A 115,343-nucleotide genomic window follows, 5' to 3' on the forward strand; every position below is an offset into this window, starting at 1 on the left:
GACCAGCTTCTCCCCATCCCAATTTAGAAGGAATAACTAAAGTGATCTTTCCACCTTTACCAATCAACTGGTAACCTTCGTCAAATCCAGGAATGGCGTTACCAATACTGAAAGGTCTTGGCTCATATTTAGCCATTGGGTTAACAATTTTAGCATCTTCAGCAACTTTCTTTACGCTCGTATCAAAGATATGGTAAGTACCATCTGCTTTTTTAGTAGCAAGATGACCTGTATAATTGATTAAAACAGTATCGCCAACAACTGGTTTAGGTCCGCTACCTGGATTAGTAATCACGTACTGTAAGCCAGAAGCTGTAGTTTGTGTTTTAAGGTTGTTGTCTGCAATATACGATTTGATCTTACCAGCTTCAGCAGATTTAAATTTAGCTTGTGCAGCAGCAAAGTCTTTCTGGAAAAATTCCTGAGCTCTCTTTTGGAAAGAGGCCTGGTCTTCACCAGCTTTTTTCTTAAATACTTTTTCAACCTTTACAGTAAATACAAGGTAGGTATCTTTTGCATTGGTCGGTGGTTTAGGCTGATTGGTACGTTTAGCCATAGTATCAAGGTTAAGCTTAAACGTTGCACTGTCTCCTTCTCCAAACAATGTCAATACGTCGTTCATATCGCCACCGTAAACTTTTTTCGCAACAGGGAATACCTGAGGCGACTCAATATCATAAGTACTGAACATTACTGAATCTCTTTCGTTCTTTTGAACAAAGTTCAACTTAACAAGATCACCCTCTTTTATTTTTTCTTTTCCAGCATCTTTGTGGATTTGGTACAACAGGCCTCCTTCAGCCTTTTTGTAGTTGTTACATGCAGCTAATCCAAGTGAAGCTGCGAAAAGAATTACTATGCTTTTCTTCATTTTTGGTTTTTAATTATTTTTTGTTTGTTTATATATTTTAATTGTAGCAACCACACTTATTTGTTTATTGTAGCAGCTGTGTTTTGTATTCCTTTAATATTTCTTTAAACGCCAATACTGTAGATGGTAAGTCCTTATCAGACGCACCTCCTGCAGCATTCCTGTGCCCTCCGCCGTCGAAATATTTTTTACAAATCTCGTTGGCCGGAAAATCACCAGTGGAGCGCAAAGATAATTTAACTTTATCAGTTCTTTCTATAATAAATGCAGCAAGTCTTATCCCATTTATTGAGAGTGCATAATTCACAATACCTTCAGTATCACCAGTTACAATCTTATAGTCATTCAGCTCTTGCCTGCTTACCGTTATGATTGCAGTATTATATTCCCTCAATATCTCCAATTTATTAGTAAGACAATGTCCCAAAAAGCGTAAACGGTTTTCAGTAGCATTATCGTATACCAACTGATGAATTCTCCAGTGCTCGGCTCCTGCGTCAATCAGCTCAGCTGCAATTCTGTAGACTGAAGATGTAGCAGAAGGAAAACGGAACGAACCGGAATCCGTCATAATTCCAGTATACAAACAGGTGGCGATGTCCTTATTCATCATCTTACCGTCGTTCAACTCGTTGACGATAAATTCATATACCAACTGCGCCGCTGCGCACGCATTAATACTCCAATGACGGTAGTCGTCAAAATCTTCAGGTTCCAAATGGTGATCAATCATGATCTTATAAGCACCAGATGCACGCACCAGTTCCCCAAGCTCATTGATCCTGCTCAAGGTGTTAAAGTCCAGGCAAAATATCAATGCCGCATTGGCCACAAGTTCAGCTGCTTCGGCAAGCTTTTCAGTGTAAATCATTACATCTGAATTATTTGGCAACCAGTGTAGAAAGTAGGGATAATCCGTTGGGGTAATTACGGTAACATGATGTCCTAATTGTATCAGGTAAGCATATAAACCCAGCGAGGAGCCCATGGCATCACCGTCTGGTTTATGATGGGTGGTAATTACAATTTTCTGCGGGGTAGCCAGCAGCTCTTTTATTTCAGTGATAGACAACATATTTCGGGCGCAAAGCTAATGATTTAATGATAATTTGAAGCCTATTAAATTTGGTGACCCTTAAAACTATTACCATCAAAACCGGTTAACTAAATTTCAAGCTTTAATATTAAGAGTATAAAACGTAATTTTGCAAAAAATTTAAAATAAAATGACTACAAACAGAACATTTACAATGATTAAGCCTGATGCTGTTGCAAACGGACACATCGGTGCAATCATTAGTGACATCACTTCAGCAGGCTTTAAAATCATCGCATTAAAATACACTAAATTGACCAGCGAGACTGCAGGCAAGTTTTATGAAATACATAAGGAACGTCCTTTCTATAATGATCTGGTAAGCTTCATGTCTTCAGGTCCTATTGTTGCTGCTATCCTTGAAAAAGACAATGCAATTGACGACTTCAGAGCTTTAATTGGCGCAACCAATCCTGCTGATGCTGCTGAAGGCACTATCCGTAAGAAATATGCAAAATCTATCGATGCGAACGCAGTACATGGTTCTGACTCAAACGAAAATGCAGCTATAGAAGGCGATTTCTTCTTCTCAGCTGATGAAAGATTCTAATATGAAAAAGTCTCTGATCACTCTTTTATTGCCACTCTGCGCGACCATAACTTTTGCGCAAACTGGTAAAAAAACTGTACTGGCCAAAAAAACCTCCACAGTAAAAGCAAGCAATACTGCAACAACACAGGCAGTAACTTTTAAATCAACTCTGGATTCTGCAAGTTATGCCTTCGGTCTTGGTATGGCATCACAAATGAAACAAGGCGGTGTTTCTTCTCTTAATTATGCAGCACTGGTTCAAGGATTAAAAGATTCCTTTGGAAACAAGAAAGCCCTGCTATCTGACGCAAGCGCACAGGCCTGCATTAACAATTTTTTTAGTGATGTGAATCAGGAAGTAAGCATTAGAAACAAAGCAAAATACGCAGTTGCCATGAAAGCAAATCAAGATTTCTTAGACAATAACAAAAAACAAGCTGGAGTGCAGGTAACTGCCAGTGGGTTACAGTATATGGTGATCACAAAAGGCGTTGGGATCAATCCAAAAGCCACAGATACCGTTACCGTTCACTACGCCGGAACGCTGATTGACGGCAAAGAGTTCGATAGTTCTTACAAAAGAAACGAGCCAACTACTTTTCCGCTTAACAGGGTAATTCCAGGGTGGACTGAGGGTGTTCAGTTGATGCAACCAGGCGCTAAGTACAAATTCTTCGTTCCCTATCAATTAGGTTATGGTGAATCAGGTACTGGGAATGGCGACATCCCTCCTTTCAGCACACTTATCTTTGAAGTAGAGCTGTTAAAAATAAACGGAAAGTAATTGCTAAAACCATTGTTATAAAATTTTGTTAAATACTACAAAACTAAATTTTATGACTAAGAGATATTTTCCACTTGCCCTTATTGCCCTGCTTACCACAACACTTTCAAGTTGTGAATTGGTTCAGGGAATTTTTAAAGCCGGAGTAGTTACAGGTGTAATTGTAGTAGTACTTGTAGTTGCACTAATTATCTGGCTAGTTAGTAAAGTATTTTGATGGCAAACAAGTAGGTTTTAAAGAAAAACTATATCTGTAATGACTTCAGTACCGGCTCGTTCATTGATCTTTTGAATGATGCCGGTTCTGACCATCAAAAGCTCATTTTTAATCACAGAGGACTCCAGTCTTATAAAAAGCTTTTTCTGAAAAATATAAATCTGCGTAGTTCTGTTGGCAACAGCAGTACCCATCAATTCTGGCCAAAATGCAACTACGGCAGTTTCATCAAACTTGCCTTTCAGTTTGTATACATTTAGTAATTTCCCAATTCCTTCTTTTAACGTGATATCATTCGGCTTACGCATGATGTACGGATCCTTTCGTTACTTCAAATAATGTGAGGGGTACTTGTATCTCATTAAAGATACCAACAACACGGTCTTTTCCTGTGTCCGTTATAAAGATCTGGCCGAAATCATGATGAGACACCATTTCCATCAGTTTACTCACCCTGCTATCATCCAGCTTGTCAAAAATATCATCCAGCAACAGCAAAGGCTTAAACCCCTTGTACTTCTGAAGATATGCATATTGCGCCAGCTTTAAGGCAATTACAAAAGATTTTTGCTGCCCCTGAGAGCCAAACTTTTTCAAAGGCATTTCTGCAATGCTAAAAACTAGCTCATCTTTATGGATGCCGGTGGTAGTGCGCTCCAAAATCTTATCCCGCTCTATAGATTGCAACAACAAATGTTCAAAAGCGGTATCATTTAACTGGCTCTGGTATTGCAGATTAACCACTTCGCTTGATGCCGTGATGAATTCATAATATTTATTAAACAGCGGGATAAAATCCAACATGAACTCCTGTCGCTTCTTGAAGATTTTAACCCCTGAAGCCACCAACTGATCATTGTAGATCTCCAGCAAGGAAGGATCATAACTCTTGGTAATTGCAATTTGCTTTAACAAGGCATTGCGATTCAGTAAGTGCTTATTGTAAAGTATAAGCTCATCCAAATAATGGGCATCAGTTTGCGAGATCACGTTGTCCATAAACCTGCGGCGCTCCTCACTGCCTTCCATAATAATAGCAGTATCATATGGAGAGATCATTACCAGCGGAAATAGTCCAATATGATTGGCCAGCTTATCGTACTCTTTTTTATTCCGTTTAAACTGTTTCTTTTGATTGCGCTTTACCCCACAGGTAATCTTTTCGTTTTTATCCTGCCTGTCAAAATCGCCCTGAATTAAAAACAAGTCCTCATTGGTTTTGATTTGTTGGGTATCAATTGGATTAAAATAACCTTTACAAAGACACAGGTAGTGGATGGCATCCAATAAATTGGTTTTACCGGCACCATTGTTACCTACAAATGCATTTACAGTTTTAGAAAAACTAATGCTTGCATCTGCATAATTCTTAAAATTAAGGAGTGTAATGTTCTTTAGCCACATATAATATCTAATTCAAAGTTACCGTTTACCATTGTCAATTAAGATGGCTGTTAATATGTTTTATTAAATACTTAAAAAAGAGGTTGATACTTTGATGTAAAAACGTATTTTTGCAATCCTTAATTTTTTTAAATCAAATGTTAGAAACAGAAAAAGAAATAGCCCATCCGGTAAGAAAGGGATCGTTTTTACAAGAAAATACCAAAAGCCTATTGTTTATTGCAGGCGCAATCGTAGTGCTTATAGGTATATATATATGGTATCAGAACGTATATCTTAAAGGCCGGGCTGAGGAAGCATCTGCAAAGATGTACAAAGCAGAGCAATTTATAGGCGCAGATTCTTTAGCCAACAAAGCTTTAAAAGGCGAAGGCGGTTACCCTGGTTTAGAAACTATTGCAGACGAATATGCGAACACTAAATCTGCAAACTTAGCTAACCTTTACCTTGGAGGCATCTATTTACGCAAAGGCGAATACCAAAAAGCAGTAGAATCGCTTGGTAAATATTCTGAAACAGGAAGTACCGTTATTGATCCACTTGCTTTAGGTTTGTTAGGCGATGCTTATAGCGAATTGAAAGACTATAAACAAGCTGCAACTTATTACAAAAAAGCGGCTGATAAAGGCAACAACAAGTTTACTTCTCCAATGTTCTTGAAAAAACTTGGCCTTGTTTACGAAACTTTGAAAGATTACAAAGATGCTCAGGAAGCTTATACGAAAATTAAATCCCAATATCCTGAGAGTCAGGAAGCAGTTTTAATCGATGAGTTTATCGGTCGCGCTGAAGCTCAGGTGAAGTAATTCAAAAAGACTTTTTTACAAAAGGTTAGCTGTTTAGCTAGCCTTTTTTTATATCCAACTAGTATCTTTGCAACATGGCAACACAACTTAAAAACCTATCTGACTTCTCGCACACTACTATTCCAAACGGGGCCGATTATAAAGTAGCCATTGCTGTTGCAGAATGGAATGCTGAAGTGACCGGTGCGCTGTACAAAGGCGCTTTCGATACACTGATTAAACATGGCGTTATTGAAAACAACATCATCTCTGTTGCAGTACCAGGAAGCTTTGAATTAACCAGTGCGGCTGATATACTACTAAAAAAACATACTGATCTGGATGCAGTAATTTGCCTCGGATGTGTAATACAAGGAGATACTAAACATTTTGACTTCATATGTGATGCCGTTGCCAATGGTGTTACCAACGTAAGCATTAAACACAGTAAGCCAGTCATCTTTGGGGTGCTGACCACTAACGACCAGCAACAAGCCATAGACCGTGCCGGAGGAAAGCATGGCAATAAAGGAGACGAGGCAGCCATTACAGCTATTAAAATGGCTCAACTTGCTGCTACTCTATAACAATGCTTTGAATATTTAGGCAAAAGGTGTAGCTTAGTAGAAGATTCCATTATAATATTAAATAAGATGAAAAAAGTTGCTGTGTTATTGATTGGCGTATTTTTTGCAATCACTGTTTTAGAAGCATGTTCAAGTCGTCTTTGCCCTGCTTACAGCTCCTACCCAGAAGGTAAAAGAAGACGAGGATAATAATTTAATAAAAGAAAGGATTACAGATGCAGTGGAAATACATAACTGACCCAAGTCAGATCGATGAAATTAAAAACCAGACCGGTTATAGTTTAATATTCAAACACAGCACCCGTTGCTCTGTGAGTATGATGGCCAAAAGACGCTTTGAAATGGATTGGGAAGCCATCCCTGCTGATACAAACCTCTACTTTCTAGACCTTATAGCCTACCGACCAATTTCTGCACAAATAGCGGAAACTTTCCAGGTACATCACGAGTCTCCACAGATTCTGCTGGTTAAAAATGGCGACTGCTTATTGGATGCTTCGCACAGCGATATTTCTGCAGAAGAAGTGGCAGAAGTTATTAGCGGTCAGAACTAATAAATATCAGTACTGATATCAAAATTAGCGCAAAAAATCTAACAAAAACAGGCACGGTCTCCGTTTCCAAAATACAGCTTGGGCTCGCCTTTTCATTTCCATTTTTTACTGCCGTAGCTCTGGGCGTAGACTCAGTATACGTTAACGAAAACTATTTTGATGGCAGGCAGGTCACCAACATACTGGTAATTAGTTACTTTTTACTGATGGCCTATACAGCAATGCCCCACCTACGCAAACTAATGCTGGTTATGGTTGTGCTTTCTTACATCGGTGAGTTACTCTTTTGCTCCTTGCTGGGAATGTACACATACCGCACGCCAAACATACCCTTATATGTACCCTTTGGCCATGCTATAGTTTACGCATCTGGTTATGTCATCGCCAAAACCAGTTATGCAACTAAGCTGGACAACAAACTTCGCATATTCTTTGCCATCTCCTTTACTGCTCTATTCCTGTATGTGGGTATTTTTCTTGGCGATGTGTTTACCCTCATATTGGGTATGCTTTTCTTTTTGCTATTATACAGAAAACGCTGGGATAATATGTATTACACTATCGCCCTGTGCGTTGTTATTATTGAATTGCTTGGCACATACTATAAATGCTGGGGTTGGGAACCAAAAGTGTTTGGATATATCCCTGCCCTAAACCCACCAATGGGCGCAGTATTTATATACGCCGGTGGCGATTTGCTGCTTGCAAAAATTGTTTTTCTGTGGGATAAGCGTTATCAGGTGCTAAAATCTGCATAGCCATATCGAAAATAGCTATTTTATTTATAAGCTAAATATAACTAGCTTTAAAATACAAACTTAAAGAGATGAAAAAACTGTTAATTGTAGTAGGTATGGCTGTTATTTTCACAGCTTGTAAACAAAAAAGTGAAGAAGCCAACAATTCCGCTGGCGATAATCCGCAATTGGGGAAAATATTTAATAACTTTTATGAAGGATACCTAAAACTCGATCCATTAACTGCTACATCTATTGGCGACACACGATATAACGACCAAATGGCAAATACAGGATCTTCAGTCTACTTAAAAGAACTACACGATTTCTACCAAAGCTATTTAGACAGCGTAAAAACCTTTAACCGTGACGAGCTGAACGAGAATGACAAGCTTTCTTATGATATTTTTCTATATGAAGCACAAACAAATCTGGATGGCTTTAAACACCACTTAGAATACCTGCCGTTCAACCAAATGTTTGCATTACCGCTAACCATCGGGCAATTTGGGTCGGGGAGCAACGCACAGCCATTTAAAACTGTAAAAGATTACGGAGATTGGTTGAAGCGCTTAACCGCATTTTCTGTATGGGCTGATACTGCAATCGCCAATTTTGATAAAGGCATAAAAGCGGGGGTTGTTTTACCGAAAGCTTTGGTTATTAAAATGATCCCTCAAATGCAAAGTTTTGTGGTAACCGATGCAACGAAAAGCCTTTTTTATGATCCAATTAAAAACCTGCCTGCAGATTTCTCTGCAGATGATAAAAAATCGATAACTGAAGCATATAAGTCGGCTATCTTAAAAACCGCTGTTCCTACATACTCCAAGCTAGCTGCCTACCTTCAAAACACCTATTTACCACATACACGAAGTACCTCAGGTTTATCATCAGTTACTGATGGTGCCGCAAAGTATGCCTATCTGGTAAAGCAACAGACTTCTACAAACCGGACGCCGGAAGAAATCTACCAAACTGGGTTAAGTGAAGTAGCCCGCATTACCAAGCAGATGGACAGTATAAAAGATGTTGTTGCCTTTAAAGGTGATAGAAAAGCCTTTTTTGAATACATGAAAACTGATAAAAAATTCATGCCTTTTAAAACACCGGAACAGGTTCTGGCGGCGTTTGAAAATATACACAAGACGATGGAACCTAATCTCAAAAAGATGTTTTCGCATGTACCTAAAACACCCTTCAGAATAAAGCAAACGGAGGCTTTCAGAGCAGCATCTGCCAGTGCAGAATACAATCAAGGATCGGCTGATGGCAAACGTCCGGGCATTTTCTATGTGCCTATTTTGGATGCAACCCAGTTCAACATTACTTCAGGAATGGAATCGCTTTTTCTGCATGAAGCCATTCCTGGTCACCATTATCAAATCTCCCTAACACAAGAAAATACTACCTTGCCTAAATTCCGCAGGTTTCTAATATTTGAGAATGCCTATGTAGAAGGCTGGGCCTTGTATTGCGAATCTTTAGGTAAAGAATTGGGACTATATTCTGATCCTTATCAACATATGGGCGCTCTTGGTGATGAAATGCACCGTGCCATTCGTTTAGTAGTTGATGTAGCCATACACACAAAGGGCATGACACGAGAACAAGCCATTAAGTATATGATGGATAATGAAGCCATCAGCGAACAGGGTGCTACTGCCGAGATTGAACGTTATATGGGCATACCTGCACAGGCCCTTGGCTATAAAACAGGTGCCTTAAAAATAAGAGAATTGCGTACCAAATACGAAAAGTTATTGGGTGCGAAGTTCAATCTTGCAGAATTCCATAATCAAGTATTAAAAGACGGTGCAATGCCACTCAGTGTATTCGAAAGAAAAATGGATACCTGGGCAAAAACGCAATAGACTTTTTGACAGCTTATAACAAATCCCAACCTAATTAGAATGTGGTTACAGACAGCTTTTATAATTACATGTCTTAAACACGTTATAAACACGTTGTATACTCGTTGTAAACACGTTTACAAACGAATTGAATACAAGTATCTATCGATATTAAATTGTGTACATTTTATTTTATAAGAAAACAAATGCCTATCATTGTATGTTCCCTTATAGAAAGTGTTAATATTTAGCTATAAATGGGTTGTTATCGATATCACTATCATATGTAATAATGTTTAAGTAATGGCAAGAATTAAAAATGGAATATTAGGCGGATTTAGCGGGAAGGTTGGCACAGTTGTAGGTTATCAATTAAACGGAGTAGACCGTATACGCTCATTGCCTGACCGCAAAAAACCTTTAACTAAGAATGAGAAAAAAAACACCGATGGTTTTGGTTTGGTGCAGTGGACCTTAACCCCATTAAAGGAGCTGCTGCAGGTAAGCTTTAAAAACTATGGCTCAGAAAGGGGTGGTTCAAAAGGCGCACTCTCGTGGAACAGAAAGCATGCGATGATGGTAGTTGAGGACAAGGAACTAATTGATCCTGAGAAATTTAAAATGAGTGGCGGCGACTTGCCTGGTGCTATAGATCCGCAATATATATTGGAAAGTCCGGGCTTAATTCGTTTTCATTGGGACAAAGAAGAAAACCAACGCGGAGAAAAAAACCTTGATCAGGTATTGTTGTTGGTCATTGATTTCAAAACAAGAGAATGTAACTTTAAATGTGCGGGCGCCTTTAGAAGTATGGGGGAAGAAACTTTAGTGATTCCCGACAAGGCTACTGGCCGAGAGTGGCATGTGTATATTGGTTTTGTATCTGCAGATAGAACCATCCAATCCGATAGTCAGTATTTGGGCAAGCTCAACACTTAAGCATAACATTACATGATACTAACACAGCGTCTTTCTTTCAATTGAAAGCTATTGCTTAACTTTGCAATATGATCGCACTTCCGGTTGTTTCAGAAAATCCCGTTCAACGTAAACCAGACTGGCTTAGGGTTAAGCTTCCTGTTGGTAAAGAGTATGCACAAGTACGCAGTTTAGTAGATACACATAAGCTTCATACCATTTGTGAAAGCGGTAACTGCCCCAACATGGGAGAATGCTGGGGAGCCGGCACGGCAACATTTATGATTCTTGGTAACATCTGTACCCGTTCCTGCTCTTTTTGCGCAGTAGCTACAGGCAGACCATTAGCGGTAGATACCGATGAACCGAACCGGGTTGCCAATTCCGTAAAACTGATGCAGGTTAAACACTGTGTAATAACTTCTGTAGATAGAGATGATCTGAAAGATGGGGGTTCTATCATCTGGGCAGAGACTTTACAAGCTATACGCCGCGAAAGTCCAGATACTACATTGGAAACTTTAATACCTGATTTCAGGGGCATTTGGGATAACCTTTACCGGGTATTGGAAGAACGTCCAGAAGTGATGTCTCATAACGTGGAAACAGTTAGGCGCTTGACAAAACAGGTGCGTATCCAAGCCAAATATGACAGGAGTTTGGAAGCGTTGAAAAGAATATCGGAATTTGGGCTAAGAACAAAAACTGGTATCATGCTGGGTCTAGGTGAGACCGAGGATGATGTTTTGGAAGCAATTGACGATCTGGTTGCTAATGGTGTTCACATACTTACCCTTGGCCAATACCTTCAGCCGACACGCAATCATCATCCTGTAGTTGACTGGATACATCCAGATCAATTTGCAAAATACAAAGAAATTGGATTGGCAAGAGGATTGAGATATGTAGAAAGCGGGCCCTTGGTACGTTCTTCATACCATGCAGAAAAACACCTGTTTGATTTTTAATCCATCACTTTTGTGACGAGCCGCAGAAAAAACAATTTACATTTTGATGTTGTTGTACTTTCTGTATATTAGCATTTCATTGGCACCATCTAAAAAAATATCACTCTCGGAAGAAGAGCTCGTAAGTAAACTGAAAAATCAGGATACTGTTGCTATACAGGCACTGTATGACATGTATTCAGGTGCTTTACTAGGCGTAATCTCCCGAATTATTCAGCAAACTGAAGTTGCTGAAGATCTATTACAGGAAACTTTTATTAAAATTTGGAATTCTGCAGGTAGCTACGACAATACAAAAGGTCGTCTGTTTACCTGGATGATGAATATTGCTAGAAATTTATCCATAGACAAGCTGCGTTCAAAAGATTTTAAAAACGCCCTGAAAAACCAAGACATTGAAAATAACGTAGATTTCATTGACGCGCAGAAAGAGGTAACTTTTAATGCAGATCTTCTTGGTATTAAGGACATGGTAACAGCACTTAAACCAGAATTTAAAGCCGTATTAGATATGGTATACTTCAAAGGGTATACACATGTTGAAGCGGCCGAGGAATTAAACTTACCATTGGGTACTGTTAAAACCAGGATCAGGATGGGGATTATGGAATTAAGAAAGCATTTTAATTAAAGTGGAAGAAGGAAAAGCATATATTGAAACTGGCATACTCGAACTCTTTGTTCTTGGGCAACTAACTGCCCCGGAAGAAAATGAAGTTCTTGGTATGGCTTCAAAATATCCTGAAATTAAACAGGAGATTGAGGCCATCGAGATAGCTATGGAGCAATATGCCGTGGAGAACGCAATACAGCCCAGCGCTGGATTAGAACAAAAGATTTTAGAAAAGATTGGGACTACAATACCGGCAGCAGCAAAACAAGAAGCTATAATTGTTCCCCTTAACGTTGATATTAAAAATCAGTACCAGTCTAAGGTACGCATATTACGCTTTGCACTTGCAGCTTGTATAGCATTACTTTTTGTAAGTGCTGCGGCGCTGTACTCTGCTCATAATGAGCTTGGCATTGCGAGAGAGCAAATTGCCAGCTTGAGTGTAGACAGGGAGAAATTTTCCAGCACAGTTAGCTTCATGAAGGATAACAATGCAGACCTCAATAAATTGGTGAGCATGTCTGATGATCCTGAGTGGAAAACAGTTAAACTTGCGGGTCAAAAAAATCCTAGTGATAAAATGATTGTTTACTGGCATCCTAAAGGTGGTCATGTGATGGTAAACAATGCTAAAATGGCATTACCTGTAAATGATAAAGATCATCAATATCAGCTTTGGGCACTTGTAAACGGCAAGCCTGTAGATTTAGGTGTATTTGATGTGAACCCGGATACTTCACATATCCTTGTAGATATGAAAGGTATAGCGGTTGCGCAGGCATTTGCAGTAACTCTTGAAAAACGTGGAGGTAACCCTACTCCTACCATGGAGCAAATGATGGCTATGGGTGGTGTTTAACCACTTTTGATAATCGTTTGATTAATTCTGATGCCGTTATTGAATATTTATCTTTAGCCAATTCATCACCAGCCCTCCCATGAAAATATACGCCTAATATGGCTGCAAATTTTGCATCATATCCTTGTGCCGCATAAGCTGCTATAATTCCTGTTAAGGCATCACCCATACCGCCTTGCGCCATTGCCGGATTACCTGTGTTATTAATGGAAACGACGCCCTTTTGATCTATAATAAAGGTGTATTGATTCTTTAACACGATAACGATGCTAAATTCAATTGCTTTTAGAATGCCTGTTTGCAACCGATCCCACCAATTCTTATGCTCGCCAAACAACCTGTCAAATTCCTTCATATGTGGCGTTAAAATGGAATTGGGAGCTAGTTTGTAAACCAGCCTTTTATCTTCGGCCATCATGTTTAAGGCATCTGCATCTGCAAGAATGGGTTTGCCTGCTTTTAACACCTCGGTAAAAAGCTGGATCTGATCTGTACCGAGACCCGGACCAATGGCGATCACACTGTATTTTTGGAAAGGTTGTAGGTTTTCCCCCAGCAGACCTTTGCGATCCGCATACATCACTTCTGGTAATGCCGTATTGAGCGCAGTCAATCCTGAATCTGGAATACTCACTGTTGTTAAACCAGCGCCTGCATGCAAACATGCATTTGCAGCAATCAAAGCTGCCCCCATCGTATTTGGAGAACCCGCAATTAGCAACACATGTCCATATGTTCCTTTATGAGAAAAATGCGCCCGGGGCTTGTGTATCTGAGAGATGTCCTCCAATTGTACCAATTGGAAGGGGTGCCTGTCCTCCTCTCCTCTATGGATGTCCAATCCTTTAGCAACTACTTGCTGCGGACTGTATTCGTCGGTATCTGGCAGGTAGTCGCTTAAAAAAAGGGCCATTTCTAAAGTATTTAATTCATTTCTTTTTTGAGGAATTTCCCGGTCAAACTAATCGGGTTTTGAATCAGCCCTTCGGGTGTGCCTTCAAAGATGATTCTGCCCCCTCCGGCACCACCTTCTTCTCCAAGATCTATAACCCAGTCCGCCACTTTTACCACATCCAGGTTATGCTCAATCACCAACACGGTATTTCCTTTATCAACAAGTTCATTTAGCACGCCAAGGAGCACATTAATGTCCTCGAAATGCAGACCCGTAGTAGGCTCGTCTAAGATATAGAAAGTTCTTCCGGTATCCTTTTTGGAAAGCTCAGTAGCCAGTTTTACCCGCTGCGCCTCTCCTCCAGAAAGCGTTGTAGAAGATTGCCCCAGAGTGATGTAACCCAAACCAACATCTTTTAAGGTTTTTATTTTACGGTGAATAGCCGGCATGTTCTCAAAGAAATCTACTGCTTCTTCAATGCTCATGTCCAATACATCACTTATTGATTTACTCCTGTAACGCACTTCCAGGGTTTCCCGGTTGTAGCGTTTACCCCCGCATTCTTCGCAAGGCACCTGTACGTCCGGCAGGAAATTCATTTCAATGACCTTCATACCGCCACCCTGACAAGTTTCGCACCTTCCGCCTTTTACATTAAAAGAAAAGCGACCAGGCTTATATCCTCTTATCTTAGCTTCAGGCAGTTGAACATACAGGTTTCTAATATCTGAAAACACTCCTGTATAAGTAGAAGGATTTGATCTGGGTGTACGGCCGATAGGAGCCTGATCTATCTCAATTACTTTATCTACCTCTTTTAATCCATTGATCTTCTCATAAGGAAGCGGATGCTTCTTAGCCCTGAAGAAATGGTGGTTTAAGATGGGATATAAAGTTTCTGTAATCAGACTGGACTTACCACTGCCAGAAACCCCTGTAACCGCAATGAATTTACCGAGTGGGAAGTCGACCGAGACATCCTTTAAATTGTGTCCACTGGCCTTGATAATGGACAGCTTGTGTCCGTTACCCTTCCTTCTTTTCTTAGGCACATCAATACCTTTTTTCCCATTCAAGTAGGCGGCAGTAAGTGTATCAGAAGCTAAAATTTCTGCTGGTGTACCTTGTGCAACGATTTGTCCACCATGTACACCTGCTGCCGGGCCAACATCGATCACATGGTCTGCTTCCAGAATCATATCCTTATCGTGTTCCACGACCAAAACGGTATTACCTAGATCGCGCAGGTTTTTTAATGCCCCAATTAACCGTTCGTTATCGCGCTGGTGCAGGCCAATACTTGGTTCGTCCAGGATGTACATCACATTCATTAATTGAGAACCAATCTGGGTGGCCAGTCTTATTCTTTGTGCTTCTCCTCCTGAAAGGGTCCGTGCGGTACGGTCTAGCGATAAATACGTTAGACCAACATCAGTTAAGAAACCAAGTCTTGCCCTAATCTCTTTTAATATCTCTTTGGCAATGGTATTTTGCCTTTCGCTCAAACGTTCCTCTAATCCCACATACCAACCTTGCAGCGAATTGATGTCCATCTCTGCCAGTTCAAATATGTTTTTACCATCTACTTTAAAGTGCAGGCTTTCTTTCTTTAACCTTGCTCCATTACACACCGGGCAGGTTTTAAGCTTTCTGAAGGCTTCCATATCATCAACAGCCCCTTCTCCTTTTCGCTCTGCTTGTTCTTCCAACAGTTTAACGATACCGTCAAAGGTGATTTGATAGTTTTGAACATTCCACTTGTTGTATTCTACAGCTACGCTTAACAACTCGTGAGTTCCGTTGAGGATAATATTGATGTTTTCTTCGCCAAGTTTTTCAATTGGGGTAGATAATGAGAAGCTGTACTTTTTAGCCAATGCTTTCAGCACCTGGAACATCCAGATATCACGGTATTCTCCCAATGGTGCTAATCCTCCGTTAATGATGCTCAGTTTGGGATTAGGTATAACAGAATCTTTATCAATAACCAGGATATAACCAAGCCCATCGCAATTCTCGCAAGCCCCATATGGGGAATTGAAAGAAAAACTATTTGGCTGTGGTTCATCGTAAGATATACCAGTAGTTGGGCACATCAGGAACTTACTGAAATGGGAAACGTTATTGTCTTTATCACTAATTTTGATGATTCCCTTACCCAATTTCATAGCACTTTGAAGAGAATCCAGCAGGCGCTTGTTATCTTTTTTATCTACATTAAGCCTGTCAACCACGATCTCAATGTCATGGATCTTATACCTATCGACCTGCATTTTTGCCGTAATATCCTGAATTTCTCCATCAACACGGACTTTAACGTAGCCTTGCTTACGAATTTGCTCAAATAATTCACGATAATGCCCTTTACGTCCTTTTACCACAGGGGCAAGAATATTCACCGGGATTTCGTTGTATTTCTTAAAAATATTCGCCAAAATCTGGTCTTCACTCATGCGTTCCATTTTCTCTCCAGTATTGTATGAGAAAGCATCCGCTGTACGTGCATACAATAAGCGCATAAAATCGTAGATTTCGGTAATGGTACCCACGGTTGACCTTGGGTTTTTACTGGTGGTTTTCTGTTCAATAGCAATTACCGGGCTAAGGCCAGAAACCTTATCCACATCAGGCCGCTCCATGCCTCCCATAAACTGCCTGGAATAAGCACTGAAGGTTTCCATATACCGCCTTTGCCCCTCTGCATAAATGGTGTCAAAAGCGAGCGAAGATTTACCGCTGCCGCTTAGTCCGGTAATGACAACCAGCTTGTTACGGGGAAAAGATATATCTATATTTTTAAGGTTGTGTACCCGGGCTCCATACACTTCAACATCTTTTTGCTCACCCAGGTCGACGGTAGTATTACTCATAGCTACAAAGATAAATATTTAAGTGTTTTACCATACTATGGTGGTGTCATTTTCGGTAGGGTGGCCAGTACAAATAAGCACCCTTCCGGCTGCAATCTCGTTGTCTACCAATACCTCATTATAATCCATCCGCACGTGTCCTTTCGTACATGTTGCGGTACAGGTACTGCAAATACCGGCGCGACAGCTATAAGGGACGTCAATTTTCTTCAACAACGCTTCCTGTAGAATTGTTCTGTTATAGGGTACATTGATTTGGTGGATCTTTCCTTTGTTGTTAAGAGTAACAGAATAGGTGTTGGTATCACCAGGTTCTTTTTCTGAAGTATCATCGTCATCAGCTTCATCTTCCGGCAGGACGAAAGTTTCGCGCTTTATCTGGCTGATATCATAGCCCATCTGCAACAATACAATCCGGCAGGTTACCATGTAATCTAAGGGCCCGCAGGTGTAAAATAAAGCATCTTTGGCCTCGAACTCCAAATATTCATTGACCAGCTTTTGTATAAGAAATACATTTAGTCTGGCGTATAAAAGGTTTTTAGAGTGCGAGGAAACATATATAATCTTAAACCTTTCCGGATACTGTGACTCGAGCTGGTTCAGTTCCTGGTAAAAAAGCGTTTCATCGACCGAACGGCTGCTGTAGACCAGGAACAATTTTGATGCTTTCTCTGCTGATAATGCAGTTTTGATAATGGAGAATATAGGTGTGATACCTACACCAGCTGCAAAGAGAAATATGGTTCTTGGTAATAATTCATTGAAATGATAGGTGAAGAGCCCGTTTGGCTGCAACGCGAAAAGCACATCTCCCACTGCGGTTTTGTGATGAAGAAGCCTGGAAATTTCACCATTCTCCACTCTTTTAATGGCAATGGATAGCGGCTCATTTAAGACAGGAGAACTGCAAATAGAATAAGATCTTCGCACTTCCCGGTTATGCAAGTTAAACACCAGTGTGAGAAACTGTCCGGCAAGGTATTGCGGATTTTCAGCACCTATGGTATCAAAAATAAGGACCAGGGTTTCGCCTGGTCCGTAATTCATTTCTCTAATTCTTAATTTCAACAAACCCATGGGGCGGTAAAATAAGAAAAAAATTGTTCCCTATTCTACGTTTGTTGTACTGAAGGGCTTATGATAAGCCAAAACAACCCTTGGTGCCCTAAATCCATAACGTACAGGGTCTTCTACAATCTCTTTCATAGAAATCAGCTTGTAAACGTACCCTCCCGTTTCAGAATTAAGGCGCATTTTGAAGTAGTTGTCTTGATTTTGCCTGTTGATTTGCTTTCTCATGTGGCTGTCTCCAACATTGTAGGCTGCGGCTACCAATGTCCAACTGTCAAAAATGCTGTACAGCTCCTTTATGTACTTAGCGGCGGCAATAGTTGATTTGCGTAAGTTCTTGCGCTCATCCACTCTTGAATTCACCTTTAATCCATAATTTCTCGCAGTACCTGGCATAAATTGCCAAAATCCTGACGCGCCTTTAGATGATACGCCGGCTTGTAAACCAGACTCTACCAATGGCATGTACTTAAAATCTTCAGGAATACCGTAAGCGGCAAGTATCGGCTCAATAATCGGAAACCATTCAGCTGCCTTTCTGTGTAAACGATTGGTCTGAATTTTACTGTAATTGTAAGCAGCAAGAATTTTTTTCATTTTACGTTCTACTTTGGCATCGCCAAGCGGAAGCGTTTCTTCTGCGAAATTCAACTTCGCCATAGTTGATAATGGCGGTATTATTCTTTGTGGTGGTGGTGTATTTTTTATTGTGGTGTCTTCTTGTTTTGAAAGACTTTTAGTTGCTTGGGGCATGTTGTAAGCAAACACTTTTGCCATAACCAGTAATGCAATGATTACCGTACATAGTACTACGTGTTTCTTTATCATTTTCCTCCTTTTTTTGGTTAACAATAGTAAACGGCTGCAAACATACAACATATTTATCTAATTATCAAGCCTTTACATGAATATGCGCAAAAATCGGGCTTTAAGGATGCTTAGACGGCGATTTCTAAAGCTTAAAAAAGCGCTAATTTCACTACTTTTTGCTTATGGTAGACAGCGGATTCCAGACTAGCCTGAAAACAAGGCCTTTCGGTACATTTTAACGCAGTTTTGACAGTTGCCCAAAGCGTTAAAATTGTGAATTTGAGCAATTTTACCTAAGTTTGCAGCCGCATATTTTATGCGGTTAATAGCGTATCATGATAAAAGACAACAATAGGAACAGTCGGGATGACAAGTCCAAACCGGGAAACCGAAGCACAACGGGCAGAAAACCAAGTGGAACAGAGAGTTCTTACAAAGGCAAAAGCAAGTTTGAAGATAAAGAAGGAAGAGAGAAAAAAGAATACAAGCCAAGAGGTACTGGTGACTTTAAGCCAAGAGACGGCGAAAAGCGCGAGTATAAACCGAGAGAGGGAGAAGCGAGAGAGAGAAAAGAATATAAACCAAGAGGTACTGGCGACTTTAAGCCAAGAGATGGCGAAAAGCGCGAATATAAACCAAGAGAGGGAGAAGCGAGAGAGAGAAAAGAATATAAGCCAAGAGGTACTGGCGACTTTAAGCCAAGAGATGGCGAAAAGCGCGAGTATAAATCAAGAGAGGGAGAAAAAAGGGAATTCAGACCCCGTGCCTTTAAAGAAGGAAGTTCAAGAGATGTTTTACCAGGAGAAAAACGCAGTTATATAAAGAAAGACAGTTTCGGAACGGGTGATAAGCCTTTCAGGAAATTTGATGATAAGAAAGGTACTGACTCGAGAAGTACCGATAGCAGACCATTTAGAAAAAGAGAGACTGAGGGTGGCAGACCTGTTTATCAGGATCGTGGAGAGAGGGTTGAAAACAAACCAACCATCAGAAACAGAAAAAGTGCTCCAGTTAAGGATGATGGCTTAATCCGCCTGAACCGTTACATCGCAAATTCAGGTATTTGCTCACGTCGTAAAGCAGATGAGCTTATTGCTGCAGGTGTGGTTTCTGTAAATGGAGAGGTTGTATCTGAATTGGGGCAAAAAGTTGATCCATACAAAGACGAGATCCGCTATAATGGTGAACTGTTGAAAAGGGAAAAAAGAGTCTATGTTCTTTTAAATAAACCGAAAGATTATATTACTACTACTGATGATCCTCAAGAACGTCGTACAGTAATGCAACTGGTGGAAAAAGCCAGTAAAGAACGTATTTATCCCGTAGGCCGACTAGACAGAAATACTACAGGATTGTTATTGATGACGAATGATGGCGATCTGGCAGACAAGCTCTCTCATCCTAAAAATGGCATCACTAAAATCTATCATGTTGAATTGAGCAGAAATTTAAGTCAGGGAGATTTTAACAAAATTCAATTTGGTTTAGAGTTGGAAGATGGCCTGATTAAACCTGATAACGTATCGTACGTTGCGGGTGCAAGCAAAAAAGAAGTAGGCATACAAATCCATAGTGGTAAAAATAGAATTGTAAGAAGGATATTTGAACACCTCGGCTATGATGTAGTGAAACTTGACCGTGTAGTTTATGGCAATTTGACTAAAAAAGACCTCCCACGTGGAAAATGGCGTTTCCTGGAAGAGCATGAGCTGATACAGATCAAACATCTTATCAAATAAACAGCATGAAAAGATTCCTTTGCTTAGCCATTATGTTATCAGCACTTCAGCTTCAGGCACAAAATTACAACCTGTTGATTGGTACCTATACCAATAGTGGAAAAAGTGAGGGAATCTATACTTACAATTTTAATGCACAAACTGGAGTTTTATCTCCAAAAAGTCTAGTCCGCAATGTTGCAAATCCAAGTTTTCTAGCAGTATCACCAGACAAAAAATTCGTTTATGCGGTAAATGAGTCAGGGAGTAACAGTACAGTAACATCGTTCGGTTATCACGCTGCTTCAGGTGAATTGACAACATTAAATAAAAAAGAGGCAAAAGGCACAGATCCTTGTTATGTAATGGCAGACGAGACAAATGTAATCGTTGCCAATTACAGCAGTGGCAACATCGTTGTTTATGGTAGGGCTGCTGATGGATCACTTACAGAACCTAAACAGATCATCCAGCATACTGGTAAAAGCATTGATCCTTCAAGACAGTCCAGCGCACATGCCCACATGGTTCAGCTTACTCCGGACAAGAAATTCCTGATCTGTACAGATCTTGGAGAAGATTTGATTTATGTATATAACTATAAACCTACAGCAAAATCTGATGTAATTAGCTTAAGTACAGTAGTTAAAACAAATCCAGGGACAGGGCCAAGGCACATTACTTTTAGTCCGAATGGTAAGTTCGCTTATGTGGTTCATGAATTCAATGGCAGCATTACCGCTTTTACATACAATAACGGTAATTTTAAAAAAATACAGGAAATTGAGACTACCGACATCAACTTTAAAGGTAGGATTGATGCAGCCGATATCCATATCTCTCCTGACGGGAAGTTTTTGTATGAAAGCAACCGCGGAGATGCAAACACAATCAATGTGTTTTCTATGTATCCAACAGGACGCTTAAAATTTGCATCTAGGGTAAGTACATTGGGTAAAAGTCCAAGGAACTTCGCAATTGACCCAAGTGGAAAATTTGTATTTGCCGCCAATCAAGGTACTGACGAGGTAGTGATCTTTAATAGAAACAAAACTACAGGTGCACTTAGCGACAGTAATAAACGGATAAAGGTAGGCAGCCCTGTTTGTCTGGTTTTTATTTAAACTTAAGCTGGCGCTCAATCACTTCGTTATAATAACTAACGTATTCTGGCAATATCTTTTTAAGATCGAAATCTTTAGCCCTGATAAAAGCGTTGTCTTTATACTTTGCCAACACTTCATCATCTTTCAAGATCATGATGGCTTTTTGCGCCATGTCATCAACATCACCAACGTTGCTCATAAAACCACAGAACCCATCAATATTCAACTCAGGTAAACCACCGGCGTTAGATGTGATTGCAGGAACTTTACATGCCATGGCTTCCAATGCTGCCAAGCCAAAACTCTCAGACTCTGAAGGCATTAAGAATAGATCAGAAACCGATAGAATCTCCTCTACAGCATCTTGTTTACCCAAAAACCTTACGTTATCAACAATTCCAAGATCGCGACATAGCTGTTCATCGTAAGATCGTTCAGGTCCATCACCTACCATTAAAAGTTTGGATGGAACCTTCGCCTGAATTTTCTGGAACATCCGAATTACGTCAGCCGTTCGCTTAACTTTTCTAAAGTTAGAGGTATGTATTAGAATCCGCTCATTATTTGGCGCAATCGCTTTTTTAAAATGATCTTTTGGTTTTAAACTAAACCTACTGAAATCTATAAAATTAGGGATGACCTTGATCTCGTTAGTGATCTCAAAATGATTCTCTGTATCTCTCCTCAAGCTTTCTGAAACCGTAGTTACACCGTCAGATTTATTGATAGAAAAGGTAACTACCGGCTTATAGGTTGGATCTTTACCAACAAGTGTGATATCAGTTCCGTGTAATGTAGTTACAAATGGTATATAAATCCCGTAAGTTTCCAGGATTTGCTTAGCCATAAATGCCGCAGATGCATGCGGGATAGCATAATGCACATGAAGTATATCCAGCTTTTCAAACCTAACTACATCAACCAGTTTGCTTGCCAGTGCAGATTCATATGGAGCGTAGTCAAAAAGCGGATAATCTCTTACAGATACTTCATGATAAAATAGGTTTGCCGAAAAGAAATCGAGACGGGCCGGCTGACTATAGGTAATAAAATGGACTTGATGGCCTTCATCAGCAAGAGCTTTACCCAGTTCAGTAGCAACAACTCCGCTACCTCCAAAGGTGGGGTAACAAACAATACCTATTTTCATAACTTAATTTACTGTGCAAAGTACAGCACTTTAAATGAGCTTTATGTTAAACAATTGCAATTATTTGGCTGCTAACATAAATGTGTGGGAATTGTTACGATTTCATTTCGGCCAGGATGACCAGGTACATTTCATTAGGACGTTGAGTACCTATATAGTACTCAAAACCATCATTATCCGTAAGCACAACTGCATCCTTACCTGAGGAATAAAAACGGATACTTCCCTTTCGGTGCAAATTGTAAACAGGATTGTTAAACAGGTAATTACTATAGGTATCTTTTCTTACTTTTTTGATAGAATTCAAGTCAATCTCTACTCTTTTGGCCGACCATAATCCATCAATTACAATTTTCTTATTCTCAATCACTGTTTTATATTGAATAAGGAAGAGCAAACCTATTGAAACTCCAATGATACCAAAGCCAACTACCAGAAACAAATCCTGAGTATTGTCGCGATCCCGTTCATACACGTAGGCGGCAAAACAAAATGCAGCCATAACAAGCCTGATGCATATCCGGATATAATCTCTACCGATGTATTGCTTCTCCAGAAAAGTGTTACGGTTTCCCATCTTATTTTTTATTAGATACAATTATTCGGCGATGGTTACAAAATACTTAAACCGCTAATGCCAATGAAGGAATAAAGTTACTTGTTTTAATTACGAATTGTGTATTTTTTTTAATTCAAAGATCGCAACCTGGCGTGTACCTCCGACAATCTTGTACCTATCGTCTTGCCGTTGTCCAGCAACCCAAATGACCTCACCATTACCATTCAACAGTATGGGTACCTGGTCCTTTTCATTGAGTGGTACTTTCTCGTCGATTAAGAAATTACTGAGCTTTTTATATGAACTCATGCCAATTGGAATGAACTTATCCCCTTCCTGCCTGCTCCTGAGTACCAGAGGATAAATGAGCAATCGGGCGTCTACAAATGCCTTGGCTTTGTCCTTCTCAAAGAAAATAATTTCCGAAAAAGAGAAATGAAGCTGTTGGTTTTTAAAAACAACTGTTGTTTCTTGGTGATGAATCAATGTAATATCGGTTTCTTCAACTTCCTTAAGTTTGGATATAATGAGATCGTCGCGATCTATAAGGGCTTGATGGGTAACACTTTGATAAATGGTTCCACTTTGCTTATCCAGACCTTTCAATATTTCATCTGCAAGAGCCTCCTTAAAACCGTATGGCTTAAGCAACTCAGAAAATAGTAACCGTTGCGGATTGAGATGTTTAACGATCTGGATTGAAAGACGAACAGTACCATGTTCCGATTTTAATAAATTTTTAGATAGCGAACTCACTACCTGCTGCAGGACCAATTCTGTTTCGCCAAGGCGCTGTGCGTTGCGCTCAAATGTTTGCTCCAATTTAGGGTTTAGTGTTTGCAATACAGGCACAACCTGATGCCTGATTTTGTTACGCGCGTAGTTAATGGTAGAATTGGAACTGTCTTCCACAAAATCAAGATGGAGCTTGCTAATCAGCAAATCTATAGCTGCTCTGGACAAAAACAACATCGGTCTTACCAGGTAACCTCTTTTTGGCAGTATGCCATGCAGTCCTGCGATACCCGTTCCCCGGATGAGGTTTAACAACATGGTCTCTATCACATCCCCTTGGTGATGGGCAATGGCAATGCAATCATAATCGTTATCAACCCTGACTTGCTCAAACCATTCGTAACGGAGTGCTCGCGCAGCCATTTGCGTAGAAACCTTATGCTGAGCCGCGTACGCTTTGGTATCGAAATGGGCAACAAAAAAAGGAGCTTCAAAGTTTGACGCGAGCATCTTAACAAAATTCTCATCTCTTTGAGATTCATCCGCCCTTAGGTTAAAATTGCAATGTACAATGCCGAAATCATATCCCGCTTCTTTGAAAAGGTGCGCCATTAAGACAGAATCTTTACCCCCACTTACCGCAAGCAAGATATTACTTTTGGAGTTAAACAATTGATGTTGATCAACATATTCCGTAAAAGATTGAAGCGGCAGCATGCATCAAATATATAAAATGTTCGTGTACTAAGGACTGGTTAAATCCGTTATCATTGCTAACTTTGTACTGTGCAGAGAATCTTCCTTTACATACTTTTTCTTATACTTCCTTTATCTGTAATTGCCCAGCAAAAAACTAAAATCATATTGCAGGATAACAGGAGTGGCATTATGCAGGGTGGGGTTTCTTACCTGAAGTATCCTGTGTTTAGGCATTTGAATGCTACATTATCTTGTGATAGTGCTGTATTTTACGAAAGCAGAAATGTTTTTGAAGCTTTCAAAAATGTACACATCAATCAGGGTGATACAATTAATATATATTCAGATTTTTTAACATACGACGGGAATACAAAAATTGCACATCTAACCAGTAATGTAAGGATGGTAGACAAGGATAATGTTCTAACTACCAATACACTGGATTATAACATGGCCACGAAGGTGGGTACTTATATCGAAGGAGGGAAAATTGTAAACAAGGACGTTACCTTAACCAGTACCAACGGTTATTATTTTTCAAACAGCCGTGATGCCTATTTTAGGTACAACGTTGTGGTAGTAAGTCCTTCAAGCACCATCAAATCTGATACTTTAAGGTATAACACCCTAACCAATTGGGCATACTTTTATGGTCCAACCAACATCAAAGGGAAGGACGACAATCTGTATACAGAAAATGGCGCATACAATACAAAGACAGAATATGCCTATTTTGGAAAGAAGAACTTATATACCAATGCCAGCAAGTCCCTTAAAGGAGATAGTCTTTATTATGACGGTAAAGCTGGTTATGGAAAGGCCGTAAGAAATATCATTTTCAGGGACACATCTGACAAGACCGTGATGTATGGACAACTCGGTTACTACTATAAAAAAACTGAGCGGGCGGTAGTGACAAAGAATGCATATGTAGGAATGGGTACCAAAGACTCTATCATGGTAAAGGAAAAGCTGCAGCCGGACAGCCTCTGGTTGGGAGCAGACACTCTTGAAACCCAAATGACTTTAAAGAAATCATTAAAGCTAATTTCTTCGCCAACGCTGCAAAAGGACAATGAACTGGGAGAGCCAGAGTCGGAATCCAGTAGTAAATCTGCTGCCCGGACTAAAGTCGCCTCCCCGAAAGCTACTTCTGTTGCTAATAACAAAAAGCCTCAGAAGCTGGATAAAAAAGCAATAAAAGCCGGAACCACAGATACTTCAAAGATTGCCCTTGTTAAAGATAGCTTACTCAAGAGGGTGGATAGTACCGCTTTAAAGAAGCTTAATGTTAAAAGAGACAGCCTCACAAAAGCCGTTATGCCGCCCAAGGTAGCCGATAGTTTGGCTAAATTATTAGTAATGAAAAAGCCAGATAGTCTGGCTAAGAATTCGGTAAAGGATATTAAAGCAGTTACTGGAACAAAACCCATTACAGGGGCTAAGGCTGTTGCAGAAGCTGGGAAGACCGGAGCCAAGCAAATTAGTGGAAAGACTGTAGCGGCTGTTAAAGATTCCTTGCCAATTAATCCTGCAGATACCGTTAAAGCCCGGATAATTAAGGCCTATCATAATGTAAGGGTATACAAATCGAACATGCAGGCAGTAGCTGATTCCCTTTTCTACACAGCGGCAGATTCAACCCTACGCTGGTATGGAAAACCTATTTTATGGTCGCAAGGTTCTCAGCAAACAGGCGACACCATCTATTTACGTTTGAAGAACAACAAGTTAAATACACTTCAGATTATAAAAAACGGATTTATAGTAAATGTGAATTCGGATTCTGCCAAATACAATCAGGTGAAGGGAAAGCTGATCACCGCATTTTTCAATAATGGCGAGATCAGCAATGCGTTTGTAGATGGTAACGCGGAAAGTGTTTACTACAACCGGGGCAAGGACAGCGTTTATACAGAAATGAACCAGACGGTGAGTAGCAGAATTAAGATCTTATTTAAGAATAAACAAATCAGCAACATACTGGCCATTCGAGATCCTGAAGGGGTTAGAATCCCAATTGCAGAACTAAAGGATGATGTAAAACTAACGGGCTTTAGCTGGGTACCGGAGCTGCGGCCACTCTCTAAAAAAGAAGTGATTACTGGAAAGCCAAAGTCGAAAACAACAATAAAACCCAAAACACCAGTTGCGGCTAAAGTGCCTGCTAAAACTTCAAAAACAGCACTTCCGGCTTTCTTAAAAAACCCGACTGCCAAGGATATAGTTAAAGCAGACAGTTTGATCAATAAAGCAGACAGCTTGATTAAGAAACAGCCTGGTCTTTTAAAAAAGCAATAAGCTTGTTCATCGCGATTGCACGGTGACTAATCTCATTCTTTTCGACTGTACTCATTTGTGCAAAAGTGCGATTGTAGCCCAATGGCACAAAAACTGGATCGTAACCAAAACCATGATTACCTAAAGGTTCTTTTTTGATAGTACCCTCAATTAATCCTTCAAAAAAGAAATTTCTTCTGTTTAGATTCAATGAAATTACAGTTCTAAAATGCGCTTTGCGATTTTCGACTCCTTCCATGTTCTTTAAAAGCAAGTTCATATTTTCCAAATCTCCACGATTTCCAGAATACCTCGCGGAAAATATACCAGGCTCGTTGTTCAACGCCTCTACCTCCAATCCGCTGTCGTCTCCAAAACAATCTATGTGATAATGAGCCACAACATATGCAGTTTTTAATGCGGCATTTTCTTCAAATGAATTACCAGTTTCGGGAATATCTACAAGACATCCAATATCCTTTAGACTGAGTATTTTATATTGCCCAGCGAGTAATTTTGAAACCTCTGCTGCTTTGTAATCATTATTTGTTGCGAATACAAGTTCCTTTAACATGATATTTCCAGTTTTTGAAGAACAGTCCACAATGCCTTTTTTGTACTCAAATCCTGATCAAGTTTTTGAAGTTCGTCAGAAAATATCACCCTTACGTTTCCCTCAGTTACTACCACATTTGATGGATGCTGCGCTAGTCCAAGTTGTGTCGGACTAACACCAAACACAAATGCCAACTTACTTGAAAAAAACGAAGTCATATCCTCAAATGTGGCACTCTGATGCCTTGCATAATTGACAAGTGCAAAATCAGCAGCTGTAAGGTTAATGGACTTAACAATTTTACGAAGTAATTCTCTCCCGTTTTCATTGCTAACGTCATTTTCTGCATCATTTACCACTAATAAAATATTACGACCGTTTTTACCGAGAAACTTAAAATCTATAGATTTTTTTAATGCCTGAGGGATTGGTATTTGTTCATTTTGCAATGGGGTTTCTGTTACTTCGTTAGGTACGAGGTACAGATCATCTGTAAAAAACAGGCGTAAGGCTTCTGCATTTGTAGTAAGTTGACCAGGCATTAGAGCTAATATCGGTTAAATATTTTTTCTGTTAAAATTAGTTAAATATCTCATTATAGTGCCTTTATTTATTACTTTTATGCCTTAAAATTTATACCATAGCGCTTTTGTGAGAAAAGTTTATTGCATCCTGATTCTTAGTCTGTATGGTACATTTTGCGTTGCTCAGCATGTGGCGATTGTAAACGGAAAAGCTATTGATAATAAGGAATTTATGTGGTTTTATAAAAAAAATCATGCTGGAAATGCTAATGTGTCTTATCAGGACCTTTTGGGATATCTTAATCTCTATATAGATTTTAAATTAAAGGTATTGGATGCAGAAGCATTAAAAATGGACAAGGATACTGCATACATTACGGAAATAAAGAACTACGAGAACACGCTTAATGAACAAAGAAGAGTATCAAAGAGGAGTCCGGAGTTTGCTTTTTTAATGAATGAGTACAAAGAAGCAGTTTTGATGTTTAATGTTTCAGAACAGAAAATCTGGAACATTGCGCAGGATGAGCTGACACAAAAGACGCTGGAACTAGATTGGATATCTGAACTGAGAAAAAAATATCCGGTAAAGATATTCCAGGAACAAATAAGGAAAATGGCGAGGCCATAAACAATTTTACATAAGTTTGCAAAATAGAATACAATTGAATAACTATACAATGAGGAAATTTTTAATAATAACGAGCGGAGTTATCTGCTTGTTTTTTAATGCGAATGCCCAGCAATCAGAAAAAAAGAATATAGATAAAGTAGTTGCTATCCTTGGGGGAAATATCGTACTCTTATCGGAGTTAAACCAGCAATATGCACAGTATTTAAACTCCGGAAACCCTGCGAATGAAAAGTTTAAATGTATTCTTTTACAACAGATGCTTGGCGCAAAATTACTTAAACAACAAGCGGAGATAGATTCTGTTTATGTGGAAGAGAATCAGGTTGATGAAGAGGTGAACAAGCGTATGCGTTACCAGATCCAAAGAGCAGGAGGAGAAGAACGTTTGGAGCAATTCTTAAACCGTTCCATACTTCAATATAAAGACGAAATCAGGCCTGATATCAAGGAGCAACTCATCTCTCAAAAAATGCAGGCTAAGATTACGCAGGATGTTAGTGTTACGCCTTTAGAAGTAAAAAAATATTTTGAATCTTATAAGAAAGACAGTTTGCCAGATATCGCTACCGAATTTGAAATAGGCGAGATCGTTTTGCATCCTAAACTTACAAAAGCTGAGAAACAAAAATTCTATGATAAGATTGATGCATTCAGGCTGAGGATTAAAAGTGGTGAAGACTTTGGTTTCTTAGCTAAGTCTTATTCTGAAGATCCGGGATCAGCAGCAGAAGGTGGAGACCTTGGGTTCTTCGATCGTACGCGTATGTTTAAAGAGTTTACTGCCTGGGCTTTCAAATTAAAGGCTGGTGAGATCTCTCCTGTGTTTGAAACCGAAGCTGGCTACCATATCCTTCAGGTTATTGAAAGAAGAGGTGAGCAAGTGCAGGCCCGCCATATTCTTGTTCGTCCTAAGAACACTCCAGAAAGTATGGCCAGGATTAAACTACAAGCTGACACTATTTACAGGAATCTAATTGAGAAAAAAATTCCTTTCGCTTATGCTGCATCACTTTATTCAGACAATAAAGATTCTCAGTATAATGGTGGTATGCTTTTGTACGCTGATGCGGTTACTGCAAGAACTACTTTTATTCCGGCTGATAAGCTGGATCCGGCAGTTTTCCTGGTTGTTGACACCATGAAGGTTGGAGAGATTTCTCAACCGGTTCCTTTTGTTAATCCTGAAGATGGTAAAGAAGGCTATAAAATTCTTTATTTGAAATCAAAAGTACCTCCTCATAAGGGCAGTCTGGAACAAGATTACGCTAAATTCAAAGAAAAAGCACAAGAAGACAAAGTTAACAGGATGATGAGTGAGTGGTTTGAGAAAAAAAGACAAAACACTTATGTTAGAATTGACAGCGACTTTGCAGATTGCGATGAATTAAAATTGTGGACTAAAGATGTAACTGCCAAAAATTAGCCGTATGCAGTTTGAAAATGAGATAAAGGCGGTAGACGCGTTACATAAAGCATTTAATGACATTAGCTCTGAGATAGGTAAAATTGTTATCGGTCAGGATGAGGTGATTAAATCAGTTTTAATATCCATTTTCAGCAACGGTCATTGCTTATTAGTTGGCGTGCCTGGCCTTGCAAAGACCTTACTTGTGCAAACCGTTGCCAATGTAATGGATCTGGACTTTAACAGGATCCAGTTTACACCAGATTTAATGCCTAGCGATATTATTGGCGCGGAGATCCTTGGTGAAGACAGGAGTTTCAAGTTTGTAAAAGGTCCAATCTTTTCAAATATCATTTTAGCGGATGAAATCAATAGGACTCCACCAAAAACACAGGCTGCACTTTTAGAGGCTATGCAGGAAAAAGCGGTTACCGCTGCCGGTATAAGGCACGTATTGCCTAATCCATTCTTTGTATTGGCCACACAGAACCCAATAGAGCAGGAAGGCACCTACCCACTCCCAGAAGCACAACTGGATAGGTTTATGTTTAACATCCATTTGGGATATCCTTCTTTCGAGGATGAATTGACCATCGTAAAAAATACAACAAGCAACAGGGATGTTGAACTGAGGAAGATTATCACCGCTGAGCAAATTCAATATTTCCAAAAACTTGTAAGGAATATTCCGATCACGGACAATGTGGTTGAATACGCTGTAAAATTGGTTGGCAAGACAAGACCAAATTCTCCTCTTGCTACTGAAGATGTTAATAAATACATCAGCTGGGGTGCTGGGCCGAGGGCTTCACAGTTCCTGGTTATCGGCGCCAAATGCCATGCTGCCATTAGCGGCAAATATTCTCCAGATATAGAAGATGTACAAGCAGTAGCAGAGCCTATATTACGCCACCGTATCGTACGAAACTACCGGGCAGAAGCGGAAGGCTTATCAATAGAAAAAATAATCAGTCAACTTTTCTAAGCTATTGCTCTATTGCCTTTTTGTAGAGGTTCGGATAATCGGTAACAACCCCATCCACACCTAAAGCAATAAGGTATTTCATGTCTTTAATAGTATTAACCGTCCAAGGTATGATCTTGATTCCTTCTGTATGACACCTATCGATTAAACCTTTACCCACCAGTATTGAATAAGGACTGTAAACTGTAGGCTTGAAACCAAGATCAGCAATGTTCACTTCAAAATCGACTTTCTCATCGATCAATAAAGAAGTTTTTACCTTCGGGTAATGTTCATGCAGGTACTGCAAGGTTCTGATATCAAATGACTGTATCGTTACTCTCTTTCCCAGCTTTTTACGGTTAACCACTTCCATCACCAGTTCTATAAACTCTGCAGGCTCGGGTTGGAACTCATTATCTCCTTTGGGAATGGTTTTGGTTTCAATGCTGTATTCAGGTTTAGCAAGCTTATTTGTTTTGACATAGGCTTCTACAGCATCAATTGTCTCTTCAAGCAAAGGCTTATATGCTGGAAATTTTTCCTGGAATGGGAAACGGTTATGGATTTTTTTGCCTACATCGAACTTTTTGACTTCCTCATAGTCCATCTTATAAATGTTGAAGGACTTTTGGTCTTTCAGTGTTATAGGCTTTCCGTCCGGGCGAAGGCTGAATTCATGATTAAAATAAGGCTCCTGTGAAAGGACTACTTTCTTATCCTTGGATATTACTGCATTCATGGTTAAAGTCCGTACACCCAGATCTAACGCCCTCAACATCCCTGGAATTGTATTTTCGGGCATTATCCCCCTCGCCCCACGGTTGCCCTGAAGATCGAAGGGCTGCGCGACAACTTGCATTCCTGCCAGCAAAAGGAATATTAGAACGGATCTTCTCATGTATAGTAATTACCGTTCAGCTGGTGCGAATACCATTGCAATTAAATTCCACATCGCATCTGGCTGACGCTCATAAACAAAAACGTAATTGAAGCTCTCTCTAAGATCAGCTTTATAATCAATTGCAGCGACACCGTATGTATAAGCCAAATCACCACCATCTGCTTTTACCACTTTCGTTCTTTTTAAGGAAACCTTTGCGAACATGCTGTTGACGAAGGAAACCGCCTTATCTTTTCCAAGAATTGGCTCATATCCAGGAAACAATATTCTTACATCCGGATTCACAAAACCGGCAAATGCAGCAACTCCGTGTGTTTTTAACAAAGTATTTAGCGTCTCTTCAGTCGTACCGATAATTTCCGCACCAGTAGCGCGTTGTTTATCAGTCATGAACTTAGGCATGAAATGGTCCTTTGGTTCAACAAAGGTAGTTGTAGTTGGCTTTAACGGTTTATTGTGAGAAACTCCAAGGTCCATCGCCAGTTCCCACTTATCATTCACTGTTTTCCATATTGAGAAATACTGGCCATAGTTGCTCCCGCCTACTACAAATGGGCCAGTTGTAAAACCAATATCGCCACTCCTGGAAACCTTGCCATATACAGGAGTCCAGCTAACATCCTTCGACTCAGGTTGAGATCCGTAATAATTTTTAGCATTAACAGGATTTGGTCTGAATACCAAACCATCTGCCGCAGAAAAACTGGTATAAGCAGCTTTAGATCCATCTTTAGCAAAACGTTCTGCAAAGGCTTCTTCCGCTTTCACTAATGATTTTGTGGTTCCATCAGATTTTTGAGCATAAGCACCAAGTGTTAGGGATCCCGCAATAATGGTATAAAGGAATTTTTTAATCATGATTTTTGTTATGTTAAGGGAACTAATATAAGGTTTAGATTTTATTCCAGGTGGTGCCTTCTTTACTGTCTTTTAATTGTATACCCATGGATTGCAGACCAACCCTGATTTTATCAGACGTTGCATAGTCTTTATTCTCTTTGGCAGATTTTCGAATGTCTATAACTAAATCGAGTACCGAGTTAAGTTCAGTATTGGATGCGTCTTCATCTTTTAAACCGAAAATATCAAATACAAAATCCTGCATCAAGACTTTTAGCTTTTCTAATTCAGCTTTAGAAATGACCCCTTTGCCATCGTGTACTACGTTAATGATGCGTACCGCTTCAAACAACTCTGCGATCACAACCGGACTATTGAAATCATCGTTCATTGCCTTTACACAGTTTTCATTTATAGGAGCTATGTTGAAATCGCTCTGATCTGATACATGCAACTTATCCAGTAAGCTAACTGCATTCATCAATCTTCTAAACCCTTTTTCTGAAGCATCCAAAGCCTCATTAGAAAAATCAAGTGTACTACGGTAATGTGCCTGCAGCATAAAAAATTTAACGGTCATTGGGCTGTATCCCTTTTTCAATAAAGGATGGCTGCCTGTAAAAAGCTCACCAGGGAGAAAACCGTTGCCCAATGTTTTTGACATGCGGGAACCATTTACTGTAAGCATGTTGGTATGCATCCAGTATTTTGCAGGCTGTTTATGGCTGCAGGCCTCAGACTGGGCAATCTCATTGGTATGGTGAGTGGCTGCAAGGTCCATACCACCGCCATGGATATCAAATTCATCTCCCAGGTATTTTGCGCTCATTGCAGAGCATTCTATATGCCAGCCGGGAAAACCTATACTCCAGGGAGATGGCCAACGCATGATGGTTTCGGGTTTGGCCTTGATCCAGAGTGCAAAATCCAAGCGACCACGCTTATCATCCTGGCCCCCAAGCTCACGCGTGTTGGCCAGCATATCTTCCAAATTACGGTTGGTTAATATGGTATAATTGTATTCCTTACTGTATTTTTCAACGTCAAAATAAATAGTGCCATCAACCTCATAAGCATAGCCATTGTGGATGATTTCTTTGATCATCTCAATTTGCTCCATAATGTGACCAGTAGCGGTTGGTTCAATACTAGGTGGCAGCGTATTAAAAACCCGCAAAACTTCATGAAAACCCAAAGTATATTTTTGTACAATCTCCATTGGCTCCAGCTGTTCCAGCTTGGCACGTTTTGCAAACTTATCGTCTCCCTCATCACGGTCTCCTTCTAAGTGTCCCGCATCCGTTATATTCCTGACATACCGAACCTTAAATCCACTGTATTTAAGGTATCTGAATATCAAATCAAATGAAATGAACGTGCGACAATTACCCAGGTGGACATCACTGTAAACGGTAGGCCCGCAAACATACATTCCCACATTGGGGGCATGAATGGGTTCAAAAGGTTCTTTTTTACGTGTTAGGGTATTGTACAGCTGTAAGCTCGTGTTCATGTTGCAAATGTAAAAATTTTAAGGCTTTAATATCAGGTCACTGCGAACAGGAAAATGATCTGACAATTTTGCCTCTATAATGCGGTAATTAAGTACGTCAAAATCTTTTGTGGTGGAGATGTAATCAATCTGGAAGTTTGGAAACTTACCATTGTAAGTTCGTCCGAAACCCGAACCCTGTTTAATAAAAGTATTATTTAATGAAGAGGTAAGTTGCGTAACCGCATAAGAGGCGGGAGTATCATTGAAATCGCCAGCGATGATAAACGGCAATTTGCACGCTTGCATATGATCTTTCATAATGTCAACCTGGTCACTTCTCTTTCTAAAGGCAGTTTTTAGCATACCAAGTATACGGCGGGAAGGCGTAATGTCAGCCTCCATCTTTTTAGTAATTTTATCAAGATAATTATAATCCTGCTTATCAAAAGCGATGGACTGTAGATGAACATTGTAAATCCGAATGAGCTTATTGTCTAACTTAACATCAGCAAAAATACTTGAATTACCATTGTAATTGTCTTTAAAAGTAATCTTGCCTTTATTTACAATTGGATAACGTGAAAAAATTGCCAGGCCATTGGCTTCGTAATCATTTTCAGATACCGGGACGAAGTAGTAATAGGGCTTCCTCAATATCCTTTTCAGACTATCAGTAATATCGTAGGGTCCTTTAAAGCGAGTGAAGTATTCCTGAAAGCAAATAATATCGGGATCCTCAGTTTTGATCAAGCTGAGCATTTGCTCCTTTACTGTTTCTATAATTTCCTCCCCATATGGTTTGAAGCTGTGAACATTATAGGTCATCATCCTAATCGCATTTTTATTATTCTTTGGTCCATCACCTTCATTACCACCGAAACCAAACGAGGCATGTAAAGTTTGCCAACCAACAAGAATCAGTACGATGGTACCGATTGCAAAATTCCAGCGCTTTCTAAATAACCACCAAATGACCATAAAAATATTAAGACACAACACATATGGATAAGCTAGTCCGAAGAAGGGAATGTATTTGTGCTCACGCGGGTCAAATTTACCTGCAAAGCAACCCAGCAAAAGTGCAATAGCAAGAATGATGGCAATTACGCGCACCAGCTGATCGGCAAATGTTGGGCTTGTCTTTTTCTTCATTAATGTTTGCTGGCCTTAAATAAAGTCTCTTTTTCTAATTTGCTCAATTTATCATATCCAGTTTTGGAAATCTTATCCAAAATTGCATCAATTTCACGTTGATCAACATATCCATCACTTTTTCGTTCCGCTGTCTTTACGGACGAGTAAGGGTTGGGTCTGTGTGTTTCATTCTTGACTACCCTTAGCTTAGGCTTTTTCTTGAATATAGCACTCCAATCTGTGCCATTCTGCAGGAATTTTATATAAACAAATCCAAATATGGCTCCTCCAATATGAGAAAAGCTGCCACCAGCGTTTCCTGAAGTTGTTCCAATTAGGTCAAGCAATACATATGCTATGGCCAGGTATTTAAGTTTTAACTCAATAACAAGAAAAAGCCTGATGCTATAGTTAGGAACTAGGGTAGCGGCAGCAACAATGATTGACATTACTGCTGCAGATGATCCAATTATGCTGGCATTGGAAATATTCCTAAACACCGGGAAAACGTTAAAGGCCAATGCAAATAGAATGGCACCCAATATCCCTCCTCCAAGATACACGAAATGGAATTGCCTCGGCTTTAAAAAATCCAGGAAAATCCTACCCATCCAATACAACCACAACATATTGAAAAGCAGATGCAGAAAGCCTTCATGGAAGAATTGGTAGGTAATGATGGTGTAAACATGCAATGGTGTATTGACAATGGCGGCGGGAAACGCAAAGTACTCCCTTATCATATCATCATAAACCAACCCACCATTTCCAGAAAGGAAAAAAGGAATATTGACGATAGCGATAACCAGAAAAACGAGCGTGTTGATCCCCATGTACAGAAAGGAAGGATCTCCGGATTGGTATACCTTTATTTTTAGGTCCTTAAGGATTTGATTATTCATAATATTGGTAGAATCTGTTGTTGTCTTTATCTTTCCAGAGCTTCACGAGTATTAAACCCAACAACGCTCCTCCAAGATGTGCGTAATGGGCAACAGAATCACCAGGTACTTTAGCAACCCCTGAAAAAAGCTCCAACACAATATAGCCTGTTACAAAATATTTTGCTTTAATGGGAATTGGAAAAAAAATCATCATTAGTTCCACATTTGGGTAAAGCATCCCAAAAGCTACCAAAACTCCAAATACGGCACCGGAAGCGCCCATCATTGGCGATCCATATATTCCAAGCAAAGTATTGAATTGTTCTTGAGTAAGATGTGGCACTTTTATATCAGCTTGAATAAACCCACCACGATAGGCGAGGTCATAAATCGGATTGTTGATAGCACTTCCGGTAATGCGGTATACCTCATAAGCCTGAACACCCATTTGTAAAGCAACTGCACCTAGTGCGGTAATTAAATAAAAATTAATGAACCGCTTTGCCCCCCATCTGTTTTCAAGCATGCCACCAAACATGAATAACGCAAACATGTTAGAAAGCAAATGCATAAAGTTTACATGCATAAACATATAGGTAAGGAGTTGCCAAACCCTGAAAAACGAAGAGTCGAAATAAAAAGCACCGAACAACAGGTCTAAATTCAATGTGCCTGCATTTTCAAAAAAGAGTTTTGCAAGGAAGAAAAGCACATTGATTATCAAAAGATTTTTGACTACAGGCGGTATATTTATATTATTGATCATCTTATTTATCAAATTTTTTATCCAGTTCAGCCAGACCAATTGTTTGAATTACAGGCCGTCCAGCAATGCTAAAGTTAGGTGTTTTACAGGCAAAAAGCTGCTCAATCAAAGTATTCATTTCTGTTTGTCCAAGCACCGTGCCGCCTTTAATCGCGCTGTTTCTAGCCATACTTCTGGCAAGCGCATCCCTTTTATCTAGTTTGAGATCTTGCTGTGAATTTTTAAACCCTTCAATGAGGTGCTCAAAAAGTTGAGTTTCATTAATGTTCGTACTTCCAAGATCAACTGGTATCCCCTCTATTACTAACGTATTTTTACCAAACTCTCTTACTTCAAAGCCTAAACTTTTTATATCATCCAGCAAGCTTTTTGCCAGTTCATAGTCATTAGGACTAAGTGTTACTGTTTGCGGAAACAAACTTTGCTGTGAGGCACCTTTCCTATCTTCCAAATGCAGAATAAATCGCTCGTATAAAATACGCTCATGAGCAGCCTGTTGATCAATCAGCATCAATCCAGATTTTATCTGTGAGATGATGTACCGGTTGTGCAACTGCATCAACTGTTTAGGCGCGCTAACCGGAATACTGGTGTTTTCTTCGTCATCAAAGCCCAATCGATGCTGCTCAGCCGACTCCTCCTTCGCGATTTCATACAAAGAGCCCCAGTTTTTAGCGCTTGGAGACAAACTCCCACCCCCACTATAGCTTTTAGTAAAGCTTGCGTAAGCGTTATTTTGAGTTCCGCCAGATTCAACCGAAAAAGGATTAAAATCCGGATTGAAATTAATTGCTGGCGGCACTATTTCTTCAGGTGCTTTATGGGTAATCATTGCACTAAAGCCGGTCTCCTGATCGAAATCTATTGTCGGACTGATATTAAACCTCCCCAACGACCTTTTTACTGCCGCATGTAGAATAGCATAGATGGATTTTTCGTCCAGATATTTAATCTCTGTTTTTGTTGGATGTACGTTGACATCTATTTTTGCAGGATCAATATCAATAAATAGTACATAGAGCGGAAAATTATCATCAGATAATAGCTCTTCGTAAGCACGATTTACAGCGTGGTTTAAGTAGGGATCTTTTATGAAACGATTATTAACAAAAAAAAATTGCTCGCCACGAGTCCGCTTTGCAAACTCAGGCTTACCAATAAACCCCTTAAGGTTAATGATAGAGGTTTCCTCCTCCACAGGGATTAATCGCTCATTATAATTGTTACCAAAGAGATGTACAATCCTTTGCTTCAATGCAGAAGAGGGAAGCCGATAGATTTCCGCCCCATCGTGATGAAGGCTAAATGCTACTGCCGGGTGGGCCATTGCCACTCTTTGAAACTCATCTATAATATGACGCATTTCGGCAGGATTGCTCTTCAAAAAATTACGGCGTGCCGGCGTGTTGTAAAACAAGTTTTTAATGCAAATACTGGTACCTTGTGGCGTGGCAACAGGTTCCTGTTTGATATATACAGATCCTTCTATCTCGACTAAAGTACCAAGCTCATCTTCATGTCGGCGGGTTTTCATTTCCACCTGGGCTATCGCAGCAATTGAGGCCATAGCCTCCCCCCGGAAGCCCATTGTTCTAATCGCGAATAGATCCTCTGCCTGGCGAACTTTAGATGTGGCATGCCGTTCAAAACACATTCGCGCATCCGTTACACTCATTCCACACCCATTATCGATCACTTGGATCAAGGCTTTACCAGCGTCCTTTATAATCAATTGTATCTTATTTGCGCCCGCATCAATTGCATTTTCCAGGAGCTCTTTAACGGCAGATGCCGGACGCTGCACCACCTCTCCTGCTGCTATTTGATTGGCAACACTATCTGGCAAAAGACGTATGATATCTGACATGTATTATTCTTGATAAAAGCTGCTAATTTAGGTAAAATAAGGTGCATAGCAAGCCATCTTTTTGCCATAATTAAGTATTAATTGGCACGCTTTTTATACCTTTAGGGCATGAACAAAATCGTTGTTTTTTTACTTGTAATATGCTCTCTTAGTGCCTGTGCACAACATCATAAGCAAAATACAGAAACATTATCTGCGCTCAATACCATTACTGAAAACACCGTACTATTAAATAATCATAAAGCAATAGTCCCACTGCTAAATCTGGAAAAACTGAACATTGCTTCGGTAAATTTAGGTTTCCCATTTCAATCTAATTTCGATAGCTTGTTGAACAAATACGCTAAAATCACTGCTTTTAGCTCAATAAATTATCAGAATTCAACCACATTGAATGATTTAGAGGATGATCTTAAGTACTACAATACCGTCATTATTTCTTTACCTACCAGCGCAAGCAATGACGCTAGGAATATGAATTTTATTGTGAGCCTGTCAAAAAGTAAACAAGTTATCATTGCTTTGTTTGGCAACGGTAGGGGTCTTGGTGCTTTTGATGCAGTTCAGGCCCCTCTTATTTGGACCGACCAGAACAACACCTTAGCTGCAGAAATTCTTCCTCAGGTTATATTCGGAGGTGTGGGCACTGAGAAAAAATTAGCCTCCAGCTTTTCACCAAAATATATTGCAGGCTCAGGCTTTAGTACAACCCCAATAAGGCTAAAATATACTCTTCCAGAAGATGCCGGCGTTAATGAAGATGACCTCTCCGGAATCGACGCTATTGCTATAGAAGCCATTAAAGCGCAAGCTACCCCAGGCGCTGTAGTACTCGTGGCTAAGGATGGGAAAGTCATCTTCAATAGAGCTTACGGAAATCATACCTATGTAAATGGATTAAATGAAAAAGTAACTGACATTTTTGACCTTGCTTCGCTAACAAAAACAACCGCAACTACACCAACTGTAATGCGCCTTTTTGAAGAAGGCAAACTCAATCTGGATACCAATATCGGCGCCTATATCCCTAAAGCCAGAACGCTGCCTATGAACCCTATCAAAGTTCGGGAAGTCATGTTGCATCAGGCGGGGTTCATCCCATACATCCCCTTCCAGGATTACGTTACTACAGCAGATTATAGTCGGGATTCCAGTGCCGCATTCCCTACCAAGGTGGCCGACAACTATTTTATAAGAAAAAATTACTTTAAGGACGTGATGTGGCCAAAGATGTTGAGCGCACCAATCAGAACCCGTGGAACATATGTCTACAGCGATATTAGCATGTATGTGATGAAAGACATTGTTGAGCGCATTAGTGGACTTCCATTGAATCAATATGTAGCAGAAAACTTCTATCTCCCGCTGGGCATGCAGACCGCTGGATATTTGCCTAGAAATAGATTCACTAAGGATCAGATCGTACCCACAGAACAAGATACCTACTTTAGGAAAACACTTTTGGAAGGATATGTACATGATCAGGGCGCTGCACTTGTCGGCGGTGTTTCAGGTCACGCCGGTTTATTTGCGAGTGCGAACGATCTGGCCATTATTTACCAAATGCTCTTAAACAAGGGCACCTATGGAGGAACTGAATACTTTAAATCGCAAACGGTAGATATGTTTACGCGAAGGCAATCCACGGTAAGCAGACGAGGATTGGGTTTCGACAGATGGGATCCTGATCTTAGCAAACATTATCCGTCAGACCTAGCTTCCAATCAAACATACGGACACACCGGCTACACCGGAACTTGTGTTTGGGTAGATCCGTCAAGGGGATTGGTTTATGTATTTTTATCTAACCGAGTAAATCCCAGAGTGACAGATAAACTTAGCACAATGAAAATTCGAGGCCGGATTCAGGATGTGATCAACAAAGCCATTGATCAGTCTACTAAATAATTACATTTTCTTAAGACCTATTTCTCTCAACCGCTCGTCAAGATATTCACCTGCGGTCATATCACTATAAAGCTTAGGATGCTCGTCATCTATACAAGAAGTTAAACTTGTTAAGTCCATATCTGAGCGGGGATGCAAAAAGAATGGGACCGAAAAACGTGAAGTCTTCATCAACTCGCGTGGCGGATTGACTACCCTATGCGTTGTAGAGCGTAATTTGTTGTTGGTTAACCTTTGTAACATATCGCCAACGTTTACAACTATATCCGTGTGCCCGGCTTTAATCGGTAGCCACTCATTGCCACGGGTCAGTACTTCAAGTCCATCAGCACTGGCGCCTATGAGTAGTGTAATTAGATTAATATCTTCATGAGCACCGGCGCGAACTGCGTCATCGGGTAAAGAATCAGGATCTGAAATAGGAAAATAATGTATGCCTCTTAAAATAGAATTACCATTATGAACATGCTTGTCAAAATAATCTACAGGTAGTTCAAGATAAGTTGCAATTGCACGTAGAAGGTGCTTACCATTACTTTCTAACCGTTGATAGATTTCCCTCGTCACTTCGTTGAATTCAGGAATTTCGGCAAGAAACTCATTGTCTGGATACTGCTGTTTTATAGGGTCATTATCCATAACCTCCTGACCAATTTGCCAAAATTCCTTTAAGTCAGCCGTCTTTGCTCCTTTAGCCGTTTCTTTACCAGGACTGGTATAACCTCTCTGCCCAGCAAGTTCTGCCTTTTCATATTGCTGCTTTTGTTCAAGAGGCAAACTAAAAGCCGCTTGAATATTCTGGTAAAGCTTGTCGATTAATTCCTGACTAACGCCATGATTTGTAATGGTTACAAAGCCAGAATCATTAAATGCACGACCAAGTTCATCCGAGAACTTTTTACGTTGTGCATCATTTCCGTCAATATAAGAGCTCAAATCTAAACTTGGAATATAGGGTGCTGACATGCTGAATAGTTTTAATATGAACCACTAAATTAAGAAACTATTGTTAAATATGATCAACCAGCTCTACAAAAACCATTATCAGCAAAGTGTAAACTTAGCCGTGTAATAACGTTTGCCGAAACTATATCCCTGAGCCTTACGTAATTTTACTAAATAAGAGATACAACTATGAAAAATATATTAAGTGCCTTCCTGATATTCTTATCTTTCAGTTCGGCGAATGCTCAAACTCCCAAATTGCAAAAGGCCACTTTTGGCAATGGCTGTTTCTGGTGTTCAGAAGCAGTGTTTCAACGTTTAAAAGGAGTAGTAAGTGTGCGGTCTGGCTATGAAGGGGGTGATGTAGTTAATCCATCTTATGAAGATGTTTGCACAGGTACTACCGGACATGCAGAGGTGATTGAGTTGACATACGATCCAGCTAAAATAAAATATGATGAATTATTAGAAGTCTTTTGGAAGACCCATGATCCTACCACTTTAAATCGCCAGGGTGCAGATGTTGGTACGCAGTACCGTTCTGTGATTTTCTACCATAATGATGAACAAAAGGCAATAGCAGAAAAATACAAAAAAGAATTAAATGCATCTAATGCGTTCGGCAAACCGATTGTTACAGCGATAGAAAAGGCAGTTCCGTTTTATGTAGCAGAAAACTATCATCAGGATTACTTTAACAGAAATGGAAGCCAGCCATACTGTCGGGCAGTAATTCTTCCAAAAATGGAAAAGCTGGAAAAGATTTTTAAAGATAAATTGAAAAACTAAGCATATTGATAAATAAGGGTTTTCAAATACATTAACTTTACGCTGATGAAAAATGAAAACCCTTATGTATTGTTTACTCCTAAAATCCTCAGCGACTGGAAGCTGAACGGCGTCAATTACATCAAGCTAACGGAGCTGGAGTCTAACCACTTGGTTAAATTCTTTGAACTGATCCCCAATTCAGAAATACCAGACTCGGGCGAGACTATATACCACATCGACTCCGAGGACATTGAAGAACTGCTGGAACCTTTAGAGAAAGTTAAGTTCCTTGTGCACGAGATCTATCTCGAAGAGGAGGAATAATTATTTCAGCATGGCCGCAAGTTCCTTAGCCAAGGCGTCATGTGTTTGTATCACCGGCAAATGATTTGCGGCATAGTCTTTAAGAACATCATCTCTCAGCATTGCGGCATTTTTAAAGAGTCTGATGGTTTTACCGTGATCTTGAACCATCATATCAATGTAGTGTTTATCAAAAGCAGCTCCTTTCAATTTGCTCATTTCATCCATATGCGATTTTACATCTGCAGGATATGCGGTTGGAAGAACTATTCCAGACTTTTGAGCAATCTTAATTAAATCACTTTTTGCCAACGTATGATCCGCCACCATCTTTGCCGCAAACTCTTTAACCTTTGCATTTTCTGAATTCATTAACGCTACCTTACCCAGATCGATCTCCATTGTAGAACCTAATGCTGCCGACTTCATAAATGCAGCTCCGTCTTCATCTACTTTACTTTGGTTTGTTTCGTCTTTGACAGATGGAAGTGAATCTGATTTTGCAGCAGAATCTGCACGCTTACCAAGACTTGAAGAATCTGCAAGATCGGCACCTGTTTTATCGGTATTTTGGCATGATGCCAAAACGCTAAGCAACATTGCAGAAAGATAGAATGATCTAATAGTTTTCATAATAGCTATGTTTAATCTTTAATACGATAACCAATAAATCGGCAATTAGTTTTGTGTATCAAACAAACCTTCCTCAATCCATAGAAACTTATCATTTTAAAGTCAAAAGCATTCACAGATGACATCACTCTCAGTTAAACGTGCCTACATTTGCTAACACTGTTATTTTTATTTTACAGTGATACATAATTAGATAAATCATGAGTATACAAAGTGCCCTAAAATGGCGATATGCCACCAAAAAAATGAACGGTAAGCAAGTGCCGCAAGAAAAGGTTGATCAAATAGTTGCGGCAGCGCAACTTGCACCCACATCTTCGGGTTTGCAGCCTTTTAAAATAATCGTAATCAGCAATCAGGAACTAAAAGAAAAAATTAAGCCTATAGCATTCAACCAATCACAGGTAACAGACTGCTCTCACCTGTTGGTATTTGCTGCATGGGACAATTACACAGAAGAACGAATCAAGAATGTATTTGCACACAGCAATGCAGAGCGTGGTCTTCCAGCTGATAATGCTGCTGATTATATGAATACAGTAATTGGCATGTATACTACCCGTGATCCAGAAGTTAACTTTAACCATGCGGCCCGTCAGTCTTACATCGGGTTTGGCGCTGCCATCATAGAAGCAGCCACTTTGGAGGTCGACGCAACTCCAATGGAGGGCTTTGAAGCAGCGAAACTTGACGAACTTTTAGGATTAAAAGAACTAGGTCTACGCAGCGTTACCATCCTTCCTCTTGGATACAGAGACGAAGCAGGAGATTGGCTGGTGAACCTTAAAAAGGTACGTACACCACTAAAGGATTTTGTTATAGAGTTCAAATAAAATTTAACGGGTGCCTATTGGGCACCCGTTCTTTTATTGCCAACTGTCAAAATATGTTAAAGATGCTGAGGCAATGACCTATTCAATTCTTAAATGAATATATTAGCATCCCTAATAGCATAAATTCATTTGATGAGATTTTTAAAGATCATATTTGTTGTTCTGGCATTTGCCACCGCATTAAACTTTGGAGCCCGGGCGCAGCAGGATAGCATAGCACTAGAAAACATTGTCGCCAAATCAAAGAGATTATCTGACGAGCATCCCGCAGAAAAGGTATACGTACATTTCGACAAACCGTATTATAGCGTAGGTGATACCATTTGGTTCAAGGCTTACTTAACCATGGAACAGAACATGCCATCATTATTGAGCAAAGTGGTTTACGTAGACGTGCTGAATACGCGCGATTCGCTGGTACAGACAATCAAACTTCCTGCTATCAATAGCGTTGCTACAGGCAATATTCCACTTCTATCTACCTTATATCAACAAGGTAACTATTACATAAAAGCCTATACGTTTTGGATGTTGAACGATGCGGAAGATTTCTTTTTCACAAAAACAATTCCCATAGGAGAAACCGTTAACAAGCAGCTCATCACAAAATTTAGCTACAAAACGCAGCAGACGGATAAGAGCCAAACTATCGAGGCACTAGTCCAATTTAAAAATAAAGATAATGTTGTTCAGGCTGGCAAAACGGTTAACTGGAAAGTAACATCCAATTTCGACATCGTAACTAAAGGCAAAGGAACTACAGATCCAAATGGTGTATTAAAAATCAAAATAGAAGCCCGTAAAAACGAGCCGATAGTAAATGGAGAACTGACCACCGAACTTGTGTTGTCCCAAGATGAAACAGCAATCTCAACCTTCAAACTAAAGCCGACCAAAAGCAGTAACGATCTGCAATTCTTTCCAGAAGGTGGTGACTTAATTAACGGGATTGCAACAAGAATAGGCTTTAAGGCGATCAACAGTGCAGGCATGGGAGTAGACCTCAAAGGTACAATTACTGACAACGGCGGAAACACGCTGGTAACTTTTGAGTCTTCGCATCTTGGAATGGGCTCCTTTTACCTCAATCCAGAAGACGGAAAATCTTACAAGGCAAATATAACTTTCAAAGACGGAACAGTGAAAAGTTATGAGCTACCTAAGGCACTGGCCGCGGGAGCAACACTACAAGTAACTAATACTGAGCCGGCAGCAATCAACATAAAAATTGTTGCAAATGAAACTTACTTCAATGCCAACAAGAATAAAAAAATGATCCTTGTTGCAACCAATACAGGGATTATCATCTATGCGGCCAAAACAACTTTGAAAAGCCAGGTAATTACGGCAAAAATACCCAAAACAGAAATCCCAGCCGGAATAACACAAATCACCCTATTTACTGAACAGGGTGAACCTATCAGTGAAAGGCTTGCATTTAATAGTCAGAACAATGAGCTTGCCTTATCGTTAAAATCAGACTTACCAAGTTATAAGCCCAGACAAAAAGTAAAACTAAATTTCGCAGCAAAAAACGGAACTGCTGTTGCTGATGGCAATTTCTCTATTTCGGTAACCGATGAGCAAAAAGTTCCTGTAGATGAGGATTCAGAAATTACCATCCTTAGTTCTTTGTTGTTAACCTCTGAACTAAAAGGATACATAGAAAAACCAAATTATTATTTCAATAAACCTGATCAAAAGAAATTGGCAGATTTGGATCTACTATTATTAACCCAAGGCTTCAGACGTTTCAATTACAAGGATATTATGGCCGGTAAACTCCCACCGTCAACGCTTCTTCCCGAACAAGGCATAAGAATTTCAGGTACGCTAAGAGACCGAACCGGTATGCCAGTGAAACGCGGAGCATTACGTATGACAATAGCTGAAAACAAATTTGGAGCAGAGGCAGTGACCAATCCATCCGGCGTATTTGTATTTAACAATATCAATGTTCCAGACTCTTCTGAAGTGGTCATCAATGCAAAATACAATGGAAATGGCTCAAGCCTAATGATACTACTGGATGCTCAACCTGGTGCTGCACTTACAAAAAACCTGCGAGCGCAAGATGAAGTTCAAAATATTGACAGTGCGTTAGCTCCCTATCTGGAAAACAGCAAAAAACAATACAACTATTTAAGAACGCTTAAAGAGGTGAAAATTGAAGGCGCGAAAGTAAAGAGACCAAGTCACGCAGACTACACGGCTTTCGTCGGCTTAAGCAGTATCAATAGTCATATGATTGAGGGTGATCGTTTCAAAGGTTGCAATAACATCGCAATATGCCTGCAAGGTATGGCTGTTGGCTTAACCTATGCTGACAATAATTTTTATGTAAGCCGGGATTATCAACAAGGAAAAAAAATACCAGTACAAATCTTTTTGAACTCAACCCCAATTGATTACATCGGTCTAATGGGTGTAAATCCAGACGATATAGAAAATGTTGAGGTATTTCCTAAGGATGATTTGGGATCAATTGACAGGCTTTATAATACAAACGGGCTTATGATAATCAACACTAAGGTAAAACCTAAAGGAACAAAAATTAGCATTCAAGATTTGAAAGCGATGTTACCTGAAGCCAATCTGGTTAAGTTTAGGCCAAAAGGCTATAGCAAACAACGTGAGTTCTACTCACCAAAGTATGTTAATGCCGCAAACACCTATAACTTTAACGACTTACGCAGTACCATTTACTGGAATCCAAAAGTTACTACCTCAGCTGCAGTTACAGATCCTCTTGCCTTCGAGTTCTATAACGCGGATGGAACAGGAACCTATAGGGTTGTTGTAGAAGGGGTAGACAAAAAAGGCAATGTTGCCCGTTCTGTCTACCGCTATACTGTAAAGTAAGTATTATTAGTTATCAGTCTTTTCGGTAGTTTCTTCATACCTGCACTTGATACCATCATTGGTCATCAGCCATTCTGTGAAATCGCTGTTTCCCTCACGGCTGCAATCCCAATAACCATAGGCGTTTAAATATCGGCTAAACTCTCTACTGATCTTAATCACCGTCCCAACAGGAACCCGAAGCACCATTTCCACCTCTTGATTTCTCCAATTCGCAACACGCTTAAGCTGTAGGACAGGGTTAAATGTGAGTAGGGAGTCTTGTTGTAAGTACCTGTATTGGATATTTTGCGCATTCTTGAGTGCTTCTTCAAAAGTTTTGCCATGAGAACTGTAATTTTGACTCATGGTAACCCTGCTATTATCACTCTTCAAAATACTTAAACTTACATTACGGGGCATGTCAAAATCATCATCCTTATCTGTAAGTATTTTTCGCCCTAGATACTTTCCTGGGTCTATATTATACCTCGCACTATCTTCCTTCGAAAAAAAGCGGGTACGGTCTACCATCAGTGTATAACTACTATAAGCTTTAATATCTGCAGATTGTGAGAATTCTGCTGTTTCCTTAAATTCAGAAGAAATCTTTGCAACATGGTATATGGTGATTCCAAGACCTGTGATCCAGAAAATCAGCAATACAAACGAAAAGGTCCTGTTAATTGGACGACTAGTAAACGCAACCCTAGCCGCAAACAACAACAACGCTAGTAAAGGTATTCCCGCAGTTAACAATGCTCCAAGGGCTACAAGGCTAAAATATTCGTCGTTAACAATATTGAGAGGGAAGTTATGTATTACATCGGCATCCCACATGCCCAGGATGGCAACCACAGCAATTATCAGCGAGATCAGACCCAATGAAGCTGTGATGATGATGATGATCGCAATGGCTCTAAAGATAAATTTTCCTGTACCATTAATAAATCGTCCAAGAAGTTCGAAGGCCTCCGCCAATACGCCGCGTGACTGGTTAACAAAAGGATGAAGATAGCTGTTAGCAAATCCTTTAAGATTGGCCTCTTCTCCGCGCATGGCCATTTTCTCAGAGCGGGTCTCTGCCTTGGGGATCATTACCCAAAGTACAATATATGCAAGTATACCGGAACCGCCTAGTAAAACCGTAAGGATGGCCGCTAACCTAATCCATCTGTCTTCAATATCCAGATAGTGCGCTAAACCAGCGCAAACACCTGCTACAACCGCTTGATCTGTGTCACGATATAATTTCTTGATCTGAGCGCTATGCATACTAGAAAAAGTCTCGGCTTGTTCTTCCTCAGATTCAAAATCTTTTACAGAGCCCATCTGGCTGGTTACATATTGAACATCCTCTATAGAGATCACCTGTTTTTCGTTAGTTGAAAGTATATCTGCAAACATTTCCGCAATCCGGTTTTCTATATCTGTTACAATTTCAAAATTGTCTGCATTCTTTGCAAAATGAAACTTTACCTCATTTAAGTATACGGTTAAAGTCTCGTAGGCATCCTCCTCAATGTGCACGATGGAGTTCCCAATATTTATGTTAAGTGTCTTTTTCATTATTTCTTTAAATTGATTGGGTTTGTAGGTTTTTTATCCGCAACATTCTTTGCGGTTTGGATGGCTTCAGATAATTCACTCCAGGTATTGTCCAGTTGGCTCAACATGGTAATACCTTCAGGGGTAAGTACATAGTATTTGCGTGGCGGCCCTGATGTTGATTCTACCCAGTTATAACCCAGCAATCCGTTATTTTTTAAGCGGGTTAGTAAAGGATATAAAGTACCCTCTACAACCAGCAACTTGGCCGACTTCAATTCGGCGATGATATCTGAAGCGTAAATCTCGCCTTTCGATATGATCAGGAGCACACAATATTCCAGTATGCCCTTTCGCATTTGCGTTTGTGTATTTTCTGCTATCATAATAATACAAAGATATATGTTTCATATAGTAATATGCAATACATAGTACTGTACAAAAGATCAACATACTGTATATCAGCGGTATAATTTCAAAATAAACAAATCCCACAAAAGAAATACAACTTAAAGGAGGAAAATACGGTACTAGACCCGTAAAAGTGCGGAGTGCTAAAAAAAAGACAACAGTATTCTAACATCTTTAACTAATGGACTCGTAATCAACGCATACGTAAAGAAAAAATGAATGGTATGTGTTGACAATTAACATAAAATTAAAAGTTATCAACATTTTAACAATCGCTAAGATTTCTGGCTTAGGCTTTGCGATACTAAAAATGTACTACTAAATCTATCCCTATGTTAATTAAGTCACCAAGTATCTTAACCGTTTTTGCAAGGCAAAAAGAAGAGGTTGAACCTAAAGTAATCAGCAAAAAGCAATGGATATTGGCCGACAGAATAGTTATGGCTGTGCTTTTTCTTGTTGTGATTGCAGGAGCAATATTCTTTTCTTAATTACAATAATAAAGTGTCAATCCTATGTGCCTGAACTCTTTCCTGGTACGGAGACCAACTGTAGATTGTAAAATGTCCGTCTTGCGAAGCCACTAAAGCTGTGGCGTCCCGTTGATCATGTACAAATTGCGCAGCAGAGAGATGTCTGGTTCCCCCCACTTTAGCGGGATGTAAAACTACAGCGCTCCCCCCCTCTATCGGTTCTGAAAAAGACAGTTCATCGATATTATCTTTTCCTTTAGCTCTTCCTATTTTGGCGCCAAATGCCAGCAGCTCATAACGATTAGTGATTATTGTTGCCCCATCAACCGCTGTTAGTCCCGCAAGGTGTTCTACTTCACGCTTTAAAGCAGTCTGCCAAAATATTTGACTTGCTTCCTTACGTTCCTGCAGTAAAAGTTTTGACAAGCCACTAAAAGAAGGCTGAATATAATATTGTATTGGCTTAATAATGGACTGCAGCCAGTTGGTATTATCCGTAGGCACTACAAGTAGCGTTCCCCCTCTGCCATGAGCCCGCATGGAAACTGCAAGTTGAATTAAGACATTTACAGAATCATTCCAGTAAGACGGTGCAGTTAAATCTAATAGTGATAAAAGTATCGGCGGACAATCTGGCAAATTCGTACTATTGCCATCAACCATCTTTACCTGATCTCCTTTTAAAACAGCGATGTTTGTAAACTTTCCAAAGCCGTAAATACGACGATGCTTTACCACAAGCAGGGCGGGCTCAGACACATCCACTACAAAGCAAAAGTTGGGAATACTTACCGTGGTACCCCAAACATACAGTTCCTCATCTTCTATCCAGATTCCAAGATGTATCCCAGCCCTTTCTATTCCAGGTGCAAGCTTAGTAAGCGTTGCAGGATTTAAAGGCAATCTATTTTTAAAAAGCAATGGATTACCGGCTTGTTGAGGTGGCAAAAAAGCAAGTGATATTTTTGGGGAGTGCCCCTCCTCTTTTCGTAAGCTGGCCCAAAATGTGGCGTCAAGAATAGATTCAACCACATTTGCTGTAGGTAATGGGGCAAGATCATCCTCACCACTATCCCTTGCAGCACTCAAATGCGCGGCAAAAATCGATTCAACTTTTGGCGCGATAAGCCGTGCTGCCTGATAGGTAGATTGGTAGATCATGCCATAAAGTTAAACTATTGGATTTATTTAATTGTATATCTAATGCCAAAAAATCCCCGAATTCCCTGGTTAGGTCCGTAAACATAACTTGGATCAAATGTAAGCCCGTATGGGTTATCGGGAGTGACAATTACCTGACCATTACCATCCAGCTTCACATCTTTGTCGAACGGATCATTAGCCCTTGCTATAATGAATGGGTTACCTTTATTTGGCGTCCAGTTCAACAAGTTTTTAACACCTCCATACACTTCGAAACGTTTAAATCCAGCGAACGTAAACTGTATATTCTGAATGCTCCATACTGGCGAAAATTCTTTTCTTGGATCAGTTTTGCTAAGTAAAGGTAAGCGCATCGGACTATAAATATTTCCTGTGTAATCTACAGTAACCTTAATTGGCCTGATCTTATAAGAAACTGCCCAATTACCAGAGAATTTCTCTGTAAGGATCTGCTGTGTTTTTATCCCTCTTTCCACGGTTGCAACGTCTTGAAAAGTTCCACCTAAAATAAATTTAAGACCACTGTTAAATGTGAGGTCTACATTAGCGCTGAAACCCTTACTAACAGCATAACCATCAAGATTATCATAGATGATCTTGTTTGGATCGACATCAAAATCCCCGATAATACGGTTGTTGAAATAGGTATAAAAAGCAGATGATTCAATACCTACAAAATTGCCGTTCACGGAGTATATTTTCTTAAGGTAATTTAGGTTCACGTTATAGGTTTTCTCAGGCTTGAGTGCATTGGGGATTTCTACAGTTCTTGCTCCGGTAAGCGCAGCGTGATCTTCTGTAAAAATATTTACTACTCTAAATCCAGTTCCAGCATTTAACCGAAGAATGTTGTTTTCATTAATGCTCCATTTGTACGCGGCCCTTGGCGTAAAAATATCACCATGAACAGAATTATAATCATATCTAAAGCCCAAAAGAACCTTGTGTTTAGCATTCAGGGTAATCTCATCCTGTATAAAAAGGCCAGGCAACCAGGTATTCTTGTCGATGGCCTGGTTGAGTCCCGTCGTTGCCGCAGTATTGTCATCATAAAACGTATACCTGAGTGCCGAGCCCAGCAATAAATCATGCGCCCCTATAGTCTTGTCCCAGGTCAGCTGTCCAAACCCAATACGTTGTTGGGCAATATAAGACGTAGTGCCGTATCGACTATCCTGGTTATGCTGATTCAATGAAAATGAGAAGAAAAGTTTTTCTTTCACTGGCAGTTGGTAATTACCAATCAGCTCCCACCGCCTGGTATAAATGCTTTCTCCATAAACCTGATTCCCACCCCTAAAAGATTTGTTCCACTGCATCTCCCCGCCCCACCTGTCCTCATACAAATAACGTGCACCCAAACTCATCTTTCTACTATCTTTTCTTGTAAATTCCCACTTTTGAAAAATAGAGATACGGTCCTGCAAAGTTACGTCAGTAAAATTATCATGGTTATGGTCTACAGGATTTGAATAGTTAAAATAATTCAGTCCGGTTAGTACAGTAGCTTTCCTGCCTGTAGCAAACTTAAAACCCAGATCAGCATTGTGTTCCAAATAACTGGTGCTGAAAAAATCTGCTGAAAGTATTGGCGCATTTTCGGGCTTCTTGGTGATGATATTGATAAGGCCGCCCACCGCCTCACTACCATATAACGACGAGGCCGGTCCTTTAACAATCTCAATCTGCTCCACCAAAGAATTTGGAATCCCTGATAATCCGTATACAGTAGACAGACTACTTACAATTGGCATCCCGTCTATCAATATCATAGTATAAGGACCTTCTAAACCATTAATATGAATATCTCCTGTGTTGCAAATATTGCAATTCAATTGTGGCCGTACACCATTTACATTCTGCAGCGCGTCGAAAATACTAGGCGTAGGATTCATTTTAAAATATGCAGGGGTGTAAACTTCAACAGGTACGGGACTCTCCAATCGGTTCACTGCCTTCAGCGTACCAGTAACCACAACTTCATCCAAGCTGGTCTGGAAATTAGTCAAGTCAAAATCCAGTGTCACATTTTCATTCTCCTTAACATATACCGGCTTCTCCATTTTCCTGAAACCTACACCGGTAACCTGAATTTGATAGTCTCCAGTGGGAATATTTAAAAAAGTATAATAACCAACGCTGTCTGTTCGGGTTCTGTATTCCTTCCCCAAAATAGAAACAGTTATAGAAGGAACCAGCTCGCCTTCAGAAATAACCTTTCCACTAATGCGGCCAGTTTGTGCATGCATGGATCCGGTCAACAGGATATTCAAAAGCAGGAGAATAAAAGTAAACGATGTTTTCATATCTAATGATTTTCAAATACAACACTACAAAACTAATAAAGTTAGGCATATCTAACAATTAATATTAGATATATATTATTCACGGTTAACTAACAAATTATTTATGTTTGTAATATGTTATCCTATACCGAAGAGAACTACCTGAAAGCTTTATTAAAATTGAGTTTTCAGAACGAGCAAAAGCCAGAGGCAGGAACCAATGAAATGGCTGCCTATCTTGGCGTTAAACCGGCCACGGCAACAGACATGCTTAAAAAGCTTAAAGAGAAAGGCTTGGTTAACTATGAAAAGTATGGCAAAATCCTCCTCACAGAAATCGGTAAGCAAAATGCGATTGCCATTTTAAGAAAGCATAGGCTCTGGGAAACCTTCTTATTTGAGAAACTGGATTTCAGTTGGGATGAAGTGCATGAAGTGGCAGAACAATTAGAACACATACAATCTGCCAAACTGGTAAACAAGCTGGAGGAATTCCTGGATTTCCCAGAATTCGATCCGCATGGCGATCCCATACCAAATGCCCAAGGGGAGATGCCCGTTGTGGTCAAAACATTATTATCTGAGCTTCAACCTGGGGAAACAGGCAAGGTTATCGCCGTCAAAGATACCTCTACCCCATTTTTGCAATACCTGGAAAAACTGCAGGTTACTATAGGTACCAATCTGAAAATCGTAGAAGTGATAGACTTCGACCGCTCGATGAACATTCAAATTGCCGGATCGGAGGCCAGAAATGTATCCATGAAATTCGCAGACAGTTTATTTGTCTGCAGATAATCGTATTTTTGTGTTGCTTTAAACTAATATTCTCTTTTAAAAACCCCTGCTATGTCAACAGAAATTAAGTGTCCAAATTGTTCACATTCCTTCCCTATTGAAGAAGTAATGGCCGAAGAATATAAGAAAGACCTTCGTGAACAGATGCAAACCTTTACGCGCAAAAAGGAAGAAGAATTCAATAAAAAGGCAGTTGAGTTTTCAGAAAAACAGCAAAAACAAGAGCAACTCTTTGAACAGCAAAAGCAGCAACAGGCACAGTTGTTCGAGAAAAAACTGGCAGAAGAGAAAAAACAACTGCAACTGGTATTAGAGGAAAACCTACGCAAAAGCATTTCGTCCGACTATGAAAACAAACTCCAGATGCTGGATAATGCAAAAAAAGAAGGCGAAGAAAAACTCAAACTGGCAAGGGCTAAAGAACTGGATTTCCTCAAAAAAGAGCAGGCCATGAAAGCCAAGGAAGAAGAAATGGACCTGGAGATCCAGCGTAAGCTACAGGAACAGCGTGGTGAAATGGCAGAGCAAATCCGCAAACAGGAAGCAGAAAAAAACAACATTAAGGAAACCGAGCACCAGCTTAGGGTGAAAGAGCTGGAAAAACAGCTGGATGACCAAAAGAAGCTGGCAGAAGAGATGAAGCGCAAGGCTGAACAAGGTTCAATGCAGTTGCAAGGCGAAGTTCAGGAACTAATCCTTGAAGAGCTCCTGCGCAATGCCTTCCCGTTTGATTTGGTAACAGAAGTTGGCAAAGGTGTTAGAGGGGCCGACTGTGTACACCACGTGCGCAATCAATTTGGTCAGGAATGCGGCAGGATCATCTACGAAAGCAAGCGCACCAAAGACTTTTCTATGGAATGGATAGAGAAACTGAAGAAAGACATGCGCAGTACTGGCGTTGATGTTGCTGTTATTGTTACACAGTGCTACCCCAAAGGAATGGATTGTTTTGGCGAAAAAGATGGCGTTTGGATATGTTCATTTGATGAAGTAAAAGCTGTCTCCTATATATTAAGAGATGGAATCGTTAAACTATTCAGCGCAGCTAAATCACAGGAAAACCGTGGTGATAAAATGCATATGCTCTATGATTACCTAACCAGCAATGAGTTTTCCGAACAATGGAAAGCCATAAGAGAGGGATTTATGAGCATGAAACTTTCTATCCAGCGTGAGCGCGACGCCATGGAAAAACTCTGGAAAGCAAGAGAAAAGCAATTGGAAAAGGTAATGCTCAATGCCGCCCACATCAGGGGATCTATAGAGGGTATCGCGGGTACGGACAGCATTCAACTTAGTCTAACGGATGATGAAGATGACGATCCTTTGTTATTGCTCTAATTTTTACCAGACCAACGTTTTTTTGCCCAATCTTTTTGCTCTTCTGGCGATAAAAAAGTCCAGGCCACAAACCTGCTGATCTTTTGTCCCTGCGCCATCTCTACGGTAATGGTTTTTGCTGCATTCACACCTACAGACAACATCGTATGCACGTAGTCCAAATTCTGACTTTTAGAAACCAGCGTAGTGAACCATAGACACTGTTTTCCATAATCCCGGCTTTCCATAATCATATTTCTCACAAAAGCCATTTCACCCCCCTCGTACCAAAGCTCTGCATCTTTGCCTCCAAAATTAAGCGTAACTGTTTTGCTTTTGTTCTTTCCCAAGTTCCGCACTTTCCTGGCGCTACCTGCTAGTGCCTCCTCGGCTGAAGCATGAAAAGGCGGATTGCACATAGTAAAATCGTACAATTCTCCAGGGTTTACTATACCATTAAAAATATGTTGTTTGTTAACCTGCTGCTTAATGGCAATTCCACCGGAAAGCTCAGAGTTAGCAGAAACAATGGCTTTTGCAGCCTTAATTGCCAACTCATCAACATCACAACCAGTAAATGCCCAGCCGTACTCCTGTCTACCAATTATCGGATATACACAATTCGCGCCCATACCTATATCCAAGCCTTTTACATTCTTACCTTTTGGCACCACATTCCCGTTAACACCCGCTAAAAGATCTGCTATGTAATGAACATAATCGGCGCGACCAGGAATTGGCGGACAAAGATAACCATCCGGAATATCCCAGTTTTGTATACCATAAAAATGCTTTAACAGAGCCTTATTGAGGGCCCTTACCGCTTTCGGATTTGCAAAATCTATAGACTGATCGCCATAGGGATTGATAAAAACATGAGCCTCCAATCCCGGATCTGTTTTCATTAATTCTGGAAAATCATATCGTTCACGATGCTTATTTCTTGGATGTAACGCGGTTTTTTCTGCTGACATGATGAATTAAAATTCCACAAATGTAAGGCTTATGCATAAACAATTGGATATTATTGGCAGCATAACGTACTTTGCATTAAGTTTCAACCAGAAATAACCGCATGCGAAAATTCTTAAAAAGCTTTACTTATTCATTTTCCGGTATTGTATATGCATTTAAGTATGAGCAGAATTTTAGGCTACATTTAATCTCACTACTATCAGTTACCCTGGCCGGATGGTATTTCAAGCTGTCAGCTAACGAATGGCTGTGGATCATTGCCGCTTCAGGGATTGTAATTACAGCAGAGCTTTTCAATACTGCTCTGGAGGTATTGGTTGATCTGGTTTCACCTGGTGTTCATCCAAAAGCCAAAATCGTAAAAGATGTTTCAGCAGCAGCTGTAGTTGTTGCTGCAATACTGGCGTTAACAATAGGATTAATCATCTTTATTCCTAAACTCAGGTAATGTTGCACAAAACCCGGGGCATCGTTTTAAAAACTACCACTTACAGCGAAAGTAGTGTGGTGGTCCAAATCTTTACCGAAAAGTTCGGAATTCAATCCTACCTCATCAATGGGGTCAAAAAACCGAGGGCTAAGATCAGCATCAACATGCTCCAACCCCTGCATCTTGTTGATATGGTGGTATACCATAAAAACACAACGGGCATACAACGTGTTTCAGAATTACGCCCCTCCCCAGTATTCAGCAGCATCCCATACAACATTATAAAAAGCACCATCATACAATTTCTGAATGAGGTACTTTATAAAAGTATCCGGCAGCAGATGGCCGATGAATACCTGTTCGACTTTATTTTTAGTGCCGTTGCCTGGTTTGACGAAAGCAGCGAGCCAAACACCAACTACCACCTTACCTTCCTCTTAAAGCTTACCAGGTATCTGGGCTTTTCACCAAGCTTAGACACAAAAAGCGACTCGGCGTTTTTCGATTTACAGGAGGGAGAATTTAAATCCCGGCGACCGCCACACCTCAATTTTCTCGAAAAACAGGAAGCCGATCAATTCATTTTGTTGTTTAATGTGCCTTTTGAGAAAATTAATGAAATAAAAATCACCAACAAAACAAGGAGATTTCTACTGGATAAGATATTGGTTTACTACACTTTACACACTGCATCATTTGGCGAAATCAAGTCGCACCAGGTATTAGAAGAAATATTATCTTAAAAAATTATAAAAAACTTTTGCAAAAATGAGTTATCGCTGTATATTTGCACTCCCAACAACGAAGAAGGCCTTTAAAAAGCAGAAACGTTCAAAAGGAGAACCAAAGGGAAATTAGCTCAGCTGGTTCAGAGCACCTCGTTTACACCGAGGGGGTCGGGGGTTCGAACCCCTCATTTCCCACCAAAACAAAAAGCCTTTCAGTAATACTGAAAGGCTTTTTTTTAGTCCTGCTTTAGCGATGCCACAGGGTTCATTTTTACAGCCCTATATGTCTGATAAAATACTGTTGTCAATGAAATTACTATAGCTACGAGACTTGCTGCTGCAAAAAACCACCATTTCAGATCTATCCGGTAAGCAAACGTAGACAGCCAGTTCATACATAATACATATGCAACCGGCAGCGATATCCATAGTGATAAGATTACAGGTTTTATAAAGTCACGCGATAAAAGATACATGAGCTGCCCTGCAGTTGCCCCAAGTACTTTTCTTACACCAATTTCCTTGAACCTCCTTTCGGCAGCAAAGGTCGTTAGGCCGAACAACCCCAAACAGGATATAATAATAGCAAGAAAAGCGAAATATTTCGAAAGCACAGCCATCCTGATTTCTGATTGATATTGTCGCTGAAAATCTTGATCCAAAAATTTATAATTAAGAGTATAGCCGGGATTGTAACTGCTATTAAAACGCTTCAACCCATCAATCACCTTATTTGTCTGTCCAGGTGCAACACGAACCATGATCCTGTTTACATCAAAAGGCCTGTTACGTATAAACATTGGTCCCACAGGCTTGTGCATAGATTCGAAATGAAAATCCTGCACAACACCAATAATTTGCAATTTGCTTCCCCAGAGCGTAAAAATTTTGCCAACCGGATTTTTTAACCTCATTACCTTGATCCCCGCCTCATTGATAACAACTTTTGTAGTGTCTGAACTTAACTTTTCGGAGAATGACCTTCCTGATGACATTTTCATTCCAAGAGTTTCGATGAGTCCGGGAGTAACGCTAGCTCTCTGGAACCTGATGACTTCATCCGGATCACGACCTTCCCAGCTAAAATCTCCTGTAGTATAGCTCAAATCACCCAATAACTCACGATCCATCCCCGCAACTTTGATCACACCCTCTATTTTTCGGATCGCGGCCAAAGTTAGCGGAATACTCTTCTTCAGTTTTCCTTCGGTCTCAAAGTAAAGAACATTCTCTCTTTGAAAACCCTGACTTTTAGTCTGAACATACTGAATTTGCCTCATAAAAACCATTACCGCCACAATCAGAATTCCTGAAAAAACAAATTGAAAGATCACAAGTCCCTGGCGCATCCACAATGCACTAAAACTAAACTTTAATTTTCCTTTTAGTGCAGTGACAGGTTTTAGTCCGGATAGGTATATTGCCGGATAGAGTCCAGCTAGTATGCCCGTAAGCAGAGTTAATGCGAGCAGCATCACAACAAGGGTGCTGTTAAAATGCAGCATTAAATGCTTTTCTGTAATGCTATTAAAAGAAGGAAGGAGCAGCTCAACGGCGAGCAATGAAATGAATAGTCCTACAAAGCTTATGAATACAGACTCCATTAAGTATTGTAGAATAAGGCCGCTTCGCTGTACACCAAGTACTTTTTTTATACCAATTTCCTTAAGCCTTCTGGAAACATTGGCCGTTGCCAGATTGGTGAAGTTAATACCTGCAATAACCAGGATTAAGACGGCACCAAACCCAAACAGCTTTACATAATCAATACGACCGCCAGTTATCTTACCATTTTCTGTTTGATTGTAGAGGTATGCTTTCGAAAATGGTCTAGTGAATAGTGTATAATTTTTTTGACCCTTAGTTTTTAAAAAGTTCTTGATTTTTTTGTCAAAAAGCGAGATGCCATCATTTTCATTTAGTAACACATAAGTTGTAGGCCCATAGTTGTCCCATTTTCTGTAGCTGTCGTTTACCGCACCCATAAGAATATCTGTGGAAATCAAGAAATCAAAAGGCTCTGAGGTTTCTTCAGGCACATCTTTAAAAACTCCTGATACTTGGGCATGATATTCCATTTGCAACTCGGCATTGCTCCAAACCATCGTCTTTCCAATCGCGTCGGTAGTATTAAATAGTTTCTTTGCCAGACTTTCTGAAATCACTGCCAGCTTTTTTCCCTTCAATACTTTGTTTACATCTCCCTGAAGTAAGGGAAAAGAAAATACTTTAAAAAAATCTGAACTTGCAAATTTACCGGCAGCAGAGATATTTGGATGTTGATCATTTCCCACTTTACTTTGACCAAGCCAATACCCGGGAGAGGTAGTTGCTGCGTATTTTACTTCAGGAAACTCCGCTGCAAGTGCCTCAGCCAACGGTCCTGGTGTCCCCTCAACGGTATTTATCTTATCTTTCAGTGATTCATTCTGCATGATTTGATAAACTTCTTTCTTGTGGAAGTTGTCCATTTTCAATTCACTGCCAATCCACAAATAGATTAAAATCGCACAAGTAAGACCGCTGCTAAGCCCAACAAGATTAATTAAAAAAGACCCTTTGTTCTTTTTAAAATTTCTTACAATGAAGAGAAAATACTGTTTAAACATAATTCAACTTTTTCTTTAGCCGCATGATCCAAACGGGTGCCAATTGCAAAAACCGATCTTTAAAATATAGTAAGCAGGCTCAAACTGCAAAGCTGTGCGAATATGAACAATCAATGCACATTAATGAACACCATTCAACAGATGGAATCGGCCATATTGTTTATATCCTCGCAAAGAGAATATAATCCGTGGTAACTGGTGTTACTCCCGCCTCTTTCAATTGAGATGCAATTTGTGCCCTATGGTAAGTAGCGTGGTTAAAAGTATGCGTGAGGATATCGCAAACCGAGGTACTAAATTCAGCACCTGTTGAAGTCTTATAATTGATCAGCTTCATACTCAAACATTGGTCTAAAAAAGAACGCAATGCCACAGAACTGTTTTCGTGTAAAATCTTGCAGTAGTCCAAATCATGCAAATCCCAAACACCAAGTTCTGGTACTCTGCCGTGCAGCCTATCGGCCCAAATGGTTTGTGCATTTACGATATGGCTGATCAGTAGAATAGAACTTCCAGGAAGTAAGCTTAAATTCTCAGACATAGAATTGAGCACAAGCTCGTTGGCCCAATTGTTATATTCCCACAATTTTCTGAACATAAGGATGATGATATGTTTAATGCAAATTACACATTATCACCCTTAAATAAAAGATGGATTAAGCTTCCTTAATCTTGCTTACGTTTTCACTGAGTTGCTGTTCATGATCAAGAAGATCGGCATCAAACCCATTCAGCGTTTCCAATAGCTTTTTCTGAAGTGCGTCTGAATTTAAGAAGCCTGGTTGGGCGCCATCCTTAAATCCATTATGGACTATCCGCATCGGAACGTAGTCACGCTCATTGTATTTTTCTTTCATCAAAGAAAGCAACCAATGCTTAATGGGCATGTCATCTTTATATGAATCAGCTTCTAACAAAGCTTTAATCAATGTATCCTGAACCAATTGGTCGGCTACTTCTGCATCTAAAGGGTAACGCAATACATACATTTCCAAAGTAGGTTTTAGCAGACAGATTTTGTTCATCAAAGTAGAAATTTCCATAGGTAAGGATTTTAGGTTGATAGGTACGCTTATACAGCAAATTATATACCGAGATTAATTGAACAATTACATTGTTACAGTTCCGAGATAGCAGTAGATAATTATCACCAGAGAACGCCGTAGCCAATTTAGCTTAATAAAACCCTAAGCAAATCTTTGAAACCTGGTCTCGCTGTAGAATCGGGATTCCAGCACAAATCTCGCACTATGGCCATTTTAACCGCACTATCCGCCTCTTTTTCTGAACAAATAGATAGCAAATCATCCAGTAGACAGCCAAAAGCCGAAACTTCAATGCGCTCTAATGCCTCTGCTACTTTATTATTCTCTTGGTTATAAAACGAAGCGGCCCCAAAATCTCCAAAAAGCGTATTCCCTTCATCATCAATCAAGGTATTGTGCGCATATAAATCGCCATGCATAATTCCCTTCTGATGCAATTGCGCGGCAACGGAAGCAATGGTAACTGCAATTTTTAATACTTGAGTTACGGGAAGCCTTAACTCTTCTTTAAACACATCTCTGGTGCAACTCGCCATGCTCGGTGGATTTCCCAGATTATAGAAGTTTAAAGGGATCAACTCCATCACCAAGCCCTTTTTATGTTCCGGATGATCGCTGATCTTTCCAATCAGTTGCACCAGTCCGGGGTGACTGCCCGCCGTAATACACGTGTTCATCTCATCTTCCGGAAGCCCGTCGCTGGTTACTGCACCTTTAAATAATTTTAGTGCGACTTCTTTTTTCCGCTGACCGTTATCCCAGATTGCTTTGTAGATCGTACCAGAAGCGCCTTCGCCAAGCAGCGTGCCAATCTGGAACTCATTCCAATTGATAAGGGTTAGACTTTTTACTGTTGGTTTTTCAGAAAAAGGATTCCCTGAAAAGGCAAGCCAGGAAAGCTTCGGCATGTTCAGCAACCACAAGGGCAATTCCGTTAAACAGTTCGCAGAAATTCGCAGTAAACCCAGGTTAGTACATTTGCTAAGTTCTTTTGGTAAGGCTTCCAGTTGGTTGCCCGCCAGCATCAGCTTTTGCATCCTTGAGCAATTCCCAATAGCAGCAGGCAACTTTTTAATCTTATTGTTGGTTAGGATCAACCAACGCAAGTTGCTGTTCAGTGCTTTTGGCGGTACGGTATGGATCAGGTTCGACTTAAAACCCACTACATCAAGCATAGGGCAATCGGCCAGCACTTCCGGTAACACTGTAAATAGATTGTCTGAGCAGAAAAAGATCCGCAGCTTTTTCAGGCGACCAAAATTGACCGGTAACGCGGTTAATTTATTCCCAGATAGATCTAAAACTTCAAGTGTGTCTGAAAGTTCAAAGATCTCCTCAGGGAAATGGGATAGCTTTTCCGAGATCTTGAGCGCTGTAATGCCTTGTAATTCGCCGCGCTGTAATTGTTCTAAAGTCTGCATTGTGCTTGCAAAGATATAAACTAAGTCACATCTGCTGCTGCTATTTCTGCGTATCTTCCAGCTATACAACTTAAACTATTTTGTGTAGTTTTAATACCTAATATAACTGGCATGAACAGGGGCTTTCTTTTTCTTTTCTTATTGACCGGTTTGGCATTTTCTTCTTGTAAGAAAGAGAAAACCGTAGATTCTGCGGAGGTAAAAGAACTTCAGCTTACTAAAATCTCCGAAGTTAAAGGAGGGGTAACTACTGTAACCACATTTAGTTATGACGAGCATAAAATGCTGAGCACAATAAAAAAGGGGAACGACATCACAGTCTATACCTATTCAGGATCTAAAATCATTAACATCGAGGTTAATGAAGGCACCAAAACCACTTCAACAGCAATTACCTATAAGGACGATCTTCCAAGCACCGGGATAGTAAAGATTTATCAGTCTGGCGTACTACAAACAACATTAGATGTAAATATCAGTAGTGGCATAAGTGATATAGGGCAAATCAATTATTACGACAAAGGCACCACATCAAGAAGAACCTACTTTGATTACGATAACGGCAACATCATTGGTGTTCAGGACTTGCAAAACCGATCCCTGACGTTTCATGATTTCATTTACGGAGAACGAAAAAATGTTTTATTTAATGCGCATACCCGCTGGGCCTTGGGTTTTGATCATATTGATCGGGTATCTACCAACGAAGTCTTAAAGATTGCTACTCAAGGCCGTTTCGTTAGTCACCTGAAAACCTTTGATTATACCTATAATGAAGAGGGTCTGCCGATAACTGCTGTAGTTACTGAGACAGACCCCCCGCTTACTATTGAGACGAAAACTTTTGTTACTTATACCTACGAAAGACTTTAGATCAGTACTTGATCCTGGTCAGCGTAACCGCACCAGTTAATCCTGATGGCACCAACTGACTATCCGGACGATAAGGATTATTATTGGTCCAGGTTTTCCTTTCTGCTTCAGGGAGTTTGCTATCTCCTATCAACCTGTTTACCCAGGTATTCACCACTGCAATCTCCACATTGTTTTCTCCTGCCTGTAGGGCATCGGTAATGTCTACACGACATGGCGCAGTCCAAACTCCCCCAACATCAGTGCCGTTTACTTTTACTTTAGCCATTACCTTCACATCAGTTAGGTTTAAGTAAATGCGTTCTCCATCGGCAGCTTTGGTAGCCTGGAATTTATTTTTGTACACAGCCGTTCCCGAATAATACTTAATGGAAGCTTCTGGTCTTGTAGTCCAGTCTACCAGTTTATCAAAGATTATCGGTTCGGCAGGTCCTCTCATCTTCGTATCGAAACTTACAGTCCAGGGACCGCTAATTTCCGACTTACTCACCGGTTCCGGAAAATTAGTTCCTGCCCCAACTTTTGCAGTGCTTGCCTTTCTAAACACTATAAAAACACTTTGTAGCGGTGCCAGCACCAACGGCACCGTTGTATTTTTAGTAGTTAACGAATATCCAGTTAGCGGGCGTGTTTTACCAGTTACCGGATCCCATAGTTCAGGCAACTTGTCTGTCGACCTAAATTCTGGCGCAAACCTGATCTCTTTTTCACTTTGATTGCTCAGGAAATAGAAATCACCTTCCGCAGCGCTGCGGTGTATGTAAAGTACTGGTTCTGTCGTCTTCGCGTCAAAGTCAGGAATAATAGAAAGGGTATTTAGTGCGGCCTGCATGCTCATGCCAGACATCACCAACCCCTTACCCAGGTTTCTGATCTTCACATCCTTGCCATTTACATCTCCCCAAATCTCCGATACCAGTTTCTTTACCTGGGCATCTGCCTCAGGGTAATTTGCCAAGCTTGGAGATCTTTCCGGAGCAGGGCCTAAAATGTGTGCACCCTCCATCACCAGTTCTTTGATTTTAATCAACAACTCTGGCCTAATTGTTTTTAACTGCGGCAATACCAACAACCTGTAGCTCATTCCGTCTGGCAATACCATTTTGCCTTCGGCTACTTTTAACCTGGTATTGATTACTTCTGCATTGATGTAATCATAAGAGTAACCTGCTGGTAAAGCAGGATCGGTTACGCCTGTCATTTTCGGTGCATCTTCTCCAATGAAATAGGCCACATCTGCCACATACTTGCCTTGTTGCAAGATCAGGTTTGTACGCTTTAGGTAAGCGGTAAACAAATCCATATAGCTAAACCAGGTATTGTGCCTGTTAAATTCGTTGCCAAAGTTGGCATTGATACCCGGAACTTTGTCGTCTGATGGCTGCTCAATAAATACGTGGAGCAAGGTATTGTTTATCCCCTCGGTAAAGAACCGGTCACCACGTTGCTTCATCATGTATGGATAACGTTGATAAGGCCGGTCGCCAGCGGTAAAAGATTCTGCCGAAACTTTTGTTTTCCCGTAGATGTGTGCGGCCGAAGAAGCTGCCCTGTTTTCTATATTGCCCAGCTCGCCTTCGCTCCAAAACTCTCCGCCAATTTCGTCAGATTGTCCGCCATATTGTAAAAATTCTCCTGGAAAACCCCAGTGTCCATAATTTTCCAGCCAGGTGGTTAATCCATGTTTATGGCTCACCTCCCTCAATCCGCCAACATAATCGTAAGCTACCCTATCGGCTATAAATCTTCTTAAATCCCATAGGAAGCGGTCTGATTTATCGGCACTGCCAACCACCTCTCCTTGTATAGCAGGCAGGTAGGGCAAAGGGTCATATCCATAGTTTTCTTTAAACTTGGCAAGCATCCCATCGGTCCAGTTTTGGCCGCCAGTTTCATAGCTGTCCTCCACCACTATCTTCCAGGTCTTCCTGTCGGCTGCAGGTATGCGTCGTTGCAATTCTCCCATAAAGGCGTCGAAATGACTCGCCACATGTGCTTTGCTCATTTTGTCAATTTCCAATCCCGTGCCTTCTGGTGATGCCGGTCCATTTTTAACTCCCGTAGGCATCATCCCTGTACGCATAATGGTCCAGTCGCCTTTAGGTGCATCCCATTTCAGCCGACCTTCAGCGTTCATATATTTGGAGATATCAATCACCGTGGATGGGTCTATGGTCAGCTCCTGGTTGTCTATCACGGGCTGGTCTGGCCACTGGTATTCATTCCAGTATGGCAAGGGGGTCTGATACATTTTAGCCAGCGTTTTTTCGATGTAGCTGGCCACTACCGGTGTACCCGAAAGCTGTACTTCGGCGAGCCCAAAGCCCCCAGACCTGCCAAATACGATACGAAATGCTTTTGAAGTAGTAGCAGGGAAAGAAACTGCTATTGGCCCATAAGGTTTGAAACCCACATTGAGGTTGTCGTTGCTCCTGTTGATTTCAAAGGATTTAATGGTCTTGTACGATCCGTTGTCAGCCACCTGCAATTCTGCACGCAGGTTAATTCCCCGGTGCGCAGGATAGATCACCAGACTGCGCGCAGTAAATGCTTCTGGCGTGGTGATGTCAATGGTAAACTGATCCGCCGCAGGAGTATTCACAGCAGTTTCTTCCTTACCATCCATCAACAAAGACACATTCTCTACAGAAGGGCTGGTGGTAATTTTAGGCTTCAATGGCGCCAGGCTCAAAGCAGAGCCCTTTGGTGTTGGATAGGCAATGAGCTTCACATCCTGGAAGTCGGCACCCGGCTTATCCAGTTGCAGGTCCAGCTTTTGCGAACCGGTTACGTTTATTTTTGTGGAAGCCAGGTAGCGCATGGATTGCGTAGGCTTTACCCAGGGGCCGCCCGACTGGCTCCAGCCTGGCCCATTAAATATGCCAATTTCTATATTTAATTCCGTTGCGGTCTTTAATGCGGTATGCATAATGTCCCACCATTCATCAGAAAACAATTTGACCTTTCCATATGGCGTACTGTCGTAACCAATGTTCCCGATAAATGCACGGTTGATGCCTACAGACTTCATGGCGTGCAGATCTTTCACTACTCCCTCTTTGGAGATGTTGTCAGACATCCAGTACCAGTAAACGCTGGTCTGTAAAGTATCAGGAGGATTTGCAAAAGAAGCCTCTAATGATGAAATAGCGGATGTTTCTTGCTTCTTGCCCGCTTGCCTGCTCGCACAGGCCAGCAGGAAGCAAATGGTAACGGCTAGTATGGGTAATTTTTTAAGCATGGATGAAAATACTAATATATTCTACAAAGCCATGTCATATATTCCTTTTTTTACAATGCGCTATTGTCAATTAGCGTTATTTATCTGTTTATTTGTATTAAGTAATCAAATAACACACAAATTAAATTTCATTACCATGCTACTGAGCATTTTAAACGCATTGTTCTGCCTTTCGTTTTTGGTTTTCGCTTACCTGAACCTGAACGATATCGACCCCTGGTTATGGGTCCCAATCTATATGGTGGCCTCCGTTTTTTGTGGACTCGCCGTATTTAACAAATTCTACCCTCCGTATTATTTAGGCACCATCGCTTTCTACCTGGTTTACGCTGTGATCCTGTTCTTTTCCAAAGATGGCGTGCGCGACTGGATCAGCAAGTATAACCGACCGAGTTTGGTCGAAAGCATGCAGGCTACAAAGCCCTATATTGAAAAGACCAGGGAGTTCTTTGGTTTGCTCATCATCAGTGCAGCGCTTGCCATCAACTATTTTGTTGCGGTTAACTAAATAAACAAAACATGTGGTCAACAGGAACAGAGGAGCTCATCAAAATTGGGCAGGTATTCCTTTCTATTATTAAAAAAAATCTTCAACCCCAGGCACTTGAATGGCTGGAAGCTAAAGCAGCCTTAGTTAAAACTGAAGATAAATCCCTCCAGCTTAACATGGCTTTTTCTAACTTGCCTAAGCATACGGGGAAAGCAGAAATTATTGCGGCAGATTTACCCGCAGATGGTTCATTTGCCGGGTTTTCTTTAGCAGGATGGAGCATAGACCGCCTGTGCCGGGTTTGGCTGCTGATGCAGTTAAACAGCACAGATAAAGCGCAATATTTAAAGAAGATAGAAGCTTTGTTCTCAGCAGCCGAAATGAATGAACTGGTGGCCTTATACTCTGCATTGCCATTTTATGCCTATGCTGAAGAATGGGTATCCAGATGTGAAACAGGCATCAGAAGTAATATTGGAACCGTGCTGGAATCTATCATGTACCACAACCCTTATCCGGCAGCCTACTTGAGTGAAAACTCCTGGAACCAACTTATCCTGAAGGCATTTTTCACAGAAAAGGACGTCACCAAAATAACAGGCCTGGAAACAAGGATTAACCAGCCACTCCAAAATACCCTAAGGGATTACATTGCAGAGCGAACTGCAGCGCACAGAACCGTGGAGCCCAACATTTATAAATTAATAGCGTTAAATAACCAGAATATATAAAATTGAATTATGTGTTGTAACGAGAATTTCCAGGAGAGAAATGAAGGAGAGAAAATTCAAACTACTCTTGATCTGAATGCAATTAGCGGAATGAAGTTTTTTGATCCGCATGTACACATGACCTCACGTACTACTGATGACTATCAGGCAATGGCCGATGCAGGTATTGTAGCGCTAATTGAACCGGCCTTCTGGCTGGGGCAGCCACGTACAGGATTGCATAGTTTTACCGATTATTACAGTAGCCTTATTGGTTGGGAAAGGTTTCGCTCTTCGCAGTTTGGCATTAAGCATTACTGTACCATCGGCTTAAACTCCCGCGAGGCCAACAATGAGCAACTGGCAGAGCAGGTGATGGAAATCTTGCCCAACTTTATTTTTAAAGAGGGTGTAGTGGGTATCGGCGAAATTGGTTTTGACGACCAGACCGCAGCAGAAGAAAAGTATTTCCGCATGCAGCTGGACCTGGCTAAAGAAGCCGGTTTACCTGTGCAGATCCATACGCCGCACCGCGATAAAAAGAAAGGTACACAACGCAGCATGGACATTTCCATTGAGCAGGGTGTAGCGCCTCATATGTTTATTGTCGACCATAACAACGAAGAAACTGTTAAAGAAGTGCTGGACAGGGGTTTTTGGGCAGCATTTACCATCTATCCTTTCACCAAAATGGGTAACGAAAGAATGGTAGAGGTAGTTAAACAGTATGGTTCTGAAAGGATCATGATCAACTCTGCTGCCGACTGGGGCATTAGCGATCCGCTTGCCGTACCTAAAACTGCTGCTTTAATGAAGCAATCTGGCATCAGCTTAAAAGATATTGAACTGGTAACTTATCGCAATGCCATCACTGCCTTTGCGCAAAGCGGACAGATTGATGAAAACGACTTTGTTTCGGTGAAGAATATTGACCAAAGTCAGAAATTCGAGAGCAACTCCATCCTCCGTGGCGGACAACAGCCCAGGATAGACAAGAATTCTATCATCATCTCTTAAGCAATTGAAGAAGTTAATAGGATACCTAAGGCTGATGAGGCCGGCCAATGTGGTCACTTCTGTAGCTGATGTACTGGCAGGAATTGCCATTGCAGGCTATTTTTTGCCAACGGCAATGTACACTGGCGGAGGCTTAGCCTGGGGCGGTGGGACACCGTTTTTACCAGTTCTACTCTTATGCATTTCTACCATAGGTCTATATAGCGGCGGCATCATCATGAACGATGTTTTTGATGCAGAACTGGACGCCAAGGAGAGACCGGAGCGACCAATACCAAGCGGACTCATCTCTGAGAATGCGGCCAAGTTATTCGGTGGTATTTGCTTCTTTATTGGAATTTTTGCGGCAGGGATGCTCAGCAGAAATGCACAATACCTTTCCGTAGCCATTATGGTTTCCTGCCTGGTGTACGACAAATTTCTTAAACACAGTTCTCTATTCGGCCCGCTCAACATGGGCCTCTGCAGGGGCTTAAATCTGCTACTTGGCATCAGTATCATAGACGGAGCCATACAGCAATATTGGTACCTGGCCATTGTTCCCATCATCTACATTGCTGCCATTACCATGATTAGCCGGGGCGAAGTACATGGCGGGGGGAAAAACGTACTTTATTTTGCCGGGCTGCTTTACCTGATAGTTATTGCCGGCATTATTTATTTTGCTGCAACAAACAAGCAAATGCCCATTACAGCGGTCTTTCTTGCTGGCTTTGCCATCATGATATTCAGACCGCTCATCAAAGCTGCACAGAATCCCATAGGCCCAAATATCGGCAAAGCGGTTAAGTCGGGAGTTATTGCCCTCATCTTGATGAATGCCGCCTGGGCAAGTGCATTTGGCGTCTGGCACATTGCCATCATAATTGTAATTTTATTACCAATATCAATAGGGCTGAGCAAAGCATTTGCCGTTACTTAGTCGAGAATTTTAGCATATGAATTACCTTCAACAATCGTTTAATGTAAAGTTTGAGTATAAGATTTTCTTTACCTCTTCGTTATTCGATCTTAATAATACTACACTGGCGAACTTCTTTACAGAGAAGCCATCACTGTCTACCCGTAAAATTTTCTTTGTAATAGATCAGGGAGTTGCAGATACACATACAGATTTGCTAAGTAACATCAAACACTATTTTGATCAGCATCAGGTGATCCAGTTTATACCGGAGGTGATGGTGATACCAGGAGGTGAAGCCGCTAAGAATGACACCAGTCTTTTTGATGCCATCGTAGAAGCGGTTAACAAATTCGGCATAGACAGGCATTCCTACATTGCTGCCATTGGTGGCGGCGCGGTGTTAGACCTGGTAGGTTATGCTGCTGCGGTATCGCACCGCGGCATTAAGCACATCCGCATCCCTACTACCGTTTTATCTCAAAATGATTCAGGTATTGGGGTAAAGAACGGCATCAATTACAATGGTAAGAAAAACTTTCTGGGCACTTTTGCGCCGCCAAACGCTGTATTTAATGATGATGCATTTTTAACTACCCTAACCAACAGGGATTACCGTTCTGGTATTTCCGAGGCAATAAAGGTAGCGCTAATCAAGGATCCTGAGTTCTTTTACTGGATTAAAGATCATGCTGATGAGCTGGTAAAACGCGAAAAGGACACCATGAACTACCTGATCAAGGTATGCGCGCAATTGCACATGAATCACATTGCGGGCGATGATCCTTTTGAAACGGGCTCAGCAAGACCATTAGATTTCGGTCACTGGGCAGCGCATAAGCTGGAGCAATTGAGCAATTTTAGCGTACTACACGGAGAAGCTGTGGCAATGGGCATAGCTTTGGACAGCACCTATTCTTTCCTAAAAGGTATGCTGAGCGAAGACAAACTGCATAGCATCCTTGACCTACTCTTGCAACTTGGGTACGATATTTCCAATCCATACATCCAGATCAGCGATTTAAATTCGCCTATATTAAAAGGATTAACTGAATTCCAGGAACATCTTGGAGGTTTGCTAACCATTACCCTCTTAACGGATATCGGTACTGGAAAAGAGGTGAACGAAATGGACAAAGAAATATTAATTGAAGCCAGCAGTTACGTGGCAAGCTACACCGCGTCACACCTAAACACCACGCATTAACATGAAACTGAACAGCGGACACCTTACCTATTGTACCAATATCCATGCGGGCAGAAACTGGGCAGAGGATTTTGAAGCGTTGCAGAAAAACTTTCCGGTAATTAAAGGCAATGTTGCCCCTAACCAGTCAATGGGACTGGGCTTAAGGCTGTCTAACGAGGCCAGTCAGGAACTCATCAATGATGCCCCCCTTGCCAATTTCAAGTCATGGTTAACGGCCAATGATGCGTACATCTACACCATGAATGGTTTTCCATATGGAGAATTCCACAATACAGTGGTGAAGGAAGATGTGCACACGCCCGACTGGACTACGGCCGACCGCAAAAACTATACGCTAAGGCTCTTCAAAATCTTAGCAGCACTTTTACCCGAAGGTATGGAAGGTGGTATATCTACATCTCCATTAAGTTACCGCCATTGGTTTACCACGGCAGACGACTTGGCCACAGCAACCCATACCGCTACAACAAATATGATTGAAGTAGTCAAGGAACTGATCCACGTTTACCAGAAAACCGGTGTGGTGATGCACCTGGATATTGAACCAGAACCAGACGGAATACTGGAAACTGGAAAGGAATTTATCGACTGGTTTGAAGCGGTCTTCCTTAAAGTCGGCATTCCGGAGATCGAGAATTCTTTTAACGTTTCTGCCGATGAGGCTGAAACACTCTTAAAACAACACCTCACTTTGTGTTACGATGTTTGCCATTTTGCCATTGGTTTTGAAAACCATGCTGAAGTGATTAAAGAACTGGAAGCCAAAGGAATAAAAGTTGGTAAAATACAGATCAGCGCAGCTTTACATGCAGATATTGATCAATCGGCCCACCTGCGCCAAACCGTAAAAGAAGCATTTGGAACATTCAATGAGCCCACCTATTTACACCAGGTAGTGGCACTGAAGAAAGATGGCGGACTGCTCAGGTACCGCGACCTTACCCCGGCGCTTGCAGATTTCGACAACCCGGAAGCCACACAATGGAGGGCACATTTTCACGTTCCCATATCCATTCGTGAAATTGGCGCATTGAGCTCCACCCAAAATGACATTATTGAAGTACTGAACATCCAAAAGTCCAAACCATTTACCCAGCACATGGAAGTGGAGACCTATACCTGGGAAGTACTTCCAGAACAAATAAAATTGCCCATTACAGAATCCATCAGTAAGGAATTGCTATGGGTTGCAGACCAGTTAAATACACCGCAATGAAAAAAACAGTTGTCATAGATGTTGTTGGATTATCGGCAAACCTGATTGGCGAACACACGCCCTTCCTGGCAAACTACGTTAAGCAAAAAAGTCTGAACAGGATTACGCCTATGCTTCCGGCAGTAACCACAGCCGTACAATCAACCTACCTTACCGGCAAAACACCTGCAGAACATGGCATTGTAGGAAATGGCTGGTATGATAAAATAGATGCAGAGATCAAGTTCTGGAAACAATCCAACAAACTGGTCCTTGCTGATAAGATCTGGGACTATGCCAAAAAGGAAGATCCGAATTTTACTTCCTCTATGATGTTTTGGTGGTACAACATGTACTCCAACGCAGATTATTCCGTAACACCGAGACCCAATTACCTGGCTGATGGTCGGAAAATGCCGGATTGCTATTCAGAACCGGCAGGACTAAGAGATGTTTTGCAGGAGCGCCTGGGCACATTTCCATTGTTTCAATTCTGGGGCCCTGGTGCCAATATAAAATCTACCAAATGGATAGCCGATGCTTCCATCATTACCGATGAGCTTTACGATCCTACCCTAACCTTGATCTATCTCCCGCACCTGGATTATTGCCTGCAAAAATTCGGTGCCGACTTTACCAATACCAGCAAAGAATTGGGAGAGGTAGATGAAGTGGTAAAAGACCTGGTTACCTATTATGAATCAAAGGGTGCAGAGATCATTATTCTATCCGAATATGGCATCGTGCCGGTTACCAAGCCAATCCACCTCAACAGGTTATTCAGAGAAAACGGCCTACTACAAATCCGTATAGAAAGAGGCCTTGAGCTGTTAGACGCAGGTGCATCAAAAGCATTTGTAGTGGCAGATCATCAGGTGGCACACATTTATATTAATGATCCTTCGGTAAAAGAACAAGTGAAAGCACTACTAGCCAAGGTTCCTGGCCTGGCGCTTGTTCTTGATGAGAACGGGAAAAAGGAATATGAAATTGACCATGACAGGGCCGGCGACTTCGTTGCTGTAGCAAATGCGGATAGCTGGTTTACCTATTATTTCTGGTTGGATGATGCCGTAGCCCCTGACTACGCACGTTGTGTAGATATCCACAAAAAGCCCGGCTACGATCCGGTAGAGATGTTCATGTCATCCAAGCCCCGCGCTGCCTATAAACTGTTGCGGAAAAAGGCTGGCTTCCGGTATGTAATGGACGTGATCCCTTTGGATGCCACTTTAATAAAAGGTTCGCATGGTGGTGTAAACACCCCGGAGGGCTACCATCCGGTACTCATTACCAATAAGGACTTAAATACAGAGAACGTCGCCGCAACAGACGTTTATAATGTGATCTGGAAAGCACTACACTCCTAATATGGACTCAAGAAGGGAATTTCTAAAAAAGGCTGCAATTTTATCCGGCGCAGCCGGTCTGCCTAATGTAATACCCATGTCTATCCAAAAGGCAATGGCCATTGAAGCCAATCCTGGAAGCACTTTTTACGACGCGGAGCATGTGGTGATCCTGATGCAGGAGAATCGATCGTTCGATCACATGTTCGGTAAGTTGCAAGGTGTAAGGGGATTTAACGATCCGCGTGCCTTTACTTTACCAGATCAGGATAAGGTATGGCTTCAAAAAGATGCAGAAGGAAACAGCTATGCCCCTTTTCATATTGACATTAACAAAACCAAGATCACCTGGCAGGGGGGCTTACCACACTCCTGGACCGATCAGCTTGCTGCAAGAAACGGCGGTAAGTACGACCAGTGGATTCCTGTAAAATCACTCATGTGCCTGGGCCATTATGACCGCGCAGATATTCCTTTTTACTACGCAATGGCAGATGCCTTTACGGTTTGCGACCATAACTTCTGTTCCTCCCTTACCGGTACTACGCCAAATAGGCTGTTCATGTGGACAGGCAACATCAAACCAGATCTGAGTCTTAATGCTGTCGCAGCAGTCAATAACTCGCAGGCAGAGTCGAGAGACGATGTGTATATCGACTGGGAGACTTTCCCTGAAGTATTGGAAGACAATGGAATCGACTGGAAGATCTATCAGAACGAAATATGGACGGCAGATGTGCCGGGAGAAACGGTAGACGACTGGATGGGTAACTATGGCGATAATGCCATAGAATATGTCAAACGCTATAATGTGAAGCTTTCGGCCTATTTCAGAAAACACGGAGACCCAAAAGCCAAGCTAACCGCAGCAGAAGTTACCGAAAAATACAATCAGCTATCCAAGCGCGAGCGCAACCTGATCGACAAGGCATTTGCCAGCAATATCCATGCGCCGTTTAATTACCTGGAACTGGCGCCTTTTAAATATGCAGACGATCAGGGTAAAGAACAAACACTGAACATTCCAAAGAATGATATTTTTTACCAGTTCAGGCAAGATGTAGATAGTGGTAAACTACCTGCAGTTTCCTGGCTGGTAGCCCCTCAGCGATTTTCAGACCATACCAGTTCTCCACTATACGGCACCTGGTATGTTTCAGAAGCGATAGACATTTTAACGAAGAACCCTGAGGTCTGGAAAAAAACCATTTTCATCTTAACGTATGATGAAAACGATGGGTATTTTGATCACATTCCACCCTACGTGGTGCCTAAACCAGGCGATACCAGTACCGGGAAAGTTTCCGTAGGATTGAATGTAGATGCAGATTACGAGGTCAATAAAGACAGTCCGATAGGACTAGGCTACCGTGTTCCAATGCTGATCGCGTCACCCTGGAGCAAGGGTGGATACGTCAATTCCCAGGTGTTTGACCATACCTCTACCATCATGCTGATGGAGCACCTGTTCAGTCATAAAACCGGCAAAAAAATTCGCAGCTCTATGATCAGCAGCTGGAGAAGGGCCATTTGTGGAGATTTAACTTCAGCATTTCGCCTGGCCACAGCAAACCCTGTAGCGCAGCCGCAGGCCTTGCTAAAAGATGCGGTAATCACCAATATTCAAAATGCTAAAAATAAACCTGCCCAGCTCAAACCGAAACCGTTGACGGCTGCTGAGCTGGAGAAAAAAGATTACCTGCCCGTACAGGAAAAAGGCGTGCGCAAAGCCTGTGCATTGCCCTATCAGCTAACTGCAGAAGGAACCATCAATAATGGGGTATTTACCTTAGAACTAGCAGCAGGCAAGCGGCAGTTTGGTCAGAAAGCGCTTCCATCAGGCGCTCCATTTACAGTATATACCACCAATTTGTATAAAGGTCAGGCCGGCAAAACCTGGAACTATGCAGTCCTTGCCGGAGATAGCATTACAGATTCTTACGCGCTTGATGATTTTGCCAAAGGCAATTACGACATCTGTGTAAGCGGTCCAAATGGCTTCTTCAGGCATTTTAAGGGTAACGCATCTGATGCACTTCAGGTAAGCTGTAACTATGAACAACGAGGTTTCTTGAGTAAAAGCGCGACAGGCAATCTGGAACTTAGCTTTGAAAACACCGGCCCAACAACTTTAGAGATCGCAATTGCAGATGGCTATCAGCATCAAAACCCCATTTCCTTTTCACTGGCATCGGGCAGCAACACCAAATTGGATATAGATCTTTCAAAAAGCTCGCATTGGTATGACCTCACCGTTACTGTTTCGGGCTCGGCGCTATTCAAAAAGCAGTATGCCGGCCACGTAGAGAACGGCGAAGAATCTATTTCAGATCCATTAATGGGCAATGTTTAATCCAACCATGAAAAACTCCCTCCTTAAACTAACTGTATTTTTATTGATGCTTAGCACAGCACCAACAGTGCGGGCACAAGTGAAAAGCGTTGAGAAAGAAACCTGGATGCTAACGTACTTTAGGCAGCGTTACCCAACACGCATAGAAATCAATGCCAAGGGAGAAACGATTGAAGTGCCTTTGCCCAATCCCATGCTTGATGCGAAGCTACATATCGCCCTGTCTACAGATGGACGCAATTGGACACCATTGAACGACAACAGACCCATCTGGGATCAATTTATGCGGGATCAGTTTATACACCGCGGAACAGACGGGATTTGGAGATTAATTGCCACCGGAGGCAATAGCAGTAAAGAGGACCGGGAAAAACTTGGCCCGGCTTGCCTTTATGCCAGCTCCAAAGATTTAATACACTGGCAGGTTGAACAAACCCTGCACCTGATGAAAGACGTAAGGAATGAATCAGGAGCATTGGCCAGAAACATATGGGCACCCGAATTTTATTATGACGAAGCCGATAAAGAATATACCCTATTTTGGTCGTCCAGCTATGAAGATGCCGGCTGGAAGAAAAGCAAACTCTGGTATTCAAAAACAAAAGATTGGAAATCCTTTACCACTGCAAAAGTACTTTTTGCCCCACCCTATTCTGTGATAGACGGAACGTTAATTAAAGACAAGGGCACCTATTACTTATTCCATAAAGAGGAAGAATTTGGTATGCAAACTGGCGAGCGCCGTGGAATCCGCGTAGCAACCGCTAAAAATATTACCGGTCCATACACCATTTTTGAAGGTCCGTTAAATAAAGGTCAGATTGCACCTACAATTACAGAAGGCCCGAGTGTAATGAAAGACCCTTCCAAACCGGGATGGCTACTCTTGTACGATTATCCAATGGTAGATCAATATGGCATTTCCTCATCTCCCGATCTAAAAAATTGGACAATTGAAAAGAACACCAGTGTTCCGGCTGATGCAAGGCATGGCAGCATATCGCATATCACACCCGAAGAAGCAAAAGCACTTCGCCAAGCTTATCCGAGTGCGAATTAGAAAGGCCTAAAGCTCTTCTATTTCCTTTGAAGTCAGTTTAGTAAACTTAATGATCTGATCGATTGAAAAACCTTCTTTTTTCATCTCGCGAGCAATTTCAACAGCATTTTCATGCTTACCCTCGCTTATACCTTCATGCTTCGCACGATCCAATAATAATTCTTCGATACCCATAGTATTGCTCCTTCCTTTTAAGATTTCGAGTTGTTCATCAAACTTAAATATTATTGTGCAAAACAATAATATTGTTTTCTCCGAATCCATTCAAACAAACGCTTCTGAGGAAATATAACACTTTTTTTATCGTCCGAAAAATGCATGTAGAAAATACAAGTTAATCGAAAAATAAATCATTACCCCACTACCATTTCGCCCAGATACACACTGGTGCTAACCGCATTCCCTTCCCTGCTTACGTAATGCATCCAGCCATGTACGACATCACCGCTAAAGGATTTGGGCATCTGCAATACTACTTCTTTGTCGGCTCGCTGGGCTACATCTTCGAAAGTTACAAACTGTTCCTTTGTAGGGTTGTAGATCACAAAGGTAGATTTATCATCATCCTTATTGAAAGCAGAGGCAGGCAAGTTGTTCCATTTAATATGCAATGCCGCGTTTATTAGCGTCAATATCTCTAAGATGTAAGAAACGATCAGCTCTCCGCGACTCAAAACTACTTTAGGATAATCCACTTTCGCATCAACGCCAGTTCCCACAATTGCTTCTTTCAATAAAAACGAGACCATCATATTGGTCGGCGTTTTGTTTCCCTTAAATATCTGATACCCTATCCAGATGATATCCCGAATTGGCTTTATCCAGGCATTCGCAAAGGCGAAAACCATACGCTGATCCAGTTGCGCAGGCGAAGGTGGTACTGTTGTAGGCTTAGGCGAAGCCCTTACGTAATCCTCACCCCTCCAGGTAATTCCAACCACAGCACCAATCTTCCCTTTAATAGCACCATTTATTCCTTGTTTTAATCTTCCCATATTTAATAAATAATTTCATCCCCGTGCTCATCCAATTCTCTTCTCAGCTCTTCCAATAATTTGATGCTGGAATCATTAGACGGTTCAAAAACTTCAGCCTCCTCGATCATACAATATCGGCGCTCCAATTCCTCAAAAACATCTACTTTTTTCAATTCCAATTGAAGGATTACAGCATAGAGTAAATAATCCAGTGAGCAGTATAAGAATGTACAATCGTTACGCAGACCGTCATAATCTACCTCCGTATCTTCGAAATAGAAGAACTCATCATAGGTATCTGAAGCCAGTCTGTATAGCTCGTCATCCAGAACTGTCTCTACCATATCCAAACCATTAATAATCCGGTAGGTTGCGGTAACCGCGATTAAGACCTCGGCAGACTTAACCAATTGTTTAATCGCCACATCATCCAACGTATTCAACAATTCCAACTCAATATCCAGGCAACTTACCTTCCCGTCAGAGTCGCACAAACTATCCGGCTCAATTAATCCTTTCAAATCTGAAAGCCCCCGCTCAAATGCCATCTTAAAAGCATGCTTAATCAATAAACACGCTATAAAGTTTAGCACGTGATATGCCGCCCCTTTAATTTTCAATTCCATTCATCAAGTTTAACCTCATTTTTTTCATGTCAAAATTGCCCCCCTCTTTTGTCATTGCGAGGAGGAACGACGTGGCAATCTCCCCCCTCCTCTCTCTTTTGTCCTTACGAGGAAGTTTTGAGATGCTGAAACGAGTTCAGCATGCTTATTCCAACCAATTCGCAAACGCCTTAATCGTCCTGCGGTGGCGAAGCCGCCGATATACCCCATTACCTTCCCTGCTACTTTGACTATTCGTGTTACCCTCAATCGACTGGCAAAAGTCCCCCTGCATCCGCTCCAGCAAACCACAGTGCGCAATCCGTTTTAACTCCGGGAAATAGATCCCGATGACCAGGCCCTTCTCGTCATCCCGGCGCAGGCCGGAATCTCCAACTCCAACTTGCACCAATCGCTCTTTAGGAAATAGCGATGGGCTCCAGGCCGTGCGCGGAGCCGAATATCCCGCTTTCCAAAAGCACCAGCTTACAAACGCCGCGCACCATGGGTTTCCTTTCTTAAACCCTACATAATTCAGGAAACCTTCCACTGCTGCCCCATCATTGTGCCCGGTCTTTTCCCGCACGCCAAGCTGCGATCTGGCTATCGCCAACACCTTGTCGTGCCTCGTCCTGTTGTCATCCTGAACCCGGAATGATCTATTTGCAAAGTGCCGATGAAGATCCCTCTTAACACCGGGTGACAAACCATGAACATTGTACAACAACCCATTCGCTCCGGGCAAAGCGGTTACAACACTGCGATCAGCGCCCCAACCCCTGCCAGCACCAATAGTGCAAAGCAGCATAAGTAAAACCCTAATTGTTGCCATAACTGTAAATCTTTAAACTGTAAAACCATTGTCCTCAAATGCGGCAAACCCAGCGCGCACCAGCTCCAGTGGAGCAACCACCAGCTCATCCCAATTACCATTAAAAAGCTGAGCAGGCTCAATACAATCAGCATCCATATACCTGGGTCAACCGTACCAATATTCCCATCCATTTGTGCAAACAACTTTGGCAGCGTATACCAAACTAGCACCAGTATGATCCCCAGCAAATAACTCTCTAAATTCTTCTTGCCCGGCTTTTCCACCGGCATCATAAAATTCAATTCCTTCATAAATTTTTAATTTTGGTAAAATAACGGGCGGCGTGCCGCCCGCTAATTCAATCCTCCAATCAGGCCCCGTAAAACCTGGTGCTGTAGACAGAAAATTTGGTGTCTCTGATGAGGCCTAGCGTCATTGCGCGAAGCGCGATTATGCAGCCTCAGAACGAGATCACCTAATTTTCACATTACAACACCGTCACGGGCCCCACATAAACACTATCCGATACCTTCTTCTTATCAGCACTGGCGAAGAATAACCAGGTGTGAACAACCTCACCACCAAACTCAGCAGGCAAACTCATGGTGTATTCTCCCGCACTTCTGGCCACCACGTTTTCCACCCAGGCGAACTGGTAAATGGTCGGACAAAACACCACTGCAGTGATCTTATCAGTCAAACGCGGGTGACCTGCAGGCGCATTCACCGTCCAGGAGAAATCGATCTCAGATGATACCGCAGAAACCGCAGCAGCACCAGATACACCCCTTAAACCACCATTGGCCAGTTTAACATTCGCATAAGTAACCGTTTGCATCGGGTATACCCCGCCAATGGCGTGCTTCAGGTTATAGGAGAAGGCCGCGTTGTAAGGCGTCTGTCCGGTTTTGTAGCTCTGGAAGCCAAAGATCAGCACATCGCGTACTTCCTGTAAAAATCCACTCATAATTGTAAATCCGCCTTGTTGCGACAGTTGAGGAACCGTAGCCGGAATGTTTGATTTCTTCGGACGTGCACGAATCGTGTCAATCCCTCTCCAGTTGGCACCAACAACGGTACCCACCAGTCCTGAGAATCCACCCAGGATCCCCCTTATTATTTTTCCCATATCTAAATATTTAATGGGTTCAATCTCATCGTAACTTTGTTTAGCTGTGGTTAACGATGCTACTAATCAGCTTTATTTTAATGAGCCATTGCGAGATGCACAGCATCGAAGCAATCTTCCAACGCTCTTACACTCCTCGCTTTTCAAAAAACAGGTAAGGCGGTAAATGCTTAACAAACCGATCAATCGATTCTCTGAAATCCCGCACCCTACCTTTCCAGAAGAAAACCACTTTCTCCGCTTGTGCTAAACCGTTTTTAAGAACCAAATTCCATTCCACAATACCACTCGCTAAAGAGTATTGAATCCACCAGTTATTCAGCTTTTGGTTATTGCGTAATTGGAGTGTATTCGTTTGATAAGTAGATAAGCCAAGGGCGATAGAAAGCTGTACCAACAAGCCTACCAAATCCAGGGCATTGGCCAGTCTTTTAATTTTATAAATCGCTTTTCCGTTAACGCTTTTAAAAATCAGGTCGCCACGGTTGCCCGTCATCCAGTGCATTTCTAAAACGAATAAATCAGGTTGGTTAATTATAGATTTTGAGGTCATATTTAAAATTTAATTGAGTTCTTTTGTTAATGATGATGCAAATGTATTGGCATTAAAATCAGCTTCCAAGCCAGGGAATCAAATCCAACTACATCCATAAAAATCGATGGAAATCCAGAATATTTAATAGACGAAAATTGTGAGAAGATTAAAATTAATAGCTTCAGTATCGCTAGCCAACACTCAAATAAGGAGTTAAATCCAAATACATTTGCCTGGTATCGTTATTTACATCTTTTTCTGACAAATATGTAAATCCCATTTTTTCATAAAACCCAAGTGAGATACTATATGCATCAACAGTAATAAATTTACAGGCAGATTTCTCATTACAATTAATTGCATAATCTATTACCCAGTTAATTACCAATCTGCCATATCCCTTTTCGTTAGCACAAACAGCTAATCTTCCAATTTTTACAGCAGGAAAACTTTTGATGTGACGTTTTTGACTTGGGAGTTGTGATAAAACAAATTTTCTAGCTTGCGACTTTGAATTAAACTTTGACTCATCAGCAAATAAAGTATCATTGAAAATACTGAAATAAGCTAAAGTTTTCGTCCTGTCTTCAATAATATGAGTTGTTGCCAATAATCTCTTTTGATAATTTTTAGCATCATTAAATAGAAAAGCATTTAAATCTTTATCAACAGAATTGAAAGGCTTTATGGCGGTATCGGTAGTTAGTTGAAAGAAACTAACCTCATTTGTCAGCTCCACTAATACTATTTACTTCTAAAAACAGAATTTAATTTAGCGGCATGCTCACGAATCTCCATGATGGCTTCTTTACTAACAGTTTTTGTACTGTTTTCCTTAACAGCATTCAAAAACCTGGTAGCATCATTACCTCTTAATACGGGAGTTATTTTAATAGGCTTTGCCATGATTCCAATAGTTTATGATACAAATATAATTATCTTTTTTAAGATATTACAAATTACACTTTCAGCATATACAATAAGACTGCCAGTGTCAATCCATTTCCAAAAAAGTTTACCCATATCCCAGGCATGACAAAAATCGATATAGATCCAGAATATTATTCCTCTAACACTTTCAAAATCAGTTCAACACTTAAACCAGTATGGTTGCTAAAATCTACTACCGTGATGTTGTCGAACTTCGGTCTGGCGTATTTTTTCTTAATCAGGTTGATCATTCTTTGTGCGGCACTCTGACCTTTGCCGATTACTTTTTGAACGTCTTTATTGGTTAAAAATAGTCTTGACATATGATGATTTATTTTATTTCTCCTCACCGCTTCACGCGGCTATTTAGTATCTTTGTATAATTAAAATATTGTATAGCGACAGCTATTTGAACTTGTCTTAGAAATCGACTAAATTTTAAAGTACACAAGGGAAAATCAGTTGCTCGCCTGCGCTAAAGCGTGGGCGCGGCTGTTTTCTGTGTACATGGCTTTTAGTCGAGCCTCTAAGACGGATTACATGTTGTGTCCCACGCTTTATTGTTTAACATTAAAAATGTAAACCTGCTAAATGGGGCTTAGCAAACAGCGTTACACACTCCTCCCATGCTCAGTAAATTTCCTGAACCCATTTTTCAAGAAAAAATAGCATCCTTAACTTTTAGCGCAGCCTTTAAGCTCGCCGCACAGCAGGGAGGCTATGAAAAACTCATAGACCTCGCCCGCACCCCTGTGCCCGTTTTATCGGCACATTCCGGTTTTACCAACCAGCTGATCATGGAGTACAGCCGCTTCATGGAAGACCATCAACTGGGCCATTATATTGATGACCCTTACTAGCCTGGCCTTAATAAATAAATTCCAGTTCCGCTTCCGCCCATTTGATCAGTTCCTCCACAACTGGCTTTTTATAGTGGTCAAAACGCATATTGGTATATTCAATCAATTGCCTGATCGTTCCCCTGTATCGCTTCAAGAGCCTAACTTTATCACCATCATCTTGTTCGGCTATGCGTTCAGCAATTAGCCGATGGCAATACCTCACAAATTTTGCATCGTTAAAACCCAGGCCAATCATTGTATGTAGCAATTCCTGCTGGTTCATCCCCGCTGCATTTAATTCTAATGACATCCTCCTTTCAAATTTGCGAAGGTATTTGAAATCGCTCCATTCCAATCCATTTGTATTTTCCGCGAAGTTGGCGAAGGGGATACTTACCAGTACCTGCAATTCTTCCGCTATTCCCAGATCAATCATTTTTCCCTGGATCCGCTTCCAAGCCTGTTGGAATTTGATGTTTTCCTTGTCCCTGAATATTTTGGGAATGCCCAGATTGCCCGGGATGCTGCTGTTCATGTTCCTGCGTATGGCTTCTATCATTCCCAAAATTAGTTCAGCATCCGGATTGTACTGTTTTGCCGGATCATACAACACATCACAAATAGCAACCAGGGAATGCAGGTTAATCTGCAAATATGTGCGCGTTTGAGTTTCAGAATCCAGGCTCATCAGGTGGCTCATCATCTTCCTTTTCAACTTATGCACCTCTTTCACCAGCTTATCCGAAGGCTCCGTATCCAGGTCCGCAGCGCCTCTTAACGTCAGCTGCTCTTCGGCAAGGGTTTCCAGGTATTCAAATTCATAATTCATCATGGTCTTTTTGGTTGTTGGTTTATTTGTTGCGGCTTCCCAGGCCCAATTTATAATTTGGGTTAGCGTACGGTGCACCATCCACCAGTCCCGGTCTATATTGATATCTATACCGCAAACGGTGCTTTTGTTATAGCGGGCGTGCAGCACCATGGCATAGCTGCCATAGAGCAGCAAGGCAATTACGGCCCTAAAATTTACTTCGGTTCCTGCAAAGTACGGATCCGTTAAGGCCAGCAACTTTGCCCCTTCCGCTTCCCGCGCATCAGAAACCGCCCGCATTAAAGCATTTACCTCACTAATTTGCCAAAGGATCACATTTTGCATTTCCGCATCGCCACTAAAGTGCTTCAAGTTTTGTTGCATCACTTCAATAAAAGTTTCCCTAATACGGTCGTCACTTGCAGATACGGGTAGCTCGAAGCGATCAAAAAACGAACGCCAGTAATCGCGTTCCTCAATGTAGCGTTTCAGCAGGCCGTTCAGGTTGTAAAAATACTTGCTCACCAACCTTGGCGATTTATCAATCCAGCGCATAATCTTGGAGGCGTCCAATTGGCTAAAGCCAGCTGTTGCCATAATTTCACCCACCGCTTTGATCATCTGGTTGATGGTGGCATCCTTATCACGCACTTTATCTGTCTTCCTTCTGGTCACTGGTACTCCTATTCAAAATTTTTCAGGTTCATCTTTACCTTCACCCATTCCCAGGCATTCAGTATCCTGTCCATATGCTCAATGGTATGGGATGCCGTAATGCTCATCCTAATCCTGGCGCTCTTCAGGTTCACGGCTGGGTAACCAATTTGGTTGGCATATATCCCCGCTTCCAGCAGCCATTTGCATACTTCCGCATTCTGGTTTGGGCTACCAATAATTACAGGCACTATGGCACTCGCACTGTTCTCCGTATTCAATTGCAAATGATGCAGTCCGGCTTTCAGGTAATTGATGTTTTCCCATAGCCTATCCTTGCGCCACGGTTCCTCATCAATCAGGTCGATGCTTTTCATCACGCAGACCGAAGCAGGCGTTGGCGCTACCGAGAAGATGTGTTGCGCGGCCTGAAATTTTAGGTATTCGATGATTTCCGGTTCGGCTACTACATAGCCACCCAGGTGGCCAAAGGTTTTACTGAAAGTACCGGTAATGATGTCTACATCTTTATAAGCGTCATGCAATTCTATTACCCCTCGGCCTGTTTTGCCAATTACACCAATGCCATGTGCATCATCCATGGCTAAAAAAGCGCCGTACTTTTTGCAAAGGCTTGCGATTTCCCCAAGCGGAGCAAGATCTGCGGGTTGGCTGTAAACCCCATCTATCACTACCACCATACTCCTGTAATTGCGCTGGTTAGATTTTAGCATCCGTTCCAGATGTTCCATGTTATTGTGTAAAAAGGTTTTGGTATTTGTGGTATACTTTACGCCCTCAATCATGCTGGAATGCACCCCAGCGTCTACCAAAGCCAAGTCTTCCCTTTTAAACAGCGCCTGCATGGTGGCACTATTGGCCGTATACCCGGTGGTAAACAACATAGCGGCTTTGCGGTTAAAAAACCCGGCTATCTTTTCTTCTATTTCCTGGTGGAATTCCATGTGTCCGCCAATTGCCGGGCTGGCCGTTACGCCCACTCCGTATTTCTCTATGCCGGCGATGGCAGCTGCTTTTACCGCCGGGTGCTGGCTAAGCCCCAGGTAATCATTAAACACTGTGGCTACAAAAGTTTTATTTGGGTTGCCCGGCAAGTCCAATTCCACTTCAGGCAAAGCGCCGTCAAAGCATAGCTGACGGTAATTCCAATGGCCGCGACTGTCCCAATCAGCAGTATATTTACTAAACTGTTCGGCTTTCTGGTAGATGTTTAAACCAAAAGGATTTTCAAAATCTTTGAAGCTCGCTGTGCGGAAATTAATCTCTTTACTCATGTATTTTTTAAATTTGTTTCCACAAAGCTCGGGTGCATTTTTACCATTGGGTCGGACTTAAGGGACGCTTTATATTTTTTTTTAAAAAAAATTAAAAAGTAAAGAAGCAAGGGCATATTGATTCTCATTCATATATAGTTATTGAACTAAGTTGTTATATTTTCTTCAACTGATGCAATGTCTGGCTTAGGTTGCCAGTTATTTGAGAACAAAAGCTCCATGTATTTTTGTTCTTTTGGCAGGTATGCCAACCTTTCCAAAATATCGCTTAATTCTATCATCGGATTGTCCGTTTTCACATTGCCTGCTTGCACCACGGTCTCGGCATATCCCATGCCTACCAGAAAGTCCTGTATTTCTCCAAAGTCAAGGGATATGTGTCACCGCTTTCAGCTTTGTTTTTTCGTTGATTGTTTCTTCAAGTTCATTTAAAGGGAAGTTATCTTGATAATCGTTACTGATAACTATTACCTTGACACCTTGCGTTTGAATATGGCAAGTCCGATCAGGTTAGACATACTCCAGTTCGGAAGTAATGATCTCATCACCTTCTAATAACTTCAAACCTTTGAATGCTGTCTGCCACGCGGCACTTGCATTCTCAAAGATTGTAACTTCACCTTTTTTTTGCACCGATCAATTCAGCAGGCACCCGATAAACATCATTGATACGCTCAAAGTGCTTTGCTTCTGTCTCTCAACCGCCATTCAACGTTTCGTCTTTTAAATAGTAAACAACGTTTTCTACAACTATATCAGGTGGAAGCGAAGCACCTGCATTATTAAAATGTAAAACACAATCACTTCCTGCCGTATCATTAAAATACTTGGTTAGCTCTTCGTTACGAGTCTTATTCATATCTGCAATTTTTTGTCTCTTGGGTTTCTAAATGTTGTTCTTATTTATCAATACTTTTTAATTCGTTATTTTACATGTGATCACAAGCCTTCTCTATCATTAGTATAAGCAGTCCCAAATATTACGCTATCTTAACTAAACATTGTAATTTAATTTCCATCTCTTACCAGATTTCTTCGCTCAATAATCCTATTCTAATTTGAGTTAAAAAGTATGCACAACATGACCTTTTTTTCGCAAATAAAATTTATAAGGAATTGAAGTTTGCGAAAATATTGTCTGGTAAAGTCATTTAGTTCGAGAATTACATTATATCTTATGAAGATCATAGGGTTTATTTGCTAGGTAGTAAGTAAATAACTTTACGGCCAAGTTTTAATACCTTCCTTCATTTTAGCAAGGTTTTGTGCATAGGTGAGATCTGGCTTTCGATTCTGCTTAACAGCAGTTGCTTTATCCAAATTGACAGCCTTTTCTTGCCATTTAATTGCTTCTTGTACTTTACCAGCTTTATATAAAAGATTAGCATATGTGTCATGATCAGGGCCGTCATAAGTCGGGAAGTTGTCTAAAGAATACTTTTGAACTTCTGCGGCATAATTAAGTATCAATTGATCAGAAATATGCTCAAAAACTGGCCAAGTCATAGCATTAATATTATATTCCATGCGTGACAACGCGGTTGAATAATATTTTTTAAAGTAGATTCCATATTTATTCCAGTCTGTTTGCTTTTCCCAATAATAGCCTAAAGCCGATCCGTAAATGGCTTCGGAACCAAGGCCACCATATTTTTTTTTAGCAGTCTTTGCAAGTTTATCCCAACTAGGTACCACTCCATGTAAAGATTCATTAATCAATTCAGCTCTAATTATACTTGTTATTTTCCTCTCAGCTTCATTAGTACCTAGCACGGTATTAACTTTCTTGCCTTGCCTCAAGAACACTTTAAATCCTTTGTCTTTTGTGCTTTGAGTGAATTGGTTAACAAATTTTAAATTATAGCTTTTAAACAATTCTTTCTGATTAAGTGTATTGATATAATCTTGAGCTATACTCATTGCAAGTTCCTTTTGCTCTATTAAGTTTGCTTTCCTAGCAAGCTCCATTATAAACGAAGAATCTCGTTTACCAGCAATATATGCCTTATATTGAATATCAAACTGAGCCTTTAGAGTTATTGCTTCATTTGCATCTTCAATTAAATCTTTGGCATCCTTAAAGCCAACAGTCCTGTAAATTAAGTCTCCTTCTGGAGAGAAAAATAGGATAGTGGGATATGCGGTAATGCGGTACTTTTTGTCAATTTCCTTTGCCGAAATATACCAGCTTTTAATATATTCATTGTCCGCTTTAGTTTGATCCATTTGTACTTTAACAGCAACAAAACGATTATTGATTGCCTGACCAACTTCTGTTAATGGAAAAACCTTTTCGCTCATTGCTTTACAGGGCCCGCACCAAGTAGCGAAAGCATCCATGAAAATATACTTATTTTCTGCTTTTGCTTTTGACTTGACTTGTTGCCAACCCAGATTTTCTAAAAAACTTATGCCTTGGGCATAAGATGTTAAAACGGTTAAAAAAAAGATAAGAAATAGATTTAGTTTTTTCATAAGTATAGTTGTGTATTAACAATTCAAATTATGGTGTTCTTCGGGCACGATCCAATTCGAGCCCATTTTTAATATTCTGGTCCTTTATAGGTAAATTTTCTACCATCCACAGTGGAGCCGGAGCATTCTTTAGGTAATAATTAAAAAATTGATACATGCGTATGGTATAATCAACGGCATCACTTCCCGTAGGGCCATGACCAGCATTTGTATATTCTAAAAACCAAGTCTTTTTTCCAAGTAGTCGCATACTAGTAAAAAATTCAATGCCGTCTAGATATAATCTAGAGTCCTTGGTGCCGTATTGCATAAGAACTGGGGTTGTTATTTTATCAAGTTCAAATATTGGAGAGTTATTAATGTATTTCTCTTTATTTTCCCATAGTAATTGATTTGTGCCCGTTTGGCCATCAGCAAAATATCTCTGCATTGACGACCCAGAAAAGAGTCCGTCGAGTCTCCCACTAATGGCAACTAAATCAATATAACCAGCTGAAGTACAAGCCGCTGCAAAAGAACTTGAACGTGTAAGAATATTGTTAGTGTGTATGCCACCTTGACTATTGCCTTGTAGGCCAATCTTAGTTGAATCTACAAAGGACATTTTAGATAGGTAATTATAAGCTGATTGAATTGCTTGATAAGCATCTACACCAGAACCCTCCTTATCGTAAACAACATCAGCATAAAATACCAGATAACCATTGCTTACAAAATAAGCAATTGACAAATCACCCATTCCAGCATCTGGGGCTTGATAGCAATGAAGAGCATCTGAAACTTTTTCATAGAAATGTATGATAACAGGATATTTTTTTTTGAAATCAAAATTTTCAGGTTTATAAAGTATCCCTTGAAGATTTCTATTATCTAAAGATTTCCATGAATGCAATTCAGAGGTTAGCCAATTATATTGCCTCTCAGGATATATAAAAGATAACTGGTTAAAAGTCTTAAAATCTTTAGTAAAGAAGTAATTAGGAGACTCTTTTGCATTCATTTTTTTGACTAAAAAAGCATTTGAAAATTTAGCTTTTTTTGGCGTATAATCATATGAGTGAACAGTATGATTGTTTAGTTGATAGAGGGCATCATCCATTACAAGTTTTACAGGATTGTTGCTTCCATTTAATTTAGTTTGAAAAAAACCATTTTGCTTATTTTGGTTATCAAACGCAACAATAACTTGTTGTTCATTCATGTTATTTGGCACAACAACTTCAGAATTTATAAAATAAAAAGATAAGTTATTACGTACTCCATACCTTTTGGTTATGCAAATAGGTGACTCCTGACCATAAACATCAAATTTCCAGATATCATGATCATCCGATGCAAAAAATGTTTTTCCATCGGATGCCCATTTTCTGACAGGAAAACCACAAAAGTTATCTTGATCAACAAATCTAGTGCGACACTTGCAATCTTGTCCTTTCGATATATCTCGATAAGTATTTGTAGCTAACTCATAGCTAATAAGTTCGCCACTTAAATTATCAAATCCTATAACAAAGTCTCCTGTTGGTGAAAGGGCCTCATGAAAAAGTAGATTATCAAAAAACCGATTATCTAGCGGTTTCCTCAAGCCATTAGACATATCAAATACTACATAAGATCTTTTTGAATATCTGTACCAAGTTTTGGAAGTCTTTGAGCTATCAGCATTTGGTGCCTCAATAATGATAAACCTATTTGTCTTTGCTGCAATGTTTTCATAATCTTTTGTCACCTTAACAAGTTTCTTCGTGTTCAGATTCACAAAACCTATATACTTTCCGTTGATGGCTTCCAAATTTTGTTCAGATGGTAAAACAACATTATTATAACTCCAAATTTTAAGATTTCTAGCGGTGTCAATTGTATTTTGCGTAATTTCTTTTGCCTTCTTATATAAATGAACATATAGTTTTGTGCCGTCAACGCTAAATGACCATGGAGAGTCAAAGTTTACACGAATGTTTGAAGTGTCAGTTAATTGTGATTCATCCAAGGAATACGAAAAATGAGATTTACCTAAATGGTAATACCATAATCTTTTTTGAGGATAAGTTGGATTTGACATAGTAAAAAAAGCAAGATTTTCACCACTATCATCAATTGTCATATTTCCTACGAGACCCTCATCAAAAATAATCTCTGAGCTCATGTTGACTAAATCATAAAGTATTAATTTACTGTGTTTAGTTCTATTTAATTCTGATATCTGTAATAGTAATCGTTTGGAATCTTTAGAAAATAGATACTTGTCAACTGAGGCCAGAGATATTTTTTTGTCTAAGTTGAGATCAAACAATATCAATTTATTGAGATCTTTTTTTTCCCAATAACACAAAAGACTTTTATCGTTACCGCCACCTATCTGATAAGAATTCACATTTGGCATATATTTTATTTCGTTTGAACCAAGTCTGATTATTGATAAAGAATCAGACTTGGTTTTATAAATAAAGTATTTACTGTCATTTGTAAAATGCCCACCCCCGCTTATCTGTTGATTATCAATTTCTATTTTCCACTTTGTTTTAGTGCTTTGAACTATAATTGAACTATTTACACCATTATGTAATTTAAAGTGGATATTATTAATTTGATAGGTTACAAATTTACCATCATTACTAATTTCACTGATTCCTGTTACAGTTGGCCATCGTTCAAAGCACTCAGTGTCGACGGCAGGTTTACTAAGTACTGATTGTATTTTATTATTTTGTGCTGTAGAATATTTAATTGTCAATACGTTGACAATTAATAAGAAAAAGTATTTCATATATATAAATTGCTTTTGATAGCGAACTACTTCCAGATGAACAGTTTATTAATAGTTTGGATTTTGGTGCCCTTTTAAGCCAGGGTTTCGGTTAATTTCTGTCTGTGGAATAGGATATAACTTATCTGTTGATTGCCAATTGCCACCCTTAACAGGCTTTAGTATTTCATCAGCTCTATTGGTTCTTTTAATATCAAACCAACGATGCCCTTCAGAAAACAGTTCAAATATACGTTCATCCTCGACCGCCATTAAAGCAGCTTCCTTATTTAATGCTAAAGAAAGCTGTGGAAACCGATCCGAAACTGGTACATTTACATTAGTTGCACGTCTTCGTATTTCATTTAAGTCTGTTAGGCCATTAGCAATATCATTTAAATTTATTCTCGATTCTGCTCTAATCAAATATTGTTCTGCAAGCCGAAATTTTACAGAATATTCTAGTGTTGGCAAATTTTCTTGCCCTATCTTATACTTGGAAGGATATAAATATGAATTTCCATTTACAGTCTTTTCATTTATCCAATTAGACTGCCTTAAATCTCTAACATCAAACTTTTGAGAAAAACCAGGTTGTAAGTAAACAGGAAACCCTGGGCCTGGTCCACCATCGGGTAATACAAACACTCTTCCTTCAGGAGAATTTGATAAAACACCAGTTCCAACATTAGCTAATTGCCAAATAGCTTCTTTACTATCTTTTAAAAAAACATCATTTATTGGTTCAAGTTTATAGAGAGAACTTTGATCAATGATAGATGTGGCTTTAATCTCTGCATTTTTATAATCTTTTGTATATAGGTAAGTTCTTGCCAATAAAGCAGTAGCAGCATATTTGTTAGGCCTTATTCTTTCATTAGTTGAAGTCATAACATTTGCTGCAAGATAATTTTTTGGCAGTAAGCTTTCAGAATCTATCAAGTCAGTTATAATTTGTTGATAAACTACATCTCTTGTTGACCGACCAATTGTTGAATTAACTTTATAATCTGATGTTAACACTAATGGTACATCCCCGTACATGTTAACTAAGTTAAAATAACAATATGCCCGCATAAATTTGCACTCACCTAAAAGATGTTGTTTAACTATTGGATTCAATGATTGAGTTTGGTTTAATTCTTCAATTGCTACATTCACTCGATATACCAATGGATAAATGCTATTCCAAAAATGTCCTTCAACACTGGTTGGTAATAAGTTGTTTGTATAGAAAGAAAAATAGAAAGTGCCATTCTCACCAAATAATTTAAATTCATCTGCCGACAATCCAGTAAATAAACTTATTGAGTTAATATGTGTAGAATTAAATGGTAGTTTAGCAACATCTGCATATATTCCTGTCAACACAGCAGCAGCAGTTGTATTATCTTTAAAAATTATTTCAGCGTTTGTACTAGTGATAGGAGCTTCTACTTCAACGAGTTTTCTACATGCACAAAAAGGCATGACTACCAAGCTACAAAATGCTGCTACTATATTGATTTTTGAGTATATTGGTTTCATATATAATTATAATTTACAATCCAACTTGAATTCCAAAGGTTAACATCTTTAGCGGAGGTAATAAGCGATAAGATTTATTTTCAGGATCCAATCCGGTGTAATCCGTAAATGTTAACAGATTTTGTCCTTGCATAGAAAATCGAACATCTCTGGCATTAAACTTTTGTTTCAGGAAATCCGGTAAGCTCCAACTTATGGATAAATTTTTCAATCTAATATAAGACGCATCGGAAAAACCCCTATCACTACTTCCCATGTTAAATGCTGCGATTACTGCATTAAAATCATTTCCTACAGTTAACTTCTGAATATTTTTAACATCTCCATCTTCCTGCCATCTATCAAAGAAATAGTTTGGTGAATTTAATATTTGCCCTGGCAAAGGATTAATATTGCCATAAAAGTTCGAAGCTATTTGTTTTACAAACTGTAGTAAAAAATCAAGTTGAAATCCTTTATAGGAGATATTACTTTGAATTGCTCCGTAAAACTTAGGATCTGGATTTATAAGAACAAATCGATTAAGAATGTTGTTACCGGGATCTGGAGTGGTATTACCTAAAAAATCCTGAAATTCATAAATGCCAGATATTGTATTTACTCCTAAATATTTAAAATATTTTCGGCTATTTATAGATTCTCCAATAGTTAAATCGTTGGCGTAAGAAGATTCAGAAAGGTTCGGAAATTTTGAAAGCGTATTTTTCGGTATAGTCAAGTTGGAATTTATTGTCCATTTGAAAAAATTATGTTGAATTATATCAGCAGCTATTCCAAATTCCCATCCTATATTTCTAATAGTTGCAGGAAAATTAGCCAGAACACTTTCAAAGCCTGTCGTAAAGGGGAGATTATATGGGCCTAATTGATTGGATGATCTGTTGTAGTTGTAATTTACGTTGAGCAAAACTCTATCTTTCAAAAAGCCTAAGTCAATCCCAAATTGCAACTTTTTGGTTAATTCCCATTGAAGATATGGGTTAGCAAGCCCAGCTACACTATTGCTACTGGCTCCTTGATAGGGGGTAGAAATACCAACAGTTGGATTATATAAATTTAAAAACTGGTAGTCGCCAATCTGGTCATTACCTGTTGTTCCATAACTTGCTCTAAATTTACCGAAACTTAGCATGGATAATTGTTTGGCGAGGCTTTCCTCACTAAATATCCAAGCTCCAGCAACTGACCCAAAATTATGGGAGCGATTCTCTTGTCCAAACCTGCTACTTACATCTCGTCTGGAAGTAAGATTAACAATATATTTATTCTCAAGGGAATATGATAAGCGACTAAAAATAGCTGCATATTTGTATTGCGAAATTGTCGATCCATTTCTTGTTAAAGTTGTAGCTGAATTTATATCTTCTAGAACAAGATCACTATTGAACCCAGATGCATTTACAGCTTGCCCTTGATTATTAGTCTGCTGAAGTGTGGATCCTAATAATAAATGAAAATTACCAAAAGGTGTTCCCTTATTATAGTTAATTTGTGGCTCTACTATCCAAGAATTTACAGTACTGCTTCCAAATTGGGAACCTCTTTCTGCAAATTGAAGTTCTTCTGGTAAAACGGCTGATAGTGGCCCTGATACAAATTCATTTACCTTTAAATCAGTAAAGCCAAAAGAACTACTTACAGATAGTCCATTAATTATCTCATAATTAAATGACATATTGGTGATAAGATTTTTAGTCGTAGTATTATAATCATTATTTAAAAATCTTAAAGGATTATCAAAACTAGAATTACCGCTAGATAAGGGAGAAAAATTTAAACTTCCGTCACTATTGTATAATGATGGTGCATTAGGGACCAATGTCAATGCTCTTTCCGTAAAATCGATATTGTTTAATCTGTTTAAGTCATACAAATAACTACCAGTTAAATTATATGTGAATTTCTGGTTATTGGAAGTGTTCTTTATACTAAAATGTAACGAACCTTTTTGATTTCCCTTGTTGCCGGGAAAAACTGTCGACTCACTTTTATAACCTAAAGAAGTTAAGAATTGGGTATTTTGATTACCTCCAGAAATAGAGGTTTGAGCATCAGTAAAATGTGCTGTTCCACCCAACAATTTTTCTTGCCAATCGGTAAATTGGTTCTGATCCCATATCGTAAGATCTGGAGCAAAGGCTAATCCATCATTTAAATCATTGCTTGGTGTCAATCCATCATTTTTAAAAGCCTCTCTTCTAATTTCTAGATATTGTTGTGTATTCATCAGCTTTGCTTTCCTTGATATTTCGCCGATTCCTGAACGGATGTTTACATCAAATTTAGTTTGTCCACTTTTACCCTTTTTAGTAGTAATAAGTATAGCTCCATTTGCTGCTCGCGAACCATAGATAGACGTTGCATCTGCATCTTTTAATACATCAATACTTTCTATGTCATTAGGATTAATAAAATTTAATGGATTACCACTACCGGCAGGAGTTGGTGATGTATTACCAGACTCGCCTAGTATATTTGATAATGTTGGGAGCAGCTGAGAAATATAAGGTACACCGTCAACAACATAAAGAGGATCATTGCCTTTGGCCAAACTATTCTGCCCTTGAATCCTAACCTTTACACCACCACCAGGCAGGCCTGAATTTTGCTCTATAAAAATTCCTGGCAACCTGCCTTGCAAGGCAAGTAAGGGATTTTGAACAGGCGACTTCGCAATATCTTCGGCCTTAATACTGCTCACATTCCCAGTACTTAACCGCCTGCTAGTGGTTCCATAAGCTATAACCTGCACTTCATCCAATTTCGAATTAGCCGCTTTAAGAACTAAATATGATAGATCAGCATTCGCATATACCTCTTTGGACAAATAGCCTATAAAAGAAACCACTAGGGTCGCATCTTCTTTAATATTATGTAAAGTGAATTTTCCATCGATAGCACTAGTAACAACTCCTTTGCCATTCTTCACTTTAATTGACGCCCCGGACAATGGTATACCGTTTTCGTCTACTACCTGTCCTCGAACATCGATATTTTGAAGCCAGTCCGTGCCGTCACTGCCACTTAAATTATCCAATAACTTTTTCCCCTCTTCTTTAACCGTTATTATTTTACCTGAAATCTCAAAAGTTATTGGTAAGCTTTTAAATATTGTTTTCAATGCCTCATTCAATTCAGCATTCTGAACATTCACAGTTATCTTTTGATTTACAGGAATGGTTTGGTCGTAATAGAAAATGTCGTATCCGCTTTGCTTTCTAATTTCTTTTAAAACAGACTCTAAGGGTACGTTTTTCTTATTTAAAGTGATGCGCTGTCCAAATGTGGTGGCACTTACTTGTAATAATGATGCTAATAAAATGACGGTGGTTAAGCGCATAATAAGCAGTAGTTTATGGTATAGCCGCTGGGGCATACCAGTTTCTTTGGTATAAATTTTATACATTGGTATTAGTTTGGTTCTTGCAGATGCCTCAGGCCTCAGAAACTAGTGGCATCCTGCAGTTAAAATTGATTTAGTTGATTTCCAAACACAAGCATTCCCGGCCTCGTCGGGATTGTTTGTTTATTGCTTAAGCTATCCTATCGTTGTTTTCATCTCTTCTGATGTTTAAGTAAAATCGTCTGTTAATTGATATCATAGGGAGATTTATATATTATTTAATGACGTAAAGTTTTCTACCCTCCAGCCTGAATTTAATAGAGCCTGCGGATTCCATTGCTTTAAGCACTGCAGATAGTTTTCGGCTTCTGGATATCCAGCCTCCGGCTTTTACATTATCTGGTACTGGCATTTCATATATCACTTCAACATCATACCAACGGGCAATTTTTCGCATGGCTGTCTTGAACTCAACGCGGTTCAAATCGAAATCTCCTTCTTTCCAGGCAATAATACTTTCAGTATCTACTTTCTCGACCTTTATGTCTTTGCCATTATTTATGACTTGTTCTCCTGGCTTAATAATCTGAGAAAAGTTGCCTGCAGTAACTTTAACCGAACCTTCTAACAACGTAGTTGCAATCGACGGTTCATCAACATAACTATTAATATTGAAGTGTGTGCCTAATACTTCCACTTCTTGACTAGAGGTTTTCACAATAAATGGATGTGCTTTGTCTTTAGCCACCTGGAAGTATCCTTCACCGGTCAGCTTTACCCTGCGTTCTTTCAGTGCAGAGAAATTGGCAGGGTAAGATAAGCTAGACGCGGCATTTAAACTAACCAAGGTCCCATCCGGTAAAGTCAGGTCGTATGTTTCTCCATTGGCAGTAGATAGGGTGTTGTATTGAGATTGCTTCGTGCCTCGCAATGACAAACTGTCGATGTCATAGATCAGTTTTCCTTCCGCAGTTTTGGTAATGGTTACACCTGATTGTTCTGCTAGCTTCCCGTTAGCTGCATCGGTTAACTTGATAGTTTTACCGTTTGCCAATGTTAGGGTTGCACCCTGCTTGCCCGGCGCGATGTCATTACTATATTGAGGTCCTGAAACAAGTTCAGGAACACGTGTAGGTTTAAAAAAGTAAATGCAAATTGCAATGGCGGTAACCGCAGCAGCAATGGTGGCTACGCGTGGCCACATGCTGATTGCTTTTGATTTCCCCGGTAGGGTCTTCGATTCAACTATCTCCCAATTTTTGTATTTCGATTCAAGAATTTGCTTGTTGGATGGCGCTTCCGCCTCATATGGAATCGACAAATACCATTCTTCAACAATGGCCTTCTCCTTTTCGGTTGCTGTACCCTTGTTATACCTGTCTAGTAAGCTTGTTATTTCGCTGTTCTCCATTTATTAAACTTCGCTTAACATTGTCTTTACCTATAAGACGGCTTAGAAACGGACGGGGGGCAAAAATTTTAAAATAATTTCAACAGCATCAGCAAATATGCCCAGAGGCCTAGCCTGCCGCGCAAAACTTTAAGTGTACGTTTCATTTTGGATTTTACTGCCTCTTCCGTCATGTCCAGTTTTTCGGCAATCTCCCGGTAACTCATATCCTCCATCCGGCTCATGGTAAAGATCTGCCGCTCTGCCTCCGGCAAAGCTGCAATCTCTTTTTCTATCAGTGTCCGCAGCTGACTCTCCCGAACTTTAAAATCGGCCTCGTATTTATCTTGTTCAAAATAGGCACCTAACGAAGACAAGTATTTTTCGGAAACTTTGCTATGGCTAAACAGATCAATAATTCTATTGCGCACCACTGCATAGAGATAAGAAGAAAGACTACCCTTCAATACCAACTGATCTCGCCTCTCCCACAACCCCACAAAAACATCTTGCATCAGGTCATTCGCAGCATCTTCATCGTTCAGCCTCCTATAGGCATGAACATACAGCAATGAATAAAAACGATTATAAATCTCCGCAAATGCAGAATGCTGCCCCTCCCTCAAAAGGGCCAACAGTTCCTGGTCACTATGATTTTTATAATCTGACATATTTATCCCTTGATATCGTCTAAGCTTTAACCTCTCGGTTGAATTGCTTAACAAATATGAACTACTTATTTCTAAAAGACCAAGTCTTAGAAAAATAAATTTTAAGGGATTTAGGGTTTTTCAAGAAATGATGTAGTTAATACTTATCATTTATGAATACTTTTCTATGAACAATCTTTGCATACACCAACAAGTATACAGTTCATTTGTTGAACACTATACTTTTCTGGAACTGAAAATTCTACAAGTGTTGGAAGACATTCAATAGTTTCACATTTTGTACAGCGAAAATGAAAATGATTTGCAGGAACAGGTATTTTATCACATTTAACGCAGACCGCAAAATATTGTTTCCCATCATCAGCAACTACTTTATGTACGATCTCATCTTCACAAAATCGGTTCAATATCCTATAAATAGTGGCTCTGTCAACACCAATATCCATCTGATTTACAACAGCCTCATGGCTCATCGCCCTTCTTTTACTTGTCAATACAGACAAAACAGCCTCTTGTGTTGCAGTGTTTCTACGTTTCATTTAGCGCAAATTTAGTAAATAAACATTATCGCGACAAGCTTGCAATAATATAATGCGACAATGTCGCATTAGTGAAATATAAATCCTATCTTTGTCAAAAGTTGTTAAAACGATAGGGAGAGAAATCTTAAACGAACGCGGACTTGCTTCAACAGCATTTAGTAATAAAATCATATGGCAAACATTAAAGATTATGAAGTTATCATCATAGGTGGCAGTTACTCAGGGCTTTCTTGTGCAATGGCATTAGGACGTTCCTTGCGTAAAGTTTTAATTATTGACAGTGAAAAACCCTGCAATATTCAAACACCACATTCGCATAATTTCTTAACACAAGATGGAAAAACCCCTAAGGAAATTTCAACAATTGCCAGGCACCAAGTTGAAAAATACGAAACAGTAAAATTCTATAATGGGCTTGCCACTAATGGGACAAAAACAATACAGGGTTTTGAAATAACAACGAATACAAACGACAAGTTCACAGCGAATAAATTGATTTTTGCGACAGGCATAAAAGACGTGATGCCAGACATTAAAGGTTTTGAAGAGTGTTGGGGTATCTCTGTAATTCATTGCCCTTACTGTCATGGTTTTGAATTCCGTAAAAAAGCGACAGGCATATTGGCTGATGGTATAAGGGGATTTCATTTGGCATCTTTGGTCAACAATCTTACGGAAAATGTAACGATACTAACCAATGGTAAGGCTGATTTTAATGAAGAACAAATGGCTAAAATCAAAAACCACAACATAGAAATTATTGAAACAAACGTCATAGAAATTGAACACAAAAATGGAAAAATCAAACAAGTGGTGTTCTCTGATGGCTCTAGAAAAAGTTTCGACACACTTTATGCTGCTTTACCATTTACACAACATTCAGAAATACTTAGCTCATTGGGTTGCGAACAGACAGAACAAGGCTACATCAAAGTAAGTCCGTTTCAGGAAACCAGCGTCAGTGGCGTATTTGCCTGTGGCGACAATAGTCATATGATGCGTTCTATTGCCAATGCGGTATATACTGGCAACCTAACGGGAGCGATAGTAAATGGTAAACTAATAGAAGAAAATTTCTAAATAACAAAAAAGCCCAAACTTATGAAACCGGAACTTACATCAGCAAAGACAGGTTTGAAATGTTTGGTGGTGTAAAAATATTCTTTTACGACAGAAAAACGATAGAAGAAGAGTTTGGTAAATCAGGACTTTTTGAAATTACAGAAGTAACAGAGAACTATCCTTTTTACTTAATAAATGCAAAAAGACCAGAACAGAAAATGCTGTTCAGTATTAAAAAGTACAAAACTGTTGTTTTCATAGCGGTAATTGCTCTGCCATTTCTTTAACTTTCAACAGTGCCTTAGGCCATACCTCATTGAAGTGCTCCTCCCATTCGGGATTGACATCAATTTCAATTAACCATTCAGTTTTTCCTTCTATAGTATTAAGCGTGTAGTTTTCATGTGCTCCCGCCCATGATTTTACTTTTTCGCTTTCCGTATCTTCAACTCCGTCTTTCAATTCTCCAATATGCCTGATCGAAAGAAACTTATTTGGGATATTTGCATCAATAATCGATACCATTCCCGAACCTTTACCATCTCCAAAGATTGCTTTGCTCCCTACCTGCCAATCAGTTTCTACTTGAGAACCCTCTGCAAATACCGAGGTCCACATCGGATAAGTCTCTTCTCCGATTAAAATATTCCAAACTTTTTCCGGGGTAGCATCAATGGTGACCCTGTATTCTTGCTTTCTCATAATTTCAATATTAAGCTTGATTCATTAAAGATACCCATCTACCCGAAACTTAACAATGGGTTGCTGCGACAATTAAACAGGTCAAATACGACACTATAACGGCGCGAATTTTCAAATTGCTGTATATAATCTAGATGAGTAAATTGGAAGATAATTGGCTATAACAAAATCTTATTTTTTAATACTATTCCATAATGTCTGATTTTTTGAGCTTGATAAGCGATCTTCGATAAATGACTTGGCTACAGCGATCAATATGATGAAATTACAATTACATCTATGCAATAAACAGCCTTTCGGTCCCACTTAATTTTCAAGCGCGAAATTATTTTTAGATTTTATTTTATTATTGCACTAGATTAGCTACGTGGTAGCTTAACCTCAATATTGGTAAATATCTTGCAAAACATATAAATTGAGGTTAATCAAACAGCAGATGGTTATTAATCAACATAAAAAATTTTGTTATCGCATCATCCACAGGGACAACTTGATCCATTTGCTAAAACACGGATTGGTCAGTAAACACCATAAAAACGCAGACCCAGATTTTACTGCCATAGGCAATCTGGAAATTATTGATGTGCGGAGTGCAACGCCAGTGCGAATCGCAGGCTATGGCAATATTGGTGATTACGTACCGTTTTATTATACAACAAGGTCTATGATGCTCTATAATATAGTCACCGGTTATTATGCACCTAAGGTGCCAAAGCGGGCAAAGAGCGAAATTATAGCAGTACGCTGTTTAATTAAAAACTTAGCCGAACTACCCAAATGGTTTTTCACAGACGGGCAGGCCAATGATGACAATAGCGAACATTATCGAGACCTAAACTTAATGAAACAAATAGACTGGGCTTGTATCCATGGAGAAGATTTTACTAAATCCGCAGCGGATTACGATAAACAGCGACGTTATCAGGCGGAATTTTTAGTTCATCATGAGGTACCTCTTGATCACATAGAGGCAATTTGCGTTTATGACCAGACTACGGATAAATGGGTCAAAGAGGAAATTAATAAAGCAGGATTGAAAATTCCTGTGTATATTCACAAACATTACTTTTTCGATTAATGATCAAATTTTTGACAGGAGACCTACTCAAAGCCGATGCCCAAGCATTGGTAAATACCGTAAACACCGTCGGGGTAATGGGAAAAGGCATCGCGCTGCAATTTAAAGAAGCATTTCCCTACAACAATAAAGTTTACGTTCAGTATTGCAAAGAAAAGTCTTTAGCGCCGGGCAAAATGTTGGCTGTATGGGACTCTAACTTAATATACGGCAAGAAACTTGTCATCAACTTTCCAACCAAGACTCACTGGCGTCAGCCGTCTAAATATGAATATATAGAAAAAGGTCTTGCGGCCTTAAAAGAACTAATCAAAAAAGAAAATATCAGTAGTATTGCCATACCACCATTAGGTGCGGGAAATGGCGGGTTAGATTGGAACATAGTTAAGTCGATGATTGCTACTTCACTAAGTGACCTCGATATCAGTATACAGATATACGAACCCAACGTAGCTATCAAAGAGATTTTACAAAAACAAGAGGCGCCAAAAGAAGTCAAACTTACTACAGCTAGGGCATGCCTGCTGTACAGTTTGTTTGCATTTGAAAGTTTTGGTGAGTACAGTAGTCTTTTTGCCGCCAATAAACTCGCTTACTTTCTTCAGAGGATGGGTCAGGATCTAAAATTAGACTTCAAACCGCATCACTACGGCCCGTATGCACTTGGCGTTGAAAAGGTGCTCTACTATTTAAACGGCTCGTTTATTTTTGGATTGGAACAGGGAGAAGCCAAGCCATTTGAACCGCTCAAACTTAACTATGAAAAGTGGAATATGGTAAGCGAATACGTTAAAAACATGAAGACCGAAGAGCGTTTAAGACTTGAAAAAATGTTACATTTTCTTCAAAACTTTACTTCGGAACTGTCTCTGGAAATCCTTTCTACTGTTGACCTGATTTTAGTAAAAAATCCGAACTACACTGTTGAAGAGGTTCAAGATGCTATTTGGACAGACAGGAAGAAAAAACTTTTCAAAAAGGACAACATTGAGCGTGCTTATTACCATTTACAGAAAAACAGAACGCAACTGAGCATGTCTTACTAGGGCTACAAATAGGTGGCACCTTTCTTATCATCGTAGGCTGTCCGAATTGTGTTATCTAAAGAACCACACTCATCCGGAAACTGCCTGCCGGCGTACCGTCATTCTGCCGGGTATTTACCGGTTTCAACAACCAGCTAATCATGGAGTACAGAAACTTGTTAAACCACTTTATTGTCTCCATGTTCTTTTCATGGAAATCAGCTTCCAGGTATTGTCCTCGAATTTCAAAATCGCTTCACCACCTTCGTATATAATACCATAAAATACCTTGGCATACTTCATGTCTTTATCGAAAACGAGTGCACCTATTACCGGCCCTGAATAGTATTCCCATCCGCTGCCCCAGTGCCCATGATAGATCTTGATGTAATTCAGCAGGAACTTTTGCCGCGCTGCGCTTTCTCCTTTCGCCTGTGCAGTATTCATGATACCTCCTTCGGTAAATGCGCTAAGCTCGTTACCAAGGAAATCACTCAATAGTTTATTGTATTTTTCGGTAAGATATAGCGGGGTGGCTTTGGTCAGGGTAATCTGTGGTCGGAAATTCCGTACAGAGTCTATCAGTAATTTCGTACTGTCTTCCCAAACGTTTTTGTTTGGACCGTAAGAGTTTAGAATCAATCTATCCCCAGCTTTTGCCCAATTAATAAATCTTTCATGGTATTGTTTGTCTACTTTCTGCTTGATATATTCAATGGCGTAAGCTTTTTCCTCTTCTTCGGTATAGTACACTTTTTCCCGCTGGAAGATCTTAAAGTTAGTTCCAGTAATCAGATATTTATAGCCTTTGTAAAGGGTATCTCCCCATTGGGTGCCACCGTGATTGGCAAGATCATGAGGATTATAAAAGGCTTCGAAGATGGCGTAGGCTTGCTGAACGACCTTTCTCATATTCTTGCGCTCGGCTGGGCTTGCTGGAGGCAATTCCTTTGACCAGTCATCAAAAAATGCTTTCAATTTTATTGTTGATTGTTCCTGATAAGCCTGCTCTAACTGTTCTGCAGTCTGTCCTTTGGCTTGCGATAAAATTAGGGTAATTGACAAACTGATCAGTAGGATCGCATTTCTCATCAGAAGTAGGATTTGGTTTACCTCAAAATACAAAATTTAATTTAGATTTTTTCAGTGCTTTTTTGCTCAGAATATCACATTGATTAATTTATTCAGTAAGTAAATAAGTGCAAAAAGGATCACGAGCAAGATCATCAGCGTCAACACAATGATATTTCGTCCGCTACCCTGGTGTTTGTGCTCCAGGTAATGTTCTTTGATAAGTTTGAGGTTTCTTTCGTTGGACTTAAAGAAAAAATCGAAAATCTGCCCGATAACCGGAATGGCACCGACTACCGTGTCGAGGAGAATATTCAGGCTCATTAGCACAACCAGCTTATGACTTGCCCCCTTTTTCGCCATTGCCAACAACAGCCCGCTTGAGATTAAAAACCCGGCTATGTCACCTGCAAAGGGAACCAGGTTGAGCAGCGGATCTAGGCCAAACTTGAATTTAGTTCCCGGAAAACGGAACTGGCTGTCCATCAGTGTGGAGACCTTGTAGATCCATTCCAGCCCTGAAGGTGCTGTTTGGCGTTCGTTATTGGCTTTCATACTGAATTAACTGGATTGGAGAAGTTTTGTTTTAAACCTTTCTTAGCAGCCATCCTGGAATTTCGGATCCGCCCATGGCTTGGATGACCTAGTTAAAGTCGGCAAAGAGATCGACTCATCAACTCAGCACCTCATTGGGTCACCGAAATAATGATTTTATTGCTAAATGATATTAGGTCAGTTTGTAAATTAGAAGATGGAAAATCTGCTTCAATTGCAATATACCCTGATCAAAGAATCCCGAGAGGAGGTATTTGATTACCTGGAATTGGGGGTCAAAGAGGACTTATTAATTCCTTTACCTGCTTTTAATGGAAAAAATATCCGTTACATGCTGGTCCACATCGCAAATACTTATGTGGCTTGGATCAACAACTTCATTCTTAAAGGAGATCTCTCTTTTTTCTCTGAGGAGGAGGTCTCAACGATCGATGGGCTGAGGACTATTTTTAATAAAGTTGATCTGATAATGGACCGCTTTTGCTTAGAATTTTCTGATCACCCGGTGCAACCTGTAAGGGCAATAAATGGGTTGACAAGTATATTGAAACCGATAGCTATGGCATTTTTACCCATGTGATTACCCATGAATTTCACCATAAAGGTCAGGCCATGACCATGAGCAGATTACTTGGCCATACCCCGCCAGATACAGACATCATGAGATACTAACGATCAGTAACACAATTAATATTAGGATGAAAGAAATGTGAGGCTTCTCCTTTCGGCCATGCCCCAATTCTCCTTTTTATCGAATAAACAGGACTGAAGATGAAATACTTAAATGATCGGCAAGCGCATTAGCATTATTGCTGTTTGGAATTGCAATAGGCGTGAATTTTTTCAATCATACCGCGTTCGTTGAATTCATAGACATCGCAGGAATGCACAGCATTGACCAACGTGCCTTCTTTTTTGAATTCGCCATAACCGTAGATCACGACTTTGTTTTCTCCAACAAGACTACCACTTTCCCTGAAGTCGGTATCTATAGTAGCAAAATATCGGGAAACGCCTTTGCAGAATTTCAGCACCTCGGCTTTACCAAGGATGTGTTTATGGTCTTCATAGATGTGAAACTCGACTTCCTCGGATAGCCGGTCTGCTACTTCATCAAATTGTCCACCGGAGAAAAGCCGCGCGACTGTCAGTAAATTTTCCATATGTTGTCTTTTAGATTTGCTAATACTACAACAAAAATCTATTTATTTTTATCCTGAACCGTCCAAATCAGCTCATTGGTTGCATAACCTAATGCGCTTGCTTTTTTTAAGTAATTTTCTTTGACCGATTCAGGAATGTTTGGCGTTCTGGATAAAATCCACAGGTACTTTAAGTTGTTGCCAGCTACCAATGCATAACGGTATTCTTTATCGATAGCAATTACATTGTAACCAGCGTAAAAAGGTCCAAAGAACGAGACTTTCAAGCGGGCTTCCCTTGGATCCCTGACCGACTTCGCTTTGCCGACACTTTCTTTCCATGCATTTTTAACCGTATCGAAGCCCCGGTTTTTCACTTTGATCAATCCTTCTTCTGCGGCCGAATATTCCGCGGTCACGTTGCTCAGGTTCTTTTCAAACTTAAAATCCATCCGGGCGATCTCGTACCATTTCCCCAGGTACTTTTCTTTCTCGAATGGCTTTACTGCGGTAGCGCCTTTTGGAATGGTTACTTTACAGGCTTCAAATAAAATCGCGCAGGCGCCGATAGCAAGGGTAAGGTAAATGCCAGTTCTGGTTTTTTGTGTCATAGTGCTTTGCTGAATGGGAATTGCCTGTCTATTGACAATAACAGCAATCAAGCTCATCTGTTTGATTGAAAATCGAAATAAACAGCCTGATTGCACAAAGTTAAACGCTCAATCCATTAACCTCTTGTTATGTAAGGCCATCAGCTCATTCTTTATTCATCCTCACCATACGCGGATAAAACTTACCTTGAATGTCAACCAGATCACCCTGTGCTGCAATGACTGTATCAATATCCTTGTAAGCAAAAGGGTTCTCTTCAACTGTTCCACCAATCAAGGTAACGCCTGCACTGGATAACAACTTTTTCATAGCCGACACCGTCATGCTCTCCTTCGCCTTTTGCCTGCTCATGGCTCTGCCAGCTCCGTGTGAAGCGGAGTACAAAGCATCATCTTCTCCTTTTCCAGATACCAGGTAAGCGGGAGTAGTCATGCTGCCGGGGATAATCCCCAGTTCTCCTTCGTGTGCCGGCGTAGCACCCTTGCGATGGATAATAACATGGCGACCGTCACTCAACTGATCCTTCCAGGCAAAATTGTGGTGGTTCTCTACCACGTGCAATGCCTTCAAGCCTACAGCTTTTAACAGGTTGGCATGGATGCGTTCGTGACAGGCCTTCGCATAATCGCCGGCCAGCGTCATGGTTAACCAATATTCCTGACCAGCCTCGCTGTTCATATCCAACCAGGCCAGTTGCTGTGCATGGCGGGGAAGTTTGCAGGTATTCATCGCGATCTGCGTGTAATGCCTTGCGATAGCCGAGCCTAATCCGCGACTGCCTGAATGCGTTAACAAAGCCATGTATTTTTTAGCGGGTAAGCCTAAGGTATTATTAGCCAACAATTCGATTTCGCCAAATTCTACAAAGTGGTTGCCACCACCCGATGTACCCAACTGTCTCACCGCTTTACTGCGTAAGGGCTTTAAAAACGGGATTTCATTAAAGACAGGGCTATCCAACACTTCATGCTCCTGTCTGCTATCCAAACCTCCTTCCATACCAAAATGGATATGATTTCTTAGCGCTTGCTTCAGCAGGTATTCGTTGCGCTTTAAAAAGGCCTCGCTCTCATCGATAATCGATAGCGCCATACGACAGCCAATATCCATTCCTACAGCGTAGGGAATTACCGCATTGTATGTAGCGAGTACGCCACCAATTGGCAATCCGAAGCCCATATGCGCATCAGGCATTAATGCACTTTGAACGCTTACAGGAAGCCGGTTTGCCAGCTCCATTTGTTGCTTTGCCGATTGCTCAATGCCTTTCCCTCCATAGGTTTTACAATACACGGGTTCGTCCAGCAGGTCATACGCATTAAACGATGGCGCATGTGTTTTGCCAATCACTTTTTCGGCTATCTTACTGGTAAATTCATCATCCAGAAACGCTTCTGGGTTACTTTTAATCTTAACCAGCAAGTCAAGCAATTCCTGCTTGCTGTGGTGCTTGAAATTTTTAGCGGTTATTCCAATAACCAGGCTTCTCAGCTGATCATTGTGGTAACCTATTTTACTTAAATCTTTTGTTCTTAAATTTCCCATTGGGTTATGTTTCTAAATCCAGATATGCTTCTTTATGAGCGTTTCTGGGTATGTTTTTTAATTGATTAATGTATTTGACGCGCTCGTTAAAACGATCCCTCCATCGATAGCTTCGGCCACGTGTTAACAGGTTGATACGGGCTGCCAGATGATTGTTTTCTATATGATCTTCTATGTACGACAGCTCCCTTTCTATATCTGCATCTATCATTTTAGTATGCGTAATCATATGGGGCACTACCTTGAGCACAAATCGCCACGGTTCCGCAAAAACGTACTTAACGTTGGTACGGAAAGTTCTTGCCTCAAAAGTTTCCATGCGGTTAAAGCACAGCTGTTCTTCTTCGCTTAAATTCAGCCTGTTCATATCCCAGCTTTGCTCCGATACCTCCCGCAGCACCTGCACTTTTTCGGTATAAACGTAACGTTGTTTGCGTCGCTTCTTCCTTTTGAAGGAAGGGTGAATATGATATTCAACCACATTGATCTTAGATAGTAAGTCCTCATAAAATTCCTTTTTCGGATCATGTTTCAACTCCTCCCGCAATACAAAAAAACGTTTCCAACCACGTTGATACGGCTGTTCCAGCGGAACCATCGGCAGAGCTCTTTTTTGCTGCCTTAGTTCTTCCCGCCGTTTGTGCAGTTGTAACAATTTTTTATCCCGGTCACTTTTTACGAGGCGCCTCTTGCGCCGCGCCGATTTTATACAGCGCGGCCATTCCTGTGTGTCCATCACACTTAAATTTTATTTTTCTTGAATTTGATTTTTTGATCTCTGTTCGTCCTTGAGTAAGGATATACCTTTCTTAAGCGCTCAAAAAATCCCTTGAATTTAAAGCAGACAAAATAATACACTTGTTACCTGCGCAACCGTTAAATTATCCAATAAAACACAGGGTTTGCCTGCCTAATTAGGCAATGAGCGAAAGGGGCGATATGTGGAATTGCGATGTCATGATTCCTTGAAATTTAAAATTTTACAACTCAGGAATTGCACGCAAAGATAGTAGTTTATTTTGAAATACTATAAAAGGGCAAATTAATCTTTGGCTTTAGGGCAAAATAGGTGGCTTTGGAATTGAGTTACTGATTTTACCAGCAACTCTTAGGCAGCGTTCAAAATCTCCATTTAACCCCATTTTTTCCTTCTCAACATCAAATAGATATTTTGCAAATTCTTCGCCACCTGAGCTCAATGCTTGAACTTTAATCATTTCAGAAATATAGCCCCTATACTCGTCTCTCGCCTCATCGATATCATTAACACCTATTGGATCCCAATCAAACCATAAAATTTCATCAATCTTCCTATAAATCAAAAATTCTCTAGCTGCCTGAAAGTTGAGTTTAAATTTTTCGTTCCTCTTGAACAATAAAATGATCCCTTGGATCTCATCTATAAATCTTTTATCATTGAAGCTGCGAGCCGCTTGTATGGCCAGACCTGGTATATAATACCCACTATCAGCATCAAAAGGCGCAGGTTGACCAGTTGCATTATAAGTCACTTTAGCTATATTTTCCGCTAGGAATAAAAAGCTCTGCGGCTGAAAATGCGGATGATCTAATAGGAAAACTCTGATTTTTGAAAACTGGGAATGAGCTTCAGGCCACCTGTTTAGATTTTCAATTATGGGATGGAGTTCCTTTATTGGATTCGGAATATTTTTCACATAATCATTGAAAGCCGACAATAAAAGTCCTGCCCAATAAGGTTTTAAACTATCAGGAACGTCTTCAAAAATCTCCCTTCCAAAATCCAGATCTGTTGCTATATCGCCCATTTTAATCATCCTAGGCAAAGTTGCCTTTATTTGCTACTACCTATCTCAATGTTTAGATATCACTTGATCTTTATATCGTTCAACAAATTCGATCGCATCAATCATATTTTCAGGATATTTAGCATAATTAATAAATCTAGATATGCCATGTCGGTCGGGTTCAAATATTGAGATGTGCTGATAATTAAATCCATGTCTTATTAGAAAACCGACTACGTCCCATGCTCTGTTGTCATTCAATTTGGGTGGTCTAAATCTATGAGTCATGTGAATTGCTTGAATGCCACATTCAGGGCATTTAAAATTCGAACTCTTTAAATCCTGTGACGACATACTAAATGACTTCCTACAATTTAAACATAGCTTCTTACCCATAGCAACTAAAGATCACGATCTGATTTTACATTTCCAATAAATCATACTAGATGTATTCTAGTCTGGATAATTGCTATATTACTTAGAAAGTATCTTGGATATGAATTTAAAAGTAGGAAATACAGATTTACCTAACGCATTGAAGTCTGAAATTGATGACCTTTCAAATCAGTCAATGGACGATGTAAAAGTGCATCATCAAGGGCGTGTGAAACCAACCCTGCAAAATAAGGACTCAATAAATGTAAATGATGGTGCTGGGTTAGAAAAAGAGGCGGATAGTATGGGGAATTTAGCATCCGAAAAAACACATCGGAAGAACTCTTTATTTTCATAAACCCCGCAGGTCTGCTTTCGCAAAGCGCTGCGGGGTGGCAACCGCTACGTTACAGTTCCTTTTCGTTAAACATCTTCGCGTCACGGGTATTTTTTTGTACGGCAATTGATGAAAACATGCTTAGGCAGAATGCCATTGCGTAAAAGCCTTTTTCACTGAGCGTCATATCGGCGTTCCAGAGTCCAATCGTCAACAGCACCATTGCAGCAATCGTAGCAAACCAACAAATACCATAGTAAAGGTCTGTCACAGCAAGCCCTTCTGCCCTATCTCTCACACTTTTTTGTACCGAGATCACGGCAAATAAGCCGAATAACAGAATGGTAAAATAATAGCCTTTTTCATTCAATTCCATACTTGCATTCAATAAGCCAATGCAATAGCCCAGTGTACCGGTTAATAATGCAAACCAGGAGGCTCCAATAAATGCAGCAGTGGGTTTAAATGGGTTTTTGTGTTCTAGCGGTTCCATATTTGTTTTGTTTAAGTGATTAATATGAAGGTAAATGTCGGGTGTAAGAAAAATCCACCAAAGCCTTTATTTTCAAAAAACTGATGATATATTCTTGTAATATTGTACTTTTAATACACCCAGATAATCAGTATGGATTCGCTTTCGGAATTAATCAATCTTCTTACTATTACCGACAAAAAGCTATTCAAGCAGTTCTTAATACGCAAAAACAAGCGAAATGATGTTAAAAATTTGCAGTTACTCAATTTGATAGAAACTGACGATATAGATGGCATAAGTAAACTGTACGACAGCAAAAAAAATAAGGATGCCTACCATGCTTTGCATAAAAGACTACAGGATAATTTACTGCTTTTCTTATCTCAAAAAACTTTTGAGAGCAATCACGCTGACACTTACGACGCATTGCGGTTACTCGTTGTTAGTCGGTTTCTATTAGAGAACAACATCGTAAAACTTGCCTTTAAATGTCTGGATAAGGCGGAGCGACTAGCGGAAGAACTGGAGCAGTACAATTTACTCAATGAATTGCTCCAGCTTAAAATACAATATGCGCATTTGCCTGGAACAGATAATTTAGAGGCTTTAACTACGCGCTTCCTGCAAAACCAGCTACTGATGCAAAGGGAGGCCAGGCTCAATATGGCTTATGCCTTTTTAAGACGGGAGCTGCAGGAAATACACCTGAGCGGTAAAATCGTGAATTTAACCGCCCTAATGATTACCACCATCAGGCAGTATAAAATTGCTGAAGATGACCTGATGACCTATAAATCCATTTATCAAATTCTGTTCATCGCAAATGAATATGCAGCCATACAGCAGAATTATAGCCTAATAGAGCGTTATATCAAGCGGACGGACCGATTTATGAAAGGGCAACCACATAAAAATCAATCCTATCTCTTCTACCACATCTCTATTCTATATTTTTTGGCGAACTTTCACCTGCGCCAAAGAAATTTCCAGCATAGCACAACCTATCTCCAGGAAATGATGAATCTGATGCTAACAGATAATCGCTTTTATACCTTGTTTTATTTGCGTCATCAGTTACTAGCTGCGCTTCAGCTATTCTTTACTGGGGCTGCAGACGACGGCATTGTAATGCTAAAACAATCGCTTTCTAAAACTAAACTCAAGTCTAAACCTGAAGACATTGAGGATATCCGGGTATGCCTAACCATGTTTTTAGCCCTCATCAATGAACAGGCATGCCTAAAACAGCTCAGTCTTCTAACGCGGTCGGATGCCTGGTACGAGAAGAAAATGGGCATGCTTTGGACCATCCGAAAAAACCTGATGGAAATCCTGGTCTATGCACAGTTCTCCAATATTGAGCTTGCCATGTCGCGGATAAATAGTTTCCGCCACAGATATAAGAAGTATCTGCTCAAAACCTCAGAAGATCGTGTGCTCCTGTACCTCCGATTGGTTGAAAAATACCTCCAAAAACCCGATGTCGTAACGCAAATGGAATACAGAAATGCTGTTTTAAACCTGCAAGGCGACGGAGAAAATAGTGATATATTCACGCTTAGCTTTGTTGCCTGGCTAGCAGCCCGCTGGCAGAAAAAAACAGCTTACCAAGTTTTGCAAAGCTTGATCAATTAAGATTTGTCCTATCGATACTTACACTTGCCACACTTTGCCAATTTCTAATCACCAAATCGTAAAACGGTTCATCAGCAGAACCACCTTTAAAAATGGCATATGTCTTTTTACCATCTTTTGCAATATAATACCTTGCTGTTAACATTTGGCTTGTCGAAATTCCTGTCAACACTTTAGTAAGATCAAAACTGAAAGTGGCGGCGAAGTTGTCGTTCGGGTTGATCACAACTTCCGGCACGGAAAGCGCAGCTTCAAAAGGGTAGGAACTCCCAACCAGCACACTATCTATTGTTCCACCTGGGTTGGTAAAAGTGCCTCTAAAACTAAATGCCAGATCGGATTTAAGAGACTTCCTGCAATACAGTTTTACAGCTACATCTTTATAGGTTCCTGATGGCAATTTGATCACCCCTGCCAAACCATTTAATTTCAAAATGTCCACGTTTCTTTCGATGCTGATCACCGTGTCCATCAATTTGCTGGTCTTACCTGTAAATGAAATCTTTTCCACGTACACCGTTGCTGAAGACCAGCTCACATCAACAGTTGATGGATTGCTCGCCTGTGAGGTTGCGCTTTTACCATCAGCAATGGTCGACTTAGCAACATATGACATTTGACCAAATCCGGTAACTGGCTTTTCAGGAACCGGAACCGACTCTTTTGTACAAGAGATGATGATTGACGTTAGCAGTATTGTTGCTAAAAGCAATTTTGAGAAGTTGGAAAGCGTTTTCAAAGCAGAATAATTTAAGTTTTCGATGACTTAAATATAAGAAGAATTCTTGCCTCAAAAAAGCGATTGAAGCTTAAAAAAGCTTCAATCCGCTATTTAGAAATATGTTGTAGATGATTAAATAGACTATCGAAAATGATAGTGATAAAGCAAAGTACTTGTTGAGCATCTTACTTCCTTTTTTGAAAGGCATTAGGAAAATCGCATTAAACAACCAAACTGCAAGTGCAACTCCAAAATTTATCAATACAATAATCGTCGATAGCGCCATACCAAACACTGCAGGCTGCGCAACTATCCCCACAAGTGCGCCATACAACACACCGAGCGCCATCGTAACACCAACCATAATTAGCGCAAACTTGCTCCCCCTTTTAAAGTGCTCCAAAAATCCCGGATCAGCAACCGGTGTTTGTACCTTCGCAGGTTCTTTTTTCCTTCTCCATCGCGGAAACCAAATGATTACGCCGGTTATAAGCATACTGATCGGTGCCAAGCCTCCTATCAAAGCAAGCAACTGCGTCGTCAAGCCCCCGAATGTTCCATAATGGATCGGTGTTAGCCAGCTAAGGTAAGCCCGGCCCGACTGCGGAAAGTCGCGACTACTCACCAATACCTTGCCGCTATATTGATCCAGACTTATCAATTCCCTGCTCCCTAATTTGGGCAGTTCCGGACCGATCATATTTAAACTATAATGATCTACTGAATCTTTCGGAAAACCAATAAACCCAACTTTTGCATCGGGCATTAGTCTTGCCGCAATGTCTGTTACTTGTTTAACGGAAAGCGGTTTTGCGTCTTTAACGTATGTCGACTTCGCATAGAAAATCTGCTGCACATGGTTTGGCGACAGGCCACTGAGCATCAACAACAATGGGATTACCAGCACAGAGAAACTGATTGAAAATCCTGTTAGGGCCATTAACGCGACCATAGGGGAAGTGTAAATGCCAATCGCCTTGTGCCAGTCGTAATTCTTTCGCTTAAAAGATCCGCTAAATTTGACGCCCATGGCAGCCCGCAACTGTTTCCACTTTTTGGGAAGCCAAAGCCGGACGCCACTAATGGTAAGGATCAATAAGATCAAAGCAGATAAGCCAACCACGTACCTGCCTATTGCAGGAATCAGCAGCGTTCGGTGGATCATGGTAACCGTTCCGATAAACCCACTTTCATGCAATCGCTTTCCACAGATTTTGCCGGTGTAAGGATTGATATAAATGTCTTGCTCGGTTTTTTCTACATGGAGCCAGTAAGTGGCAGAGGGACTGTAGCTGCTGAGCAGGATATAATCGTATTTTAATTTTGGATAGTTCTTCTTAATCAGATCAGTGATCTCTGCAAAATCCGCATGATGCTGACCTTTTGTGGTTTCAAAAAGCTCTTTATTCAGACATTGGTCAATCTCGTCCTGAAAAACCAAGATACTGCCGGTAAGACCCACGACGGATAAAATGAGCCCCGCAAAAATGCCCAGGTACAGGTGCCATTTACCAAACCACCTTTTTTGATGTGTTGCCCATTTTAGCGTTCGTTTACTGGTGGTGGTGGTCATGGTGGTTTGCTTTACTGATTAAACTAAAAAATCACCGGCACCAACGCAAGTCAGTACCGGTGATACATTAAAATTGAAAGGGATAATTAGAATTTCAAGGTGGCGCTGGCGATAAAACTTCTTGGCATCTGTGCGTTAATGGTGGTGTAACCTACCCAGTAGTGCTTATCTGTAAAGTTATTGGCGCTGATGCCCAGTCTGAATTTCTTTACATCATAAAATGCAGATGCATTCAGCACCGTATACTCTGGCAAGACAAAAGTACCCTGAGTGGCATTGGCAATCACTACACTTTCGCCTGCATAATTACCACCCAAACCAAAGCCCAAACCGGCTACGGTGCCATAAGGGATTTTGTAATTGATGTAAGCATTAGCTACTTTTTTTGGACCGGAAGTTACAGGACGGAACCCATTCAGGTTGGCACTGATATCTGTATACTTGCTGTCGTTATAAGCGTAACCTGCAATGATATTTAAGCCTTCAAAAGGGTTGATGTTAAATTCTGCTTCCCAACCTTTGCTTTTTTGAGTACCATCCTGGATGCTAAATAAAGGATTAGCCAGATCGCCTCTTACCACATCTTTTACTTTGATGTCATAGTAGCTGATAGTACCGCTCAATTTTCCGTCAAATAAGTCGGCCTTAATACCGCCCTCTGTTTGATTAGCCTGTTCTGGTTTAAAACGGTTGTTATCCTTGTCTACACCGGTTTTATTGGTAAAGCCATTTTGATAATTACCAAAGAGTGATAATTTATCTTTAATCAACTGGTAAACCAATCCGAATTTTGGAGAGAAAGCGTTTTGTTCATAACCCTGACCAATCTGGTTGGTTACTGGATTATAAACGCCGACATTCTTGAAGTTGTCAAAACGAAGACCTACCGACACCAATAATTCATCGGTCACATTCAATACGTCTGAAAAATAGGCGCTGTAAGTATTGGTTGCAGTCCTTCCAGAGTAAACCGCAGACGTTTTAGTCGCATATAATCCTGCCACCTCAGCTTCATTGAACTCATAATAGTTAGGGTTTGGACCAACCAATGAAACCACATCAAAATTGTCTGCACCCAAAGTGTTGTTAAAACGCTGATAATTGTAATTGTTTTTGTTGGTAAAGAAATCCAAGCCTACAGTCAATCTGTTTCTTAAACCGCCGATACTGAAGTCGCCAATTAGATTTGGCTGAATTTCCGCAGCGAAATCGTCAATAACTGGCGTCCATACCATTCTTGCTAAATAATCTGCACCTACAGCAGTAGGAACCCCTGTTGCGGCAGCATTAGGCAACAAATAGAAATAGGCCATTCTGCCATGCGAATCACTGGTATTTATAGAGACATTGGTTTGCAATTTCCATTGTGAATTGAGCTCAAGGTTCATTTGACCGAACAAATTGCTGTTGTTGGTATAGTTGACCAGGCTGTTCGTTTGGTAAGCGCTCTTGTAATTTAATTTAAGGTCCTTAGCATTATCAACACCCAATGCAGAAACTTTAGCACCAGGATAGATATATACCGCCTGAAAGTTGTTACCTTTTGAAGAGAAAAGCTCTGCATCCAGATTAAAGGAAAGCTTATCGCTTGCCTTGTAGGAAACACTCGGTGCAAAGGCGATAGACCTGCTAAAACCAAAATCCTGGAAACTTTGCTGGGCGTTATACGCAGTGTTGATGCGCAGCAGTACAGATTTTTCTTTGTTAACAGGTGCATTGAAATCTGCTGCAATCCTGTTTAAACCGTAAGTACCACCTGAATAGCTGACACTACCGCCAAGGCTATCATAAGGTACCTTTGTAACACGGTTGATCAAACCTCCATAAGAAGTTAAAGAGCTGCCAAATAAAGCCGCTGAAGGACCTTTGATCACTTCAATCCTTTCAATGTTTGA

The 115,343-nt window shown here is 40.4% G+C and carries 113 protein-coding genes and 1 tRNA gene (2 of these 114 cut by a window edge); 48 read left to right on the top strand and 66 right to left on the bottom strand.

Annotated features, from left to right (window positions below; genetic code table 11):
- Both ACXZ1K_RS00595 and ACXZ1K_RS00600 read right to left on the bottom strand, forming a co-directional pair.
- Positions 1–871, bottom strand: the 5' portion of a protein-coding gene (locus ACXZ1K_RS00595; RefSeq protein ID WP_458971437.1) for an FKBP-type peptidyl-prolyl cis-trans isomerase. The gene continues 125 nt to the left of window position 1, outside the view; the window shows 871 of its 996 coding nt (coding positions 1–871); the start codon lies at positions 869–871; its stop codon lies off the left edge, out of view.
- Positions 872–935: 64 nt separating this feature from the next.
- Entirely contained in the window at positions 936–1,946 is a 1,011-nt protein-coding gene (locus ACXZ1K_RS00600; RefSeq protein WP_458971438.1) for a DHH family phosphoesterase, read from the bottom strand.
- A gap of 151 nt (positions 1,947–2,097) precedes the next feature.
- Between ACXZ1K_RS00600 and ACXZ1K_RS00605 the strand changes: the two genes are divergently transcribed.
- The 3 genes from ACXZ1K_RS00605 to ACXZ1K_RS00615 are packed head-to-tail and all read left to right on the top strand — an operon-like array spanning position 2,098 to position 3,500.
- On the top strand, positions 2,098–2,517 hold the full coding sequence (locus ACXZ1K_RS00605; protein WP_458971439.1) for a nucleoside-diphosphate kinase: 420 nt from the start codon (positions 2,098–2,100) through the stop codon (positions 2,515–2,517).
- Between the two features lies 1 nt (position 2,518).
- Positions 2,519–3,283 (top strand): FKBP-type peptidyl-prolyl cis-trans isomerase, encoded by a 765-nt coding sequence (locus ACXZ1K_RS00610; RefSeq protein ID WP_458971440.1) that lies wholly within the window; start codon positions 2,519–2,521, stop codon positions 3,281–3,283.
- A gap of 52 nt (positions 3,284–3,335) precedes the next feature.
- The gene (locus ACXZ1K_RS00615) at positions 3,336–3,500 is read left to right on the top strand and encodes a hypothetical protein (protein WP_457287569.1); all 165 of its coding nucleotides are present in this window, start codon (positions 3,336–3,338) and stop codon (positions 3,498–3,500) included.
- 17 nt (positions 3,501–3,517) lie between these two features.
- On the opposite strand, the gene ACXZ1K_RS00620 is transcribed toward ACXZ1K_RS00615, so the two are convergent.
- Both ACXZ1K_RS00620 and recF read right to left on the bottom strand, forming a co-directional pair.
- Positions 3,518–3,808 (bottom strand): DUF721 domain-containing protein, encoded by a 291-nt coding sequence (locus ACXZ1K_RS00620; protein WP_458971441.1) that lies wholly within the window; start codon positions 3,806–3,808, stop codon positions 3,518–3,520.
- The gene (gene recF, locus ACXZ1K_RS00625) at positions 3,801–4,904 is read right to left on the bottom strand and encodes a DNA replication/repair protein RecF (protein ID WP_458971442.1); all 1,104 of its coding nucleotides are present in this window, start codon (positions 4,902–4,904) and stop codon (positions 3,801–3,803) included. The genes ACXZ1K_RS00620 and recF overlap by 8 nt, the downstream gene beginning before the upstream one ends.
- Before the next feature lie 137 nt (positions 4,905–5,041).
- On the opposite strand from recF, the gene ACXZ1K_RS00630 reads away from it, so the two are divergent.
- The 9 genes from ACXZ1K_RS00630 to ACXZ1K_RS00670 all read left to right on the top strand — a co-directional run bounded on the left by ACXZ1K_RS00630 (position 5,042) and on the right by ACXZ1K_RS00670 (position 12,778).
- A complete protein-coding gene (locus tag ACXZ1K_RS00630; RefSeq protein ID WP_458971443.1) occupies positions 5,042–5,710 on the top strand; it encodes a tetratricopeptide repeat protein in 669 nt (222 codons plus the stop codon).
- A 74-nt stretch (positions 5,711–5,784) separates the two neighbouring features.
- Entirely contained in the window at positions 5,785–6,276 is a 492-nt protein-coding gene (gene ribH / locus ACXZ1K_RS00635; RefSeq protein ID WP_458971444.1) for a 6,7-dimethyl-8-ribityllumazine synthase, read from the top strand.
- A gap of 215 nt (positions 6,277–6,491) precedes the next feature.
- Entirely contained in the window at positions 6,492–6,830 is a 339-nt protein-coding gene (gene ytxJ / locus ACXZ1K_RS00640) for a bacillithiol system redox-active protein YtxJ (RefSeq protein WP_458971445.1), read from the top strand.
- Between the two features lie 206 nt (positions 6,831–7,036).
- Positions 7,037–7,588, top strand: a complete 552-nt coding sequence (locus ACXZ1K_RS00645; RefSeq protein WP_458971446.1) for a hypothetical protein — start codon at positions 7,037–7,039, stop codon at positions 7,586–7,588.
- Between the two features lie 68 nt (positions 7,589–7,656).
- On the top strand, positions 7,657–9,441 hold the full coding sequence (locus ACXZ1K_RS00650) for a DUF885 domain-containing protein (protein WP_458971447.1): 1,785 nt from the start codon (positions 7,657–7,659) through the stop codon (positions 9,439–9,441).
- A gap of 282 nt (positions 9,442–9,723) precedes the next feature.
- Positions 9,724–10,359, top strand: coding sequence for a DUF6266 family protein (locus ACXZ1K_RS00655; RefSeq protein ID WP_458971448.1), 636 nt, complete (start codon positions 9,724–9,726; stop codon positions 10,357–10,359).
- A 68-nt stretch (positions 10,360–10,427) separates the two neighbouring features.
- A complete protein-coding gene (gene lipA, locus ACXZ1K_RS00660) occupies positions 10,428–11,306 on the top strand; it encodes a lipoyl synthase (protein WP_458971449.1) in 879 nt (292 codons plus the stop codon).
- 79 nt (positions 11,307–11,385) lie between these two features.
- The gene (locus tag ACXZ1K_RS00665) at positions 11,386–11,937 is read left to right on the top strand and encodes an RNA polymerase sigma factor (RefSeq protein ID WP_458971450.1); all 552 of its coding nucleotides are present in this window, start codon (positions 11,386–11,388) and stop codon (positions 11,935–11,937) included.
- Between the two features lies 1 nt (position 11,938).
- Positions 11,939–12,778, top strand: a complete 840-nt coding sequence (locus ACXZ1K_RS00670) for an anti-sigma factor (protein ID WP_458971451.1) — start codon at positions 11,939–11,941, stop codon at positions 12,776–12,778.
- Here ACXZ1K_RS00670 and ACXZ1K_RS00675 read toward each other — a convergent pair.
- The 4 genes from ACXZ1K_RS00675 to ACXZ1K_RS00690 are packed head-to-tail and all read right to left on the bottom strand — an operon-like array spanning position 12,762 to position 18,445.
- Entirely contained in the window at positions 12,762–13,691 is a 930-nt protein-coding gene (locus ACXZ1K_RS00675) for an NAD(P)H-hydrate dehydratase (RefSeq protein ID WP_458971452.1), read from the bottom strand. The genes ACXZ1K_RS00670 and ACXZ1K_RS00675 overlap by 17 nt on opposite strands.
- Before the next feature lie 11 nt (positions 13,692–13,702).
- Complete coding sequence (gene uvrA / locus ACXZ1K_RS00680) at positions 13,703–16,543, bottom strand: excinuclease ABC subunit UvrA (protein ID WP_458971453.1); 2,841 nt, start codon at positions 16,541–16,543, stop codon at positions 13,703–13,705.
- A 27-nt stretch (positions 16,544–16,570) separates the two neighbouring features.
- Positions 16,571–17,593 carry a 2Fe-2S iron-sulfur cluster-binding protein gene (locus ACXZ1K_RS00685; protein ID WP_458971454.1) on the bottom strand — a complete coding sequence of 341 codons (1,023 nt, stop codon included), beginning with the start codon at positions 17,591–17,593 and terminating at the stop codon, positions 16,571–16,573.
- 60 nt (positions 17,594–17,653) lie between these two features.
- A complete protein-coding gene (locus ACXZ1K_RS00690) occupies positions 17,654–18,445 on the bottom strand; it encodes a lytic transglycosylase domain-containing protein (RefSeq protein WP_458971455.1) in 792 nt (263 codons plus the stop codon).
- Between the two features lie 317 nt (positions 18,446–18,762).
- Here ACXZ1K_RS00690 and ACXZ1K_RS00695 point away from each other — a divergent pair, with 317 nt between their 5' ends.
- Positions 18,763–20,166, top strand: coding sequence for a pseudouridine synthase (locus tag ACXZ1K_RS00695; protein WP_458971456.1), 1,404 nt, complete (start codon positions 18,763–18,765; stop codon positions 20,164–20,166).
- A gap of 5 nt (positions 20,167–20,171) precedes the next feature.
- Entirely contained in the window at positions 20,172–21,269 is a 1,098-nt protein-coding gene (locus tag ACXZ1K_RS00700; protein WP_458971457.1) for a lactonase family protein, read from the top strand.
- Here ACXZ1K_RS00700 and bshA read toward each other — a convergent pair.
- From bshA to tilS, 3 genes are all read right to left on the bottom strand, one after another.
- Positions 21,262–22,401, bottom strand: coding sequence for an N-acetyl-alpha-D-glucosaminyl L-malate synthase BshA (gene bshA / locus ACXZ1K_RS00705; protein WP_458971458.1), 1,140 nt, complete (start codon positions 22,399–22,401; stop codon positions 21,262–21,264). The genes ACXZ1K_RS00700 and bshA overlap by 8 nt on opposite strands.
- Before the next feature lie 94 nt (positions 22,402–22,495).
- Positions 22,496–22,978 carry a hypothetical protein gene (locus tag ACXZ1K_RS00710; protein ID WP_458971459.1) on the bottom strand — a complete coding sequence of 161 codons (483 nt, stop codon included), beginning with the start codon at positions 22,976–22,978 and terminating at the stop codon, positions 22,496–22,498.
- 90 nt (positions 22,979–23,068) lie between these two features.
- Positions 23,069–24,412, bottom strand: coding sequence for a tRNA lysidine(34) synthetase TilS (tilS, locus tag ACXZ1K_RS00715; protein WP_458971460.1), 1,344 nt, complete (start codon positions 24,410–24,412; stop codon positions 23,069–23,071).
- A 69-nt stretch (positions 24,413–24,481) separates the two neighbouring features.
- Here tilS and ACXZ1K_RS00720 point away from each other — a divergent pair, with 69 nt between their 5' ends.
- Positions 24,482–26,695 carry an OstA-like protein gene (locus tag ACXZ1K_RS00720; RefSeq protein ID WP_458971461.1) on the top strand — a complete coding sequence of 738 codons (2,214 nt, stop codon included), beginning with the start codon at positions 24,482–24,484 and terminating at the stop codon, positions 26,693–26,695.
- Here ACXZ1K_RS00720 and rdgB read toward each other — a convergent pair.
- Both rdgB and ACXZ1K_RS00730 read right to left on the bottom strand, forming a co-directional pair.
- Entirely contained in the window at positions 26,661–27,248 is a 588-nt protein-coding gene (gene rdgB / locus ACXZ1K_RS00725; RefSeq protein ID WP_458971462.1) for an RdgB/HAM1 family non-canonical purine NTP pyrophosphatase, read from the bottom strand. The genes ACXZ1K_RS00720 and rdgB overlap by 35 nt on opposite strands.
- A complete protein-coding gene (locus ACXZ1K_RS00730; protein WP_458971463.1) occupies positions 27,242–27,772 on the bottom strand; it encodes a hypothetical protein in 531 nt (176 codons plus the stop codon). Before ACXZ1K_RS00730 ends, rdgB begins: the two co-directional genes overlap by 7 nt.
- Positions 27,773–27,881: 109 nt before the next feature.
- Here ACXZ1K_RS00730 and ACXZ1K_RS00735 point away from each other — a divergent pair, with 109 nt between their 5' ends.
- Genes ACXZ1K_RS00735 through ACXZ1K_RS00745 form a run of 3 tightly spaced genes read left to right on the top strand, consistent with a single transcriptional unit; the run spans position 27,882 to position 30,778 of the window.
- Positions 27,882–28,385, top strand: coding sequence for a hypothetical protein (locus ACXZ1K_RS00735; protein WP_458971464.1), 504 nt, complete (start codon positions 27,882–27,884; stop codon positions 28,383–28,385).
- Positions 28,386–28,434: 49 nt separating this feature from the next.
- On the top strand, positions 28,435–29,811 hold the full coding sequence (locus ACXZ1K_RS00740) for a peptidylprolyl isomerase (protein ID WP_458971465.1): 1,377 nt from the start codon (positions 28,435–28,437) through the stop codon (positions 29,809–29,811).
- Positions 29,812–29,815: 4 nt separating this feature from the next.
- Positions 29,816–30,778: an AAA family ATPase gene (locus ACXZ1K_RS00745; RefSeq protein ID WP_458971466.1), complete on the top strand. Its 963-nt coding sequence runs from the start codon at positions 29,816–29,818 to the stop codon at positions 30,776–30,778.
- Position 30,779: 1 nt separating this feature from the next.
- Here the strand turns inward: ACXZ1K_RS00745 and ACXZ1K_RS00750 are convergent, their stop codons facing one another.
- Genes ACXZ1K_RS00750 through mutL form a run of 7 tightly spaced genes read right to left on the bottom strand, consistent with a single transcriptional unit; the run spans position 30,780 to position 38,647 of the window.
- Positions 30,780–31,658: a glycerophosphodiester phosphodiesterase family protein gene (locus tag ACXZ1K_RS00750; RefSeq protein ID WP_458971467.1), complete on the bottom strand. Its 879-nt coding sequence runs from the start codon at positions 31,656–31,658 to the stop codon at positions 30,780–30,782.
- Between the two features lie 9 nt (positions 31,659–31,667).
- On the bottom strand, positions 31,668–32,519 hold the full coding sequence (locus ACXZ1K_RS00755; protein ID WP_458971468.1) for a Cif family virulence factor: 852 nt from the start codon (positions 32,517–32,519) through the stop codon (positions 31,668–31,670).
- 34 nt (positions 32,520–32,553) lie between these two features.
- Complete coding sequence (gene cysS, locus ACXZ1K_RS00760; protein ID WP_458971469.1) at positions 32,554–34,014, bottom strand: cysteine--tRNA ligase; 1,461 nt, start codon at positions 34,012–34,014, stop codon at positions 32,554–32,556.
- 18 nt (positions 34,015–34,032) lie between these two features.
- The gene (locus tag ACXZ1K_RS00765; RefSeq protein WP_458971470.1) at positions 34,033–35,148 is read right to left on the bottom strand and encodes an endonuclease/exonuclease/phosphatase family protein; all 1,116 of its coding nucleotides are present in this window, start codon (positions 35,146–35,148) and stop codon (positions 34,033–34,035) included.
- Positions 35,148–36,032 (bottom strand): rhomboid family intramembrane serine protease, encoded by an 885-nt coding sequence (locus ACXZ1K_RS00770; RefSeq protein ID WP_458971471.1) that lies wholly within the window; start codon positions 36,030–36,032, stop codon positions 35,148–35,150. The genes ACXZ1K_RS00765 and ACXZ1K_RS00770 overlap by 1 nt, the downstream gene beginning before the upstream one ends.
- Positions 36,025–36,780 (bottom strand): rhomboid family intramembrane serine protease, encoded by a 756-nt coding sequence (locus tag ACXZ1K_RS00775; RefSeq protein WP_458971472.1) that lies wholly within the window; start codon positions 36,778–36,780, stop codon positions 36,025–36,027. The genes ACXZ1K_RS00770 and ACXZ1K_RS00775 overlap by 8 nt, the downstream gene beginning before the upstream one ends.
- Before the next feature lies 1 nt (position 36,781).
- Positions 36,782–38,647 carry a DNA mismatch repair endonuclease MutL gene (gene mutL, locus ACXZ1K_RS00780; protein ID WP_458971473.1) on the bottom strand — a complete coding sequence of 622 codons (1,866 nt, stop codon included), beginning with the start codon at positions 38,645–38,647 and terminating at the stop codon, positions 36,782–36,784.
- A 108-nt stretch (positions 38,648–38,755) separates the two neighbouring features.
- Here mutL and ACXZ1K_RS00785 point away from each other — a divergent pair, with 108 nt between their 5' ends.
- Positions 38,756–40,555 (top strand): serine hydrolase domain-containing protein, encoded by a 1,800-nt coding sequence (locus ACXZ1K_RS00785; protein ID WP_458971474.1) that lies wholly within the window; start codon positions 38,756–38,758, stop codon positions 40,553–40,555.
- Here the strand turns inward: ACXZ1K_RS00785 and ACXZ1K_RS00790 are convergent, their stop codons facing one another.
- Positions 40,556–41,521 (bottom strand): isopenicillin N synthase family dioxygenase, encoded by a 966-nt coding sequence (locus tag ACXZ1K_RS00790; RefSeq protein WP_458971475.1) that lies wholly within the window; start codon positions 41,519–41,521, stop codon positions 40,556–40,558. It abuts the gene before it with no gap.
- 168 nt (positions 41,522–41,689) lie between these two features.
- On the opposite strand from ACXZ1K_RS00790, the gene msrA reads away from it, so the two are divergent.
- On the top strand, positions 41,690–42,289 hold the full coding sequence (gene msrA / locus ACXZ1K_RS00795; protein ID WP_458971476.1) for a peptide-methionine (S)-S-oxide reductase MsrA: 600 nt from the start codon (positions 41,690–41,692) through the stop codon (positions 42,287–42,289).
- Between the two features lie 45 nt (positions 42,290–42,334).
- Entirely contained in the window at positions 42,335–42,595 is a 261-nt protein-coding gene (locus tag ACXZ1K_RS00800) for a hypothetical protein (protein ID WP_458971477.1), read from the top strand.
- Here ACXZ1K_RS00800 and ACXZ1K_RS00805 read toward each other — a convergent pair whose 3' ends face one another.
- Positions 42,596–43,207: a DUF4142 domain-containing protein gene (locus tag ACXZ1K_RS00805; protein WP_458971478.1), complete on the bottom strand. Its 612-nt coding sequence runs from the start codon at positions 43,205–43,207 to the stop codon at positions 42,596–42,598.
- Between the two features lie 200 nt (positions 43,208–43,407).
- Here ACXZ1K_RS00805 and ACXZ1K_RS00810 point away from each other — a divergent pair, with 200 nt between their 5' ends.
- Together ACXZ1K_RS00810 and ACXZ1K_RS00815 are read left to right on the top strand one after the other, a co-directional pair.
- Positions 43,408–44,040: a nitroreductase family protein gene (locus ACXZ1K_RS00810; protein WP_458971479.1), complete on the top strand. Its 633-nt coding sequence runs from the start codon at positions 43,408–43,410 to the stop codon at positions 44,038–44,040.
- A gap of 132 nt (positions 44,041–44,172) precedes the next feature.
- Positions 44,173–46,902: a carboxypeptidase-like regulatory domain-containing protein gene (locus ACXZ1K_RS00815; protein WP_458971480.1), complete on the top strand. Its 2,730-nt coding sequence runs from the start codon at positions 44,173–44,175 to the stop codon at positions 46,900–46,902.
- Positions 46,903–46,908: 6 nt separating this feature from the next.
- On the opposite strand, the gene ACXZ1K_RS00820 is transcribed toward ACXZ1K_RS00815, so the two are convergent.
- The gene (locus tag ACXZ1K_RS00820) at positions 46,909–48,450 is read right to left on the bottom strand and encodes a PspC domain-containing protein (RefSeq protein WP_458971481.1); all 1,542 of its coding nucleotides are present in this window, start codon (positions 48,448–48,450) and stop codon (positions 46,909–46,911) included.
- Positions 48,450–48,815 (bottom strand): PadR family transcriptional regulator, encoded by a 366-nt coding sequence (locus ACXZ1K_RS00825; protein WP_458971482.1) that lies wholly within the window; start codon positions 48,813–48,815, stop codon positions 48,450–48,452. The genes ACXZ1K_RS00820 and ACXZ1K_RS00825 overlap by 1 nt, the downstream gene beginning before the upstream one ends.
- A 357-nt stretch (positions 48,816–49,172) precedes the next feature.
- Here ACXZ1K_RS00825 and ACXZ1K_RS00830 point away from each other — a divergent pair, with 357 nt between their 5' ends.
- A complete protein-coding gene (locus tag ACXZ1K_RS00830; protein WP_458971483.1) occupies positions 49,173–49,331 on the top strand; it encodes a hypothetical protein in 159 nt (52 codons plus the stop codon).
- Here the strand turns inward: ACXZ1K_RS00830 and ACXZ1K_RS00835 are convergent, their stop codons facing one another.
- The gene (locus ACXZ1K_RS00835; RefSeq protein WP_458971484.1) at positions 49,332–50,474 is read right to left on the bottom strand and encodes a putative sensor domain DACNV-containing protein; all 1,143 of its coding nucleotides are present in this window, start codon (positions 50,472–50,474) and stop codon (positions 49,332–49,334) included.
- 23 nt (positions 50,475–50,497) lie between these two features.
- Positions 50,498–52,783 (bottom strand): TonB-dependent receptor, encoded by a 2,286-nt coding sequence (locus ACXZ1K_RS00840; protein WP_458971485.1) that lies wholly within the window; start codon positions 52,781–52,783, stop codon positions 50,498–50,500.
- Between the two features lie 114 nt (positions 52,784–52,897).
- Here ACXZ1K_RS00840 and ACXZ1K_RS00845 point away from each other — a divergent pair, with 114 nt between their 5' ends.
- On the top strand, positions 52,898–53,560 hold the full coding sequence (locus tag ACXZ1K_RS00845) for a metal-dependent transcriptional regulator (protein WP_458971486.1): 663 nt from the start codon (positions 52,898–52,900) through the stop codon (positions 53,558–53,560).
- 51 nt (positions 53,561–53,611) lie between these two features.
- Positions 53,612–54,901, top strand: coding sequence for a DUF2130 domain-containing protein (locus ACXZ1K_RS00850; protein WP_458971487.1), 1,290 nt, complete (start codon positions 53,612–53,614; stop codon positions 54,899–54,901).
- Here ACXZ1K_RS00850 and rlmF read toward each other — a convergent pair.
- Complete coding sequence (gene rlmF / locus ACXZ1K_RS00855; protein WP_458971488.1) at positions 54,898–55,854, bottom strand: 23S rRNA (adenine(1618)-N(6))-methyltransferase RlmF; 957 nt, start codon at positions 55,852–55,854, stop codon at positions 54,898–54,900. The two genes, ACXZ1K_RS00850 and rlmF, sit on opposite strands and share 4 nt — an antisense overlap.
- A gap of 101 nt (positions 55,855–55,955) precedes the next feature.
- Here rlmF and ACXZ1K_RS00860 point away from each other — a divergent pair, with 101 nt between their 5' ends.
- The 3 genes from ACXZ1K_RS00860 (at position 55,956) to ACXZ1K_RS00870 (ending at position 57,211) form a co-directional block, all read left to right on the top strand.
- Positions 55,956–56,303: a diacylglycerol kinase family protein gene (locus ACXZ1K_RS00860; RefSeq protein WP_458971489.1), complete on the top strand. Its 348-nt coding sequence runs from the start codon at positions 55,956–55,958 to the stop codon at positions 56,301–56,303.
- On the top strand, positions 56,303–57,028 hold the full coding sequence (gene recO, locus ACXZ1K_RS00865; protein WP_458971490.1) for a DNA repair protein RecO: 726 nt from the start codon (positions 56,303–56,305) through the stop codon (positions 57,026–57,028). Before ACXZ1K_RS00860 ends, recO begins: the two co-directional genes overlap by 1 nt.
- 105 nt (positions 57,029–57,133) lie before the next feature.
- A tRNA-Val gene (locus tag ACXZ1K_RS00870) sits at positions 57,134–57,211 on the top strand.
- Between the two features lie 38 nt (positions 57,212–57,249).
- On the opposite strand, the gene ACXZ1K_RS00875 is transcribed toward ACXZ1K_RS00870, so the two are convergent.
- From ACXZ1K_RS00875 to ACXZ1K_RS00890, 4 genes are all read right to left on the bottom strand, one after another.
- A complete protein-coding gene (locus ACXZ1K_RS00875; protein ID WP_458971491.1) occupies positions 57,250–59,622 on the bottom strand; it encodes an ABC transporter permease in 2,373 nt (790 codons plus the stop codon).
- 160 nt (positions 59,623–59,782) lie between these two features.
- On the bottom strand, positions 59,783–60,220 hold the full coding sequence (locus tag ACXZ1K_RS00880) for a DinB family protein (RefSeq protein WP_458971492.1): 438 nt from the start codon (positions 60,218–60,220) through the stop codon (positions 59,783–59,785).
- 58 nt (positions 60,221–60,278) lie between these two features.
- A complete protein-coding gene (locus tag ACXZ1K_RS00885) occupies positions 60,279–60,665 on the bottom strand; it encodes a hypothetical protein (protein WP_458971493.1) in 387 nt (128 codons plus the stop codon).
- Between the two features lie 128 nt (positions 60,666–60,793).
- Positions 60,794–62,089, bottom strand: a complete 1,296-nt coding sequence (locus tag ACXZ1K_RS00890; protein ID WP_458971494.1) for a leucine-rich repeat-containing protein kinase family protein — start codon at positions 62,087–62,089, stop codon at positions 60,794–60,796.
- A gap of 111 nt (positions 62,090–62,200) precedes the next feature.
- Between ACXZ1K_RS00890 and ACXZ1K_RS00895 the strand changes: the two genes are divergently transcribed.
- Positions 62,201–62,962, top strand: coding sequence for a hypothetical protein (locus ACXZ1K_RS00895; RefSeq protein WP_458971495.1), 762 nt, complete (start codon positions 62,201–62,203; stop codon positions 62,960–62,962).
- Between the two features lies 1 nt (position 62,963).
- Here the strand turns inward: ACXZ1K_RS00895 and ACXZ1K_RS00900 are convergent, their stop codons facing one another.
- Positions 62,964–66,203: a glycosyl hydrolase gene (locus tag ACXZ1K_RS00900; RefSeq protein WP_458971496.1), complete on the bottom strand. Its 3,240-nt coding sequence runs from the start codon at positions 66,201–66,203 to the stop codon at positions 62,964–62,966.
- Between the two features lie 136 nt (positions 66,204–66,339).
- Between ACXZ1K_RS00900 and ACXZ1K_RS00905 the strand changes: the two genes are divergently transcribed.
- From ACXZ1K_RS00905 to ACXZ1K_RS00945, 9 genes are read left to right on the top strand one after another with little or no spacing between them, the layout of a single operon-like run.
- Entirely contained in the window at positions 66,340–66,711 is a 372-nt protein-coding gene (locus ACXZ1K_RS00905; RefSeq protein WP_458971497.1) for a transmembrane 220 family protein, read from the top strand.
- Between the two features lie 11 nt (positions 66,712–66,722).
- Entirely contained in the window at positions 66,723–67,424 is a 702-nt protein-coding gene (locus ACXZ1K_RS00910) for an EboA domain-containing protein (RefSeq protein WP_458971498.1), read from the top strand.
- 9 nt (positions 67,425–67,433) lie between these two features.
- Complete coding sequence (locus ACXZ1K_RS00915) at positions 67,434–68,420, top strand: TatD family hydrolase (RefSeq protein ID WP_458971499.1); 987 nt, start codon at positions 67,434–67,436, stop codon at positions 68,418–68,420.
- A gap of 4 nt (positions 68,421–68,424) precedes the next feature.
- Positions 68,425–69,342: a UbiA-like protein EboC gene (gene eboC / locus ACXZ1K_RS00920; RefSeq protein WP_458971500.1), complete on the top strand. Its 918-nt coding sequence runs from the start codon at positions 68,425–68,427 to the stop codon at positions 69,340–69,342.
- 16 nt (positions 69,343–69,358) lie between these two features.
- On the top strand, positions 69,359–70,528 hold the full coding sequence (locus ACXZ1K_RS00925; protein WP_458971501.1) for a 3-dehydroquinate synthase: 1,170 nt from the start codon (positions 69,359–69,361) through the stop codon (positions 70,526–70,528).
- Position 70,529: 1 nt separating this feature from the next.
- A complete protein-coding gene (gene eboE / locus ACXZ1K_RS00930; protein ID WP_458971502.1) occupies positions 70,530–71,747 on the top strand; it encodes a metabolite traffic protein EboE in 1,218 nt (405 codons plus the stop codon).
- Complete coding sequence (locus ACXZ1K_RS00935; protein WP_458971503.1) at positions 71,744–73,096, top strand: alkaline phosphatase family protein; 1,353 nt, start codon at positions 71,744–71,746, stop codon at positions 73,094–73,096. Before eboE ends, ACXZ1K_RS00935 begins: the two co-directional genes overlap by 4 nt.
- 1 nt (position 73,097) lies before the next feature.
- The gene (locus ACXZ1K_RS00940) at positions 73,098–75,428 is read left to right on the top strand and encodes a phosphocholine-specific phospholipase C (RefSeq protein WP_458971504.1); all 2,331 of its coding nucleotides are present in this window, start codon (positions 73,098–73,100) and stop codon (positions 75,426–75,428) included.
- A gap of 7 nt (positions 75,429–75,435) precedes the next feature.
- Positions 75,436–76,488: a glycoside hydrolase family 43 protein gene (locus tag ACXZ1K_RS00945; protein WP_458971505.1), complete on the top strand. Its 1,053-nt coding sequence runs from the start codon at positions 75,436–75,438 to the stop codon at positions 76,486–76,488.
- Positions 76,489–76,494: 6 nt separating this feature from the next.
- Here the strand turns inward: ACXZ1K_RS00945 and ACXZ1K_RS00950 are convergent, their stop codons facing one another.
- From ACXZ1K_RS00950 to ACXZ1K_RS00995, 10 genes are all read right to left on the bottom strand, one after another.
- Positions 76,495–76,752, bottom strand: a complete 258-nt coding sequence (locus ACXZ1K_RS00950; protein WP_458971506.1) for a hypothetical protein — start codon at positions 76,750–76,752, stop codon at positions 76,495–76,497.
- Positions 76,753–76,841: 89 nt separating this feature from the next.
- Complete coding sequence (locus ACXZ1K_RS00955) at positions 76,842–77,483, bottom strand: DUF6266 family protein (RefSeq protein ID WP_458971507.1); 642 nt, start codon at positions 77,481–77,483, stop codon at positions 76,842–76,844.
- Between the two features lie 2 nt (positions 77,484–77,485).
- The gene (locus ACXZ1K_RS00960) at positions 77,486–78,091 is read right to left on the bottom strand and encodes a hypothetical protein (RefSeq protein WP_458971508.1); all 606 of its coding nucleotides are present in this window, start codon (positions 78,089–78,091) and stop codon (positions 77,486–77,488) included.
- 145 nt (positions 78,092–78,236) lie between these two features.
- Entirely contained in the window at positions 78,237–78,902 is a 666-nt protein-coding gene (locus ACXZ1K_RS00965; protein WP_458971509.1) for a C40 family peptidase, read from the bottom strand.
- Positions 78,821–79,195 carry a hypothetical protein gene (locus ACXZ1K_RS00970; protein ID WP_458971510.1) on the bottom strand — a complete coding sequence of 125 codons (375 nt, stop codon included), beginning with the start codon at positions 79,193–79,195 and terminating at the stop codon, positions 78,821–78,823. Before ACXZ1K_RS00970 ends, ACXZ1K_RS00965 begins: the two co-directional genes overlap by 82 nt.
- A 176-nt stretch (positions 79,196–79,371) precedes the next feature.
- Complete coding sequence (locus ACXZ1K_RS00975) at positions 79,372–80,013, bottom strand: DUF6266 family protein (protein ID WP_458971511.1); 642 nt, start codon at positions 80,011–80,013, stop codon at positions 79,372–79,374.
- 127 nt (positions 80,014–80,140) lie between these two features.
- Complete coding sequence (locus ACXZ1K_RS00980) at positions 80,141–80,566, bottom strand: hypothetical protein (protein WP_458971512.1); 426 nt, start codon at positions 80,564–80,566, stop codon at positions 80,141–80,143.
- Between the two features lie 172 nt (positions 80,567–80,738).
- Positions 80,739–81,287: a hypothetical protein gene (locus tag ACXZ1K_RS00985; RefSeq protein ID WP_458971513.1), complete on the bottom strand. Its 549-nt coding sequence runs from the start codon at positions 81,285–81,287 to the stop codon at positions 80,739–80,741.
- A 5-nt stretch (positions 81,288–81,292) separates the two neighbouring features.
- Complete coding sequence (locus tag ACXZ1K_RS00990; protein WP_458971514.1) at positions 81,293–81,454, bottom strand: hypothetical protein; 162 nt, start codon at positions 81,452–81,454, stop codon at positions 81,293–81,295.
- Between the two features lie 155 nt (positions 81,455–81,609).
- Complete coding sequence (locus ACXZ1K_RS00995) at positions 81,610–81,801, bottom strand: hypothetical protein (protein ID WP_458971515.1); 192 nt, start codon at positions 81,799–81,801, stop codon at positions 81,610–81,612.
- A 303-nt stretch (positions 81,802–82,104) separates the two neighbouring features.
- Here ACXZ1K_RS00995 and ACXZ1K_RS01000 point away from each other — a divergent pair, with 303 nt between their 5' ends.
- Positions 82,105–82,338: a hypothetical protein gene (locus tag ACXZ1K_RS01000; protein WP_458971516.1), complete on the top strand. Its 234-nt coding sequence runs from the start codon at positions 82,105–82,107 to the stop codon at positions 82,336–82,338.
- Between the two features lie 7 nt (positions 82,339–82,345).
- Here the strand turns inward: ACXZ1K_RS01000 and ACXZ1K_RS01005 are convergent, their stop codons facing one another.
- The 11 genes from ACXZ1K_RS01005 to ACXZ1K_RS01055 all read right to left on the bottom strand — a co-directional run bounded on the left by ACXZ1K_RS01005 (position 82,346) and on the right by ACXZ1K_RS01055 (position 97,771).
- On the bottom strand, positions 82,346–83,806 hold the full coding sequence (locus tag ACXZ1K_RS01005; protein ID WP_458971517.1) for a hypothetical protein: 1,461 nt from the start codon (positions 83,804–83,806) through the stop codon (positions 82,346–82,348).
- Between the two features lie 8 nt (positions 83,807–83,814).
- On the bottom strand, positions 83,815–85,080 hold the full coding sequence (locus ACXZ1K_RS01010; protein WP_458971518.1) for an aminotransferase class I/II-fold pyridoxal phosphate-dependent enzyme: 1,266 nt from the start codon (positions 85,078–85,080) through the stop codon (positions 83,815–83,817).
- Between the two features lie 146 nt (positions 85,081–85,226).
- On the bottom strand, positions 85,227–85,415 hold the full coding sequence (locus ACXZ1K_RS01015; protein ID WP_458971519.1) for a hypothetical protein: 189 nt from the start codon (positions 85,413–85,415) through the stop codon (positions 85,227–85,229).
- Between the two features lie 362 nt (positions 85,416–85,777).
- Positions 85,778–85,939: a hypothetical protein gene (locus ACXZ1K_RS01020; protein ID WP_458971520.1), complete on the bottom strand. Its 162-nt coding sequence runs from the start codon at positions 85,937–85,939 to the stop codon at positions 85,778–85,780.
- A 362-nt stretch (positions 85,940–86,301) separates the two neighbouring features.
- Positions 86,302–87,555: a thioredoxin fold domain-containing protein gene (locus tag ACXZ1K_RS01025; protein WP_458971521.1), complete on the bottom strand. Its 1,254-nt coding sequence runs from the start codon at positions 87,553–87,555 to the stop codon at positions 86,302–86,304.
- 28 nt (positions 87,556–87,583) lie between these two features.
- Entirely contained in the window at positions 87,584–90,322 is a 2,739-nt protein-coding gene (locus ACXZ1K_RS01030) for an alpha/beta hydrolase family protein (RefSeq protein WP_458971522.1), read from the bottom strand.
- 48 nt (positions 90,323–90,370) lie between these two features.
- Positions 90,371–91,828: a RagB/SusD family nutrient uptake outer membrane protein gene (locus ACXZ1K_RS01035; RefSeq protein ID WP_458971523.1), complete on the bottom strand. Its 1,458-nt coding sequence runs from the start codon at positions 91,826–91,828 to the stop codon at positions 90,371–90,373.
- A 13-nt stretch (positions 91,829–91,841) separates the two neighbouring features.
- Positions 91,842–95,234, bottom strand: coding sequence for a SusC/RagA family TonB-linked outer membrane protein (locus tag ACXZ1K_RS01040; protein WP_458971524.1), 3,393 nt, complete (start codon positions 95,232–95,234; stop codon positions 91,842–91,844).
- Positions 95,235–95,445: 211 nt separating this feature from the next.
- The gene (locus ACXZ1K_RS01045) at positions 95,446–96,582 is read right to left on the bottom strand and encodes a FecR family protein (RefSeq protein WP_458971525.1); all 1,137 of its coding nucleotides are present in this window, start codon (positions 96,580–96,582) and stop codon (positions 95,446–95,448) included.
- Positions 96,583–96,650: 68 nt separating this feature from the next.
- Positions 96,651–97,232, bottom strand: a complete 582-nt coding sequence (locus ACXZ1K_RS01050; RefSeq protein WP_458971526.1) for an RNA polymerase sigma factor — start codon at positions 97,230–97,232, stop codon at positions 96,651–96,653.
- Positions 97,233–97,396: 164 nt separating this feature from the next.
- Entirely contained in the window at positions 97,397–97,771 is a 375-nt protein-coding gene (locus ACXZ1K_RS01055) for a Fur family transcriptional regulator (protein WP_458971527.1), read from the bottom strand.
- A gap of 174 nt (positions 97,772–97,945) precedes the next feature.
- Here ACXZ1K_RS01055 and ACXZ1K_RS01060 point away from each other — a divergent pair, with 174 nt between their 5' ends.
- Entirely contained in the window at positions 97,946–98,854 is a 909-nt protein-coding gene (locus tag ACXZ1K_RS01060; RefSeq protein WP_458971528.1) for an NAD(P)/FAD-dependent oxidoreductase, read from the top strand.
- A gap of 59 nt (positions 98,855–98,913) precedes the next feature.
- Positions 98,914–99,123, top strand: a complete 210-nt coding sequence (locus ACXZ1K_RS01065) for a hypothetical protein (protein WP_458971529.1) — start codon at positions 98,914–98,916, stop codon at positions 99,121–99,123.
- Here the strand turns inward: ACXZ1K_RS01065 and ACXZ1K_RS01070 are convergent.
- Positions 99,092–99,538, bottom strand: a complete 447-nt coding sequence (locus tag ACXZ1K_RS01070) for an SRPBCC domain-containing protein (RefSeq protein WP_458971530.1) — start codon at positions 99,536–99,538, stop codon at positions 99,092–99,094. The genes ACXZ1K_RS01065 and ACXZ1K_RS01070 overlap by 32 nt on opposite strands.
- 436 nt (positions 99,539–99,974) lie before the next feature.
- On the opposite strand from ACXZ1K_RS01070, the gene darT reads away from it, so the two are divergent.
- Positions 99,975–100,616 (top strand): type II toxin-antitoxin system toxin DNA ADP-ribosyl transferase DarT, encoded by a 642-nt coding sequence (gene darT, locus ACXZ1K_RS01075; RefSeq protein ID WP_458971531.1) that lies wholly within the window; start codon positions 99,975–99,977, stop codon positions 100,614–100,616.
- Complete coding sequence (darG, locus tag ACXZ1K_RS01080; protein ID WP_458971532.1) at positions 100,616–101,662, top strand: type II toxin-antitoxin system antitoxin DNA ADP-ribosyl glycohydrolase DarG; 1,047 nt, start codon at positions 100,616–100,618, stop codon at positions 101,660–101,662. The genes darT and darG overlap by 1 nt, the downstream gene beginning before the upstream one ends.
- Positions 101,663–101,717: 55 nt before the next feature.
- On the opposite strand, the gene ACXZ1K_RS01085 is transcribed toward darG, so the two are convergent.
- From ACXZ1K_RS01085 to ACXZ1K_RS01095, 3 genes are all read right to left on the bottom strand, one after another.
- Complete coding sequence (locus ACXZ1K_RS01085) at positions 101,718–101,843, bottom strand: hypothetical protein (RefSeq protein ID WP_458971533.1); 126 nt, start codon at positions 101,841–101,843, stop codon at positions 101,718–101,720.
- Positions 101,831–102,733 carry a hypothetical protein gene (locus ACXZ1K_RS01090; protein ID WP_458971534.1) on the bottom strand — a complete coding sequence of 301 codons (903 nt, stop codon included), beginning with the start codon at positions 102,731–102,733 and terminating at the stop codon, positions 101,831–101,833. Before ACXZ1K_RS01090 ends, ACXZ1K_RS01085 begins: the two co-directional genes overlap by 13 nt.
- A 66-nt stretch (positions 102,734–102,799) precedes the next feature.
- Entirely contained in the window at positions 102,800–103,267 is a 468-nt protein-coding gene (locus tag ACXZ1K_RS01095; protein ID WP_458971535.1) for a DUF4112 domain-containing protein, read from the bottom strand.
- Between the two features lie 196 nt (positions 103,268–103,463).
- Here ACXZ1K_RS01095 and ACXZ1K_RS01100 point away from each other — a divergent pair, with 196 nt between their 5' ends.
- Entirely contained in the window at positions 103,464–103,847 is a 384-nt protein-coding gene (locus ACXZ1K_RS01100; RefSeq protein ID WP_458971536.1) for a hypothetical protein, read from the top strand.
- Between the two features lie 32 nt (positions 103,848–103,879).
- On the top strand, positions 103,880–103,939 hold the full coding sequence (locus tag ACXZ1K_RS01105) for a hypothetical protein (protein WP_458973218.1): 60 nt from the start codon (positions 103,880–103,882) through the stop codon (positions 103,937–103,939).
- Between the two features lie 134 nt (positions 103,940–104,073).
- On the opposite strand, the gene ACXZ1K_RS01110 is transcribed toward ACXZ1K_RS01105, so the two are convergent.
- From ACXZ1K_RS01110 to ACXZ1K_RS01130, 5 genes are all read right to left on the bottom strand, one after another.
- Complete coding sequence (locus tag ACXZ1K_RS01110; protein ID WP_458971537.1) at positions 104,074–104,430, bottom strand: hypothetical protein; 357 nt, start codon at positions 104,428–104,430, stop codon at positions 104,074–104,076.
- A gap of 38 nt (positions 104,431–104,468) precedes the next feature.
- Positions 104,469–105,077 carry a lipocalin family protein gene (locus ACXZ1K_RS01115; protein WP_458971538.1) on the bottom strand — a complete coding sequence of 203 codons (609 nt, stop codon included), beginning with the start codon at positions 105,075–105,077 and terminating at the stop codon, positions 104,469–104,471.
- An 88-nt stretch (positions 105,078–105,165) separates the two neighbouring features.
- Positions 105,166–106,566, bottom strand: a complete 1,401-nt coding sequence (locus ACXZ1K_RS01120) for an RtcB family protein (RefSeq protein WP_458971539.1) — start codon at positions 106,564–106,566, stop codon at positions 105,166–105,168.
- A gap of 4 nt (positions 106,567–106,570) precedes the next feature.
- A complete protein-coding gene (locus tag ACXZ1K_RS01125; RefSeq protein ID WP_458971540.1) occupies positions 106,571–107,302 on the bottom strand; it encodes a hypothetical protein in 732 nt (243 codons plus the stop codon).
- 319 nt (positions 107,303–107,621) lie between these two features.
- Positions 107,622–108,353, bottom strand: a complete 732-nt coding sequence (locus ACXZ1K_RS01130) for a hypothetical protein (RefSeq protein WP_458971541.1) — start codon at positions 108,351–108,353, stop codon at positions 107,622–107,624.
- Between the two features lie 475 nt (positions 108,354–108,828).
- Between ACXZ1K_RS01130 and ACXZ1K_RS01135 the strand changes: the two genes are divergently transcribed.
- Positions 108,829–109,065, top strand: a complete 237-nt coding sequence (locus tag ACXZ1K_RS01135; protein WP_458971542.1) for a hypothetical protein — start codon at positions 108,829–108,831, stop codon at positions 109,063–109,065.
- A gap of 49 nt (positions 109,066–109,114) precedes the next feature.
- Here ACXZ1K_RS01135 and yiaA read toward each other — a convergent pair whose 3' ends face one another.
- Complete coding sequence (gene yiaA / locus ACXZ1K_RS01140; protein WP_458971543.1) at positions 109,115–109,537, bottom strand: inner membrane protein YiaA; 423 nt, start codon at positions 109,535–109,537, stop codon at positions 109,115–109,117.
- 132 nt (positions 109,538–109,669) lie between these two features.
- Between yiaA and ACXZ1K_RS01145 the strand changes: the two genes are divergently transcribed.
- Positions 109,670–111,154 (top strand): hypothetical protein, encoded by a 1,485-nt coding sequence (locus ACXZ1K_RS01145; protein WP_458971544.1) that lies wholly within the window; start codon positions 109,670–109,672, stop codon positions 111,152–111,154.
- Here ACXZ1K_RS01145 and ACXZ1K_RS01150 read toward each other — a convergent pair.
- The 3 genes from ACXZ1K_RS01150 to ACXZ1K_RS01160 form a co-directional block, all read right to left on the bottom strand.
- The gene (locus ACXZ1K_RS01150) at positions 111,147–111,893 is read right to left on the bottom strand and encodes a hypothetical protein (RefSeq protein ID WP_458971545.1); all 747 of its coding nucleotides are present in this window, start codon (positions 111,891–111,893) and stop codon (positions 111,147–111,149) included. The two genes, ACXZ1K_RS01145 and ACXZ1K_RS01150, sit on opposite strands and share 8 nt — an antisense overlap.
- Positions 111,894–111,963: 70 nt before the next feature.
- Positions 111,964–113,448 (bottom strand): PepSY-associated TM helix domain-containing protein, encoded by a 1,485-nt coding sequence (locus ACXZ1K_RS01155; protein ID WP_458971546.1) that lies wholly within the window; start codon positions 113,446–113,448, stop codon positions 111,964–111,966.
- Positions 113,449–113,534: 86 nt separating this feature from the next.
- A protein-coding gene (locus ACXZ1K_RS01160) for a TonB-dependent siderophore receptor (protein WP_458971547.1) crosses the window boundary here: on the bottom strand, positions 113,535–115,343 show its 3' portion. 636 nt of this gene lie beyond the right edge of the window; 1,809 of the gene's 2,445 nt are visible here — the last part of the coding sequence; the start codon falls outside the window, past its right edge — the gene reads right to left on this strand; the stop codon is at positions 113,535–113,537.

This window comes from Pedobacter jaeyakensis (assembly GCF_054461315.1).

Bases quoted from the DNA above. Each gene is read 5' to 3' on its own strand.
- ACXZ1K_RS01115 (WP_458971538.1), bottom strand. From the start codon at position 105,077: ATGAGCTTGATTGCTGTTATTGTCAATAGACAGGCAATTCCCATTCAG.
- ACXZ1K_RS00690 (WP_458971455.1), bottom strand. From the start codon at position 18,445: ATGATAAAGAAACACGTAGTACTATGTACGGTAATCATTGCATTACTG.
- ACXZ1K_RS00655 (WP_458971448.1), top strand. From the start codon at position 9,724: ATGGCAAGAATTAAAAATGGAATATTAGGCGGATTTAGCGGGAAGGTT.
- ACXZ1K_RS00805 (WP_458971478.1), bottom strand. From the start codon at position 43,207: ATGAAAACTATTAGATCATTCTATCTTTCTGCAATGTTGCTTAGCGTT.
- ACXZ1K_RS00800 (WP_458971477.1), top strand. From the start codon at position 42,335: ATGAAAAATGAAAACCCTTATGTATTGTTTACTCCTAAAATCCTCAGC.
- ACXZ1K_RS01000 (WP_458971516.1), top strand. From the start codon at position 82,105: ATGCTCAGTAAATTTCCTGAACCCATTTTTCAAGAAAAAATAGCATCC.
- uvrA (WP_458971453.1), bottom strand. From the start codon at position 16,543: ATGAGTAATACTACCGTCGACCTGGGTGAGCAAAAAGATGTTGAAGTG.
- ACXZ1K_RS00880 (WP_458971492.1), bottom strand. From the start codon at position 60,220: ATGTTCAGAAAATTGTGGGAATATAACAATTGGGCCAACGAGCTTGTG.
- ACXZ1K_RS01110 (WP_458971537.1), bottom strand. From the start codon at position 104,430: ATGGAAAATTTACTGACAGTCGCGCGGCTTTTCTCCGGTGGACAATTT.
- ACXZ1K_RS00945 (WP_458971505.1), top strand. From the start codon at position 75,436: ATGAAAAACTCCCTCCTTAAACTAACTGTATTTTTATTGATGCTTAGC.
- ribH (WP_458971444.1), top strand. From the start codon at position 5,785: ATGGCAACACAACTTAAAAACCTATCTGACTTCTCGCACACTACTATT.
- ACXZ1K_RS01055 (WP_458971527.1), bottom strand. From the start codon at position 97,771: ATGAAACGTAGAAACACTGCAACACAAGAGGCTGTTTTGTCTGTATTG.
- ACXZ1K_RS01060 (WP_458971528.1), top strand. From the start codon at position 97,946: ATGGCAAACATTAAAGATTATGAAGTTATCATCATAGGTGGCAGTTAC.
- lipA (WP_458971449.1), top strand. From the start codon at position 10,428: ATGATCGCACTTCCGGTTGTTTCAGAAAATCCCGTTCAACGTAAACCA.
- ACXZ1K_RS00810 (WP_458971479.1), top strand. From the start codon at position 43,408: ATGAGTATACAAAGTGCCCTAAAATGGCGATATGCCACCAAAAAAATG.
- ACXZ1K_RS01085 (WP_458971533.1), bottom strand. From the start codon at position 101,843: ATGGAGACAATAAAGTGGTTTAACAAGTTTCTGTACTCCATGATTAGC.
- ACXZ1K_RS00955 (WP_458971507.1), bottom strand. From the start codon at position 77,483: ATGGGAAGATTAAAACAAGGAATAAATGGTGCTATTAAAGGGAAGATT.
- ACXZ1K_RS01155 (WP_458971546.1), bottom strand. From the start codon at position 113,448: ATGACCACCACCACCAGTAAACGAACGCTAAAATGGGCAACACATCAA.
- ACXZ1K_RS00835 (WP_458971484.1), bottom strand. From the start codon at position 50,474: ATGATCTACCAATCTACCTATCAGGCAGCACGGCTTATCGCGCCAAAA.
- ACXZ1K_RS00600 (WP_458971438.1), bottom strand. From the start codon at position 1,946: ATGTTGTCTATCACTGAAATAAAAGAGCTGCTGGCTACCCCGCAGAAA.
- ACXZ1K_RS00990 (WP_458971514.1), bottom strand. From the start codon at position 81,454: ATGGCAAAGCCTATTAAAATAACTCCCGTATTAAGAGGTAATGATGCT.
- eboE (WP_458971502.1), top strand. From the start codon at position 70,530: ATGAAACTGAACAGCGGACACCTTACCTATTGTACCAATATCCATGCG.
- ACXZ1K_RS01100 (WP_458971536.1), top strand. From the start codon at position 103,464: ATGGAAAATCTGCTTCAATTGCAATATACCCTGATCAAAGAATCCCGA.
- ACXZ1K_RS00860 (WP_458971489.1), top strand. From the start codon at position 55,956: ATGCGAAAATTCTTAAAAAGCTTTACTTATTCATTTTCCGGTATTGTA.
- ACXZ1K_RS00845 (WP_458971486.1), top strand. From the start codon at position 52,898: ATGTTATCCTATACCGAAGAGAACTACCTGAAAGCTTTATTAAAATTG.
- ACXZ1K_RS00830 (WP_458971483.1), top strand. From the start codon at position 49,173: ATGTTAATTAAGTCACCAAGTATCTTAACCGTTTTTGCAAGGCAAAAA.
- ACXZ1K_RS00905 (WP_458971497.1), top strand. From the start codon at position 66,340: ATGCTACTGAGCATTTTAAACGCATTGTTCTGCCTTTCGTTTTTGGTT.
- ACXZ1K_RS00675 (WP_458971452.1), bottom strand. From the start codon at position 13,691: ATGGCCCTTTTTTTAAGCGACTACCTGCCAGATACCGACGAATACAGT.
- ACXZ1K_RS01030 (WP_458971522.1), bottom strand. From the start codon at position 90,322: ATGAAATACTTTTTCTTATTAATTGTCAACGTATTGACAATTAAATAT.
- ACXZ1K_RS00615 (WP_457287569.1), top strand. From the start codon at position 3,336: ATGACTAAGAGATATTTTCCACTTGCCCTTATTGCCCTGCTTACCACA.
- ACXZ1K_RS00790 (WP_458971475.1), bottom strand. From the start codon at position 41,521: ATGTCAGCACCCTATATTCCAAGTTTAGATTTGAGCTCTTATATTGAC.
- ACXZ1K_RS01135 (WP_458971542.1), top strand. From the start codon at position 108,829: ATGAATTTAAAAGTAGGAAATACAGATTTACCTAACGCATTGAAGTCT.
- ACXZ1K_RS00695 (WP_458971456.1), top strand. From the start codon at position 18,763: ATGATAAAAGACAACAATAGGAACAGTCGGGATGACAAGTCCAAACCG.
- ACXZ1K_RS00620 (WP_458971441.1), bottom strand. From the start codon at position 3,808: ATGCGTAAGCCGAATGATATCACGTTAAAAGAAGGAATTGGGAAATTA.
- ACXZ1K_RS01125 (WP_458971540.1), bottom strand. From the start codon at position 107,302: ATGGACACACAGGAATGGCCGCGCTGTATAAAATCGGCGCGGCGCAAG.
- ACXZ1K_RS00885 (WP_458971493.1), bottom strand. From the start codon at position 60,665: ATGGAAATTTCTACTTTGATGAACAAAATCTGTCTGCTAAAACCTACT.
- ACXZ1K_RS00960 (WP_458971508.1), bottom strand. From the start codon at position 78,091: ATGGAATTGAAAATTAAAGGGGCGGCATATCACGTGCTAAACTTTATA.
- ACXZ1K_RS00750 (WP_458971467.1), bottom strand. From the start codon at position 31,658: ATGAGAAGATCCGTTCTAATATTCCTTTTGCTGGCAGGAATGCAAGTT.
- ACXZ1K_RS01070 (WP_458971530.1), bottom strand. From the start codon at position 99,538: ATGAGAAAGCAAGAATACAGGGTCACCATTGATGCTACCCCGGAAAAA.
- ACXZ1K_RS00950 (WP_458971506.1), bottom strand. From the start codon at position 76,752: ATGGATTCGGAGAAAACAATATTATTGTTTTGCACAATAATATTTAAG.
- rdgB (WP_458971462.1), bottom strand. From the start codon at position 27,248: ATGTTAAAGGAACTTGTATTCGCAACAAATAATGATTACAAAGCAGCA.
- ACXZ1K_RS00645 (WP_458971446.1), top strand. From the start codon at position 7,037: ATGGCCTATACAGCAATGCCCCACCTACGCAAACTAATGCTGGTTATG.
- ACXZ1K_RS01145 (WP_458971544.1), top strand. From the start codon at position 109,670: ATGGATTCGCTTTCGGAATTAATCAATCTTCTTACTATTACCGACAAA.
- ACXZ1K_RS01045 (WP_458971525.1), bottom strand. From the start codon at position 96,582: ATGGAGAACAGCGAAATAACAAGCTTACTAGACAGGTATAACAAGGGT.
- ACXZ1K_RS00875 (WP_458971491.1), bottom strand. From the start codon at position 59,622: ATGTTTAAACAGTATTTTCTCTTCATTGTAAGAAATTTTAAAAAGAAC.
- ACXZ1K_RS00700 (WP_458971457.1), top strand. From the start codon at position 20,172: ATGAAAAGATTCCTTTGCTTAGCCATTATGTTATCAGCACTTCAGCTT.
- cysS (WP_458971469.1), bottom strand. From the start codon at position 34,014: ATGAACACGAGCTTACAGCTGTACAATACCCTAACACGTAAAAAAGAA.
- ACXZ1K_RS00785 (WP_458971474.1), top strand. From the start codon at position 38,756: ATGAACAAAATCGTTGTTTTTTTACTTGTAATATGCTCTCTTAGTGCC.
- ACXZ1K_RS00975 (WP_458971511.1), bottom strand. From the start codon at position 80,013: ATGGGAAAAATAATAAGGGGGATCCTGGGTGGATTCTCAGGACTGGTG.
- ACXZ1K_RS00745 (WP_458971466.1), top strand. From the start codon at position 29,816: ATGCAGTTTGAAAATGAGATAAAGGCGGTAGACGCGTTACATAAAGCA.
- tilS (WP_458971460.1), bottom strand. From the start codon at position 24,412: ATGCTGCCGCTTCAATCTTTTACGGAATATGTTGATCAACATCAATTG.
- ACXZ1K_RS00730 (WP_458971463.1), bottom strand. From the start codon at position 27,772: ATGCCTGGTCAACTTACTACAAATGCAGAAGCCTTACGCCTGTTTTTT.
- ACXZ1K_RS00925 (WP_458971501.1), top strand. From the start codon at position 69,359: ATGAATTACCTTCAACAATCGTTTAATGTAAAGTTTGAGTATAAGATT.
- ACXZ1K_RS00910 (WP_458971498.1), top strand. From the start codon at position 66,723: ATGTGGTCAACAGGAACAGAGGAGCTCATCAAAATTGGGCAGGTATTC.
- ACXZ1K_RS01065 (WP_458971529.1), top strand. From the start codon at position 98,914: ATGTTTGGTGGTGTAAAAATATTCTTTTACGACAGAAAAACGATAGAA.
- ACXZ1K_RS00775 (WP_458971472.1), bottom strand. From the start codon at position 36,780: ATGATCAATAATATAAATATACCGCCTGTAGTCAAAAATCTTTTGATA.
- ACXZ1K_RS01120 (WP_458971539.1), bottom strand. From the start codon at position 106,566: ATGGGAAATTTAAGAACAAAAGATTTAAGTAAAATAGGTTACCACAAT.
- ACXZ1K_RS00820 (WP_458971481.1), bottom strand. From the start codon at position 48,450: ATGAAAAAGACACTTAACATAAATATTGGGAACTCCATCGTGCACATT.
- ACXZ1K_RS00710 (WP_458971459.1), bottom strand. From the start codon at position 22,978: ATGGGAAACCGTAACACTTTTCTGGAGAAGCAATACATCGGTAGAGAT.
- ACXZ1K_RS00915 (WP_458971499.1), top strand. From the start codon at position 67,434: ATGTGTTGTAACGAGAATTTCCAGGAGAGAAATGAAGGAGAGAAAATT.
- recO (WP_458971490.1), top strand. From the start codon at position 56,303: ATGTTGCACAAAACCCGGGGCATCGTTTTAAAAACTACCACTTACAGC.
- ACXZ1K_RS00890 (WP_458971494.1), bottom strand. From the start codon at position 62,089: ATGCAGACTTTAGAACAATTACAGCGCGGCGAATTACAAGGCATTACA.
- ACXZ1K_RS00685 (WP_458971454.1), bottom strand. From the start codon at position 17,593: ATGAATTACGGACCAGGCGAAACCCTGGTCCTTATTTTTGATACCATA.
- rlmF (WP_458971488.1), bottom strand. From the start codon at position 55,854: ATGTCAGCAGAAAAAACCGCGTTACATCCAAGAAATAAGCATCGTGAA.
- ACXZ1K_RS01040 (WP_458971524.1), bottom strand. From the start codon at position 95,234: ATGTATAAAATTTATACCAAAGAAACTGGTATGCCCCAGCGGCTATAC.
- ACXZ1K_RS00825 (WP_458971482.1), bottom strand. From the start codon at position 48,815: ATGATAGCAGAAAATACACAAACGCAAATGCGAAAGGGCATACTGGAA.
- msrA (WP_458971476.1), top strand. From the start codon at position 41,690: ATGAAAAATATATTAAGTGCCTTCCTGATATTCTTATCTTTCAGTTCG.
- ACXZ1K_RS00840 (WP_458971485.1), bottom strand. From the start codon at position 52,783: ATGAAAACATCGTTTACTTTTATTCTCCTGCTTTTGAATATCCTGTTG.
- ACXZ1K_RS01090 (WP_458971534.1), bottom strand. From the start codon at position 102,733: ATGAGAAATGCGATCCTACTGATCAGTTTGTCAATTACCCTAATTTTA.
- ACXZ1K_RS01130 (WP_458971541.1), bottom strand. From the start codon at position 108,353: ATGGGCGATATAGCAACAGATCTGGATTTTGGAAGGGAGATTTTTGAA.
- yiaA (WP_458971543.1), bottom strand. From the start codon at position 109,537: ATGGAACCGCTAGAACACAAAAACCCATTTAAACCCACTGCTGCATTT.
- ACXZ1K_RS00940 (WP_458971504.1), top strand. From the start codon at position 73,098: ATGGACTCAAGAAGGGAATTTCTAAAAAAGGCTGCAATTTTATCCGGC.
- ACXZ1K_RS00980 (WP_458971512.1), bottom strand. From the start codon at position 80,566: ATGACCTCAAAATCTATAATTAACCAACCTGATTTATTCGTTTTAGAA.
- ACXZ1K_RS00765 (WP_458971470.1), bottom strand. From the start codon at position 35,148: ATGAAGAAAAAGACAAGCCCAACATTTGCCGATCAGCTGGTGCGCGTA.
- ACXZ1K_RS00755 (WP_458971468.1), bottom strand. From the start codon at position 32,519: ATGATTAAAAAATTCCTTTATACCATTATTGCGGGATCCCTAACACTT.
- ACXZ1K_RS00815 (WP_458971480.1), top strand. From the start codon at position 44,173: ATGAGATTTTTAAAGATCATATTTGTTGTTCTGGCATTTGCCACCGCA.
- ACXZ1K_RS00850 (WP_458971487.1), top strand. From the start codon at position 53,612: ATGTCAACAGAAATTAAGTGTCCAAATTGTTCACATTCCTTCCCTATT.
- ACXZ1K_RS01050 (WP_458971526.1), bottom strand. From the start codon at position 97,232: ATGTCAGATTATAAAAATCATAGTGACCAGGAACTGTTGGCCCTTTTG.
- recF (WP_458971442.1), bottom strand. From the start codon at position 4,904: ATGTGGCTAAAGAACATTACACTCCTTAATTTTAAGAATTATGCAGAT.
- ACXZ1K_RS00740 (WP_458971465.1), top strand. From the start codon at position 28,435: ATGAGGAAATTTTTAATAATAACGAGCGGAGTTATCTGCTTGTTTTTT.
- darG (WP_458971532.1), top strand. From the start codon at position 100,616: ATGATCAAATTTTTGACAGGAGACCTACTCAAAGCCGATGCCCAAGCA.
- ACXZ1K_RS00965 (WP_458971509.1), bottom strand. From the start codon at position 78,902: ATGGCAACAATTAGGGTTTTACTTATGCTGCTTTGCACTATTGGTGCT.
- ACXZ1K_RS01020 (WP_458971520.1), bottom strand. From the start codon at position 85,939: ATGAATAAGACTCGTAACGAAGAGCTAACCAAGTATTTTAATGATACG.
- ACXZ1K_RS00935 (WP_458971503.1), top strand. From the start codon at position 71,744: ATGAAAAAAACAGTTGTCATAGATGTTGTTGGATTATCGGCAAACCTG.
- mutL (WP_458971473.1), bottom strand. From the start codon at position 38,647: ATGTCAGATATCATACGTCTTTTGCCAGATAGTGTTGCCAATCAAATA.
- ACXZ1K_RS00650 (WP_458971447.1), top strand. From the start codon at position 7,657: ATGAAAAAACTGTTAATTGTAGTAGGTATGGCTGTTATTTTCACAGCT.
- ACXZ1K_RS00995 (WP_458971515.1), bottom strand. From the start codon at position 81,801: ATGTCAAGACTATTTTTAACCAATAAAGACGTTCAAAAAGTAATCGGC.
- ACXZ1K_RS01010 (WP_458971518.1), bottom strand. From the start codon at position 85,080: ATGAGTAAAGAGATTAATTTCCGCACAGCGAGCTTCAAAGATTTTGAA.
- darT (WP_458971531.1), top strand. From the start codon at position 99,975: ATGGTTATTAATCAACATAAAAAATTTTGTTATCGCATCATCCACAGG.
- ytxJ (WP_458971445.1), top strand. From the start codon at position 6,492: ATGCAGTGGAAATACATAACTGACCCAAGTCAGATCGATGAAATTAAA.
- ACXZ1K_RS00900 (WP_458971496.1), bottom strand. From the start codon at position 66,203: ATGCTTAAAAAATTACCCATACTAGCCGTTACCATTTGCTTCCTGCTG.
- bshA (WP_458971458.1), bottom strand. From the start codon at position 22,401: ATGAAAATAGGTATTGTTTGTTACCCCACCTTTGGAGGTAGCGGAGTT.
- ACXZ1K_RS00610 (WP_458971440.1), top strand. From the start codon at position 2,519: ATGAAAAAGTCTCTGATCACTCTTTTATTGCCACTCTGCGCGACCATA.
- ACXZ1K_RS00605 (WP_458971439.1), top strand. From the start codon at position 2,098: ATGACTACAAACAGAACATTTACAATGATTAAGCCTGATGCTGTTGCA.
- ACXZ1K_RS00895 (WP_458971495.1), top strand. From the start codon at position 62,201: ATGAACAGGGGCTTTCTTTTTCTTTTCTTATTGACCGGTTTGGCATTT.
- ACXZ1K_RS01025 (WP_458971521.1), bottom strand. From the start codon at position 87,555: ATGAAAAAACTAAATCTATTTCTTATCTTTTTTTTAACCGTTTTAACA.
- ACXZ1K_RS01095 (WP_458971535.1), bottom strand. From the start codon at position 103,267: ATGAAAGCCAATAACGAACGCCAAACAGCACCTTCAGGGCTGGAATGG.
- ACXZ1K_RS01035 (WP_458971523.1), bottom strand. From the start codon at position 91,828: ATGAAACCAATATACTCAAAAATCAATATAGTAGCAGCATTTTGTAGC.
- ACXZ1K_RS00770 (WP_458971471.1), bottom strand. From the start codon at position 36,032: ATGAATAATCAAATCCTTAAGGACCTAAAAATAAAGGTATACCAATCC.
- ACXZ1K_RS00970 (WP_458971510.1), bottom strand. From the start codon at position 79,195: ATGAAGGAATTGAATTTTATGATGCCGGTGGAAAAGCCGGGCAAGAAG.
- ACXZ1K_RS01015 (WP_458971519.1), bottom strand. From the start codon at position 85,415: ATGGGATATGCCGAGACCGTGGTGCAAGCAGGCAATGTGAAAACGGAC.
- ACXZ1K_RS00630 (WP_458971443.1), top strand. From the start codon at position 5,042: ATGTTAGAAACAGAAAAAGAAATAGCCCATCCGGTAAGAAAGGGATCG.